This window comes from Streptomyces griseobrunneus (genome assembly GCF_046713465.1).
Taxonomy (GTDB): domain Bacteria; phylum Actinomycetota; class Actinomycetes; order Streptomycetales; family Streptomycetaceae; genus Streptomyces; species Streptomyces microflavus.
Window position 1 is genome coordinate 6,757,741 of the sequence record NZ_CP177080.1, and the last position, 111,880, is coordinate 6,869,620.

Below are 111,880 nucleotides of genomic sequence, written 5' to 3' on the forward strand. Positions count from 1 at the left end.
TGTGCGCTGACCGATGAGCTGGCGCGGCGTAACCACCTGGTGCCGACGACGGACCAGATGGCGGCGCACCGGGCGAGCCAGGAATGGGACACCGAACGTGTCAGGGCCGTTCTGCTGCGGGGCCGGCAATCGCGCGCCGACCAGTCCGTGTCCGCGGTTCTGGGAGAGCTGGCCGTCCGGATGGTCCTGCCAGCCGACCTGGCGAATGTGTCGGTCGGTAAGGTGATCGAACTCCGGCAGAAACACGGGGCCGAGTTCGAGACCTTCATGGATGAGGTCGACAGCGTTGCAGGTGAGATGACAGGAGCACCTCGCGGAGATCGAGGATCGCGAAGTTCTCGCCGCCCGCCTGCGACAGTTGCACCGGACCCGCTTCGAGCGCCCACTGAACGACCTCAAGGCCGCGATGAAGAGTCTCAAGATCGACGCTGCCACTGGAGTGTTCAACGTCCAGACGGAAGCGCCTGCAGTCTTGGGAGCCGTGGGCGGCTATGCGGCGGGAGGGCTGCCCTACGCCTCCGCCCTCGGCCTCGCTTTCGGCCTGGTGGGCTACCAGAGGCAGATCAGCAAGCAGCGCGACGAGGCCCTCAGCAATTCCCCGGTGTCCTTCCTCCTCCAGGTCGAGAACGGCCTGCGGCCTACAAGCGTGATGCGCCGCCTCACCCATCGTGCCCCCCGCGTGCTCGGGGCGTGACGGCGGATGGGCGCTGCCTAGAGGTCAGGGCGTTGGGTGAGGTAGTGGCTGTGTCGGCAGGGCGTCACGTCGCAGAGTCCCGCCCGCCGCTCCTACCGGCAGCGGCACGAGCAGGTACGGGGCTGGCCGGAGGAGGGGTCCACGGTGCGGTCTGTAGGAGTCCGACAACCCCATCGATACGGCGTCTTGTCGTCTGCTGAGCCCGTCTCGGTGGCCAGCCGGTGGCCGGATGCCTTTGGACAGTGCATCACGAGGTAGCAGGGGACAACCCGTCGCATGTGCTCTGATCAGGCACGACATCACCCGGCGGCATCAGGCGGCATCAGGCGGCATGATCGCTCACGGTCTCGTAATGCGTAGGTCCGGGGTCCGAGTCGCCAGGGACTTTTCAGGGACTTTCAGCTCTGTCGGAGGGACATCCGAGGGAGTTCTCGCAGTGCAAGCACGGAAGGCTGCGACAGCGCTGAAAGGCCCAGGGCTTCGGGCCCGCGCATCCGCGCCGTCGCTCCGTAGCGCTCCAGTACGGTGTCGGGTTGGCAGTGGTAGACGAGGCTCTACGGGGCCGCCCGCGGCCCTGACCTCGCGTAACGTGCCCCGGCGGGCCCGGCGGAGTGAGCGCCGGGCCCCGGGACGGGTGGTCAGGCGTACGGGTAGAAGCCCGACCCCGTCTTGCGGCCGAGGCGGCCCGCGTCGACCATGCGCTGGAGCAGCGGGGGAGCGGCGTACAGGGGCTCCTTGTACTCGGCGTACATCGAGTCGGCGACCGAGGCCACGGTGTCCAGGCCGATCAGGTCCGCGAGCTTCAGCGGGCCCATCGGGTGGGCGCAGCCCATCTCCATGCCGTTGTCGATGTCCTCACGGCTCGCGATGCCCGACTCGAACATCCGGATCGCGGAGAGGAGATAGGGGATCAGCAGCGCGTTCACGACGAAGCCGGACCGGTCCTGGGCGCGGATCGGGTGCTTGCCCAGCACGTCCTGCACCACGGCCTCGGCGCGCTTGATCGTCTCGTCCGACGTGGTCAGCGCCGGGATCAGCTCGACCAGCTTCTGGACCGGGGCCGGGTTGAAGAAGTGGATGCCGATGACCCGGTCCGGGCGCGAGGTCGCCACGGCCAGCTTCACCAGCGGGATGGAGGAGGTGTTGGAGGCCAGGATCGCGTCCTGCCGGGTCACCACCTGGTCGAGCACCTGGAAGATCTCGGTCTTGACCTGCTCGTTCTCCACGACGGCCTCGATGACGAGATCGCGGTCGGCGAACTCCCCGAGGTCGGTGGTGAAGCTCAGCCGGCCGAGGGTCTCGTCCCGCTCCTCCGCGCTGATCTTGCCGCGCTCGGCGGCCTTCGAGAGGGAGTTGTGCAGCCGGGTGCGGCCGATCTCCAGCGCCTCGCCGGTGGTCTCGGCGACCTTCACTTCGAGGCCGCTGCGCGCGCACACCTCCGCGATCCCTGCGCCCATCTGGCCACAGCCCACCACCCCGACGCGTGCAATGTCGGCCATAGAGTCCGTCACCTCGTGCCTTTCGATGTTCTCCGCATTGCAGGGTCCCGTGTGATTCCGGTGCCCGCCTCGACCCCACGACGTTACTCCGCGAGCCCACCCCGGTGACCTGCGGGTCATCCGGCTACGTACGGGCATCATCCTGTTACGTACGGCAATGCAGGTTGTGGTCGACGTGAGAGACGAGGGTGGCGCATGCGACGGACAGGAATGACCCGGAGATCACTCGTGGCGAGTGCGGCCGCGCTGGTGGCGGCGATGACGACGGGCGGTGACGCGGTGGCCTCCCAGCCGGCTCGGGCCCTACGGGGAGGGGGTGACGGCGAGGACCGGTTCGCGCGGGGCGAGCTGCGCGGGGTGTGGATCGCCACGGTCGCCAACCTGGACTGGCCCTCCAAGACCGGCCTGACGGCGGCGGCCCAGGAGGCCGAGCTGATCGCCCATCTGGACCGGGCGGTCGAGCTGCGGCTCAACGCGGTGGTGCTCCAGGTCCGGCCGACCGCGGACGCCCTGTGGCCCTCCCCGTACGAACCGTGGGCCGACTGCCTCACCGGGGTCCAGGGCAAGGACCCGGGCTGGGACCCGCTCGCCACCGCCGTCCGCGAGGCGCATGAGCGGGGGCTCGAACTGCATGCCTGGTTCAACCCGTACCGGGTGGCGAACCACACCGACCCCACCCGCCTCGCCGCCTCCCACCCGGCCCGGCTCCATCCGGAGTGGGTCCTGCCGTACGGCGGGAAGCTCTACTACAACCCCGGGCTGCCGGAGGTCCGCCGCTTCGTCCAGGACGCGATGCTGGACGCCGTACGCCGGTACGAGATCGACGCGGTGCACTGGGACGACTACTTCTACCCGTACCCGGTGGCGGGCCAGGAGTTCCAGGACGGTGCCGCCTACGAGCGGTACGGGGCCGGCTTCCCGGACCGGGCCGCCTGGCGCCGCGACAACACCGACCGGCTGGTCCGCGAGATGGGCGAGCGGATCCGGGAGACCCGGCAGGGCGTCCGGTTCGGCATCAGCCCCTTCGCCGTCTGGCGGAACGCCTCGACCGACCCGCTCGGCTCCGACACCCGGGCCGGCGTCGAGACCTACGACGACCTGCACGCCGACACCCGCAAGTGGGTCAAGGAGGGGTGGATCGACTACATCTGCCCGCAGATCTACTGGCACATCGGCCTCGCCGCCGCCGACTATGCCAAGGTCCTCGCCTGGTGGAGCGCGACCGTACGGGGCACGGGCGTGGGTCTGTACGTGGGGGAGGCGCTGTACAAGGCCGGCGACCCGGCCCAGCCGGCCCCGTGGCAGGACCCGGCGGAACTCTCCCGCCACCTCACCCTTGCCCGGGACCACGAGGAGGTGGGCGGGCACGTCTTCTTCTCCGCCAAGCACGTGGCGGCGGACCGGATCGGGGCGATGGCCCGGGTGGTCGCCGACCACTACCAGGACCGGGTGCGCGCGCCGCGCTGAGAGCAGTGGGGCCGGAGCCGCTCGGACTCCGGCCCCGGCCCTGTCACCGCTGGTCCCGGGGCGCCTCGACGTGCTGGACGACGCTGTCGGGGCCGGGGGACATCAGGTGTTCGTGACCGTCGGGGAGCCGGATCCGGTACGGAGGGGCGCCCCCGTCCCCGAGTACTTCGATGATCTCTGCGACCCGGTCGTGCTGTCCCACGGTCCTGCCGTGCATCAGCAGCCGGTCGCCCGCGTGTGCCTCCATCGGGGGTGACCTCCTCAGGGGTGGCGGTCCGCCTGTCCGTACGGCCAAGTCTATGACCGTACGGGCGCGGATTCCCCTGCCGCACGCTGTGCCGCCCGGCCCCGGCGGCCCGTCCGCTGGGTGGCGGCGATGCAGACCAGCACCGCCACCGCCGCGAGCGGAGCCGCCGCCGGCACCTCCTCGCCGAGCAGCAGGAAGGACCATGCCAGCGTCAGCAGCGGCTGCGCGAGCTGGAGTTGGCTGGCCCGGGGGACGCCGATCTCGGCCATGCCCCTGTACCAGACGTAGAGCCCGAAGAAGGTCGATCCGGCGGCCACCCAGACCAGGCCGAGGACGCCGTGCGCGGTGAGGTGGACCGGTTCGAGCGGCAGGGCCACCGCGCTGCCCGCCACCGCGAGCGGCAGGCACAGGATCAGCGCCCAGCCGACCACCTGCCACCCCGGCATCACCCGGGCCAGCCGGCCGCCCTCGGTGTACCCGGCCGCGCACACCAGCAGCGCGCCGAACAGATACAGATCACCCGAGGCCAGGGCGCCACCGCTCTGCTGCACGGTGAAGCCGATGACGACAGCGGCCCCGGCCAGGGCCGCGGCCCAGAAGGCGCGGGAGGGGCGCTCCCCGGTACGCAGCGACCCCAGCACCGCCGTCGTCAGCGGCAGCAGCCCCACGACCACGGCGGCGTGCGAGGTGGTGGAGGTCTGCAGGGCCAGGGTCGTCAGCAGCGGGAACCCCACGACCACGCCGCCCGCCACCACCGCGAGCCCGCCCCAGTGGCGGCGCGCGGGCACCGGCGCCCGGACCGCCAGCAGGAAGCCGCCCGCGATCACGGCGGCGAGCGTGGAGCGCAGGGCGACGAGGGACCAGGGGCCGAAGCTCTCCAGGCCCCAGGCGGTGGAGGGGAAGGTGAGCGAGAACGCGACGACGCCGAGCGCGGCGAGCAGGGGGCCGCGGCGGGCGGGGGCCTTCACGGTGTGCTGCGGCGCGCCGGTGCCGGGCGTCGGGGAGGTCTCCGTACCGATGGTGACCGCTATCGGTTCCGTTGCGGTAGCGCTATCCTGTGCTCTCATGCAAGAGCGTAGCAGCGTTGCCGAACTGGTCACTTCCCTGCGGTCCGAACTGAACCGCTACTCACCAGGTGGGAAGCTGCCGTCCAGCCGTGCGCTCGTCGAGCGGTTCCGGGTCAGCCCCGTCACCGTCTCCCGCGCCATCGCCCAGCTCGCCGCCGAAGGGCTCGTCACCACCCGCCCCGGCTCCGGCGCCTTCCGGGCCGAGCCCCGAGCCGAGGTCCCCGCCCCCGGGGACACCTCCTGGCAGGAGGTGTCGCTGAGCGGCGACGGCGGACCCGAGGTCGTGCCCCGTACGGTCGACGCCTCCGGGGTCCTGGCCACCCTCGCCGCACCGCCGCCCGGCACCATCGAGTTCAACGGCGGCTACCTCCACGCCTCCCTCCAGCCCGAGCGGGCATTGGCCGCCGCCCTCGCCCGGGCCGGCCGCCGCCCGGGTGCCTGGGGCCGCCCGCCCACGGACGGGCTGCCTGAACTGCGGTCCTGGTTCGCCCGCGAGATCGGGCCGGCCGTCTCCGGCTCCGACATCCTGATCACCGCGGGCGGCCAGAGCGCACTGGCCACCGCGCTGCGCGCCCTCGCCCCGCCCGGCGCCCCGGTCCTGGTGGAGTCGCCCACCTACCCCGGGATGCTCGCGGTGGCCCGTGCCACGGGGCTGCGCCCGGTCCCCGTCCCGATGGACGGAGACGGGGTCCGGCCCGAGCTGCTCGCCGACGCGTTCCGCGCCACCGGGGCCCGGGTCTTCGTCACCCAGCCGCTCTTCCAGAACCCCACGGGGGTCACGCTCGCCCCCGCCCGCAGGCCCGAGATCCTGGCGATCGCGCGGGCGGCCGGGGCGTTCGTCATCGAGGACGACTTCGCCCGGCGGCTCGTCCACGAGGACGCCGGGCCGCTCCCGGCGCCACTGGCCGCCGACGACCCCGACGGCGTGGTCGTCCACGTCTGCTCGCTCACCAAGGTCACCTCGCCCAGCCTCCGGGTCGGCGCGCTGGCCGCCCGGGGCCCGGTCCTCGAACGCCTCCGCGCCATCCAGGTCGTCGACAGCTTCTTCGTACCGAGGCCGCTCCAGGAGGCCGCGCTCGAACTCGTCGGCTCCCCGTCCTGGGGCCGCCACCTGGCCGCGGTGGCGGCGGAGCTGCGCAGTCGCCGTACGGTGATGTCCGCCGCCCTCCGCTCCGAGCTGCCCGCGCTCGACCTGCCCCACGTGCCGGCGGGCGGCGGCAGCCTCTGGCTCCGGATCCCGTCGACCGGCGCGGGAACGGGCCCCGACGAGTCCGCCGTCGCCTCCGCGGCCCTGCGCGCCTCGGTCGCCATCGCCCCGGGCAGCCCGTACTTCTGCGCCGAACCCCCGGCCGGACACGTACGGCTGAGCTTCGCCGCGGTCTCCGGGGCGGCCGAGATCGCGGAGGGCGTCCGCCGCCTCCGTAAGGCGTACGGCGGGCTGGGCCTGGCGGGTGTGGCCGGAAACTGACCAGCGGGGTCCGCGTCCCCCGGTGCCCTCTTGACCGTTCAACCGTTCGGCACCACGATCCGGCCATGACGCATCCGGCCATGACGCATCGGGTCACCCTGGTCGCGGCGGCGCGCACCTCCCCCCGCCTGGCCGAGCGCTTCGACGACGACCGGCCGCTCGACCACGCCGGCTGGCACGAGGTGCAGCTCGTCGCCCACACCCTGGTCCCGCTCGGGGCGGCCGAACTGCGTTACTGCTCGCCCACCCCGCGCAGCCGTGCCACCGGCGACGCGCTCGGCTACGCCCCGATGGCCCAGCCCGCCCTGCGCGACTGCGACATGGGCCGCTGGCGCGGTATGACCCTGGCCGAGGTCGCCGCCCGGGAACCGGCCGCCGTGGACACCTGGCTCGCCGACCCGGGCAGCGCCCCGCACGGCGGGGAATCCCTCCTCGGCTTCATCGGGCGGATAGGGGGCTGGCTGGACACCCGCCCGGCCTGCGACGGCTTCATCGTCGCGGTCGCCGAACCCGCCGTGATCCGCGCGGCCCTGGTCTACGCGCTGAACGTGCCGCCGACGGCGTACTGGAACATCGACGTCCGCCCGCTCTCCACGATCACGCTCGCCGGCTCGCCCGGCCGCTGGAGCCTGAGCCTGGAGTCCGGCATCCGCTGACCCCGGCAGGAACCCGCTCTTCCCTCCGGTCCGACCAGTCGGTACGTTGCTGGGTCATCGGTCCGGACCGTATCCAGGGAGGCCACGTGCCGCAGATCCACGGCCACTGCGACGACCGGTTCGCCGGGGTCCGGGAAGCCTTCGAGGAGAACTTCACGGCCCGCGGCGAACTGGGCGCGGCGCTCACCGTCCTCTCCGACGGCATACCCGTGGTGGACCTCTGGGGCGGCTGGGCCGACGAGGCCCGCACCCGCCCCTGGGAGCGGGACACCCTGGTCAACGTCTGGTCCACCGGCAAGGGCCCCACCGCGCTCTGCGCCCACGTCCTCGCCGACCGGGGCCTCCTCGACCTCGACGCGCCCGTCAGCACGTACTGGCCGGAGTTCGCGGCGAACGGCAAGGGATCCGTTCTCGTACGCCACCTCCTGTCGCACCGCTCCGGGGTCGCCGGAGTGGGCGTACCGCACACCCTGGACGAGCTGTACGACTGGGAACTGACCTGCGCCCGGCTCGCCGCGACCGCGCCCATGTGGGAGCCGGGGACCCGGTCCGGCTACCACGCGATCTCGTACGGGTTCCTCGTCGGCGAGGTGGTCCGCAGGGTCAGCGGGGTGCTGCCCGGGGAGTTCCTCCGGCAGGAGATCACCGGCCCGCTGGGCATCGACTTCACCTTCGGCCTCCCGGAGAAGGAGACCCACCGGCTCGCCGAACTCGTACAGGACCGCGCCGACCGCGTCGCCCAGGCCGCGCTCCTGGCCCGGATGGAACCGGTGGCCGTCGCCTCCCTGCTCAACCCGCCCACCGGCCGGGCGGCCGCCAACACGCCCGGATGGCGCGCCGCCGAGATCCCCGCCGCCAACGGCCACGGCACCGCCCGCGCGGTGGCCGCGCTCTACGGGATCCTCGCCGGACGAGGCTCCGTCGGCGGCCACCGCGTCCTCTCCGAGCAGGCCGTCGAACGGGTCCGTGAGAGCCAGGGCGCCTGCCGCGACCTCGTCCTCGGGGACGCCTTCGCCCATGAGACGGAGATCGCCCTCGGCCTCTGGCTGAGCGGGCCCAACCGCTCCTACGGACCCAACCCACGGGCGATGGGTCACGACGGCGCGGGCGGCTCCTGCGGACTGGCCGACCCGGAAGCGGGAATCGCCCTCGGGTACGTCATGAACCGCATGGGTTCCGGTGTGGCCGACGACCCGCGGAAGACGGCCCTGGTCGACGCGGTCTACGCGGCCCACCGGGACGGCGCCCGAGGATGACCCGGGGGATGACCCGGGGGCGGCTCGGGGGCGGCCTGGGGGCGGTCCGGGGTGAGAGGAACGCGACATTCCACTGCGCCGACCCAACCCGGGTTTCACCTGCGGTTGCCAGGAATGTGAGGATGTCACCATGACAACCAAGGTCTACTTCGACATCACCATCGACGACAAGCCCGCAGGGCGGATCACGTTCAACCTGTTCGACGACGTCGTCCCCAAGACGGCGGAGAACTTCCGCGCGCTCGCCACCGGTGAGAAGGGCTTCGGCTACGCCGGCTCCTCCTTCCACCGCGTCATCACCGACTTCATGCTCCAGGGCGGGGACTTCACCCGCGGCGACGGCACCGGCGGCAAGAGCATCTACGGCGAGAAGTTCGCCGACGAGAACTTCAAGCTGAAGCACGACCGCGTGGGCCTGCTCTCGATGGCCAACGCCGGCCCGAACACCAACGGCTCGCAGTTCTTCGTCACCACGGTGCTCACCCCGTGGCTGGACGGCAAGCACGTGGTCTTCGGCGAGGTCGCCGACGAGGACAGCCTGGCCCTGGTCCGCAAGATCGAGGCGCTCGGCTCCTCCAGCGGCCGCACCAGCGCCAAGGTCACCATCGCCGAGTCCGGCGCTCTCTGACCCAAGCGGGGCCTTCGGGCCCGGCAGACAGGAAGCCCGGCCGACGCACTGCGTCGGCCGGGCTTCCTGGTCTTCGTCGGCTGCGGTCAGTTCGACCGGGCGGCGCGCTCCGCGTTGCGCTCCTTGATCCGGGCGGCCTCCTTGCGGACCTCCGCCTGGGTGGCCCGCTCGGTCTTGAGCCACTCGGGCATCTCGTCCTTGAGGGCGTCTACCTGCTCGGTGGTGAGGGCATCGGTGACTCCGCCGCGGGCGAGCCCCGCGATGGAGATGCCGAGCTTCGCCGCGATCACCGGGCGGGGGTGCGGTCCCGTGCGGCGCAGCTCCACCAGCCACGCGGGCGGGTCGGTCTGGAGGGCGTTGAGCTCGGTGCGCGAGACGGCACCCTCCTGGAACTCGGCGGGGGTGGCCTGGAGGTACACACCCAGCTTCTTCGCCGCGGTGGCGGGCTTCATGGTCTGGGCGGTCTTGTGCGACGTCATGGGTCCAGGGTATCGACCATGGGACATACCTCCGACCACCTGCCGGTAGCCTGGTTCCGTGACAGGCTCGGATACCCCCTCTGCTACGCCCTCTTCCTTCAGGCTCGCGTACGTCCCCGGCGTGACGCCGACCAAGTGGGTGAGGGTCTGGAACGAGCGGCTGCCCGGCACCCCCCTGGAGCTCGTCCAGGTCCCCGCTGGCGAGGCCTCGCGGCTGCTGGCGGACGGCGGTGCGGAGGCCGGGCTCGTACGGCTGCCGGTCGACCGGGACGTCCTCAGCGCGATCCCCCTCTACACCGAGACGACCGTCGTCGTGATCCCCAAGGACCACGTCGCCACGGCGGCGGAGGACGTGACGCTCGCCGATCTGGCCGACGAGATCGTCCTGCACCCGCTCGACGACCTCCTCGACTGGGAGAAGCTCCCCGGCAGCCCCGCGATCGAGCGCCCGGCCACCACCGCGGACGCGATCGAGCTGGTCGCGGCGGGCGTCGGCGTGCTCCTCGTCCCGCAGTCCCTGGCCCGCCTGCACCACCGCAAGGACCTCACCTACCGGCCGGTCCTGGACGCCCCCGAGTCCCGCGTCGCCCTGTCGTGGCCGCAGGAGGAGCCCACCCCCGATCTGGTGGAGGAGTTCATCGGCATCGTCCGGGGGCGCACGGTCAACAGCACCCGAGGCCGCGCGGCGACCCCTCCGCAGCCATCGGCGAAGGAGAAGGCGAAGGCGAAGGCCAAGCGGGCCGGAACGGGCGGCTCCGCCGGGCGCAAGCCCGCCCCCGGCAAGCAGACCGGCGCCGGCCGCCGCGGGGGCGCCCCCAAGGGCGGCCAGGCGGGCGGCAAGCGCGGAAAGCCGCGCGGCCGGTAGAAAGCCGGGCGCCCCGCCCCCGTACGACCCTCCTCCCTGCCCCTAGCGTCCCGGCGTCCCGGCGGACAGATCCCGCGGACGGCGTCCCAGCAGGTCAGGGGGTGGGAATTCCCGGGATTGCGTCACTTCCCCGGCAGCGGTGGTGCCCGCTGCCACCGTCCCGCAGGGTGGTCGTCAGCCGGCCGGTCCGGTCGGTTCCGTCCAGGGGAGGGGAAGTACGTGCGAGCCATGACGAGGACGTTCGTGAGTGTCGCCACCGCCGTGGGGATCGCGGCCGGAACGCTGACCGCGGCGGGCACCAGCCTCGCTGCGGCACCGGCCCGGCAGGCGCCTGCGGTCAGCGCCGAGGCGGTCGTGCCGCTCGCGGTCGTCAACCTCGGCCTGAGCAACGCGCAGGCGAAGGAGGTCCAGCGCTGGCCGGCGCGTTCCTGGAACTAAAACGATGCGATCGACGGGCAGCTCGGGACCAACAGCTGGAAGGCCTTCCAGCTGTTCCTGAGGTCGGCCGCCAACTACAACGACGCCATCGACGGAGTCGTCGGACCCAACACGGTGAAGGCGCTGCAGCGATGGCTGAAGGCGCACTACGGCTACACCGGCGCGATCGACGGTATCGCCGGGTCGGGCACCCAGGCGGCGTTCAAGCGATTCGCCGACGCCCGCTGATCCCCGGGTGAGAGACGCCCGGGGGAGGGGTGCCGGCCTACGGTGAGGCGCACGGCGGGCCCGCGGTCCAACGGGGGAGCGGACCACGCCGGGCGCCTCGACCGGGTCCGGACCTGCCCGGTGCGCCGACGATGGCGCACCGGGCAGCGGCCGTCCGCGCCCGAAGCGTGCGCCCCTGGCCGGTCTCGTCACCTGAAGCGCGTCGGTTGCTCCGCGGCAACCCTGACGGCCTCGGGCCGGTCCTCTGTACCGGTGCCCCGTGCGGGGGCGCGTCGTTCACGGGGATGGAGAAGCGCCTTGGGGTTCCGCAGAGCGGCAAAGGGCACCAAGGACTTCCTGGTGGAGGCGGTAGGAGAAGCTGTCGGCGAGGCGATCCTCACCCTGCTCGCCTGCGCCCTGCTTGCTGGGCTGGCCCTGCTCACCCACGTGAGCTGGTCCTACAGCCCGCGCCTGACCCTGGCGGGGGCCGGACTCCTCAGCCTCTTCCTCGCCCACGGCGCTTGGGCCGCCTTCCGCGATCCGAGGAAGGGCCGCCGTCGGACCATCACGACCGTGGCCATGACCGGCTTCACCCTGACCGCCGCGACGGCCGTTCTCCTGCTGTTCTACGCCACGGGTTGCGACTGCCTGTGACGTGGCGAGGTGGCCTCAGCTCGTGACGGCGTCCGCGATCCGCCGGGCGGCCAGGGCGGGCGTGAGGTGTGTGGTGTCGATGACCTCGGCCTCGTTGTGCAGCCACGTGCGGGCCGCCTCGGCGTAGGGGGCGAGGTACTTGAGGCGGAAGGCGGAGGGGCCCATTTCCGTATCTCCCTCGATGCGCCCGCGGAGCGTTTCCTGATCGGCGTGCAGGACGAAGTGCCGCACCGGGACGGAGTGTTGGGCGAGGCCCGCGCTGATCTCACGCCAGTACTGCTCGACCAGGACGGTCATGGGCATCACCAGAGTTCCCCCGGTGTAGTCGAGTACGTGACGGGCGGTCTCGACCACGAGCGGCCGCCACGGCGGCCAGTGCTGGAAGTTGTCCGTCCCGGGCAGTCCCGGCGTGATGTCCATGAGCGTCTCGCCGACCTTCTCGGCGTCGAACACCCGCGAATCCGGGCTCAGTTGCTGCACGAGTGCACTGGTCGTCGTCTTGCCTGCGCCGTGGGTGCCGTTGAGCCATACGATCATGGGACCCCAGGCTAGTGCCGTGTGGGCCGGGGACGGGACTCGGTGACCCGGTCGCGTTCGCGGACGAGTATCCGCAGCATCGCCGCGCCGCTCGCTACAGCGCCAAGATGCAGGATCACGGCGGTGCCGGGGCTTTCCGGAGGTGTGAAGGCGGCAGGCTCCGCCAGTGCTGCATACAGGGTGAAGGGCAGCTTCCAGCCGCTCCCCGCGAACAGTGAGCCCGACCCGACCCAGCCGAACACCAGGGGCAGCCAGCGGGGCAACCGGGCCGGATGTGCCCGCGCGATCATCCAGACGGCTGCTGATCCGGCGAGGGCCCAGAACCCGGAGACAGCTCCGAGCAGGTACCCGTGGGTGGTTCGCTCGGTCGGGTGCGCGATGCCCATCGTGCCGCCGGCCGCCCAGTAGAGCCAGACCAGCCCGACCACCGCGCCGACGACGGCAGCCCACGGCGGCGCGGCACGTGGTGCGTCGCCGACCCGCCCGGCGAACGCCTGCGGCCAGCGGCGCCGTAGATATGTGGGGACCGCGAGGGCCAGGCCCAGCCCCATCCCCAGGAAGCTGAACTGGACCAGTACGCCTTCCCAGGCCGGCCTGACCGGGCCGTCGCCGCCGTCCTGCGAGTCGGCGCCGGCGTCCAGCAGCGTACTGAGCACGCCGAACGGCAGTATCGAGACGAGGAGCCCCGACCCCACCCAGGCGCAGAAGGCGACCAGGACCCCAGGAATCCGCATCCCCCACGGCCGTACGAGGGCGAGCGCCAGCGCGACCCCGATCCCGGCCATACCGACCGTGACGGTGTTGAGGACCACCCATTCCGCCATGCCGAATCCGGTGCCGACGGGCAGCGTCCCCACGAGCGAGCCGACCACCCATGCCACCTTGATCAGCAGGTACGGCAGCAATGCCAGGGCCGCTCCATAAGCGGCCCCCTCGCCCGATCCGATCCCACCGTTCCACCCGAACTCCCCTTCCACCAGCAGGAATCCCAGCGTCCGACATCACCGCGCCTCGCCACATCCCCCGCAGGACGAATCCACCTCCCCCGTACGGGGGAGTGGGAGCCGCGTGGCAGGCCGGTTCGGTCCTCTCCACCACTCTCACCGTCTGAGCCGGCGGTCGGCGGTCCTACGGCGGTCGGCAGGGAGGGAGAGAGGGAGGGAAGCGCTGTCTGCGCCACCCTTCCCCATCAGCTCAGCGGTGCGTCAGACTCACCTACGCCCTGAAGCGGCCGACAAGGTCCACGAGCGTGCAGTCCTACGCGTCCCGGCATCCCCACGGTGACAGCCACTCCACGATCCTCCGCGCGGCCGCAACCCCCGCCCCTCGCACGCCCATCACGTGGGCCGGAACGCGCTCGCCGTCCTCACCCCCGTTCAGTTCCAGACCTGAAGGACACCGATGAACGACTCAGCACTCATCACCACCGGCCTGCCGATCGCCCTGGCGATCATCATGTTCGGCCTCGGGCTGTCCCTGACCACCGACGACTTCAGGAGGGTCACCCGATCACCGAAGGCGGTGGTCGTCGCGCTGGTGCTGCAGGTGCTGGTGCTCCCGCTCGTGGCGTTCGGGCTGGTGAAGATATTCGACCTCGACCCACTGCTCGCCGTCGGCGTGATGCTGTTGGCCGCTTCCCCCGGCGGGACCACGGCCAACCTGTTCAGCCACCTCTTCCGCGGAGACGTGGCCCTCAACATCACGCTGACCGCGATCAACTCGGTGCTCGCCGCCCTCACCATCCCGATCATCACCAACCTCGCCATCGACCATTTCGACGCCCAGGGTGACCTCGGCCTGCAGCTCGGCAAGGTCGTGCAGGTGATCGCCATCGTGCTCATCCCGGTCGCCATCGGTATGGCGGTCCGTCGGCGCTCCGCCGACTTCGCCGCACGCGCCGACCGTCCGGTCCGGATCTTCTCCATCGTCGTGCTGGTGATCGTTTCGGTCGGTGCCCTGCTGGGTGAGCGGGAGAATCTGGCCGATTACATGCAGCAGGTCGGGCTGGTGACCGGCATCTTCTGCCTCGCGAGCCTCACCCTCGGCTACGCCGGTGCCCGGCTGCTCCGTCTTGACAAGCGCCAGGCGATAGCGAGCTCCATGGAGGTCGGAATCCACAACACGACCGTGGCGCTCACCATCGCCCTCAGTGTTTTGGAAAGCACCGAGGTCGCGATTCCCAGTGCCGTCTATTCGGTGCTCATGTACGTCCTCGCGACCGCCTTCGGCTACCTGATCACCCGGCGCCACTCGGACGCCGAGAAGAGTCTCGGCCAACCGGCCGGATGACCATTCCGACGCCTTCGGCCGCGCCGCCGGCAGTACGCCGTCGCTGTCCGGCAGGACAGCACACAGCAGCGGCCGGTGTTCGGCGGCGAATCGGCCCACCCCTGTGCCCAGTCGGCGCCGAGGTTTCCGCATTGACTGCGGCCCATTCGACCGAGCGCGGCCGACCGAGCATGATCCGCGGACCGGTGCTCAACCTGTGAAGGGATCTTCCACCGTCGGAATGTACGGCGACAGCAACGTCTCCGTGTGCTGCGTGACCCTGCCTCGAACCAGCCTCAGCACGCGTACCTCGTTTTCGTGGTCCGGGTCCTCGTCATCGCGAACATGGAGGAGCCCGTAGGAACCAGGGGCGACCTCGGCCACATGCTCGAACAGCTCGGCAACGTCAGGCGATGAGCGGTGATTGGAGAAGCATCGGCTGCGGATTCCCTGACCGTGATCCACCCGTGGTACTCGAACATCCCGCGATCGTAGTGAGGCGATCCGCCCCACCGCTTCGATCGCGGCTTGATCCGCCGGACGCCGCCCAGCCGACATTGATTGCATAAAAGTGCAGCACTGCGTATAGTCATGCCATCAACGAGGAGGGTTCCGATGGTGGTACGCGCAGCAGTGGCAGGGGCGAGCGGATACGCCGGCGGTGAGCTGCTCCGTCTCCTGCTGGTGCACCCCGGCGTCGAGATCGGTGCCCTCACCGGACACTCCAACGCCGGGCAGACGCTCGGCTCGCTCCAGCCGCACCTGCGGCCGCTGGCCGGGCGGGTGCTGGAGCCCACCACCGCCGAGGCGCTCGCCGGGCACGACGTCGTCTTCCTGGCGCTGCCGCACGGGCAGTCCGCCGCCGTCGCCGAGCAGCTCGGGGACGACGTGCTCGTGGTCGACATGGGGGCCGACTTCCGGCTGCAGGACGCCGGTGACTGGGAGAAGTTCTACGGGTCCCCGCACGCCGGGACCTGGCCCTACGGGCTGCCCGAGCTGCCGGGCGGTCGGGCCGCGCTCGCCGGGTCCAAGCGGATCGCGGTGCCCGGGTGCTACCCGACCGCCGTGTCCCTCGCGCTCTTCCCGGCGTACGCGGCCTCCCTCGCCGAGCCGGAGGCCGTGATCGTCGCCGCGTCCGGCACCTCCGGGGCGGGCAAGGCGGCCAAGCCGCATCTGCTGGGCTCCGAGGTGATGGGCAACATGACCCCGTACGGCGTCGGCGGCGGGCACCGCCACACGCCCGAGATGATCCAGAACCTCAGCGCCGCCGCCGGCGAGCCGGTCACCGTCTCCTTCACGCCCACCCTCGCGCCCATGCCGCGCGGCATCCTCGCCACGTGCAGCGCGAAGGCGAAGCCCGGCGTGAGCGCGGAGAGCCTGCGCGCGGTGTACGAGAAGGCCTTCGCGGACGAGCCGTTCGTCGACCTCCTGCCCGAGGGGCAGTGGCCCGCCACCGCCGCGGTGTACGGCTCCAACGCCGTACAGGTACAGGTCGCCCACGACGAGGCCGCCGGACGGATCGTGGTCATCTGCGCCATCGACAATCTCGCCAAGGGCACCGCCGGCGGCGCCCTGCAGAGCATGAACATCGCCCTCGGGCTCCCCGAGGACACAGGTCTTTCGACGATCGGAGTTGCACCGTGAGCGTCACGGCAGCACAGGGATTCTCGGCGGCGGGCATCGCCGCGGGGATCAAGGAGAGCGGTAACCCGGACCTGGCCCTCGTGGTCAACAACGGGCCCCGTCGCGCCGCCGCGGGCGTCTTCACCTCCAACCGTGTCAAGGCCGCCCCGGTGCTCTGGTCGGAGCAGGTCCTCAAGGGCGGCGAGGTCACCGCCGTCGTCCTCAACTCCGGCGGCGCCAACGCCTGTACGGGACCCCAGGGGTTCCAGGACACGCACGCCACCGCCGAGAAGGCCGCCGAGGTGCTGGACGGGCACAGCGCGGGCGAGGTCGCCGTCGCCTCCACCGGGCTCATCGGCCTCCTGCTCCCCATGGACAAGCTGCTCCCCGGCATCGAGCAGGCCGCAGCCGCGCTCAGCGAGCACGGCGGTGAGAAGGCCGCCATCGCCATCAAGACCACCGACACCGTGCACAAGACGGCCGTCGCGGGCGGCGACGGCTGGACCGTCGGCGGCATGGCCAAGGGCGCGGGCATGCTCGCCCCGGGCCTCGCCACCATGCTCGTCGTCCTCACCACCGACGCCGATGTCGAAGCCCCCGCGCTGGACGCCGCCCTCCGCGACGCCACCCGCACCACCTTCGACCGGATCGACTCCGACGGCTGCATGTCCACCAACGACACCGTGCTGCTGCTCGCCTCCGGCGCCAGCGGAATCACCCCGGAGCAGGGGGAGTTCGCCGAGGCCGTACGGGCCGTCTGCGCCGACCTCGCCCGGCAGCTCATCGGGGACGCCGAGGGCGCCTCCAAGGACATCCGGATCGAGGTGATCAACGCGGCCACCGAGGACGACGCCGTCGAGGTCGGCCGGTCCATCGCCCGTAACAACCTCCTCAAGTGCGCCATCCACGGCGAGGACCCCAACTGGGGCCGCGTCCTCTCCGCGATCGGCACCACGAAGGCTGCCTTCGAGCCGGACCGGCTCAACGTCGCCATCAACGACGTCTGGGTCTGCAAGAACGGCGGAGTGGGCGAGGACCGCGACCTCGTGGACATGCGCTACCGGGAGGTCAAGATCACCGCCGACCTCTCCGAGGGCACCGAGTCGGCCGTCATCTGGGCCAACGACCTCACCGCGGATTACGTCCACGAGAACAGCGCGTACAGCTCATGAGCGCCGCGCGGAAGCACACCGCACTCCCGAAGGCGCAGATCCTCATCGAGGCGCTGCCCTGGCTGACCCGGCACAACGGCAAGACCGTTGTCATCAAGTTCGGCGGCAACGCCATGATCGACGAGGAGCTGAAGGCCGCCTTCGCCCAGGACGTAGTCTTCCTGCGGCACGCCGGCCTCAAGCCCGTCGTCGTGCACGGCGGCGGCCCGCAGATCAGCGCCCAGCTCGACAAGCAGGGCCTGGTCAGCGAGTTCAAGGCCGGGCTGCGGGTCACCACCCCCGAGGCGATGGACGTCGTCCGGATGGTGCTCGCCGGGCAGGTCCAGCGCGAGCTGGTCGGCCTCCTCAACCAGCACGGCCCCCTCGCCGTCGGCATGACCGGCGAGGACGCCCACACCATCACCGCCGTCCAGCACCGGCCCACCATCGACGGCGAGTCCGTCGACATCGGCCGGGTCGGCGAGATCACCGCCATCGACACCGGCGCCATCCAGGCGCTGCTGGACGACGGCCGCATCCCGGTCGTCTCCTCCATTGCCCGCTCCGCCGACGACCACCACGTCTACAACGTCAACGCCGACACCGCGGCCGCCGCGCTCGCCGCCGCCCTGAACGCCGAGACGCTGATGGTCCTCACCGATGTCGAGGGGCTCTACGAGGACTGGCCCAACAGCGACGACGTGATCAGCAGGCTCACCGCGAGCCAGCTGGAGAAGCTGCTGCCCGAGCTGTCCAGCGGCATGGTCCCCAAGATGCAGGGCTGTCTGCACGCCGTGCGCAACGGCGTCGAGACCGCCCGCGTCATCGACGGCCGGGTCCAGCACTCGATCCTGCTGGAGATCTTCACCGACGAGGGCATCGGCACGATGGTCGTGCCGGACGCCCCCATCGACATCAACGCAGTACCTGGACAGGGGGCATCATGACCGTCACCGGCACCGAGACCGGACTCACCCAGCGGTGGCAGAACGCGCTGATGGACAACTACGGCACGCCCCAGCTGCCGCTCGTCCGCGGTGAGGGTGCCCACGTCTGGGCCGAGGACGGCACCCGCTACCTCGACTTCGTCGGCGGGATCGCGGTCAACGCGCTCGGCCACGCCCACCCCGCCGTCGTGGAGGCCGTCTCCACCCAGATCGCCTCCCTCGGGCATGTCTCGAACCTGTTCATCGCGGAACCGCCGGTCGCGCTCGCCGAGCGGCTGCTCCAGCTCTTCGGCCGCGCGGGCCGGGTCTTCTTCGCCAACTCCGGCGCGGAGGCCAACGAAGCCGCCTTCAAGATCGGCCGGCTCACCGGCCGCACCCACATGGTCGCCACCGACGGCGGCTTCCACGGCCGGACGATGGGCGCCCTCGCGCTCACCGGCCAGCCCGGGAAGCGGGAGCCGTTCGTCCCGCTGCCCGGTGACGTCACGCATGTGCCGTACGGGGACGTGGACGCGCTGCGGGCAGCCGTGACCACCGACACCGCCCTGGTGATCATCGAGCCGATCCAGGGCGAGAACGGTGTCGTCGTGCCGCCCAAGGGCTACCTGGAGGCCGCCCGCGAGATCACCCGCGCGACCGGCACCCTGCTCGTCCTGGACGAGGTCCAGACCGGGATCGGCCGCTGCGGCCAGTGGTTCGAGCACCAGGCCCACCAGGGCGTCGAGCCGGACATCGTCACCCTCGCCAAGGGGCTCGGCGGTGGCCTCCCGATCGGCGCGGCCGTCGCGTTCGGCCCGGCGGCCGACCTGCTGAAGCCGGGGCACCACGGCACGACGTTCGGCGGCAACCCGATCGCCTGCGCCGCCGGACTCGCCGTCCTGGACACCCTCGCGGCCGACGGCGCCCTCGACGAGGTGAAGCGGCTCGGCGAGAGGATCCGCGACGGCGTGGAGGCGCTGGGACACCCGCTGGTCTCCCATGTCCGCGGCAGTGGCCTGCTGCTGGGTATCGTGCTCACCGGACCCCTCGCACCGCAGGTGCAGCAGGCGGCCCAGGGAGCCGGCCTCCTGGTGAACGTGCCCGCCCCCGATGTCGTACGGCTCATGCCGCCGCTGATCATCGGTGACGCGGAGGTGGACGCGTTCCTGGAGATCCTGCCGAGCGCTCTCGACGCGGCACATGGGGACGGACGATCCGGAGCATGACCTTCCGGAGAATGAGGCGACGACGATGACCGAGGCGCAGGAGACCGAGCACGGCGGACCGTCCGTGCCGCAGACGCGCACCGCCCGCCACCGCCGGATCGTGGACATCCTGAACCGGCAGCCGGTCCGCTCGCAGAGCCAGCTGGCCAAGCTCCTCGCCGACGACGGGCTGAGCGTCACCCAGGCGACGCTCTCCCGCGACCTCGACGAGTTGGGCGCGGTCAAGATCCGCAACACCGGGGGCGAGCTGATCTACGCGGTGCCCAGCGAGGGCGGATTCCGCACCCCGCAGGCGCCGCTGGGCGGCTCGGCCAAGGAGGAGCGGATGCGCAGGCTCTCGGCCGAACTGCTCATCTCGGCGGAGGCCTCGGCCAACCTCGTTGTGCTGCGTACGCCGCCGGGAGCGGCCCAGTTCCTCGCCTCGGCCATCGACCAGGCCGAACTGCACGACATTCTCGGCACCATCGCGGGGGACGACACGCTGATGCTCATCAGCCGCGACGCGGGCGGCGGCCAGGCGCTCGCCGACCACCTGCTGAGGCTCGCTCAGAACGACCGCTGAGCGGTCCTGTTCAGTAGCGTGTGATCGCGGTCGGGCCCGACGAGGTCCCGATCGCGATGTGCGGGTCGCGCTCCGGATCCGCCCAGGCCAGGATCTCGGCCATGGCGTCCGCGGGGACGGAGACACACCCGGCCGTCGCCCCGCGCCCGTTCACATGCAGGAAGATCCCGGCACCGCGGCCGCGTACCGGACGGTCGTAGTTGAAGCCGATCACCAGCGCGCGGGCGTACTGCGTGCCGTAGGAGACCAGGTGCTCGGCCTCCTCGGCCCGGCAGTCGGCGGGGCGCGGTTCGACCCACCGGTTGTACGCGCCCGAGGCGTTGTCCTGGCACCACCAGGAGTCCTCGTTCACCTTGCGGTACGAGTACCGCGTCCCGGTCGGGGCCTCCTCGATGCCGAAGGCGTACGGCAGGTCGTACAGGCCGGTCGGGGTGGTGCTGGTGCCCTGCTCCCGGCTGGCGCCCTCGGCCGGCCCGTTCGCCCCGAACCGCGCGGGCGCCGACCCGGCCGCCACCCACCCGCCCCCGCGCCGCTCCCACCAGGTAACCGTGCCCGTCGTGGAGCCGGTGTCCGGGGCCTCGGCGGTGATGAGCTGGGAGCCGCCGCCCGTGTCCGCCATCCGGTCCGGGAGGGGCGGGGGATCGGCGGGCCCGGCCCCGAGGGAGCCGATGGCCAGGGTGAGGAGTACGGCGAAGGTCAGCAGAGGTCGGCGCATGTTCCGGACCGTACGGCGGCCCGGCCCACCGGCCCACTGGACCTGCTCCGTACGGCCCAGCGGCCCACCCCGCGAGAGCCACCGAAAGCCACCGGCCGGCCGGGCTGCTCCCGGGGGCTCGGCCCGACGGGCCGGGGTCCGGCGCTGAGCCGGACCCGGGATCTGGCGCTACGCCGGGCGACGGCACCCGGCGAGGAGGACCGCGACCATGCGCTTGGCGTCGGCCTGGTCGTAGTCGGGTCCGGTGATGCAGAGGTTCCCGATGGCGCGCATGAGCGTGTAGGCGGTGATGCCGGGGCTGACCTCGTCGGCGTCGGCGCAGGCGTCGAGCAACGTCGCGCAGGCCGGGACCAGGGTGTCGAGCATGAGGGCGTGGAGGTTCTCCAGCCCCGGATCACCGGATCCCAGGGCGGCACCGAGGCCGTGCTTGGTCACCAGGAACTCCACGAACGCGTCCACCCAGCGGGTCAGGGCGGCGAAGGGGGAGGCCGATTCCGCCAGGAGCCGGGGAGCGAGTGCGGTGCAGGCGTCGATCTGGTGCCGGTAGACGGCGGTGACGAGGTCTGCCCGGGTCGGGAAGTTCCGGTAGATCGTGCCCACGCCCACGCCGGCGCGCTCGGCGATGTCGCGGATGGGGGCTTGGACGCCCTGGTCCACGAAGACCGCCGACGCGGCCGCCAGCACACCGCTGCGGGTGCGCTGCGCCTGTGCTCGGCGTACTCCGACCGGTTCCGGCACGGGATCCTCCATTGCTCGCGGAACAATGTTCCGCTAAATTGGCGGAACGACGCTCCGCCAAATTATGGCAGAGCGACCCCACGGAGAAAGCGCAGGTCCCCCATGTCTTCCAGCCTTCTCGGCCGACGGATCGTCGCGGTCAAGCCCATCGCCGTCGCCGCGCCCGGCCGCAGCGTCGATCTGCAGGTCAAGGTCACGGCCCCGCTGTCGGGCCATGGCCTGCCCGTCATCGTGTTCTCCCACGGCAACGCGTGGTCCCTGGACGGATACCAGCCCCTCGTCGACCGGTGGGCAGCCGCCGGATTCATCGTGGTGCAGCCCACCCACCTGGACTCACGCCGCAATGCCATCGGATGGGAGGACCCGCGCTTCGCCACCATCTGGCGCGTCCGGATCGCCGACCTCCACGCGGTCCTCGACGGCCTCGGCGACATCCTTCTCCAGGCCGGCGACCTGGCGACCCGCGTCGACCGTGGGCGCGTCGCGGTCGTCGGCCACTCCTGGGGCGCCCAGACCGCCGGCGCGATCCTCGGCGCGCGTGTGCTCGACGCCGACGGCGTTCCCGGAGAGGACTTCTCCCACCCCGCGGTCTCGGCCGGTGCCCTGATCGCCGCGACCGGAGCCGGCGACACGCTCACCCCGTTCGCCGCCGAGCACCTTCCGTTCATGAGGCCGGACTACTCCGCCATGACCACCCCGGCCCTGGTCGTCGCGGGCGGCAAGGACCGGTCGCAGCTCTCCACCCGGGGGCCGGAGTGGTTCACCGACGCCTACCACCTCAGTCCGTCCCCGAAGAGCCTGCTCACCATCGCCGAGGGCGAGCACACCCTGGGCGGCATCGCCGGCGAGATGGTCGCCGAGACCACCGACGAGGACCCCGCCCGCGTCGCCTTCGTCGCCGACACGGTCTCCGCCTACCTCCTCGACGTCTTCAAGCTCGACGGCACCGCATGGGCCGCCCTCGGCGACGATGCCGCGGTCGGCGGCGGTGCGTGGAGCGTCGCCGGCCGGTGAACCCGGCCGGTCCGCGCCGTTCCCACCACACCTGACCTGCCGCTTTGACAAAGCATACGGACCATTGCATAGTTATACCCATCAGTGATTGCACCGTAAGGAGAAACCCGTGACCGAGCGCGTCGTACTCGCCTACTCGGGCGGCCTGGACACCTCCGTCGCCATCGGCTGGATCGCCGAGGAGACGGGCGCCGAGGTCATCGCCGTTGCCGTGGACGTCGGCCAGGGCGGCGAGGACCTGGACGTCATCCGCAAGCGCGCGCTCGCCTGCGGTGCCGTCGAAGCCGAGGTCGCGGACGCCAAGGACGAGTTCGCCGAGGAGTACTGCCTCCCGGCGATCAAGGCCAACGCCCTCTACATGGACCGCTACCCGCTGGTCTCGGCCCTCTCCCGGCCGACGATCGTCAAGCACCTCGTCGCCGCCGCCAAGAAGCACAACGCCGGGATCGTCGCCCACGGCTGCACCGGCAAGGGCAACGACCAGGTCCGCTTCGAGGCCGGTATCTCCGCGCTCGGCCCCGACCTGAAGTGCATCGCCCCGGTCCGCGACTACGCGATGACCCGGGACAAGGCGATCGCCTTCTGCGAGGAGAAGAACCTCCCGATCGCGACCACCAAGAAGTCCCCGTACTCCATCGACCAGAACGTCTTCGGGCGCGCCGTCGAGACGGGCTTCCTGGAGGACATCTGGAACGCGCCGATCGAGGACATCTACGAGTACACCTCGAACCCGGCCACCCCCCGCGAGGCCGACGAGGTCGTCATCTCCTTCAAGGAGGGCGTGCCGGTCGCCATCGACGGCCGTCCCGTCACCGTCCTCCAGGCGATCCAGCAGCTCAACGAGCGGGCCGGCGCCCAGGGCATCGGCCGGATCGACATGGTCGAGGACCGGCTCGTGGGCATCAAGTCCCGTGAGGTGTACGAGGCGCCCGGCGCGATCGCGCTGATCACCGCCCACCAGGAGCTGGAGAACGTCACCGTCGAGCGCGAGCTGGCCCGCTACAAGCGGCAGGTCGAGCAGCGCTGGGGCGAGATGGTCTACGACGGCCTGTGGTTCTCCCCGCTGAAGCGGGCACTGGACGGCTTCATCAACGAGGCCAACCAGCACGTCACCGGCGACATCCGGATGACCCTGCACGCGGGCCGCGCCGTCGTCACCGGCCGGAAGTCCGACGAGTCGCTGTACGACTTCAACCTCGCCACCTACGACTCGGGCGACACCTTCGACCAGTCCAAGGCGCAGGGCTTCATCGAGCTCTTCGGTCTCTCGGCCAAGATTGCGGCCAAGCGCGACCTCGCCTGACCTCCCCTCGTTGTACAGCCGCCTCCCCGTCGTCACGCGGCAGGGAGGCGGCCGCATATCCGCACCTCGGCCTACGCCTTGGCCCTTGTCTTTGCTTTTGAGGAGCACGCAGTGAGCAGCAACAACGGTGACGTCCGGCTCTGGGGCGCGCGTTTCGCCGACGGGCCGGCCGAGGCGCTGGCCAAGCTGTCGGCCTCCGTCCACTTCGACTGGCGGCTGGCGCCGTACGACATCGCGGGCTCCCGCGCCCACGCCCGCGTCCTCAACAAGGCGGGCCTGCTCACCGAGGACGAGCTGACCCGGATGCAGGAAGGCCTCGACCAGCTCGAAGCCGATGTCGCGGACGGCTCCTTCACCGGGACGATCGCCGACGAGGACGTCCACACCGCCCTGGAGCGCGGACTGCTTGAGCGCCTCGGCCCCGACCTCGGCGGCAAGCTGCGGGCCGGCCGGTCGCGGAACGACCAGATCGCCACCCTCTTCCGGATGTACCTGCGCGACCACGCCCGGGTCATCGGCGGCCTGATCGCCGACCTCCAGGGCGCCCTGGTCGGCCTCGCGGAGGCCCACCCGGACGTGGCGATGCCCGGCCGGACCCACCTCCAGCACGCCCAGCCGGTGCTCTTCGCCCACCACGTGCTCGCCCACGTCCAGTCGCTGTCCCGGGACGCCGAGCGGCTGCGCCAGTGGGACGAGCGCACGGCCGTCTCCCCGTACGGCTCCGGGGCGCTCGCCGGATCCTCGCTCGGCCTGGACCCGGAGGCGGTCGCCGCCGACCTCGGCTTCGAGCACGGCTCGGTCGCCAACTCCATCGACGGCACCGCCTCGCGGGACTTCGTCGCCGAGTTCGCCTTCATCACCGCGATGATCGGCGTCAACCTCTCCCGGATCGCGGAGGAGGTCATCATCTGGAACACGAAGGAGTTCTCCTTCGTCACCCTCCACGACGCCTTCTCCACCGGCTCCTCGATCATGCCGCAGAAGAAGAACCCGGACATCGCGGAGCTGGCCCGGGGCAAGTCCGGCCGCCTCATCGGCAACCTGACCGGCCTGCTCGCCACGTTGAAGGCCCTCCCGCTCGCGTACAACCGCGACCTCCAGGAGGACAAGGAGCCCGTCTTCGACTCCTGCGACCAGCTCGAAGTCCTGCTCCCCGCCTTCACCGGCATGATGGCCACCCTCACCGTCAACCGTGAGCGCATGGAGGAGCTGGCCCCGGCCGGCTTCTCGCTCGCCACCGACATCGCGGAGTGGCTGGTGAGGCAGGGCGTGCCGTTCCGGGTCGCACACGAGGTCGCGGGCGCCTGCGTCAAGGAGTGCGAGCGGCACTCCATCGAGCTCGACGAGCTCACCGACGAGCAGTTCGCCGCGATCTCCGAGCACCTCACGCCGGAGGTCCGCACGGTCCTGAACGTGCGCGGCGCCCTCGCCTCCCGCAACGGCCGGGGCGGAACGGCCCCCTCCGCCGTCGCCGTACAGCTCGCCGAGGTGAAGAAGGACCTGGAGGCCCAGAACGCCTGGGCGACCGCCCGCCGGTAGCCGTACCGCGCCACGGAAGCCGTACGACCTCGCGTACGTACGGTCGCGCCCGGGCGGCGTACGTACGGTGCCGTCGCAGGTGTACGAAAGGTGTCGCGGGCTACGTTGACCGGGGTAGGAGTATCCGCAACCGACCCCGAGGAGCCCGCGATGCCCTTCACCGCCCTGGCCACCGCGACGACCCCGACCGCCCACATCGGACTGGGCCTCGCAGCCGTCGGGAGGCCCGGATACATCAACCTCCACCGTGATCAGGACTTCCCGGAAGGCCGGGACGTGGAGGATCTGCGCGCCCGTACCCACGAGCTGCTCGACGCGGCGTACGCGCAGGGCGTCCGGTACGTCGACGCGGCCCGCTCCTACGGCCGCGCCGAGGAGTTCCTGGGCGAGTGGCTGGACGCCCGGCCCTCCTTCACCGACCTCGTCGTCGGCTCCAAGTGGGGGTACACCTACACCGCCGACTGGAGCACCGACGCCGAGGCCCACGAGGTCAAGGACCACGGCCTCGCCACCTTCGAGCGCCAGCGCGCCGAGACCCGCGAGCTCCTCGGCGACCGGCTCGACCTCTACCAGATCCACTCGCTCACCCCCGACAGCCCGGCCCTCGCCGACAAGGAACTCCACGAGCGCCTCGCCGCCCTCGCCGCCGAGGGGGTCGCCGTCGGCTTCTCCACCAGCGGCCCCGACCAGGCCGACGCCATCCGGGCCGCGCTCGCGCTCACGGTCGACGGCAACCCTCTCTTCCGTACCGTCCAGGCCACCTTCAACGCCCTGGAGACCTCGGCCGCGCCCGCCCTCGCCGAGGCCCACGAGGCCGGGCTCACCGTGATCGTGAAGGAGGGCATGGCCAACGGGCGCCTCGCCGGGGACGAGGCGCCCGCCGTGTTCCGCGAGATCGCCGCCGACGCGGGGGTGGGTGGCGACGCGGTGGCCCTGGCGCTCGTCCTGCACCAGCCCTGGGCCGGGGTCGTCCTCTCCGGCGCCGCCACCGTCACCCAGCTCGCCGGCAATCTGCACGCCCCCGTCGTCGGCCTCGACGAGGAGCAGCGGGACCGGCTGGACGCCCTGGTGGAGGAGCCGGAGTCGTACTGGCGCCACCGTGCGGCCCTTCCCTGGCACTGAGAAAAAGGCCGCGCGGCTTCAGGAGCTCGTCAGGACGACGAGCTCCTGGGTCGCCCGGGTCATCGCGACATACCGGTCGACCGCCCCCTCGATCCCCGCGCCGAACGCCTCCGGGTCGACCAGGACCACCAGGTCGAATTCGAGGCCCTTCGACAGCTCCGGGGTCAGCGACCGCACGCGGGACGTCGCCCGGAACGTGGGATCGCCGATGACGCAGGCGACCCCGTCCGCATGCGCGTCGAGCCACGCCTCCAGGACCGCATCCCGTTCCGCGACCGATCCGTGGCGGACGGGGCGCCCGCCGGAACGGATCGACGTCGGCACATTGGCGTCCGGCAGCACGGCCCGGATCACCGGCTCGGCCTCCGCCATGACCTCCTCCGGCGTCCGGTAGTTGACGGTCAGGGAGGCCAGGGAGACCCGGTCGAGCCCGACCCGCTCCAGACGCTCCTGCCACGGTTCGGTGAACCCGTGCCGGGCCTGGGCGCGGTCCCCGACGATGGTGAAGCTCCGGGACGGGCAGCGCAGCAGCAGCATCTGCCATTCGGCGTCGGTCAGCTCCTGCGCCTCGTCCACGACGATGTGCGCGAACGGGCCCGCCAGCCGGTCCGGTTCGCTACCGGTGGACGCGGCCGGGTCGACCAGGGTGTCCTTCATGTCCTGGCCGTGCAGCATCACCAGCGCGCCTTCGCTGTCGACATCGGCGTCGGCCAGGGTCTCGTCCGCGAGCAGTGAGTCGATGACCTGGGCCATGCCCGCGCGTTCGGCGGCCACGGCCGCCTCCTGCCGACGCCTGCGGCGCCACGCCTCCGGGTCGCCCACCCGCTGCCGCGCCGCGTCCAGGACCGGCAGATCGGCCACCGTCCAGGCCTGCGCGTCCGCGCGCTGCAGCAGCCGCACCTCGTCCCGGGTGAGCCAGGGAGCGGCCATGCGCAGGTACGCGGGGACCGACCACAGGTCACCGACGAGCTCGGCCGCGTCCAGTAGCGGCCACGCCCGGTCGAAGGCTGCGGCCAGCTGCCGGTCCTGCTCCAGCGCCTTGCGCAGCAGGTCGAGAGGGACGCTTTCGCCGTCGTGCTTCTCCACCAGCAGCGTGAGCAGCTCCTCCCGGACCTGGTCGCGCGCCTCGTTGTGTACGGCCCCGGGTCCGGCCGCCTCGAACGCCACGGCCCAGTCGGCGGCGCTCAGCCGGACCTCGGACCAGGGGGTCGTGACCGTCAGGGGCTCGGTGGGCGGCTCCTCGTAGAACCGGACGGCCGCCTCGACCGCCCTCACCAGCCCGGCCGACGACTTCAGCCGGGCCACCTCCGGATCCGCCTCCGCAGCAGCGGTGGCCCCTTCCTCCACCAGGTCCCGCAGGGTGCAGGTCCGGACGCCGTCCTCCCCGAGGCTCGGGAGGACATCGGCGACGTACCCCAGGTAGGGGCGGGACGGGCCGACGAACAGGACGCCGCCGCGCCGGTGGGCGAGCCGGGGGTCGGAGTACAGGAGGTACGCGGAGCGGTGCAGGGCGACGACCGTCTTTCCCGTACCCGGCCCGCCGTCCACGACGAGCGCGCCCCGGGAGCCCGCGCGGATGATGGCGTCCTGGTCGGCCTGGATGGTGCCGAGCACGTCACGCATCCGCTCCGACCGGTTGGTGCCGAGGCTGGCGATGAACGCCGACTGGTCGTCGAGCGCGGCATGCCCGGCGACGGCGTCAGGGGCGAACACCTCGTCCCAGTAGTCGCTGATCCGGCCACTGGTCCAGCGGTATCTGCGGCGGCTCCGCAGCCCCATCGGGTTGGCGTGGGTGGCGCCGAAGAACGGCTCGGCGGCGGGGGAGCGCCAGTCGACCAGCAGCCGGCGGCCCTCGCTGTCGGTGAGGCCGAGGCGGCCGACGTACACCGGTGCGGAGCCGCCCTCGCCGGCCATGTGCCCGAGGCAGAGGTCGAGCCCGAAGCGGCGCAGGGTGCGCAGGCGGGCGGTGAGCCGGTGGATCTCCGCGTCCCGGTCCATCGCCTGGCGGCCCGTGCCGCCGGGTGCCCTGCGCTCGGTGTCGAGGCGGGCGGTCAGCTCGGCGATCGACTCCTCCAGGGTCCGGGCGATGGCCGCGAAGTGCTGCTCGTCGGCGGCGATCAGCGCCGGGCCGGCCTTGGGGGAGAGGAGGTCGGGGAGGAGGAAAGCACTGGTGGGGAGGGTGTTCACGGCGTCCGTTCCGTTGAGTGTCTGCGAGGTGGGTGATCGGGGCGAGGCCGGTTCAGCCCACCGGCACCGGCGCCCCGAACCACCGCGGCAACGCGCCGGCCAGCTCCTCCTGCTCCTCGCCGGCCCAGGCCACATGCCCGTCCGGCCGGAGCAGGACGGCGGGCACGTCCAGTTCCTCCGCCACGTCGGCCACACGGTCGACCCGGTCCTCCCAGCCCGCCACCGAGAGCCCGCCGGTCCGGTCGAGCAGCAGGCCTCGGCCCCCGTGCATCAGCTCGTAGAGGCGGCCCTGTCCGAGCGGCAGGTCCCGCAGCCGCCGGCCGAGCAGTTCGTGGCCCTCGCCGAGGTCGTAGCGGACGTCGACGGCGGTGATCATGCCGGTCACGTACCGGTTCACCTCCTCGAAGTCCATCAGCTTCGCGAACATCTCCCGCAGCGCGGTCGCCCCGGGACCGGTCCCCAGCAGCGTCATCTGCGCGCGGGTGTTGTCCAGCACGCGGGCGCCCACCGGGTGCCGTTCGGTGTGGTAGCTGTCCAACATCCCTTCCGGCGCCCAGCCGTTGACCTCGGCGGCCAGTTTCCAGCCGAGGTTGAACGCGTCCTGCACACCGAGGTTGAGCCCTTGACCGCCGGTCGGCGGGTGGATGTGCGCCGCGTCGCCGGCCAGCAGCACCCGGCCCACCCGGTACCGCTCCGCCTGGCGGGTGGCATCACCGAACCGGGACAGCCAGCGGGGCGAGTGGACGCCGAAGTCGGTGCCCGCGAGGTCCCGCAGCCGCTGCTTGAACTCCTCCAGGGTCGGCGCGGCTGCACGGTCCTCGGCCACCCCGCCCGCGGGCACGATGACGCGGAAGGTCCCGTCACCGTTGGGGATGGTGCCGAACCGCAGCTGGGTCCTGCGGACCTCAGCCACGACGGCGGCGACCACCTCCGGATCCTCGGTCATCTCCATGTCGCCGAGCAGCGTCTCGACCGTGGCGGGCTCGCCGGGAAAGGCGATGCCCAGCTCCTTGCGCACCACGCTGCGGCCGCCGTCGCACCCGACGAGGTAGCGCGAGCGCAGGTGCGTGCCGTCGGCAAGAGCGACGGTCACCCCGTCGTCCTGCCGGCTCACCCCGACCACCTCGCAGCCGCGCCTGATCTCGGCGCCGAGCTCGACGGCCCGCTCGCGGAGCAGCCGCTCGGTGACCGGCTGGAGGGTGGAGAGGCCGTACGGGTGCGCGGTGTCCAGCCGGTCCGGCCACGGCTTCTGGATGCCCCCGAAGAACCCGCCGACCTGGAACTTCTCGCTCACCGCGAGGAACCGGTCCAGCAGCCCGCGCTGGTCCATCACCTCGACGCTCCGCACATGCAGCCCGCGCCCCCGGGTCTCCCGGGTCGGCTCGGCCAGCTTCTCCAGGACGACGGTCCGCACCCCGGCCAGGCGCAGTTCGCAGGCCAGCATCAGTCCGGTCGGCCCACCACCGGCGACGATTACGTCGATCATCACAGTTCCGCCCTTGTCGACGTCGAATTCCCGAAGCCGGCGATCCGGGAATCCCGGCTTCGGCCGTCGATTCTGCGGCATATGGGGGGTCTTGCGGCAAGACCCCCCATGCGCTATAAGTTGAGAGTGGCAAGGAGTGGGTTCGCCTCCTGCCGATCCCACCGCTCGAAGGCACCAGGTTCCTCAAGGCGTCGCGCTCCTCAAGGTGACCGGTTCCTCGCGGCACAGCACCCCGCACAGCTCGGCTCACGTACCGCATAGGCATACCCGCACCCCCTGATGAGACAGTCATGTCTCACATGGGTTATGGTCGTCTCATGACTCTCGACCGTGAGCAGGTGCTGCGCAGCGCCGCCGCCCTGCTGACCCGCAAATCGACCGCCACCATGGACGAGGTCGCCAAAGCGGCAGGTATCGGGCGCGCCACCCTCCACCGCCACTTCGCCGGACGCGACGCGCTGGTGAAGGCGCTGGAGGATCTCGGTATCCAGGAGTTCGAGGCGGCCCTGGACGCCGCCCGGCTCGACGAAGGCACCTCCGAGGAGGGGCTGCGCCGCCTCATCGCGGCCGTCGAGCCCAGCGCCGGTCTGCTCTCGTTCCTCGTCACCGAGAACCAGCTCTTCGAGGGCGACCAGGTCAACGAGGGCTGGAACCGGGCCGACGCCCGGGTCTCCGCCTTCTTCCGCCGCGGCCAGGAACGCGGCGAATTCCGCATCGACCTCACCCCCGCCTGGCTGACCGAGGCCCTCTACGGCCTCATCGGCACCGGGGCCTGGGCCGTGCAGGTGGGACGGGTCGCCACACAGGACTTCCAGTACATGATCGTCGAGCTGCTGCTCGGCGGAGCCCGCCGGAGCGTGGAGCAGTGACCAGCATCGACCAGCACCCGAAGACCACGGACGACGTGCGCCGCCCAGGACGGTGGATCGCGCTCGCCGTGCTCGTCCTCGCCGTGCTGCTGGTGGCCGTCGACGCCACCGTCCTGGGCCTCGCCACCCCGTTCCTCAGCGAGGATCTCGCCCCCACCGGCAACCAGCTCCTCTGGATCGGTGACGTCTACTCCTTCGTCATCGCCGGTCTGCTCGTCTCGATGGGCTCCCTCGGCGACCGCATCGGCCGCAAGAAGCTGCTGCTGGTCGGTGCCGTGGCGTTCGGCGCGGTCTCCGTGCTCAACGCGTACGCGACCACGCCCGAGATGATGATCGTGGCCCGGGCGCTCCTCGGTGTCGCGGGCGCCACCCTGATGCCCTCCACCCTCGCCCTGATCCGCAACCTCTTCCACGACCCGCGCGAGCGCAGCCTCGCCATCGGCATCTGGGGCGCGGCCGCCTCGGCGGGCGCGGCCGTCGGCCCGGTCGTCGGCGGATTCCTGCTCGAACACTTCTGGTGGGGTTCGGTCTTCCTGATCAACCTGCCCGTGATGGCCGTGCTCGTCGTCGTCGGCATCAAGCTGATCCCGGAGTCCAAGAACCCGGCGCCCGGCCCGTGGGACATGCCCAGCGTCGGCCTCTCCCTGGTCGGCATGATCGGCGTCGTGTACGCCATCAAGGAGACGGCCTCGCACGGCGTGGGCTTGGGACCCGGCGTCGCGGCGCTGGTCGGCGCCGGTTCGCTCACCTGGTTCGTCCGCAGGCAACTGAGGCTGCCCGCCCCGCTGCTCGACATCCGGCTCTTCCACCACCGGGGCTTCTCCGGTGCGGTCCTCGCCGACCTGCTGACCATCCTCGGACTGTCCGGCCTGGTCTTCTTCCTCTCCCAGTTCCTCCAACTGGTGCAGGGCCGCGGACCACTGGAGGCCGGACTCGCGGAACTGCCCGCCGCCATCGGCGCGGTGGCCGCCGGCCTGCTGGCCGGGTTCGCCGCCCGCCGATTCTCGGTGCGCTCGGTCGTGGCGGGCGGGCTCGGCGCGGTCGGTCTCGCGCTGGGCACGGTGACCCTGCTCGACCAGCACACCGGCTACCCGCTGCTCGGCTCCATGCTGCTGGTCGTCGGCGTCGGCGCCGGGTTCTCCTTCACCGTCACCGCCGACGTCATCCTCTCCAGCGTCCCCAAGGAGCAGGCCGGTTCCGCGTCGGCCGTCTCGGAGACGGCGTACGAGCTCGGCGCGGCCCTCGGCATCGCCCTGCTCGGCTCCATCGTCACCGGCATCTACCGGGGCTTCCCGACCCCCGCCGGTATCCCCCAGGACGTCGAATCGGCGGCCCACGAGTCGCTCGGCGGGGCCGTCGAAGCGGCCACCGCGCTGCCCGCCGCCCAGGCGGGTCCGCTGGTCTCGGCGGCCCAGGAGGCGTTCGTCGACGGTATGCGGTCCGCCGCGGGCGTCGGTTCGGCGGTGCTCCTCGCGGCGGCCGTCGCCGCCTGGTTCCTGCTGCGGGGCCAGAAGCTGGAGGACGGCATCGAGCACCCGTAGGTCATGCACGTGGAAGGGCCCGCACCCCGTTCTCGGGGTGCGGGCCCTTCCACGTAAAGGCTCTACGAGATCAGGCGGCCTTGGCCTTCGTCGCGTACATGTCCACGTACTCCTGGCCGGAGAGCCGCATCACCTCGGACATCACCGAGTCGGTCACCGCCCGCAGCACATAGCGGTCGCGGTCCATGCCCTCGTAGCGGGAGAACTCCATCGGCTCGCCGAAGCGCACCGTGACCTTGCCCGGTCGGGGCAGCCCGGAGCCGCCCGGCTGGAGCTTGTCGGTGCCGATCATGGCGAACGGGACCACCGGGGCGCCCGTCATCAGCGTCAGCCGCGCGATCCCCGTACGGCCCCGGTAGAGCCGGCCGTCGGGGGAGCGGGTGCCCTCCGGGTAGATCGCGAAGGCCTGGCCCTCCTCCAGCACCCGGCGCCCGGTCATCAGCGCCGCGACCCCGCCCCGGCCGCCGTCCCGGTCCACCGGGATCATGCCGCATCCGGTGAAGAACCAGGCCATCAGGCGGCCCTTGAGCCCCTTGCCGGTCACGTACTCGTCCTTGCCGATGTAGAACACCGGACGGTCGCAGCAGATCGGCATGATCATCGAGTCGATGAAGGTGAGGTGGTTGCCCGCGAGGATCACCGGCCCGGACCCGGGAATGTTCTCCGCGCCTTCCACCTGTGGGCGGAACATCAGGCGCAGAATCGGTCCGAGCACTGCCTTGATGACCGTGAGACGGGACAACGGTTCCTCCGGTGTCGTGGCCGGGCCGGCCGGGGTCGGGTGAGGTGGGGCGGGGTGGTGTCCGTCGGTGCGAAGTGTTGGACTGTGCAGGTGAGGACGATACTCGCGGGTATGCACTGATCGCACATCGGGTTCACGGAGTGGATACGCGATGTTGACGTGTGTTTCCGCCGTGTTCGCCCCCGATCCGCCCCGCGGACCCGCCCGCCTGCCTACGATCGGGCCCCGCACCACAGGGTCAGGACAGCACCGAACGAGGAGCATTCATGACGGAGCGTGTGACCGGCAGTCCCGGCCGGCGGGCCCTTCTGGGCGCCGCCGTCCTCTCCACGGCGGCTCTGGGGCTCACCGGCACGGCACACGCCGCCGAGCGGGGACGCGGCGGTCACAGCGGCGGCAGCGGCTCGCTGCGGGACCTCCCGGTGCCGACGGTGATCGGCCACCGGGGGGCCAGCGGCTACCGCCCCGAGCACACCCTCGGCTCCTACCAGCTGGCGCTGGACCTGGGCGCGCACATCGTCGAGCAGGACCTCGTGCCCACCAAGGACGGCCACCTCGTCTGCCGGCACGAGAACGACATCACCGCCACCACGGACGTCGCCGACCACCCCGAGTTCGCCGGCCGCAAGGCCACGAAGAAGATCGACGGCGTCTCCTACACCGGCTGGTTCACCGAGGACTTCACCCTCGCCGAGCTCAAGACCCTGAGGGCCAAGGAGCGCATCCCCGGCAACCGCCCCGACAACACCCTCTACGACGGCCGCTGGACGATACCCACCTTCGAGGAGGTCCTGCGCTGGGCCGACAAGGAGGGCCGCAAGCGCGGAAAGCCCGTCTGGCTGTACGTGGAGACCAAGCACCCCACCTACTTCCGGAGCCTGGGCCTCGGCCTGGAGGAGCCCCTCGCCCGGCTGCTGCGCCGCTACGGCCGGGACCGCAAGAACTCCCCGCTCATCCTGCAGTCCTTCGAGCCGACCTCGGTCCAGCGCCTGGCCCGGCTGGTGGCAACCCCGCGCATCGTGCTGCTCTCCGGCCCGACGACCCGCCCCTGGGACTTCGTGGAGTCCGGCGACCCGCGCACGGTGGCCGACCTCGTGAAGCCCGCCGGGCTGAAGTGGATCGCCTCGTTCGCCCAGGGCATCGGCCCCACCCTGGACCTGGTCATTCCCAAGGACGCGGCGGGCCGGCTCACCACGCCGACCACGCTGGTGAAGGACGCGCACGCCCGAGGCCTGCTCCTGCACCCGTACACGCTGCGCAACGAGAACAGCTTCCTGCCCGCCGACTTCCGGCGCGGAACCGACCCCAACGCCTACGGTGACGTCTTCGGCGCCGCCGCCGCATACTTCGCCACCGGGATCGACGGCATCTTCGCCGACCACCCGGACACCGCCCTGCTCGCCGCGGCGGACTTCGAGGGACGCTGACCTCACAGTCGTACGGGTCCGGTGGCTCCCGCGTCTACGCGGCGTCAGCCACCGGGCCCGTACGCGCGTCAGCCGCCAGGCCCTTACATGCCCCGGTCGGGTGGTGCCGGGCGCGCGGGGCAACCGGCCGCTCCACCACCACGTTTGCTGGGTCATGACGCTTCTCGATCATGAACCCGACCGGGCCACCCGCACCGCGCTCACCGTCCGCGCCTTACAACCCCTGGTGCGCGCGGAGGCGAGGGCCGAGGCACCCGCCGCAGGGCTCGACCCCGCCGACCTCGAACAGACCGTATGGCTGCGGCTGCTGGAACGCCCCGCCGCGGCCGGACCGCCCCGAGACCCGGCCCGCTGGGTGCGCGACACCGTACGCGCGGAGGCCCGCAGAGGACGCCGCACGGTCCGGCGGGAACGCCCGTACGCCGGAACGGAACCCGCCGCTCCTCCCGCCGGCAGCCCGGAACGGGCCGCCCTCGCCGCCGCCGAACGCCGGGCGCTGCGCGCCGCGGTGGCCCGGCTGCCCGAACGCTGCGCCCGGCTACTGAATGCGATGCTGGCGCCCACCGACCCGACCTACCGAGAAATCGCAGGGGAGTTGGGTATGTCACAGGGGAGTTTGGGTCCGATCCGTTCCCGTTGCCTTGGATGTCTGCGCAGAATGCTGGCGGCGGAGGTTGTCGCCCCTGAACTGCGGGGAAGAGGGCGGTAGGCAACCGGGCGGACAGGTGAGCGGGAGGCGTGCACACATGGGCATGAGCGTGATCATCTCGGCGGCGACGGCACAGGACGTGGAGCAGATCTTCCGGCTCCAGTACCTCTGCTTCCAGCGCGAGGCAGAGCTGTACGACAACTACCGGATCGACCCGCTCGTCCAGACCCTCGACGCGGTACGCGGCGAAGTCGCCGACGACCTGGTGTTCGTGGCCCGCCTCGGCGACGAAGTCGTGGGCTCGGTACGCGGATTCACCGACCCGGACGGTACGGGACAGATCGGCAAGCTCTGCGTGCACCCCCGGCTCCAGGGCCACGGGCTCGGCACCCGGCTGCTGAACGCGGCGGAGGCTGCCCTGGCGGCCGACCGCGCGGCCACCCGCTTCCGGCTGCACACCGGACACCGCAGCGAGAGCAACCTCCGGCTCTACCGGCGGGCCGGCTACGCCCAGGTCGGAGACGCCACGGGCACGGACGGCGTCCGGCTCATCCTGCTGGAGAAGGAAGCGGCGGCCCAGGAGTTCGTGGCCAGCGCCTGAAAGGTCGACGCCTGACGGGCCGGCGCCTGCCCCGGGTTCCGCGTCAGACTCTCTTGGCGCGCCGCAGCCAGATCATCCCGGTGACCGGCAGGATCACCGGGATGAAGAGGTATCCCATCCCGAAGTCCGACCAGACGGTGGAGTCGGGGAACGCGGCCGGCTCGGCCAGCGTCCAGGCGCCGACGACCAGGACGCCCAGCAGCTCGGCGGCGCAGCACACCAGCGCCGCCCGGCGGGCCTTCTCGCCGCCGCGCACCAGCGAGTACGTGATGAAGCCGTAGACCACGGCGGCGACGGCCGAGAGCGAGTAGGCCAGCGGAGCCCGGTCGAAGCCCCGGATCACCTCGACGACCGAGCGCGAGGCCGCCGCGACCGTGAACACCCCGTAGAACCAGACGAGCACCCGGCCCGGTCCTGTGCCCAGCTCGAAGGACGGCTTCGCAGGGGTGGCGAGGGACTGGTCCGGGCGCCGGTCGGTGTCACTCACGTCAGTTACCCCAGATGTCGTAGAGCCGTACTTCGAGGACCGCCAGCACGAGAGCGCCCGCCGCCACCGTCACCGAGCCCCAGCGGGTCCGCTCGGACAGCGACAGGACACCGGCCGCCGGTACGGCCGCGAACGAGCCGATCAGATAGGCGATGAACACCGCCATCCCCTGCTCCGGCCGCTCCCCACGCGCCAGCTGGACGACGCCCACCACCAACTGGGCCAGGGCCAGGACGGTCACGACGGCCATCCCGATGAAGTGCCAGTCCTTCGTCGGCTGGTCCTTGTAGGCGGCGTGTCCGCACCAGGCGGCGAGGGCGAGCGCGGTCACGGCGACCGCGACCGTCAGGGCGTCAAGCATGTAGCGAGGGTATTACGGCCGGACCACCCGCCCGCGTGCGGCCCCGCCCAGCCCCGGCCCGGCGGCGGCGATCGTGGCCTTGACCACAACGACGACCCGGCCCGGACCCGCCGACGGCTGCCCCCAGGGCCCCACGACCCTCTCGTACATACCGATCGGTGCAGGTCAGAGCCTTGCGGCCGTACGTCGGCGGGGCGGTCCGGAACGGGGCGACCGACCATCCACGGCTGTCCGGTATTCGGACAGCCGGGTTCGCGCCGAGGTGGACGTCTGTTTTACTTGGCCCATGACCACGACGAGCAGCCGCACCCTTGCGACCGAGGCGATCAGTACGCCCGGTGCTCGTTGTATGTGTCGAATGCGCGCCTTCTGAGGGCCCCCGCCTGAGTCTCGTGCCCCGAAGCGAGACCGAGCCTGCGCCGTTCGCCCCCTGTGGAACGAGCCGCCCGAGCATGCGCTGTTCCCCGGCCGACCGCCGTACACAGCCGTGCTGAGACGTAAACCGGCCGACCAGCCCGAACCAGTCTCTTCAGACGTTTGCCCCGTGCCCGGCGGACACCCGCGCCGCGCACTCGACAGTGACGGAAACCCCTGTGATCACCACTACGGGCCTCACGAAGGTCTATCAGTCGCGCGACCGTGAGGTCACCGCACTCGACGGAGTCGACCTCCACGTCCGCGAGGGCGAGATATACGGCGTCATCGGACAGAGCGGCGCCGGGAAGTCCTCCCTGATCCGCTGCGTCAACCTGCTGGAGCGCCCCACCTCCGGCACGGTGACCGTGGCCGGCCAGGACCTCACCGCCCTCGCCGGACGTGGCCGGCGGGCGAGCGCGGAGCTGCGCGCGGCCCGCACCCGGATCGGCATGGTCTTCCAGCACTTCAACCTGCTGGACTCACGCACCGTCCTGGACAACGTGGAGCTCCCGCTGGAGATCCTCGGAGTCTCCGGCCAGGAACGCACCCGCAAGGCCAGGGAACTCCTCGACCTGGTCGGCCTCGCCGAAAAGGCGAAGGCCTATCCCAAGCAGCTCTCCGGCGGCCAGAAGCAGCGCGTCGGCATCGCCCGCGCCCTGGCCGGCGACCCCAAGGTGCTGCTCTCGGACGAGGCGACCTCCGCCCTCGACCCCGAGACCACCCGCTCCATCCTCCAGCTGCTGCGCGACCTCAACCAGCAGCTCGGCCTGACCATCCTGCTGATCACCCACGAGATGGACGTCGTCAAGACGGTCTGCGACTCCGCCGCCCTCATGCAGCGCGGCCGGATCGTGGAGTCCGGCACCGTCGGCGGACTGCTCGCCACCCCCGGCTCCGAGCTGGCGAGCGAGCTGTTCCCGGTCGGCGGGACCGCCTCCGGACCCGACCGCACCGTCGTGGACGTCACCTTCCACGGGGAGGCCGCCACCCAGCCGGTGATCTCCCAGCTCTCGCGGACGTACAACATCGACATCTCGATCCTCGGCGCCGCGATGGACACCGTCGGCGGCAAGCAGATCGGCCGGATGCGCATCGAGCTGCCGGGCCGGTTCGAGGAGAACGTCGTCCCCATCGGCTTCCTGCGCGAGCAGGGCCTCCAGGCCGAGGTCGTCGAGGACGAGACCGGCCCGAAGACCCCCGCCGAGTCCGCCGCGCCCGCCGCAACCGCTGTGCCGGAGCAGACGCCCGCCGCGATCACCAAGGAGGCCGTCAAGTGACCTGGTCCGAAATGCAGCCCCTGCTGACCCAGGGCACCTTCGACACCCTCTACATGGTGCTGTGGTCGGCGCTGGTCACCGTCGTCGGCGGACTGCCGCTCGGTGTCCTGCTGGTCCTCACCGACAAGGGCGGACTGCTCCAGAACACCGCGGTGAACAAGGTCATCGGCGTGATCGTGAACATCGGCCGCTCGCTGCCGTTCATCATCCTGCTGATCGCCCTGATCCCCTTCACCACCTGGGTCGTCGGTACCTTCATCGGCCCCACCGCGATGATCGTCCCGCTCGCCGTCGGCGCCATCCCGTTCTTCGCCCGGCTCGTCGAGACCGCGATCCGGGAGGTCGACCACGGGCTCGTCGAAGCGGTCCAGTCGATGGGCGGGTCCATCCCCACCATCGTCCGCAAAGTGCTCCTGCCGCAGGCCCTGCCCTCGCTCGTCTCGGGCGTCACCACCACCCTCATCGTCCTCATCGGCTACTCCGCGATGGCCGGTGCGGTCGGCGGCGAAGGGCTCGGCTCCAAGGCCGTCACCTACGGATTCCAGCGCTTCGACAACCAGTTCATGCTGATCACCGTCGCGCTCCTGGTCGTCCTCGTCAGCGTGATCCAGCTGATCGGCGACCTCGCCGTCCGGCTGCTGGCCCGCCGCGGCCGCACCGCCTAGGCCATCGGCCCCCTGAACTTTCCCGTCCCCACCGAGCCCGAACTCCTTGTCCGGGCGCACCACCACAAGAAAGAGGCACTTTTCGTGCGCAAGAACATCAAGATCACCGCAGCTGTCGCTTCCGCCGCCGCCCTCGCCCTCGGCCTGAGCGCCTGCGGTACGGACTCCGACCCGGCCGCCAAGAGCGAGACCGGCGCGAAGGCCGACACCTCCAAGGCCCTGGTCGTCGCCGCGTCCCCGACGCCGCACGCCGACATCCTGAACTTCGTCAAGAAGAACCTGGCGGAGAAGGAGGGCCTCAAGCTGGAGGTCAAGGAGTTCACGGACTACGTCCTGCCGAACACCGCCACCCAGTCCGGCCAGGTCGACGCCAACTTCTTCCAGCACAAGCCCTACCTGGACGACTTCAACGAGAAGAACAACACCACCATCGTCCCGGTCGTGAACGTGCACCTGGAGCCCCTGGGTCTCTACTCCAAGAAGATCAAGGACCTCAAGGACATCAAGGCCGGCCAGACCATAGCCGTCCCCAACGACACCACCAACGGCGGCCGCGCCCTCCAGCTGCTCGCCGAGAACGGCCTCATCACGCTCAAGGACGGCGTCGGCACCACCGCCAAGCTGAGCGACATCACCGACAAGAAGGGCCTGGAGTTCAAGGAGCTGGAGGCCGCCACCGTGCCCCGCGCCCTGAACGACGTGGACGCCGCCGTCATCAACGGCAACTACGCCATCGAGGCCAAGCTCTCCCCGGCCCAGGACTCCCTCGCCCTGGAGAAGGCCGAGGGCAACCCGTACGCCAACTTCCTGGCGGTGAAGGCCGGCAACGAGAAGGACCCGCGCGTCGAGAAGCTCGCCGAGCTCCTCAACTCCGACGAGGTCAAGAAGTTCATCGAGGACACCTACAAGGGCTCGATCGTCCCGGCCTTCGGCGCCCCCGCCACCTCCTGACCCCCGCCAAGTCCTGACCTCCATCAGGCACTTGACCGACGGAGCCCCGCCCCTTCCGCCGGGAAGGCGCGGGGCTCCGTCGTGCGGACCCGCCCATGCACAACGCGGATGCGATGCTGCATGCTGTGCTTTTACCCGGTCTTCTGCATGGAGCTGCGCATGACTACCACCTTTCCGTCCATCTCCATCAGCACGGACAGGTTGGTGATGCGCCCCTTCGACATGGCCGACATCCCCGCGTACATCGAGATGATGAACGACGAGATGGTCACCGCCTGGACCGACGGACCGCACCCGTACACCCAGGTCGACGCCGAACGCTGGGTCCGCAGAATCGCCCCCGGGGAACGTACCTCGGGCCACGGCATCGCCCTCGCCGTCACCGAGTTCCTCACCCAGCGGCTCGTCGGCAGCGTCCAGCTCATCAACACCGACTGGCGCACCCTGGCCACTGAGGTCCGCTACATCACCGCCCCCTGGGCCCGCGGCGAGGGGTACGCCACCGAATCCGTGCTGGCGGTCGCCGAATGGCTCTTCCGCGACCAGGGCTTCGAACGCATCGAGCTGCGCACCCCCGCCGACAACACCGCCTCCCAGCAGGTCGCGCAGAAGCTCGGCTGCATCAGCGAGGGCGTCCTGCGCAACGCCCGGATCGCCCGGACCCGCACCGAGAACGGCACCGACGGCGGCTGGACCGACATCCGCACCGACCTCATCGTCTGGGGACTCCTCCCCGAGGACCTCGAAGGCGTCGCCGAGGAGCTGGCCGACGCCGGCGGCTACGGCACCTACAACGACTGGAAGTAGTCCCGGACCCCCGGTACCGGGCCCCCGGCCGGGCCCCGGTCCGGACCAGGTACTCTCACCCCTGCCCGCCACCGCGCGGACCGAAGCCCCGCTCCCTCCGACACCCCAGGAGACAGACGACGATGGCCGACCGGGTCACGGTGATCGGCTGGGACGGCTCGCCACTGACCAGAGCGGCCACGGCCGCGCTCTCGGCCGCCACGCTCGTCGCGGGCGCCGCACACCACCTCGCCCTGCCCGAAGTGCCCACGAGCGCCGAGCGCATCCGGCTCGGCAGCGTCGACCTGGCCGCCCGCCGCATCGCCGGCCACCGCGGCAGCGCAGTCGTCCTCGCCGACGGCGACCCCGGCTTCTTCGGCGTCGTCCGCACCCTGCGCGCCCCCGAACACGGCCTCGAAGTCGAAGTCGTCCCCGCCGTCTCCGCCGTGGCCACCGCCTTCGCCCGGGCCGGAATGCCCTGGGACGACGCCCAGGTCGTCGTCGCCCACCCGCGCACCCTGCGCCGGGCCGTCAACGTCTGCCGGGCGCACCACAAGGTCGCCGTCCTCACCTCGCCGGGCGCGGGCCCCGCCGAACTGGCCCTCCTCCTCGAAGGCGTCCACCGCACCTTCGTGATCTGCGAGGAGCTCGGCACCGACCGCGAACGCGTCACCGTCCTCACCTCCGACAAGGCCGCCGACCACACCTGGCGCGACCCCAACGTCGTGATCGTCATCGGCGGCGGCCCCGAGACCACCGCCACCGGTGCCTGGATCGCCGGCCGCCAGCCCGCCTACCCCCAGGGCATCCGGGGCTGGGCCCTGCCCGCCGAGGCCTACCGGGAGGCCGGAGCGGAACGCATGCGGGAGTCCGGCGAGGGGGAGTCCCCGAATCTGCGCGCCGCCCAGCTCGCCCGCCTCGGCCCCCGCACCGGCGACCTGGTCTGGGACATCGGCTCCGGCAGCGGCGCGCTGGCCGTCGAGGCGGCCCGCTTCGGCGCGGCGGTCATCGCGGTGGACGCCGACCCGGGAGCCTGCTCCCGTACGGACGCCGCCGCCCGCGCCTTCGGCGTACCCCTCCAGATCATCTGCGCCCGGGCCCCGCAGGTCCTGGAGCGGCTGCCCGAACCCGATATCGTACGGGTCGGGGGCGGCGGCGTCCCGGTGGTCCGGGCGGTCATGGACCGGCGCCCGGAACGCATCGTCACGCACGCCTCCAACCGGGACGAGGCCGAGGCGCTCGGCGCGGCACTCACCGGCAACGGCTACACCCTCGAGTGCTCGCTGCTCCAGTCCGTCGACCTGGACACCGAGGTGTGGACCGAGCGCGAACGGTCCGTCGTGTTCCTTCTCTCCGCACGGCGTTCGGACCTCGCCCCCTGACCTTTCGGTCCGGTACGGGAGGTAGGCTGGCCGATTGTTGTACCGCGCCCGGACGTTCGTCGCTTCGTTCGTCAATGTCCGGAAAAGTGGACTGTTTTGTTCCGCTCTGTGGTACAGCACCAACCGGGGGACGCGCGACGTGGCGCAGTCCACAGCGAGCCGTGGCGGAACTGCCTGCCGCGGCGGCGAACGGCCGCGAGAATAAGAAGAGGTCCGCGGGCGTTTCGTGCCGCGCGGCGAGCCCGCTCGTTCTTGATGACGAGCACCGGCGTGCCGTGGTTCGGCGTCCCGGGCGATGGGCCGAAGGAGCACTGACGATGGGCGAGGGGTACGCATGACTGACACCGGCCAGATCCCGGGCGAGGGACTGCCGGAGAACGCAGGCATGGTGGAGCAGCCGGGCATCCCCGCCCCGGACGCGTACACCTTCCTCGACCCCTCCGAGCACGCACCCGAGGACGACGACCTTCTGCTGATGCCGACCTCTCAGGGCGCGTGGAGCGACCCGCAGACGGCCCAGGCCCAGACGACCTCCCAGGCCGTCTCCGCCCCCGCCGCTCAGGCTGCCTCCACCCCCGCTCCTCAGACGGTTGCCGCTCCGGCTCCCCAGGCCGCCGCCCCGGACGCGCAGGACACCGCACCGGCTCCCGCCGCGTCCCCCGCCCCTGAGCAGGCCGCACAGCAGTTCCAGGCCCAGCAGCCGCAGCAGCAGTACGCGATGGAGCCGCAGGTTCCCGCCCAGGGCCAGGAGGCCCGGATCCCCGCCGGAGCACACGGCACCCATGAGTCCGGAGGCCGCGACTCCGGCTCCGTCGACCTGAATGCTGTACGGATCCCTGCCCCCGTGCAGACGCCCACCCCGGTCGGCGCCCGTGCGGCGGCCCGCCGCCCCCTGCACCGGGGCCCGGCTTCGGCCGAGGCCCCGTCGTACGGCGGCGGTACGCAGGGCGGCGGAGTGGTCCGCTCGCTGGCCGACCGAGGCCCCGCCGGAGCGGTGAGGACCGCACCCCCCGCCCGCCACGCGAGCCCGCCGGCGACCGGCCCCGAGTACTTCGACGCCCCGGCCGACGAGGCCCCGGTGCTGCCGGGCCCGCAGCTGGGCGAGATCCCGCCGCAGGGCGCGGCCCCGTGGGGCCCGCCGCCGCAGCCCGAGCCGGAAGTGACGGCTCCCGAGCCGATGCAGGCGGCGCAGACGGAAGCGGTGGCCGAGCCCGTCGTCGAGCCTGAGGCTGAGGTCCAGCCCGAGGTGGTGCCGGCGGCCGGGGTGGCCGAGGTGGTGGCCGAGGCCGAGCAGGGTGCGGCGCCCGAAGCGGCGGTCCAGCCCGAGGACGTTGCGCCGGAGGTGGCGGCCGAGGCCGAGCCGCCGGTGGCACCGGAGCCTGCGCCCCAGCCCGAGCAGGTCGCGCAGCCCGAACAGGTCGTGCAGCAGGTGGTGGAGGCCGAGGCGGCGGTGGAGGCTCCGGCCGAGCCGGTCCAGCCGGAGCCGGTCCAGCCCGAGCAGATCGCTCATCCAGCCGTACCGGAACAGCCGGTCCAGGCCGAGACGGTCGTTCCGGTCCCCGTGGAACAGCCGGCCCAGCCCGAAGCGGCGGTCGAGCCCGAGCAGGTCGTTCCGCAGCCCGAGCCGGTGCAGCAGGCGGCCCCGGCAGAAACGGTCGTTCCCGAGCCGGTCGCTGCCACGGAGCCGGAGGCCCCGGCGGAAGCGACGGCCCAGGTTCCGGACGAGGAACCGGCCGCACAGGGGGCCGAGGCCCCGGTGGAGCAGCCGGCCGCGCAAGTGGACGAGGTCCCGGTGGAGCAGCCGGCCGAGGCGTTCGCCGAGGTGCCGGACGCGCCCGCCGATGTCCTTCCGGCAGAGTCGTCCGAGGGGCAGCCCGTCCCTGTGGAGGCTTCAGTACCGGAGCCCTCGGCTCCCGTAAAGCCGGTCGAGGCCGTTGAACCGGCCATGGCCCCGGCCCCTGCGCCCGCCGAAACTACGGAGTTGGCGGAGGCCCCCGAGCAGGTCCGCCCCGAGCCCGCCGCGGCAACCGCTCTGCCCGCCGAAGCGGAGTCCGAGCCCGCCCCCCAGCCCGAACCGGCAGCGGCGGCCGAGCCCGCGGAGCCGGAGCCCGTACAGCTCGCCGCCGACCCCGAACCCGCTGCCGAGGCCGACGCCGAGGACGGCACCGGACCCGAGGTCATCGAGACCCCGGGAGTGGACGCGCCGGTCGAGCAGCAGGCAGCGGAGACGGCACCCGAGGAGCCGTTCACCCCGCCCGCGCCCGGCTACGACGATGCCGAGCGCGAGGCGGTGCTCCGGGTCATGCGCGAGCGCCGGGACATCCGCAACGGCTTCCGCAGCGACCCGATTCCGCACGAGGTCCTGCTCCGGGTGCTGGAGGCCGCGCACACCGCGCCGAGCGTCGGGCACTCGCAGCCCTGGGACTTCGTCGTCATCCGGTCCGCCGAGACGCGCCGTTCCATGCACGAACTGGCCCAGCGCCAGCGGGAGGCCTACGCCAAGTCGCTCCCCAAGGGCCGGGCGAAGCAGTTCAAGGAACTGAAGATCGAGGCGATCCTCGACACCCCGGTCAACATCGTCGTCACCGCCGACCCCACCCGGGGCGGCCGTCACACCCTCGGCCGCCACACGCAGCCGCAGATGGCCCCCTACTCCTCGGCGCTCGCCGTGGAGAACCTGTGGCTGGCGGCCCGTGCCGAGGGCCTCGGTGTCGGCTGGGTCAGCTTCTTCGACGAGCGGGAGATGGTCCGCGCGCTCGGACTGCCCGAGCACCTCGAAGTCGTCGCGTACCTCTGCGTCGGTTACGTCGACGAGTTCCCCGAGGAGCCCGAGCTGCTGCAGGCGGGCTGGTCCAAGCGCCGCCCGCTCTCCTGGGTCGTCCACGAGGAGACGTACGGCCGGCGCGCGCTGCCCGGAGAGGAGCCGCACGACCTGCTCCAGGAGACGATCTCCGCCATCCGCCCGCTGGACGCGAAGGCGCTCGGGGAGGCGTGGGAGCGGCAGAAGCGGATGACCAAGCCGGCCGGTGCGCTCGGCATGCTGGAGATCATCTCGGCGCAACTGTCCGGGCTCTCCCGGATGTGCCCGCCGCCTATCCCGGAGCCCGCGGCCGTCGCGATCTTCGCCGGTGACCACGGGGTGCACGCCCAGGGCGTCACCGCGTGGCCGCAGGAGGTCACCGCCCAGATGGTGGCGAACTTCCTCGGCGGCGGAGCCGTCTGCAACGCGTTCGCCGCGCAGGTCGGAGCCGAGGTCTGCGTCGTCGACGTCGGTGTCGCCTCGGACCTGCCCGCCACCCCTGGGCTGCTGCCCCGCAAGGTGCGCAAGGGCACGGCAGACTTCACCACTGGCCCCGCCCTCACCCGGGAAGAGGTCCTGGCCGCGATCGAGGTCGGCATCGAGACCGCCCGCGACCTGGTGGCGGCGGGCAACAAGGCGCTGCTCACCGGTGAGATGGGCATCGCCAACACCACCGCGTCGGCCGCGCTGATCTGCGTCTACACCGGGAGCGACGCCTCCGAGGTGACCGGCCGGGGAACCGGCATCAACGACGAGATGCACGCCCGCAAGGTCGACGTCGTACGGCGTGCGCTCGACCTCCACCAGCCGGACGCGTCCGACCCGATCGGCGTGCTCGCGGCGGTCGGCGGCCTGGAGCACGCCGCGATGGCGGGCTTCCTCCTCGGCGGAGCCTCCCTGCGTACGCCGGTGATCCTGGACGGCGTGAGCGCGGGAGCGGCGGCCCTGGTCGCCCGGGCCATCGCCCCCGAGGCCTTGGCCGCCTGCATCGCCGGCCACCGCAGCGCGGAACCCGGCCATGTGGCAGCCCTGAACAAGCTGGGCCTGCGCCCGCTGGTAGACCTCGACCTCCGCCTGGGCGAGGGCACGGGCGCGCTGCTGGCGCTGCCGATCGTGCAGAGCGCGGCGCGCGCGATGCACGAGGTGGCGACGTTCGACGCGGCGGGAGTGACGGAAAAGTAGTCCGGCCCCGGTGCGGCTGCCCAGCCGCACCGGGGTTCGCCATTCCAGCCCATCGCACCGGCCCACCCACCCCCGCCCCAGCCCTTTCGGGGTTCGCCTTTCCAGCCCCTCCGGCGTTTGAGGAGCGGGGTCCGGGGCGGAGCCCCGAAACCTCAGCCCGTCCGGCGCTTGAGGACAAAAAGGGGGGCCCGGGGCGCAGCCCCGGTTTCGGGAAGGGGCGGGGAGGGGACAGGCCCGCCGCAGGCGCCCCCCGCCCCCAGGCCCCACCCCCCACCACCCCGTATCGTGTTCCCCACCCAGGCCCCCCACTTCCGCACGTCACAGCCGCTCCACCGCCGCAGCGGCCCTACGCAGCACCCCGCACGAGGAGCCCGCACCGCCATGGCCGAGCACGCAGATCACGCAGATCACGCAGATCACGCCGATCACCCCGCGTACCCCGTCGGACTGCGCCTGCACGGCCGCCGGGTCGTCGTCATCGGCGGCGGCCAGGTCGCCCAGCGCCGCCTGCCGCAGCTCATCGCCACCGGTGCCGTCATCACCCTGATCTCCCCCTCCGCGACGGCCTCCGTCGAGGCGATGGCGGACGCGGGCGAGATCCGCTGGGAGCGCCGCCGCTACCAGGACGGCGACCTCGCCGACACCTGGTACGCCCTGGTCGCCTCCTCCGACACCCCCGCCAACGACGCCGCCTCCGCCGAGGCCGAACGCACCCGCACCTGGTGCGTTCGGGCCGACGACGCCGAAGCCGCGACCGCCTGGACCCCGGCCACCGGCCGCAGCGAGAACGTCACAGTCGCCGTCCTCACCACCACCTCCCAGGGCCGCGACCCCCGGCACTCCGCCGCCATCCGCGACGCCATCGTCGAGGGCCTGCGCGACGGCACCCTCGCCGCCCCGCACCACCGCACCCGCGCCCCCGGCGTCGCCCTCGTCGGCGGCGGCCCCGGCGACCCGGACCTGATCACGGTGCGCGGCCGCCGCCTCCTCGCCGAGGCCGACGTGGTCATCGCCGACCGCCTCGGCCCCCGCGACCTGCTGGACGAACTGCCGCCGCACGTCGAGGTGATCGACGCGGCGAAGATCCCGTACGGCCGGTTCATGGCCCAGGAGGCGATCAACCAGGCGCTGATCGAGCACGCCAAGGCGGGCAAGGCCGTGGTCCGGCTCAAGGGTGGCGACCCGTTCGTCTTCGGCCGCGGCATGGAGGAGGCCCAGGCACTGGCCGCCGAGGGCATCCCCTGCACGGTGGTCCCCGGCATCTCCAGCACCATCTCCGTTCCGGGAGCGGCCGGTATCCCGGTCACCCACCGAGGCGTCGCCCACGAGTTCACCGTGGTCAGCGGCCATGTCGCGCCCGAGGACCCGCGCTCGCTGGTCGACTGGGAGGCCATCGCCCGGCTGCGCGGCACCCTCGTCCTGCTGATGGCCGTCGACAAGATCGGTGCCATCGCCGCCGCCCTGATCGCCCACGGCAAGGACCCGGCCACCCCGGTAGCGCTCGTCCAGGAGGGCACCACCGCGGCCCAGCGCCGGGTCGACGCGACCCTCGCGGACGTGGGCGAACGGGCGGTCGCCGAGGATGTGCGCCCGCCCGCCGTGATCGTCATCGGCGATGTCGTCGCGGTCGGCCCGCACGCCGCACCGCGCCTGGACGCCCCGCCGGTGGAATGACCGCAGTCCCAAGCACCCGCATCACCCGCAGCACCCTGAGCGCTCGCACCACCCTCAGCACTCCAGCATCCAAGTAACCCGCGGTTACGCATCTGATCCCAGGCGTTGGCACCGCACACCGGACAAGGCAGTATCACCCTGTGGCAGATCTCATCACCGTCGACGACCCCGACGACCCGCGTCTGAGCGACTACATCGGACTGACCGACGTCGAGCTGCGGCGACGGCGCGAGCCCGCCGAAGGCCTCTTCATCGCCGAGGGCGAGAAGGTCATCAGACGCGCCCGGCACGCCGGGTACGAGATGCGCTCGATGCTGCTCTCCGCCAAGTGGGTCGACGTCATGCGCGACGTCATCGACGAGGTCCCGGCCCCGGTGTACGCCGTCGCCCCCGAGCTCGCCGAACGTGTCACCGGCTACCACGTCCACCGCGGCGCGCTCGCCTCCATGCAGCGCAAGCCCCTGCCCACCTCCGACGAACTGCTCACCACCGCACGCCGGGTGGTGGTCATGGAGTCGGTCAACGACCACACCAACATCGGTGCGATCTTCCGCAGCGCGGCCGCCCTCGGCATGGACGCCGTCCTGCTCTCCCCGGACTGCGCAGACCCGCTCTACCGGCGCTCGGTCAAGGTCTCCATGGGCGCGGTCTTCTCCGTCCCCTACGCCCGGCTCGAAGCCTGGCCGAAGACGCTGGAGACCGTGCGGGAAGCCGGCTTCCGGCTCCTCGCCCTCACCCCCGACCCCAAGGCGACCAGCATCGACGAGGCGGCTCCGCACCGGCTGGAGCGGGTCGCGCTGATGCTGGGCGCGGAGGGCGAGGGGCTCTCCACGAAGGCGCTGATGGCGGCCGACGAGTGGGTCCGCATCCCGATGGCACACGGCGTCGACTCGCTGAACGTCGGCGCGGCGGCGGCGGTCGCCTTCTACGCGGTGGCGACGGGCCGCCCGGAAGACTGAGCCCGGGCCGCCGCCGTACTCAGCGCGGCTCGGCCCGCACCTGCTCGTGGATCTGCTCCTGAACCTGCGGCGCCCGGCTCGGCTGCTCGCTCCCGCCCAGCCCCCGCGCCGGCCCCTGGCAGCCCTGTGCGGCCGCGATCCCCAGCGCCACCAGCAGCGTCACCACCACGAACACCACCAGCCGCTGGCGCAGCAGCCGCGGATTGGCCGGACGCCGCCCCGCCGAGGTCGTCCGAGCCCCGGAACGGGTCCCCGGCCTGCCGTTCGTCGCGCCCGGCCGCTTCCCGGAACCCGTGGTGCTGCGCTGCGGCCGGGACCCACCGGTGCGCGGCGCCCCCGAACGAGAGGGCGCGGGACGCCGGCCCTGCTGCGGGCGGGCGGCGGAAGAAGGGCCTTCCGCGCGGCGGGTGTGCTGCTCGGTGTACGGGCCGTCGAGACGGCCGGTGGGCCGGTCGGCCTCCTGGGCCGAGCGCTGGACGGGCGGGCGGCTCTCGTGCAGGCCCTGCGCCTCGCGGGCCGCGATCTCCTTGAGCCGCATGGACAGTTGGAGCGTGCTGGGCCGCTCCTCCGGGTCCTTGGCCAGACATGCGCTGATCAGGGGGGCCAGCGCGTCGTGCACCCCGTGGAGCTGCGCCTCCTCGTGCACCACGCGGTAGAGCATCACCTCGGAACTGCCGTGCCCGAAGGGGGAGTCGGCCATCGCCGCGTACGCCAGGGTCGCGCCGAGCGAGAAGACGTCCGTCGCGGGTGTCACCGCCGCGCCCCGGACCTGTTCGGGCGCGAGGAAGCCGGGCGACCCCACCGCCGTACCGACGTGGGTGAGCGTGCTGGCCCCGGTCGCCCAGGCGATGCCGAAGTCGATGATGCGGGGGCCCTTGGGGGAGAGGAGGATGTTCGACGGCTTCAGATCGCGGTGGACCACGCCGGCCTCGTGCACCGCCACCAGGCCTTCGGAGAGCGCCGCGCCGATCGAGGCCACCTCCACCGCGGCCAGGGGGCCTTCCTCGGCGACCTTGTCGTGCAGGGAGGGGCCGGGGACGTACTGCGTCGCGAACCACGGGCGGTCCGCCTCCAGGTCGGCGGCGACCAGCCGGGCCGTGCAGCCGCCCCGGATCCGCCGCGCGGCGGACACCTCGCGCGCGAACCGGGAGCGGAACTCCTGGTCCTCCGCCAGGTCGGGCCGGATCACCTTGAGGGCCACCCGCTGGCCGCGCCGGTCGGAGCCGAGGTAGACCACGCCCATGCCACCCGCGCCGAGCCGTCGGTGCAGCCGGAACGAGCCGACGAGACGCGGGTCCTCGCGCCGGAGCCGCATCATCGCCATCGTCTGCCCATCCCCGCTGCCTGGTCCGCCTGACGAGGCACAGCTTACGTACCCCGCGCCCGGTGCGCTCAGAGGCCGCGCCCTGGCCGGGGATTCGATTGTCCGTGCCCGGCGGGAGACGTGAAGCGCGGTCAGGGAGCGCTGGTTCCGGGCCCGTCGGCCTGGAAGAGGTGACAAAGGGCCTTCGAACAAAGGGCGTTGGATTGAGCCATGGTGGCCGGGACGAGCAGGTCGAGGAGGGCGGGGATACCACCCGGACGTACACGATGACGTCCCCAGGAGGCCGCCGCGGAGCGCAACGCACCCTCCTTCGGAGGGTGCGGGGAGTGAGTGAAGTCACCCGACGGGCCCCTTCCCGGGGGTGGTGTCCCCCCTGTGCCCCCTCCGGGATGACCCCAAGGCCGCGTGGACCGTCTCCACCCAGGGGAGTACGCCGACCACCGACGGCTCATCCTCCGGGAGGCCCGGGATTCGGTACGCGGGCATGACGCCCCGTGCTCGCCGGTTACCTAATGTTGAGATCAAGCGGCGGGCGCAGCACTCGTCCCCCGAGGTCACACGCCCGCCGCTCCACATCAGGTCAGGAGAGGAACCATGTCGGACACGGCAACGCGGACCATGATCCGCACGCAGGGACGCAAGGCCTACGCCTCGTTCGGCGCCCGCCCGTCCGGCACCCGTCACCCCTTGGTGGCGACGGCCATGGTTCTTCCCCTGGCGGCCCTGCTCGCAGTCGCCTTCGGCGGCTGGGACGCGGTGGTCACACAAGCGTCGTCCGTGGCTGTGATGCTGGGGCGCTGAGCGGCGCCCGGGGTCCGGAAGAGCGGTCCGGACCGGGTATCGGGCCAACAGCCCCGTGGGGACGGGGGTGCGGCGGACGGCAGCGTTTGTCCGGTCAGCTGGGGAGCTGACCGGACATCGCGCTGTCCGGGCCCGGTCGCCCCAGGAGCCGGGAGACGCCGGTACGAACCGGGCACGCCCGACCGACCCCAGTGCCCCGCCGCCCCGCACCCCGCCGGACCCACCGCCCCGCGGCTCTACCGCTCTCTGCCCCGCCCGCCGCGTACGCTCAGCAGGGACCGGTGGCAGGGCCGGTACCGACCGCCGCCGGGGGAGCCGTTGCGTACCACCTCAGCCGACCGTGATTCAGCCGACCGTGAGCCGACCGACCGTGAGCTGGTCATCCACGAGCCGGCCATCCGTGAGTCGGCCACCCAGGAACCAGCCGCCCACGAGTCAGCCGCCCCCACGCCGGTCATCCGCGACCTGGGCACCCTCGCGCACCGCCTCCACCACCCGCCGGGAACCCCCTGCGCCTGCCCGCCGCCCCAACTGCTGGCCGACCGGCCGGACGGCACCGTGGTCCGCAGCGGCCCGGTCGTGGCCAAGGCCCACGCCGCCGACTCCGACCGTGAAGCCCTGGCGGCCCGCCTCGCCCTGGCCTCGGCTCCGGAGCTGACCGGCATCCTTCTCCCGCCGCTCAGCACCCCGGACACGCCCGGCACGGCGGGGACCGCCCTCCGCCCCGTCACCTTCTGGCCGTACGGCGTCCCCGTCGACCCCAGGGACCCCGACGCGGCCCCCTGGGCCGAAGCCGCTGTCCTGCTCGCCCGGCTCCACCGCACCGCCCCGCCGCCCCCGCTCCCGCCGATGCGCGGTCCGGTCAAGGCGGCCCGGGCGGTCGCCCGGATGGTCGCCGCCCTCCCCGGCGACGGCGCGGTCCTCCCCGTACAGGCCGCCTGGCGCGCCCTGCCGGCCTGGGCCCGGGGCGAGGCCGCGCCCCCCACCGCACGATCGGGCTTTCTCTGCCACGGGGACCTGCACCTGGGGCAGCTCGTCCGCCACCCCGCCCCGGACGGGACATGGTTGCTCATCGATGTGGACGACGCGGGTCGGGGGGATCCGGCCTGGGACCTCGCCCGCCCCGCAGCCTGGTACGCGGCCGGAGTGCTGGCCCCGGAGGACTGGCTGCTTTTCCTGGACGCCTACCGGTCCGCAGGGGGGCCCGCGGTGCCCGCCGAGGGGGACCCCTGGCCGCAACTGGACGTTCCCGCCCGGGCGCTGACGGTCCAGACGGCGGCCGTCGCCCTCGCCAAGTGCGCGGCGGAGGGCCGGGTGCCGGACGAGATGGAGCAGCTGATGATCGATTCCTGTGCCCGAATCGCTACGTTCCCGACCGAGTTGGCGGCCGGTTCGGCATCGTAGGCTGAACGGACCGCGGCCGGGCAGGCATTCCGGCGGCGGCACGACGAGGGCGAGGAGCCGAGCCGATGATGCAGTGTCCCAAGTGTCACGCGCAGATGCAGACGTACAACCGCAACGGAGTCCAGATCGAGCAGTGCAGCGGTTGCCGGGGGATATTCCTCGACTACGGCGAGCTGGAGTCGCTGACCCGCCTGGAGTCGCAGTGGTCCCAGCAGGCCCCGCCCCCGCAGCCCGCCCCGCAGGCCTACCCGGCGGCGGCTCCTCCGGCCCACGCCCCCGCCTGGGGCGCCCCGCAGTACGGCCAGCAGCACGGCGGGCACCACGGCCACCACCGCCAGAAGGGCTTCGGCCGGATGCTCTTCTCCTCCTGACAGCCGGCGGCACGACGGAAGAACCCCCGGTCGTCGAAACGACCGGGGGTTCTCGGTGGTGCGCGATACTGGGATTGAACCAGTGACCTCTTCCGTGTCAGGGAAGCGCTCTCCCGCTGAGCTAATCGCGCGGGATGACCATGCGTGTACTGCCGTTTACTGCGTGCGCGATACTGGGATTGAACCAGTGACCTCTTCCGTGTCAGGGAAGCGCTCTCCCGCTGAGCTAATCGCGCGGGGATCCTTGCGGACCGATGATCCTTGCGGACCAGTGGACGATACTGGGATTGAACCAGTGACCTCTTCCGTGTCAGGGAAGCGCTCTCCCGCTGAGCTAATCGTCCTTGGAGGTGGAGACGGGATTTGAACCCGTGTAGACGGCTTTGCAGGCCGTTGCCTCGCCTCTCGGCCACTCCACCAGGGACGGGGGTTCGGGAAGATCCCCCGTCTTCTGCGAGCGGACGACCAGGTTCGAACTGGCGACCTCAACCTTGGCAAGGTTGCGCTCTACCAACTGAGCTACGTCCGCTTGTCTTTCCCGGACCGCTTGCGCGTCCCGGCGACGTGTTGAACTCTAGCGGATTCCCGGGCCAGTACAAAAACGCGTTTGCGCAGATGGTCGCCGTAGCGCCGCCGTGCAGCCGCCCCGACGCAGGTCACCGCGGGCGGTTCTAGACTCAGCAGGGTGTTCCCCCTCGCTCCCATGGCCCGCTTCGGCGGCCTCGTCGCCTCCGGCCTCCAGGACGTGACCCACGATCCCGCGGCTCTTGACTCGTCCGGTTTCTGGGCGGTCTGTTCCGATTTCGAGGGTCGTACGGTCTGTGCCCGCTTCTCCTCCGCACGCCGGGAGGAGGTGCCCGCTCCCGTGCCCGGTGCCTGGCGCGGGCCCGCCGCCGGGCAGTGGGCGACCTCGCTGGACCGTGAGGCCTACACGGCGGGCGTACGGCGGATCCGGGCGTACATCGCGGCGGGCGAGGTCTACCAGGCGAACCTCTGCCGGGTCCTCTCCGCGCCGCTGCCCGACCCCGGCCGGGCGGACGTCGACGCCCTGACCGCGCTGCTCTCACGCGGCAACCCGGCGCCGTACGCAGGAACGATCCGGCTGCCGGAGCACGGGGTGGAGGTCGCCACCGCGTCCCCCGAGCTGTTCCTCCGGAGGGACGGGCGGACCGTCGAATCCGGGCCGATCAAGGGGACCGGGCGCACCGAGGGCGATCTGCTGGAGAAGGACCACGCGGAGAACGTCATGATCGTGGACCTGGTCCGCAACGACCTGGGCCGCGTCTGCGCGACCGGCAGCGTCACCGTCCCCGACCTCTGCGTGGTCGAGAAGCACCCGGGCCTCGTCCACCTCGTCTCCACCGTCCGGGGCGAGCTGGCCGAGGGCGCCGGCTGGCCGGAGCTGCTCGCGGCGGCGTTCCCGCCCGGCTCCGTCACCGGGGCGCCGAAATCCAGCGCGCTGCGGATCATCGAGGAGCTGGAGCGGTCGCCGCGCGGGCCGTACTGCGGTGCGATCGGCTGGGTCGACGCCGACCGGGGAACGGCCTCCCTGGCCGTGGGCATACGGACCTTCTGGATCGACCGGACCGGCCCCGCGCCGCTCCTGCGGTTCGGGACCGGCGCCGGCATCACCTGGGGCTCCGACCCGGAGCGCGAATGGGACGAGACCGAACTGAAGGCGTCGCGGCTGCTCGCTGTAGCGTCGGGCACGTTCGAGCAGACAGGGTTCGAGCAGACAGGAAGGACCTTTTCATGAGGATTTGGGTCAACGGCGGACTGCGGGACGCCGATGATGCCCGGCTGTCGGTGCTCGACCACGGGCTGACCGTGGGCGACGGCATCTTCGAGACGGTCCGCACCAGCGAGGGCCGGCCCTTCGCCCTCACCCGGCACCTCGACCGCCTTACCCGGTCCGCCCGCGGCCTCGGCCTGCCCGACCCGGACCTCGACGAGGTCCGGCGCGCCGCGACGGCGGTCATCGACGCCAACCCCGTACCGCTGGGGCGGCTGCGGATCACCTACACCGGCGGGCTCTCCCCGCTCGGCTCGGACCGGGGCACCGCGGGGCCCAGCCTCGTCGTCGCGCTCGACGGGGTGAGCCGCCGCCCCGACACCACCGCGGTGATCACGGTCCCCTGGACCCGTAACGAGCGCGGCGCGCTCACCGGGCTCAAGACCACCTCGTACGCCGAGAACGTCGTCGCTCTGGCCCGGGCCCGCCAGCGGGGCGCCTCCGAGGCGCTGTTCCCGAACACGGTCGGCCGGCTCTGCGAAGGGACCGGGTCCAACGTGTTCGTCGTGCTGGACGGCCGCATCCACACCCCGCCGGTCGCCTCCGGGTGCCTCGCGGGGATCACCCGCGCGCTGGCCGTCGAGTGGACCGGGGCGGAGGAGAGCGACCTTCCGATGGAGGTGCTCGCCGAGGCCGACGAGATCTTCCTGACCTCGACGCTCCGCGACATCCAGGCTGTGACCCGCGTCGACGACCGGGAGTTGACGCCGGAGCCCGGGCCGGTGACGGCGAAGGCCATGCGGATCTTCGACGAGCGGGCCGGGAACGACCTGGACCCGTAGGGCCTTCCGTCCGGATCGCGCGGGGCCGGAAAAGCGCGTGACGTATGGCCGTCCAGGGGATACAAAACCCTTGATGACCACGACACTCCGGCCGTCCGGGCCGCTTCAGCAGAACGCCGACGGGGCGCGGGCGCGCAGCTATGACGTCTGTGACAACGGGCGGCCCGTCGGCGCCGTATCGATCAGCACCGACGACGCGTTCGGCGCCTCGGCCGGGGTGGTGCGCTCCCTGAGCGTCGACGAAGCGCGGCGCAGGCGCGGCCGTGGCACCATCGCCGCGCTCGCCGCCGAGGAAGTGCTGCGGGGGTGGGGCTGCACCCATGTGCGGACCGAGGTTCCGGCGGAGAACGAGCCCGCCCGGCGGCTGGCGGCCGCGCTCGGCTACACCGAACGCAGCCGCAACATGGTCAAGAGCCTCGGCCCGGCCTCCGCCCCGCTGCCCGAGGGCCTAACCGCGCGTCCGATGGGCGAGCAGGAGTACGCGGACTGGCTGAGCGACGCGGTGCGGTCGTACGCGCAGGAGTGGGTCGACCGGGGCGTACCGCCGGAGCAGGCCCGGCTCAAGTCCGAGGCCGACCACGCCGGGAACCTCCCGGACGGTCTGGCGACCGAGGGCGTGCGGTTCCGGGTCCTGGTGCACGGCGGCGCGGTGGTCGGCCATGTCTGGCTGGCCCTGCGGGAGCTGGAGCCGGGCAGGACCGCCGGGTTCGTCTTCGACGTCGAGGTGCGCGAGGAGCACCGGGGGCGCGGCTTCGGGCGGGCCCTGATGCTCCTGGCCGAGGACGAGACCCGCTCCTGGGGCCACGACCGGCTCGGCCTGCACGTCTTCGCCGCCAACACCCCGGCGCTGCGGCTGTACGAGTCCCTCGGCTACGCGACGACGCGGTACAACCTGGCCAAGGCGCTGTAGGCGGCCCCGGCCCTCCGGGAGGCGGGCGTCAGCCCTGCGCGGCCAGGCGGCGGTCGATGATCTCCTCGATCCGCTCGCGCAGCCCTTCCTGGCTCTTGCCGCCGTCCAGCCGCTCGTCGCCGATCACATAGGTGGGCGTACCGGTGACACCGATCGCCTTGCCCTCGGCCTGGTCGGCGTCGACGATCAGCAGATGGCGGCCGTCGATGAGCGCGGTGTCGAACTCCTCGGCGTCCAGGCCCAGTTCACGGGCGACATCGAGCAGCACCGGCTCACCGGTCCGGCCGAGGTCCGCGGTCCTCGCCAGGAGCGCCTCGATGTACGGCCAGTCCTGGCCCTGGGCGGTCGCCTCCTCGGCGGCCTGCGCCGCGGCGTAGGCGTACTTGTGCTTCTCCAGCGGGAAGTGCCGCAGCCGGATCTCGACGCGGTCGCCGTACCGGGCGCGCACGGCGCGCACATCGCTGAGGGCCTGGTGGCAGTCGGGGCATTCGAGATCGCACCAGATGTCGAGGACGACCGGTGACGCGGGGGTGGAATCGCTCATGGGGCCAGTCTTTCAGGCCGGGCGGACAGCACCCAATCGGCACCGGTGGCAGGTGGCTGCGGGCCTGTGGCCGGCACCCGCAGGCCCCTGACCGGCACCTGCGGAGGAGCCCGGCCCTGAAATGTCCCCGAAGTGGACCGGTGCCGTGGCCCCTGTGCCGGTCGTCGGTGCAGGATGGAGGGGACGTTTCCCCTGCGCCTGGAGGCCCCGATGCTTGCCGAGACCATCTGTTCCGCGGCGTCGGCGGCGGGCCTGGGCATCGCCGCGGTCACCGCCTACCGCAAGCGGTTCCTCACCGCGACCAGGATCGCCGCCTACTCCCTCGTACCGATCGGGCTCGTCCTGACCGGCGTCGTCGAGTGGGTCTCGGGCATCGCGTTCAAGCCGAGCGTCTGGATCGGCTTCGGCGTGCTCGGCCTCGCCTGGCTGCTCTTCATGACCACCCGGGCCGTCGAGCGCCGCAGCGGCACCACCAGCGCGGAGCGCAAGGCCGCGCGGGCCGCCGAGCGCAACGAGGCTGTCGCCCCGGGCGCCTCCGCGCCATCGCTCGGTGCGGGGAGCCGGGCCCGGCCGACGGCAGCGGCAGCAGCACCGAAGCCGAAGAAGAAGCAGGAGGCCGCGGCGCCCGGCGACGACTTCAGCGACATCGAGGCGATCCTCAAGAAGCACGGCATCTGACCGTCCGGCCTTCATCCCCCGGGCGGGGGGCCCGAATGCCTGACGGCAACTCGGACGCCGGAGCGAATCCTGGGAGCCACGGGACGGTGAACTCCCGGGGCAATAGGACAGGTTGACCGCCAACCGGGTCATGGGTGAGTCATGATCACTCCGAGATGGTGGACACATCCCGGGGCGAAGCCCCCGCACCCCCTGCCGAAGAGCCCCGTGGCTGCCTCTTCGCGCTCTCCCAGCCACCCCTGATGATCTTCCTGACGGTGATCGGGAGTCTGCTGTTGATGGCGGCGCTGCACGACCTCTTCCTGTTATGAACCGGCCGGTGACCCGGCCTCCCCGCGGTTCACACCCCGGCCTCCCGGCGCCGGGCCCGGTACGCGGCGACGTGGAGCCGGTTGCCGCAGGTGCGGCTGGAGCAGTAGCGCCGGGAGCGGTTGCGCGAGAGGTCGACGAAGGCGCGCCCGCAGCCGGGCGCATCGCAGCGCCGCAGCCGCTCCTGCTCGCCGGCCACGATGATGAAGGCCAGGGCCATGCCGCAGTCGGCCGCGAGGTGGTCGGCGAGCGAGGCGTCCGGCGCGAAGTAGTGCACGTGCCAGTCGTAGCCGTCGTGGTCGGTGAGCTGGGGTGTGGTCCCGGCCGCGGCGACGAGCCGGTTGACGAGGTCGACCGCGGTACGGGCGTCGGGCGCCGCGAAGACCTCGGCGAAGCGGCTCCGGACGTCCCGCACGGCCCCGAGGTCCTTCTCGCCGAGGGTGCCGACGCCGCTGATGTGGTGCCGCTCGGCGAAGTCGTACAGCGCCGCGAGATCGGCGAGCCCGTCCTCCAGCCCGTCCACGAGTCCGTCCGTCGGGCCGTCCGGCGGCAGCTCGCTCTCCGGGGCGGTGTTCACCAGATCGACCACCGTGTCGAGGGCGATCCGGGTGTCGTGAGGGATCAGCACGCTTCGCTCCCTGGCCTCCGGCGGGCGGGCGCCTGCCGATGGCGGCTGACTCTACTGGCTCGCCCGGCCGCTCCCCGGCCCGGTGCGGGCCTCCGGGGGAGCGGGGGTGCCCGCAGGGCCTTCCACCTGCCGCCGGGACCGTGGCGCACGCACAGGCGCCGTCGCCGCGGTGGATTCCGCGGCGACGGCGCCTGTGTCTGCCCTATGAGGTTGTCCGCGCGACGCCGTCTCCCCGAGTCGGACGGCGCCGGGCAGCTCTCTGCCTGGCTCAGCTCTCGGCCAGGATGTGTGAGAGCTCCGTATCGAGATCGAAGTGACGATGCTCGGTGCCGGGCGGAACCGCGGCATCGGTCCTTTTCAGGAACGACTCCAGGGCTCGCGCCGGAGCTTCGAGCAGGGCTTCGCCCTCTGGGGAGCTCAGTGCGATGCAGACGACGCCTTGACCGTGACTACGTGATGGCCAGACGCGGACGTCTCCGGTGCCGGTGGGCCGGTGCAGCCCCTCGGCAAGGAGGTCACGGGCGAAAACCCACTCGACCGTCTCCTCCGCTCCGGTGTGGAAGGTGGCGTGCACGGCATAGGGATCGGCCGTGTCATACCGCAGGCCCGCGGGTACAGGCAGTGAGGACTCGCTCGACACAACGAGGCGCAGGTGCAGCTCGCAGCTGACCGTGGTGTTCATAAGCGCCAGGGCCTTTCGCTCAGTGTGCGCTCGGGGATTCGCACGTCGGCGAAATCGACATGCCACCTACGGTGGCGTTGTAAACCCCTCTGACCTATTTGTGATGGTTCGGGTCCCTCGCCCAGCGGTGTGTAACTTTGAGTCATGCGCCCATTCAAGTGACGACGACGGGTCGGGTAGGTTGAGCTTCATGAACGCGGAGAGTGACGAGCGGAGCGTGGTCGCCGAAGAGGCTGCCCCGGAGTCCGCTACGGGGGGAACGGCCAAGGCGGAACGCGAGCTGGGATCGCGGGCGCCGGGCTTCATCAAGGCGTCGAAGCCGCTGCACGTGAGCTGGCAGGTCGGCGTCTTCGTCCTCGGCCTGTGTGTGGTGGTGGCCGGAGTGCTGATGCTGGTGCTGCCCGGCCCCGGCTGGCTGGTGATCTTCGGTGGCATGGCGATCTGGGCGACCGAGTTCGTCTGGGCCCAGCTGGTGCTGCGCTGGACCAAGCGCAAGGTCACCGAGGCCGCCCAGCGGGCCCTCGACCCCAAGGTCCGGCGGCGCAACATCATCCTCACCACGGTGGGGCTGGTGATCATGGCGGTGCTGGTCGGGATCTACGTCTGGAAGTTCGGCCTCGCCCTGCCGTGGAAGGTCGGCGAGTAGCGCCGGGGACGGTCCAGGAGCGCCGCTGACATGGGGTAATGTTTGCGGTGCGCCCGGGCGATTAGCTCAGTGGGAGAGCGCTTCGTTCACACCGAAGAGGTCACTGGTTCGAACCCAGTATCGCCCACCCGGACAGAGGGCCCCGAGACTTTCCGAAGTCTCGGGGCCCTCTGCGTTCCCGGTCCGGAACCCCCTGCGGGATCCCGGACCGGGTACCGCTCACCGCATCCGGCCCAGCACGTCCTTCAGCCTCCGTGCTTCGCGCAGCCGCTGCTCGTACGTGGCCCCCACGGCCAGCAGCAGCAGCCCGGCCAGCGCCGGCGGCAGCCAGCGCGGCAGTGCGCCGGCCACCTGGACGACGTACGGCGCCAGCTCGTGCAGGGTGTCCAGGGCCAGCACCGCACCGCCGAGCAGCAGCAGCGCCTGCAGCCGGTACTTCGCCCCCAGCAGCGTGATCACCAGCGCCGTCACGCCCAGCAGCAGCGGGCGCAGCCAGTCGGGGTCGGTCCAGGCCACGGTCAGGCTCGGCAGCAGCGTCGCCGCGAGCCCCGGCCCGTACGCCGTCCAGGAGGACGCCTCGGGGTCCTTGCGCCGCCGCAGTACGCCGACGACCAGCGCGGGCACCGTCACCGGCAGGGTGTACGCCTCCGGCACCGACACCTCCGACGCCGCCAGCCGGACCCAGGTCGCCGTCACGAAGAGCACCGCCGCCAGGTGCCCCGCCACGGGACGTCGCTCCGGGCGCACCGCCGCTCCCGCCGCCAGCACCCCGCACAGGGCGAGCACCAGGGCCAGGAACGGTGCCCGGCCCACCGCCAGCCCCACCGCGACCAGGGCACCCAGCGCCCCGGTCAGCTCCACCGGCAACGCCACCGGGTGCCGCCGCAGCCGCGCCCCCAGCCCCACCGTCACCGCGGGCACCACGAGCAGCAGCGGCGCGGCCTCGTGCGGCGCGAGCCCCAGGGAACGGGCCGCGCACCCCGTCAGCACCGTGCCCCACACCACCGCGGCCACCGCGAGCACCGCCTGCTCCACCACCGCACGCGTCCGCAGCGCCGCCCCGGTGAACAGCACCGCCAGCGCCCCGGACACCGCGTACGTCGCCGCCTCCGAAGCCAGCGACAGCAGCCCCACGCTCACCGCCCCGCCGACCACACCCACCAGCGCGCTCACCCTCAAGGCGGCTCCGATGCCACCGCCCGGCCCGGCGCCTTCGGCCGTACCGGCGCCACCGGCACCCCGGTCGGCGCCCCGGACCGCCAGTACCAGCAGCCCCGCCACCAGCACCGTCTCCAGGGCCACCGCCACCGGGTACGGCACACCCAGCGTCGCCGCCGCCAGCAGCAGCGTGCCCCAGCCGAGGCCCAGCGCCCCCGCGCCCGCCGCACCGCGCACCTTCGCACCCGGTGTGATCAGCGGAGCGGCGACCCGCACCAGCGCCGGCCACCACCGGAACGCGGCTCCCAGCCCCCCGGCCACCACCGCGAGCACCACCGGGGCAGCGACCATCTCCGACCACGGCATCGACGCCCCGAGCGCGCCCCGGAACCCGTCCGGCGCCCCCGCCCACACCTCGGCGACCAACTGGACCGGGCCCAGCAGCACCGCCGCGACCGGAGGCAGCGCCCACACCAGGGCACCGGCCACCACGGCGCCCGCCGCCAGCAGCACCCCGCGCCCGGCGCTCCGCGGCAGCCGTACCCGTACGACGAACAGCAGGGCCAGGCCGCAGAGCAGATACACCGGCACCTGCCAGGTGCCCGGCACCGCCGCCCGCAGCACGCCTCCGACCGCGGCCACCGCCGCCAGGCCGGCCATCGCGCCGCCGACCTGCGCATAGCCGTCAGGGGTGCGCCACGCACCGGCCAGCGCCGCGACGGCCGCCGTCAGCAGCAGCGCGCCCGGCAGCAGGGCGCCGAGCGGACCGCCGGCCGTCAGCGACTCCCCGAGCCCCGTCAGCAGCGCGGCGGACCCCGTCACCGCCAGACCGGTCCCCGCCGTGACCCGCACACCGAGACCCTTGCCCCACAGTGCGATCGCCCCGTCGGCAACCGCCGTCACCAGCAGCGCCCAGCCGACCACGACCGCCGGGGCACCGGCGGCCCAGGCCCCCAGCAGCAACGGCCACTGGACGAAGAACACGGCCGCGGGCAGCGGCAGGTGCAGCTTGCCCAGCGCCAGGCCGTAGGCCGCCCAGAGCGCGGCGAGCACCGCCGAGGCGGCCGCCGTGAACGTGAGCCCGTCGGCGTCCGGTGCCGCCACCGCATGGATCGCGTAGACGTCCAGCAGCGTCAGCACCAGCGCGAGCGCCGCCAGCGCCTCCGCCGTGGCCGCGAGCTTGCGGCGCAGCAGGACCGCGGGGGCGGCGAGCGCCGCCAGGGTCACCAGCGCCAGGACGGCGGACCGGCCGCCGATGCCCATCGAGCCCCAGCTGACGAGGGTGAACGCGACGGCCGCGACCGTCAGCAGCAGACCGCCCAGCGTCAGCAGCACGTTCTGCGCGCTGCGCGGCGCGGACGGCTTCGCGGTCCGCGGCACGGACCCCCACGGCTGCCCCGGGGCCCAGCCGTGGCCGACGGGCGGCGTACTCCAGCGGGGTGTGTTCGGCGCCTGCGGCTGCAACGCGCTGACCAGCCAGGCGCGGCGGGTCAGCAGGTGGGCCCTGCGGGCGTCCAGCTGAGCCAGTTCTCGGTCGAGGAGCGCCAGTTCCTCGGCGGGCGGCGGCACATGTTCCATGTACGGGAGTGTGGCCCCGGGCCTCTGCCTCGTACATGCGCTCGGATACTCACTTTCCGCGTTTCCGCGTCTGAGTAAGTCCCGGGGCGGCCCGGCCGGAAGCGGTTTGAACGAAGCCCGCCGAGCCCTGTATGGTTCAACCCGTTCCCGGGCGATTAGCTCAGTGGGAGAGCGCTTCGTTCACACCGAAGAGGTCACTGGTTCGAACCCAGTATCGCCCACCGGGAAAAGCCGGTCCGCCAGCATGATGGCGGACCGGCTTGTCTGCGTTCAGGCGGCAGCGGCGGGCAGCTCCGGGCGCAGCGGCCACGCCTGATCCACCACTTCCGGTGTCCCGCTCCGGGCGAACCACGCCTCCAGGCCCCGGGCCTGCGCCGCGTGCCAGGTGGCCTGGAGGGTGTGCAGCTCGGCGGGGGAGAGCCGCTCCAGCCGGGAGGAGAAGCGGCGGCATATCGCGCGCACCAGTTCCAGTGAGGCCGTGGCGTCGGCCGCCGCGTCGTGGGCGCCGTCGAGCGGCACCTCGTACAGCTCGCACAGATCCGTGAGCGTGCGGCGGCCCTTGCGGTAGCGGTCCAGGTGTTTGTCCAGCACCCGGGGGTCCACCACCCGCAGTGGCACATCCGCCATGTACCCGGCCAGCGACGAGGCCCGGTGCCGCTTCAGCTCGCGGTCCAGCAGGGTCAGGTCGAACGGCGCGTTCATCACGACCAGCGGGCGGCCCGTCGCGCACTGCTCGGCCAGCGAACGGGCGATCTCGTCGACCACGGGAGCGGGCCAACGGCCGTTGCGCTGAAGGTGATCGTCGGTCAGACCGTGGATCTCCGTCGCCCCCGCGGGCACCGGGATCCCCGGGTTGACCAGCCAGCGGGTGACGCGGACGCGCCCGCCCGTCGTGTCCTGCGCGACGAGAGCGGCCGAAACGATCCGGTCCTGCTCGACGTCCACGCCTGTCGTCTCCGTGTCAAAAGCGGCCAGCGGCCCTTCGAACCAGTGCATCATCCCCGAACTCCTCGCACCTGCACGGCAGATGGAGTGATTCCTCTGCCCGATATCGGTGATACCCGTGCTGTTTGCCTGATACGCCGTTTGCGGGCGTTCTCCTGCGGTGACAACACAGTTGAGGGGGAGGGAAGTTGCTTGTCGGTCCTGTCCCCGGTCCTATCTGACGGCACGTCCGGAAGGCATACGGAGCCATGGCGCTCGCGCAGCCCGACCCCGGGGGGCCCGCCCGCGCCGAAGGGTTCGGGACGGTGGAGCAGCCGAACACCCCGCTGCGCGGCTCCCTCGCCACCACCGCCTGCATGGAGACCCTCCAGGTGGGATACCTGCACGCCGTCGCCGCGGCGGCGGGATGTTCGCTCTCCCAGCCCTTCCCCGACAACGGCATCGACTGGCACGTCAGCCACGGCGCCGCCGCCCACACCGTCGACGACGAAGTGACCATCAAGGTGCAGCTCAAGTGCACCTACCAGATACCGCCGCACCCGGCGGGCGGGGCGTTCTCCTTCACGCTCGACAACGCCCATCTCGTCAAGCTCGCCCGCACCCCGGTCTCGGTGCACAAGATCCTGGTGGTGATGCTCGTGCCCCGCAGCCAGGACGAATGGCTGAGTGCCGGGCCCGGCAGCCTCGATCTGCGGCACTGCTGCTACTGGACCAACCTGGCCGGCCACGCGGTGACGGGCCGGTACCGGACCACCGTGCGCATCCCGACCTCACGGATCTTCGACGACCGCGCACTCTGCGACATCATGGCCCGGGTCGGGGCCGGAGGGAGACCCTGATGCACCGGTCGACGGACGAACCCACGGGACCGGCGGAGCTGCCCGGCGCCCGGTCGCACCACGCCGCGAGCACGGAGTACGGCGACCCGGGCGGGGACTGCACCCCGCTGCCCGACCCGGCGGTCCTCACCGCGCTCCTGCACCGGTACGGCTGGCAGCGGCGCGGGGGAGCGGCCGGGCGGTACAGCCGCTGGTCCCCGCCCGGAACGGTCGCCGGAGCCAGCCTGCTGGTCCCCGAGAACACCGCCTTCCCCGACACCGACGACCTGCTGGCCGAGGCGCTCACCGCGCTCTCCCGCAGCGCCGCCCCGACCGCCCGGTCCATCCTCGTCTCCCTCGCCGTCCCCAGCGACGAGGTCCGCTGGTGGCGAGAGGTCCCGGAGTCGGCGGCCGGGGCGGCGGGCGCCTCGGGGTGGGCGGAGACGGAGGAGCTGCGCTCGGCGGCCCGGCAGATCCTCCTCGCCGGGGCGCTCGCGGCACGCGGCCGGGCCGGCTACCACGGGGCCCGGCACCGGCGGAAGGCCCGGGCGGCGCTGGACGGGACGCTCATCGGGCCCGCGCCCGGCGGCCGCCGGCTCACCGCGTTCGTCCCCGTCGACTCCGGACGGGCCGTCGCCGTCCAGCTCTGCCACGCGCTGCACGCCACCCGGGAGGCCGTCGACTACCAGCGGGCCACCGGGGGCATGGAGGCCTTCGACAGCGCGGTGGCGGCGGGCGTCAGCCGGGAGCTGACCGAGGCCCTGGTGACCCTGGTGCGCGGTACGGAGGGCGCCGGGATCGACCTGCGGTGGGCGCCCGCCGCAGGCACCCCGGACGGCTGCCCGGCCCGCCCCGAGCCGGTCGAGTTCTCCCCGGGCGACCTGCCCGCCCTGCGCTCCGCCGGGGCCCGCTACCTCCGGGAGGAGCCCGCGGTCCCGGTCCGGATCACCGGCGCGGTGGTCCGGCTGCGCCGCTCGGGGCCGCGCGGCGCCGGGATCGTACGGCTGCGGGTGCTGGCGGGGGCGGAGGTCGCGCACGTACGGGTGGAGCTGGACGAGGAGGCGTACCGGATCGCGGGCCACGCCCATCTCGTCGGGCTGCCGCTGCGGGTGGAGGGGCGGCTGGAGCGACGGGACGGCTTCCGGCGGCTCACCGGGGCGTCGCAGGTCGCGCCCGTGCAGGTCGACGAGGCCGAGCGGGACCGGCTGATGAAGTCGCTCCAGGAGAACGTGGACTTCTTCGAGGAGGCGTGCGCGGGGGAGGAGCCCTGACGCAGGGGGAAGGCGTTCGCATCGGGGGCGTACGGCTCGGTACGATCCATAGTGGCCGCCCACTACCGGGCAGGCCGTTCCCTCAGTCAGGAGAGACCGGTGTCAGACGTCCGTGTGATCATCCAACGCGATTCCGAGCGGGAAGAGCACGTGGTGACGACGGGCACGACGGCCGGCGAGCTCTTCCCCGGTCAGCGCACCGTCGTCGCCGCGCGTATCGGCGGCGAGTTGAAGGACCTCTCCTACGAGCTCCAGGACGGCGAGTCCGTCGAGCCGGTGGAGATCTCCTCCGAGGACGGCCTCAACATCCTGCGCCACTCCACCGCGCACGTCATGGCCCAGGCCGTGCAGGAGCTCTTCCCCGAGGCCAAGCTCGGCATCGGCCCGCCGGTCAAGGACGGCTTCTACTACGACTTCGACGTCGAGAGGCCCTTCACGCCCGAGGACCTCAAGGCCATCGAGAAGAAGATGCAGGAGATCCAGAAGCGGGGCCAGAAGTTCTCCCGCCGGGTCGTCTCCGACGAGGCCGCCCGCGAGGAGCTGGCCGACGAGCCGTACAAGCTGGAGCTCATCGGCATCAAGGGCTCCGCGTCCTCGGACGACGGCGCGGACGTCGAGGTGGGCGGCGGCGAGCTGACCATCTACGACAACCTGGACGCCAAGACCGGCGACCTGCGCTGGAAGGACCTCTGCCGTGGTCCGCACCTGCCGACCACCCGGTTCATCCCGGCGTTCAAGCTGATGCGCAACGCCGCGGCCTACTGGCGCGGCAGCGAGAAGAACCCGATGCTCCAGCGCATCTACGGCACCGCCTGGCCGACCAAGGACGAGCTGAAGGCGCACCTGGAGTTCCTGGAGGAGGCCGCCAAGCGCGACCACCGCAAGCTCGGCAACGAGCTGGACCTCTTCTCCTTCCCCGACGAGATCGGCCCCGGCCTCGCGGTCTTCCACCCCAAGGGCGGCGTCATCCGCCGGGCCATGGAGGACTACTCGCGCCGCCGTCACGAGGAGGAGGGCTACGAGTTCGTCTACAGCCCGCACGCCACCAAGGGCAAGCTCTTCGAGAAGTCCGGCCACCTGGACTGGTACGCCGACGGCATGTACCCGCCCATGCAGCTCGACGACGGGGTGGACTACTACCTCAAGCCGATGAACTGCCCGATGCACAACCTGATCTTCGACGCGCGCGGCCGCTCCTACCGCGAACTGCCGCTGCGTCTCTTCGAGTTCGGCACGGTGTATCGCTACGAGAAGTCGGGCGTCGTGCACGGCCTGACCCGCTCGCGTGGCTTCACCCAGGACGACGCGCACATCTACTGCACCAAGGAGCAGATGGCGGAGGAGCTCGACCGCACGCTCACCTTCGTGCTGAACCTGCTGCGCGACTACGGGCTCACCGACTTCTACCTGGAGCTCTCCACCAAGGACCCGGAGAAGTACGTCGGCTCCGACGAGACCTGGGAGGAGGCCACCGAGACGCTCCGCCAGGTCGCCGAGAAGCAGGGCCTCCCGCTGGTCCCGGACCCGGGCGGCGCCGCGTTCTACGGCCCGAAGATCTCCGTGCAGTGCAAGGACGCCATCGGCCGCACCTGGCAGATGTCGACCGTGCAGCTCGACTTCAACCTGCCGGAGCGCTTCGACCTGGAGTACACCGGCCCGGACGGTTCCAAGCAGCGCCCGGTCATGATCCACCGCGCCCTGTTCGGCTCCATCGAGCGCTTCTTCGCCGTGCTCCTGGAGCACTACGCGGGCGCCTTCCCGGTCTGGCTCGCCCCGGTCCAGGCCGTCGGCATCCCGATCGGCGACACCCACATCCCCTACCTCCAGGAGTTCGCCGCCAAGGCGCGCAAGCAGGGGCTGCGGGTGGACGTGGACGCGTCGTCCGACCGGATGCAGAAGAAGATCCGCAACCAGCAGAAGGCCAAGGTGCCCTTCATGATCATCGCTGGTGACGAGGACATGGCCAACGGTGCCGTCTCCTTCCGCTACCGCGACGGGTCGCAGGAGAACGGCATCCCGGTCGACGAGGCCATCGCCAAGATCGCGAAGGCCGTCGAGGACCGCGTGCAGGTCTGATCCCTTGTCGAGTCACGGCCCCCGGAGCGCTACCCGCGCTCCGGGGGCCGCTTCTCGTCCTCCCGCGTGAACACCTGGATCAGCCAGGACGAGAACGACCCCGTCACCGCCCCCAGCAGCGCGAGACCGCACGCCATCAGCCCCGCCGCCACCGTGCGCCCCCAGAAGGTGACCGGTGCGGCGTCGCCGTAGCCGACCGTCGAGAGCGTCGCGCACGCCCACCACACCGCGTCCCCGAACGTGCGGATGGAGGCGCCGGGGGCGGTGCGCTCCAGGTGGTACACCGCGAGTGCGGCGGAGAAGCCGAGCAGGACGGCGCTCAGGCTCGCGTACGACATCACCCGGGCGTACAGATTCAGCCGCGGCCGGTCACGGCGCTGCTGCACCGCCGTGTAGACCTTGACCATGCGCAGGGGGCGCAGCAGCGGCAGGAGCAGCACCAGGGTGTCGAGCCAGTGCGTGTGGACGAAGCGTGCGCCCAGGCCGCTGAGGTGCAGCCGCACCGCGTAGTCCGCGAGGAAGAGCAGCCACATCGACCAGACCAGGATCAGGGCGATGTCGTGCCACGGCTGGGCGTCGTGCGGGGCCAGGATCCGGGCCGCGTACCCCGCCAGGAAGAGCAGGGAGGCGGCGAAGAGCGGAAGCTCCGTGCGCTGCTCCCAGCGGGTCGGCCGGGTGGGGGCCTCCGGGGCGGGTCGCTGGCTCATCGCCTCAGCATCGCCGGGCGGGCTCGGGTGCGGCCCCGGCGACACGCTCCGCGCGGGTGACGCAATATGCTGATCGGCATGACGAGTGAGCCGGAGCAGCAGATCGGCGTGGGGACGCCCGACGCGTTTCAGCGTCTGTGGACGCCCCATCGGATGGCGTACATCCAGGGCCAGGACAAGCCGAGCGGCCCGGGCGCCGAGGACGGCTGCCCGTTCTGTTCGATTCCGGCGAAATCCGACGAGGACGGGCTCGTGGTGGCGCGCGGCGAGCACGTCTACGCGGTGCTGAACCTCTACCCGTACAACGGCGGGCACCTCATGGTCGTCCCCTACCGGCACGTCGCCGACTACACGGAGCTGGACGGTCCGGAGACGGCGGAGCTGGCGGACTTCACCAAGCGGGCGATGGCGGCCCTGCGCGCCGCCTCCGGGGCGCACGGGTTCAACATCGGGATGAACCAGGGCTCGGTCGCCGGGGCCGGCATCGCCGCCCACCTGCACCAGCACCTGGTGCCGCGCTGGGGCGGGGACACGAACTTCATGCCGGTGATCGGCCACACCAAGGTGCTGCCGCAGCTCCTGGGCGGCACCCGGGCGATGCTGGCCGGTGCCTGGCCGGCCAGCTGAGCGGGACCGACCCGTACATGGAGAAGGGCCCCCACGTTGGGGCCCTTCTCCATGTACGTACGGACTACGCGTCGTAGACGTCGGCCTTGCGCGGGGCCGGGTCCTGGACCAGGCCGCTCAGTATCATCGAGCGGCTGTCGAAGCGCTCGGTGTCCACGCCGTTCTCCGCGAGGACCCGCATCGCCGCCGAGTGGACCACGCGCAGCACCGGGGTGGCCGCGCGCATCGCGTCGTCCGCCATGAAGCGGTGGTTCCACGGCTTGGCGGCCCAGGCGTGCCGCAGTCCGAAGGGCTCCGGAAGCACTATCTTCCCGCCCAGGTAGTCCAGCACCGGGGGATACCAGGTGAAGGGCGCCCGCAGGGCGAGCCGGACGACCTCCCGCGCCTCCACCACCGGCAGCTGGATGTCCCGGGTCTCCCAGAACCTGACGGTCTTGTTGACCGTCTTCGTCCGGGCCGCGGGCTTGGCGAAGAACAGCCCGTGCACCGGGCCCAGCGCATGCCCGGTGACCTCGATGCGCAGCGTCTCGTGGAGCACGGTGACCGTGATCATCATGGTGATCACGAGCTGACCGTCCCAGAGGGCGAACTGCACACCCAGGTAGTGCCGGTCACCGCTGCCGAACTGCTGGTGGTTGCAGATCCGCTGTATCTCGTGCGGCTTCACCTGGAAGGTCGCGACGTCCTCGCCGTCGGGGCGGGAGACGGAGTCGGCGTTCTCACCGATGGGGGAGACGATCCAATGCTTCACGGAGGGCTTGGGGAAGCCGCCGGTGTTGAGCGGGCCGCGCTCCAGCATCTTCAGCTGGTCGTGGATGATCCGGATCAGGTCCCAGCTGCGGAACTGGTGGATCTCCCGCGTCGGGTCCTTCGGGGTCAGCTCCTCGGCCAGCTGCCAGCTGCCCCACCGGGTGCCCATCCCGAGGATGCCCTTGGGGCCGGCGTAGAAGACCGCGTTGGACTGCTGCTCCGCCGAGAGCTTCTCCAGCCCCTGGCGCAGGGCCTCGCGCGCGGTCTCGTTGGGGTTCTTCGGCACCGCTTCCGGGATCTTGGCGATGACGCCGGTGCCGGACAGCAGCCCGTCCCAGCGGGCCCGCAGGTCCTTTGCCGAGGTCTCCGCGATCCTTTTGGCGAGGAACCAGCCGATCAGCGGGGCGACGATCGCCCCCCGGACGTAGAGGGGCAGGACCCCGTCCGTGGGCAGCTTCCACAGCAGGATCAGCGCGCCGATCCCGAACACGGCGAGCAGCACCGTGCCGACCGCCCGGAACGCGGCGTCCTTGGACTTGGCGAGGGCGTCCTTGATACGGAACGCGATGACCCAGGCGATCATCCCCGGCAGGAACAGGAAGCCGAACACCCCGGTCACCAGTGTGAGCCGGGTGTCGCGCGCCTTACGGAGGTTGGTCGCCGACAGGCAGTGCTCCACCACCGTCTGCGGATCGGTGCCGAAGGACTGGATGAGCGCCGCGCGGGAGCCGCCCAGCATGCGTTCCTGGACGGCCCGGGAGAACGCCTCGCCGAGATTGGGCTTGAAATAGTCGGACTTGAAGAGCTTCGAGGCCCCCGGCTTCACCGTGGACTTGTGCCACTCGCTGTTGGCATCGAGGATCACGTCCACCGGACTGTCGCGGTACGCGGCCGATGCCAGGGCGTTGGTCGCCACCGACTGGCCGCCGGACCCCTGGATCGGGATCTGCGCCCCGGGTGAGAAGTCGAATACGTCGTTGGCCACTGCCGCCCCCACTCGCCGCACGGTCTGCTCCTGCGGGTGTGCCCAACTACCCTACGCGGCATACCTTCTGAGCTGCGCCCACAGCGTATCGCCCGGATCCCCGCGCCACCCGTCACCTCAAGGGAAGCGGGGGCTGTTTGCGACAGTGCGCCGGTCACGCGCCGGGTGATCCGGCCCCCTGCTCCGCGCGGACCCGGTCGGCGAGTTGCGGCGGCATCGCCTCGAACCGGGCGTGCGTACGGCCGAAACGGCCGGTGCCGTGCGTCAGTGAGCGCAGGTCGAGGGGGTACCGGCCGATCTCCGTCTCCGGCACCTCCGCCCGTACGAGGGTGCGCCCGCCCGGACTCTGCTCGGTGCCCACCACCCGGCCGCGCCGCCCCGACAGATCGCTCATCACCGGGCCCACGTAGTCGTCGGGGACCAGCACGGTGACCTCGCAGACCGGCTCCAGGAGCTGGATACGGGCGTCCGCCGCGGCCTCGCGCAGGGCGAGCGCCCCCGCGGTCTGGAACGCGGCGTCGGAGGAGTCCACCGAGTGCGCCCTGCCGTCGAGGAGGGTGACCCGCACGTCGACGAGCGGGTGCCCGGCGGACAGGCCCCGGGCGGCCTGGGCCCGTACACCCTTCTCCACCGACGGGATGAACTGGCGCGGCACCGAACCGCCGACGACCTTGTCCACGAACTCGATGCCGCTGCCCGCGGGCAGCGGCTCCACCTCTATCTCGCAGATCGCGAACTGCCCGTGCCCGCCGGACTGTTTGACGTGCCGTCCGCGCCCGGCCCCCCGCCCGCCGAACGTCTCGCGCAGCGCGACCCGGTGCGGTTCGGCGTCGACCTGGACGCCGTATCGGCTGCGCAGCCGCTCCAGGGCGACTTCCTGGTGGGCCTCGCCCAGGCACCACAGGACGACCTGGTGGGTGTCCGGGTTCTGTTCCAGGCGCAGGGTGGGATCCTCCGCGACCAGCCGGGCCAGCCCGTGGGAGAGCTTGTCCTCGTCCGCCTTCCCGTGCGCCTTCACCGCCGTCGGAAGCAGTGGGTCCGGGGTCGACCAGGGCTCGATGAGGACCGGGTCGCCGGACCGGGAGAGGGTGTCGCCGGTCTCCGCCTCGCCGAGCCGGGCCACGCAGACCAGGTCGCCCGCGACGCACCGGTCCACCGGATGCTGCTGCCGGCCGAACGGCGATGAGAGCGCGGTCACCCGGATCTCCGCCTCGTGACAGGGGCGCGGAGCCTGCCCCGCCGCGTCCAGGCCGTGGCCGCACAGATGCACGGTGTCGTCGGGTCGCAGGGTGCCGGAGAAGACCCGGACCAGCGAGATGCGGCCCGCGTACGGGTCGGACGACGTCTTGACGACCTCCGCGAGCAGGGGGCCCTCCGGATCGCAGACCGGGGTGGCCCTGGGTTCGCCGGACGGTGTGGTGACCACGGGCGGGGTGCGCTCCAGCGGGGTCGGGAAGCCGCGCGTGATCAGTTCCAGCAGCTCCACGGTGCCGATGCCCTGCCGGGCGCCCTCGGCCGCGGGGGCGGCGGCCAGCACGGGAAAGAAGGTGCCCCGGGCGACGGCTCGCTCCAGATCCGCGATCAGTGTCGCTATGTCGATGTCGCCGCCTCCGCCGTCGAGGTACCGGTCCATCAGCGACTCGTCCTCGCTCTCGGCGATGATCCCCTCGATCAGCCGGTCGCGGGCCTCCTTCAGCGGTGCCTCCTGGCCGGGCGCGGGCGGCAGCTCGGCCCGCTCCCCGGAGGAGTGGTCCAGGATGCGCTGGGTCAGCAGCCCGGTCAGCCCCGTGAGCGGCGCATGCCCGTCGGCACCCTCGGGGCCGAGCACCGGCAGATAGAGGGGGAGTACGGCATCGGGGTCGTCCCCGCCGAACGTCTCCGCGCAGATCCGGGTCATCTCCTCGAAGGAGGTGCGCGCGGTGTCGAGATGGGTGACGACGATCGCCCGGGGCATCCCGACGAGCGCGCACTCCTCCCACACGGCCCGGGTGGTCGCCGCCACCGACTCCGCCTCCTGGGCCGCCGAGACGACGAAGAGGGCCGCGTCCGCCGCCCGCAGACCGGCCCGCAGCTCCCCGACGAAGTCGGCGTACCCGGGGGCGTCGAGCAGATTGACCTTGCGGCCGTCCCACGCCACCGGGACCAGGGAGAGGTGGACGGAACGCCGTCGGCGCCGCTCGATCTCGTCGTGGTCGGAGACGGTCGCCCCGTCCTCGACCCGGCCCGCCCGGGTCAGGGCCCCCGCCGTCAGAGCCAGGGCCTCGACCAGGGTGGTCTTGCCCGATCCGCTGTGGCCGACCAGCACCACGTTCCGTACGTCGGAGGGATGGCCGGCCGCCGGTACTCCTCCGGCGGCCCCGGGGTGTGCGTGCGTCTTCTCGCCCATGAAGTGCCTCCCGGCGGGTGGCGCGGTGCGGGTACGGGAGAGGAGCCGACCGCGCGATGGGGGAGCGGTGGTCACGGGTACGGGGGAGAGCCGTCGCGGCGGCCTCGGCGACGCCCGCGGTCCTTCGAGCTTGGCACCGCGGAGGGGGCGCGTCCATATGTCGGGGGCGGCGGGCGCATCCCGTGACACCCTGCGGCGGGTGCCCGTCCGGTGGAGGGCACCGGTCGTGACTACGATGGGCCAGCCGGTGGCCGAAGGGGCCGCTCGGCCAACCGAACCCTCGGGAAAGCCATGCTGAACAAGTACGCGCGTGCATTTTTCACGCGTGTCCTCACACCGTTCGCCGCTCTGCTGCTCCGTCTCGGGGTCAGCCCCGACGCGGTCACTCTCATCGGCACGGCCGGAGTGATGGCAGGTGCGCTGGTCTTTTTCCCGATGGGGGAGTTCTTCTGGGGCACCATCGTCATCACGCTCTTCGTCTTCTCCGACCTCGTCGACGGCAACATGGCCCGGCAGGCCGGGATCTCCAGCCGGTGGGGCGCGTTCCTCGACTCGACGCTGGACCGGGTCGCCGACGGGGCGATCTTCGCCGGCTTCGCCCTCTGGTACGCGGGCAGTGGTGACGACAACATCCTGTGCGCCGTCGCGATCTTCTGCCTGGCCAGCGGCCAGGTGGTCTCGTACACCAAGGCGCGCGGTGAGTCGATCGGCCTGCCGGTCGCGGTGAACGGGCTGGTGGAGCGCGCCGAACGCCTGGTCATCTCGCTGGTCGCGGCCGGCCTCGCCGGACTGCACACGTTCGGGGTCCCGCACATCGACATCCTGCTCCCGATCGCGCTGTGGATCGTCGCCGTCGGCTCCCTGGTGACGCTGATCCAGCGCGTGGTGACCGTGCGCCGCGAGTCCGCCGAAGCCGACGCCGCCTCCGCTGTCAACGGTCCGGCCGACCGATGAGCGCGCTCAAGGGCCGGATCACCGACGGTCTGTACGGGCTGGGCTGGGGCGCGGTCAAGAAGCTGCCCGAGCCCGCCGCCACGGCACTGTTCCGCACCATCGCCGACCAGGTCTGGAAGCGGCGCGGCAAGAGCGTGCTGCGCCTGGAGTCGAACCTGGCCCGGGTGGTCCCGGACGCGAGCCCGGAACGGCTGGCCGAGCTGTCGCGGGCCGGGATGCGCTCGTACATGCGCTACTGGATGGAGTCGTTCCGGCTGCCGGCCTGGAGTCCGGAGCGGATCAAGGCGGGCATCGACATCGCCGGCACCGACCGGCTGTTTGAGGGGCTGGACGCCGGGCGCGGAGTCATCGTCGCCCTGCCGCACCTGGCCAACTGGGACCTCGCCGGCGCCTGGGTCACCACCGATCTGAAGGTCCCCTTCACCACCGTCGCCGAACGGCTGGAGCCCGCGACGCTCTACGACCGGTTCGTCGCCTACCGCGAGGGCCTGGGAATGGAGGTCCTGCCGCACAGCGGCGGGGCGGCCTTCGGGACCCTGGCCCGGCGGCTGCGCGCGGGCGGCCTGATCTGCCTGGTCGCCGACCGTGACCTCTCCGCCTCCGGGGTGGAGGTCTCGTTCTTCGGCGCCACCGCCCGGATGCCCGCCGGCCCCGCCCTGCTCGCCCAGCAGACGGGCGCGATGCTGCTGCCGGTGACCCTCTCGTACGACAGCACGCCGGTGATGAAGGGGATCATCCACCCCGCGGTCGAGATGCCGGGAGAGGGCACCCGGGCGGAGAAGACGGCCACCATGACCCAGGGACTGGCCGACGCCTTCGCCCTCGGCATCGCCGAACACCCTCAGGACTGGCACATGCTCCAGAGGCTCTGGCTGGACGACCTGGACCCCCGGGGGGAACCCACGTGAAGATCGGCATCGTCTGCCCGTACTCCTGGGACGTACCCGGCGGCGTGCAGTTCCACATCCGGGACCTGGCCGATCACCTCATCGGACTCGGCCACACCGTCTCCGTCCTGGCCCCGGCCGACGACGAGACCCCGCTGCCCCCTTACGTCGTCTCGGCGGGCCGGGCCGTCCCGGTCCCGTACAACGGCTCCGTCGCCCGGCTGAACTTCGGCTTCCTGTCGGCCGCCCGGGTACGCCGCTGGCTGCACGACGGCACCTTCGACGTGATCCACATCCACGAGCCGACCTCCCCGTCGCTCGGCCTGCTCGCCTGCTGGTCGGCGCAGGGCCCGATCGTGGCCACCTTCCACACCTCCAACCCGCGCTCCCGGGCGATGATCGCCGCGTATCCGATCCTCCAGCCCGCCCTGGAGAAGATCAGCGCGCGGATCGCGGTCAGCGAGTACGCCCGGCGCACCCTGGTCGAGCACCTCGGCGGCGACGCCGTGGTCATCCCGAACGGCGTCGACGTCGGCTTCTTCGCCAAGGCCGAGCCGAAGGCCGAGTGGCAGGGCCAGACCCTCGGCTTCATCGGCCGCATCGACGAACCCCGCAAGGGCCTGCCCGTCCTGATGAAGGCGCTGCCCGCGATCCTCGCCGCCCGCCCGGAGACCCGGCTGCTGGTCGCGGGGCGCGGCGACGAGGAGGAGGCGGTGGCATCCCTGCCGAAGGAGCTGCGCGGACGCGTCGAGTTCCTCGGCATGGTCAGCGACGATGACAAGGCCCGGCTGCTGCGCAGCGTCGATGTGTACGTGGCCCCGAACACCGGCGGCGAGAGCTTCGGCATCATCCTGGTCGAGGCGCTGTCGGCGGGTGCGCCGGTGCTGGCGAGCGACCTGGACGCCTTCGCGCAGGTGCTGGACCAGGGCGCGGCGGGCGACCTGTTCGCCAACGAGGACGCCGACGCACTGGCCACCGCCGCGATCCGGCTGCTGGGCGACCCGGAGCGCCGGGCCGGGCTGCGGGAGCGGGGCGAGGCCCATGTGCGGCGCTTCGACTGGGCGACGGTCGGGGCCGACATCCTCTCGGTGTACGAGACGGTGACGGACGGGGCCGCCTCGGTGGCGGAGGACGAGCGGTCGGGGCTGCGGGCCCGGTTCGGGCTGGCGCGGGACTGAGAGCGGGACCGGGGCCTCCCGTTGAGAGCCGGGGCCTCCCGTTGAGAAGGGAAGGCCCCGGCGACGGTAGCGTGTGCGACCGTGACCGTAACCCTCATCATCTGGATCGCCGTCGCCCTCGTCGCGATCGGCGTGTACCTCAGCTGGACCGCGGGCCGCCTGGACCGACTGCACTCCCGCATCGACGCCTCCCGCGCCGCACTCGACGCCCAGCTCCTGCGCCGCGCCTCGGTCACCCAGGAGCTGGCCACCTCCGGTGTCCTGGACCCGGCCGCCTCCATCGTGCTGTACGAGGCCGCGCACGCCGCCCGGCAGGCCGAGGAGGACCACCGCGAGGTCGCCGAGAGCGAGCTGAGCACCGCCCTGCGCGCCGTGTTCGGCGAACCGGCCCAGGTGGAGGCGGTGAAGGAGGTGCCCGGCGGCGAGGACGCGGCCACCGAACTGGCCGCCGCCGTACGCCGCGTACCGATGGCCCGGCGCTTCCACAACGACTCCGTGCGCGCCGCCCGCGCCCTGCGCCGGCACCGTACCGTGCGGCTTTTCCGGCTGGCCGGGCACGCGCCGTTCCCGTTGGCCTTCGAGATGGACGACGCCCCGCCGGTGGCCCTGGCGGACCGCCCCGGGACCTGAAACCGGACTGCTCCACGCGCTTCGCCGGGACGCACACCGTCGCAAAACGATCCACGGCCTGCCTATTGGCCCTTGCTGTGGACTGGTCCCACAGCGTTTGCTCGGCGGTGCAGTCTTCAGCGTCTTTCACCGAGTGAGGTCCCGTGTCCACGCTTCCCAGCACCCCGCAGTCCGCCGAGTCCACCGCCATCGGCACCGCCCGCGTCAAGCGCGGCATGGCCGAGCAGCTCAAGGGCGGCGTGATCATGGACGTCGTCGACGCCGAGCAGGCGAAGATCGCCGAGGACGCGGGCGCCGTGGCCGTCATGGCCCTGGAGCGGGTGCCCGCCGACATCCGCAAGGACGGCGGCGTGGCCCGGATGTCCGACCCCAACATGATCGAGGAGATCATCGGGGCCGTCTCCATCCCCGTCATGGCCAAGTCCCGCATCGGCCACTTCGTCGAGGCCCAGGTGCTCCAGTCCCTCGGCGTCGACTACATCGACGAGTCCGAGGTCCTGACCCCGGCCGACGAGGTCAACCACAGCGACAAGTTCGCCTTCACCACCCCCTTCGTCTGTGGCGCCACCAACCTGGGCGAGGCCCTGCGCCGCATCGCCGAGGGCGCGGCCATGATCCGCTCGAAGGGCGAGGCCGGCACCGGCAACGTCGTCGAGGCCGTCCGCCACCTGCGCCAGATCAAGAACGAGATCGCCCGTCTGCGCGGCTTCGACAACAACGAGCTGTACGCCGCCGCCAAGGACCTCCGCGCCCCCTACGAGCTGGTCAAGGAGGTCGCGGAGCTCGGCAAGCTGCCCGTCGTGCTGTTCTCCGCCGGTGGCGTCGCCACCCCGGCCGACGCCGCGCTGATGCGCCAGCTCGGTGCCGAGGGCGTCTTCGTCGGCTCCGGCATCTTCAAGTCCGGCGACCCGGCCAAGCGCGCCGCCGCCATCGTCAAGGCCACCACCTTCTACGACGACCCGAAGGTCATCGCGGACGCCTCCCGCAACCTGGGCGAGGCCATGGTCGGCATCAACTGCGACACCCTGCCCGAGTCCGAGCGCTACGCCAACCGCGGCTGGTAACCACTGATGAGCGACACCCCTGTGATCGGCGTCCTCGCACTGCAGGGCGACGTACGGGAGCACCTGATCGCCCTGGCCTCGGCCGATGCCCTGGCCAGGCCGGTCCGGCGCCCCGAGGAGCTCGCCGAGGTCGACGGCCTGGTCATCCCGGGCGGCGAGTCCACCACCATGTCCAAGCTGGCGGTCCTCTTCGGCATGATGGAGCCGCTCCGCGAGCGGGTCAGGGCCGGGATGCCGGTCTACGGCACCTGCGCCGGGATGATCCTGCTCGCCGAGAAGATCCTCGACCCGCGCTCGGGCCAGGAGACCGTCGGCGGCATCGACATGATCGTGCGGCGCAACGCCTTCGGCCGGCAGAACGAGTCCTTCGAGGCCGCGGTCGAGGTCGACGGCATCGACGGCGGGGCGGTGGAGGGCGTCTTCATCCGCGCCCCCTGGGTGGAGTCCGTCGGGGCCGAGGCCGAGGTCATCGCCGAGCACGGTGGCCACATCGTGGCCGTACGGCAGCGAAATGTCCTCGCCACGTCGTTCCATCCCGAACTGACCGGCGACCATCGCGTGCACGCTCTGTTCGTGGAGATGGTGCGCGCAGTGAACTGAGCGGACCCCGGTAGGATCTCTCGGGTTCGACTCGATTTTGGTGACGCGAAGGAGAAGGCAGATGTCCGGCCACTCTAAATGGGCTACGACGAAGCACAAGAAGGCCGTGATTGACGCCAAGCGCGGCAAGCTCTTCGCGAAGCTGATCAAGAACATCGAGGTCGCGGCGCGTTCCGGCGGCGTGGACCCCGATGGAAACCCGACCCTCGTCGACGCCGTCCAGAAGGCGAAGAAGAGCTCCGTCCCGAACAAGAACATCGACTCCGCGGTCAAGCGCGGCGGCGGTCTCGAAGCGGGCGGCGCCGACTACGAGACGATCATGTACGAGGGTTACGGCCCCAACGGTGTCGCGGTGCTCATCGAGTGCCTCACCGACAACCGCAACCGTGCCGCCTCGGACGTCCGGGTCGCGATGACGCGCAACGGCGGCTCCATGGCCGACCCGGGCTCCGTCTCGTACCTCTTCAACCGCAAGGGCGTCGTGATCGTCCCCAAGGGCGAGCTGGGCGAGGACGACGTCCTCGGCGCGGTGCTCGACGCGGGTGCCGAGGAGGTCAACGACCTCGGTGAGTCCTTCGAGGTGGTCAGCGAGGCCACCGACATGGTCGCGGTGCGCACCGCGCTCCAGGAGGCGGGCATCGACTACGACTCCGCCGAGGCCAGCTTCCTGCCGACCATGCAGGTCGAGCTGGACGAAGAGGGCGCGCGCAAGATCTTCAAGCTCATCGACGCGCTGGAGGACAGCGACGACGTGCAGAACGTCTTCGCCAACTTCGATGTCTCCGACGAGGTCATGGAGAAGGTCGACGCCTGAGGCGCGGCCGGCACAGCTCGGTGCGACGGGCCGACGGGGACACCCCGTCGGCCCGTCCTCTTGTCGGTTGCGGCGGTTCGGTTGCGACGGTTTGTCAGCGCGAGCCGATAGCCTGCGGGAACAGATGAACGAGTGGGCGTTGCGAGCGTTGAGGACAGGGGGGCTCCATGCGGGTTCTGGGTGTTGACCCGGGGCTGACCCGGTGCGGTGTCGGCGTGGTCGAAGGCGTCGCGGGCCGCCCGTTGACCATGCTCGGCGTCGGCGTCGTGCGCACCCCGGCCGACGCGGAGCTCGGTGACCGGCTCGTCGCCATCGAGCGCGGGATAGAGGCGTGGCTGGACGAGCACTCCCCGGGTTACGTGGCCGTGGAGCGGGTCTTCGCCCAGCACAACGTCCGTACGGTGATGGGCACGGCCCAGGCCAGCGCGGTGGCCATGCTCTGCGCCGCCCGCCGCGGCATCCCGGTCGCCCTGCACACGCCCAGCGAGGTCAAGGCGGCCGTCACCGGATCGGGCCGCGCCGAGAAGGCGCAGGTCGGCGCCATGGTGACCCGGCTGCTGAGGCTGGACGCACCGCCCAAACCCGCCGACGCCGCCGACGCCCTCGCGCTCGCCATCTGCCACATCTGGCGGGCGCCCGCGCAGAACCGGCTCCAGCAGGCCGTCGCCGCCCACCGCACGTCCGGCGCGTCCCGCACCCAGCCCCCGCCCGGCATCTCCCGTACCCCCGGCACTTCCCGCACGTCTCGCACGCTGAAAGGCCCCGCCGCATGATCGCCTTCGTCTCCGGCCCGGTGGCCGCCCTCGCCCCGACCACGGCCGTCATCGAGGTCGGCGGTATCGGCATGGCCCTCCAGTGCACCCCGCAGACCCTGGCCGGCCTGCGCGTCGGCCAGGAGGCCAAGCTCGCCACCTCCCTCGTCGTCCGGGAGGACTCCCTCACCCTCTACGGCTTCGCCGACGACGACGAGCGCCAGGTCTTCGAGCTGCTCCAGACCGCCAGCGGCGTCGGCCCCCGGCTCGCCCAGGCCATGCTCGCCACCCACAGCCCCGACGCGCTCCGCCTGGCCGTCTCCACCGGCGACGAGAAGGCCCTCACGGCCGTCTCCGGCATCGGGAAGAAGGGCGCCCAGAAGCTGTTGCTGGAGCTCAAGGACCGGCTCGGCGCCCCGGTCGGCGCGCACATCGGGCAGCAGGGCATCGGCACCCCCGTCACCTCCGGCTGGCGCGAGCAGCTGCAGGCCGCGCTCATCGGCCTCGGCTATGCGAGCCGCGAGGCCGACGAAGCCGTCAGCGCCGTCGCCCCGCAGGCCGAGGCAGCCGTCGCCGAGGGCGTCGCACCCCCCGTACCGCAGTTGCTGCGGGCCGCCCTGCAGACTCTCAACCGCGCCCGCTGACCGGCACCGAACCACCGAAGAGGCCCTTGATGAACTGGGACGAGACCGGACCCGAGACCGACGAGCCGACCGGGCCGGCCTTCGACGACCGGCTGGTCGACGCGGACGCGGACGGCGAGGACAACGCGGTCGAGGCGGCCCTGCGCCCCAAGGACCTGGACGAGTTCGTCGGCCAGGAGAAGGTCCGCGAACAGCTCGACCTGGTCCTCAAGGCGGCCCGCGCCCGCGGTGCCACCGCCGACCACGTGCTCCTCTCCGGCGCCCCCGGCCTGGGCAAGACCACCCTCTCGATGATCATCGCGGCGGAGATGAACGCCCCGATCCGGATCACCTCGGGCCCCGCCATCCAGCACGCCGGCGACCTCGCGGCGATCCTCTCCTCCCTCCAGGAGGGTGAGGTCCTCTTCCTCGACGAGATCCACCGCATGTCGCGGCCCGCCGAGGAGATGCTCTACATGGCGATGGAGGACTTCCGCGTCGACGTCATCGTCGGCAAGGGCCCCGGCGCCGCCGCGATCCCGCTGGAGCTGCCGCCCTTCACCCTGGTCGGCGCCACCACCCGGGCCGGACTCCTGCCACCCCCGCTGCGCGACCGCTTCGGCTTCACCGGCCACATGGAGTTCTACGCCCCCGTCGAGCTGGAGCGCGTCATCCACCGCTCCGCCCGCCTCCTGGACGTCGGCATCGACGTGGAGGGCGCCGCCGAGATCGCCGGACGCTCCCGGGGCACCCCCCGTATCGCCAACCGCCTGCTGCGCCGCGTCCGGGACTACGCCCAGGTCAAGGCCGAGGGAACGATCGACCGGCACATCGCTGCGGCGGCCCTCAAGGTGTACGAGGTTGACGACAGGGGACTCGATCGGCTGGACCGTGCGGTCCTCGGCGCCCTGCTGAAACTCTTCGGCGGCGGGCCCGTCGGACTGTCCACCCTCGCGGTCGCCGTGGGGGAGGAGCGAGAGACCGTCGAGGAGGTCGCCGAACCCTTCCTCGTCAGGGAAGGACTGCTGGCCAGGACGCCGCGCGGCCGCGTCGCCACCCCGGCGGCCTGGGCCCACCTGGGACTGGTTCCGCCGCAGCACGGAGCAAAGGGACAACAGGGTCTGTTCGGGGCGCGATAATTCACGGGTTCGCGCGGACAGGAACCACGGTGCCATGCTGGGCGTTGTTCCAACGATGCGGACTCGCTTAGACTCCGCCGATGCCGCCCTTACAGGTCGGTGTACCCACCCCCGTATATACAGGCCGCATGCCAGCGCGGTCGTGCGAAGGAATTCCCGTCCCGTGGATATCTTGACTCTCCTCCCCTTCATCGTGCTCATCGGGGCCATGTTCCTGATGACCCGCTCCGCCAAGAAGAAGCAGGCGGCGGCCGCGCAGATGCGCAGCGACATGCAGCCCGGTACCGGCGTCCGGACGATCGGGGGCATGTACGCGACCGTCAAGGAAGTCCACGACGACACCGTTCTCCTTGAAGTCGCTCCCGGCGTGCACGCCATCTACGCGAAGAACTCGATCGGTGCCGTTCTGGACGACGCGGAGTACAACCGCATCGTGCACGGCGACGACGAGGAGCTCGACGCTGACGGCACGGTCGTTCCCGACGACGCCTCCTCGCTGACCGGTGAGTCCGGCGCGGACAAGGCCGACGTCGCCAAGATCGACCTGGGCAAGGACGAGACGGCCGACGACGCCGGGACCGAGGACGCGGCGGCCAAGGACGTCAAGGATGCCAAGGGCGACGGCAAGGCCGACGGCGAGCCCGAAGCCAAGTAGTTCTCACGGTCCCGGGGACGCCGCGCGCCGGGGGGCGCGCGACGTCCCCGGGACCGTGCAGGTCGTCTGCGGGGGCAGGTCCCCACAACACTTCGTGGCCGCTCGGGCGCGTACCCGGCGCGGGGCGGTTGGACAGGGAGAAACGAGAAGGTGGCAGCACCCAAGAAGGGCCGAGGGCCGTCCGGCGGTCAGGTCAGGCCGGGGCGTTCCCTGGTCCTGATCCTCATCGCCATGGTCGCGCTCACCGGCGGGATGTTCCTGTCCGGGCACACCACGCCGAGGCTGGGCATCGACCTCGCCGGCGGCACGTCGATCACGCTCAAGGCGAAGAACCAGCCCGGCAAGCCCAACGCGATCAACGCGACCAACATGGGCACCGCGGTCGGGATCATCGAGCGCCGCGTCAACGGTCTGGGCGTCTCGGAAGCCGAGGTCCAGACCCAGGGCAGCGACAACATCATCGTCAACATCCCCAAGGGGACCAACTCCGAGCAGGCCCGGGAGCAGGTCGGTACGACCGCCCAGCTCTACTTCCGGCCCGTTCTGACGGTGGCGGCGAGCGGTCCCGAGCAGCCCACGCCCTCCGGCTCCGCGACCCCCTCGGGAAGCGCCACGCCGAGCGCCGGTGAGTCCGCGAAGCCCGAGGACAAGGGCGAGGAGGCCACCGGCGAGGAGGCCACCCCCTCCCCGAGCTCCACCACCCAGGGCCGTGCGGTCACCGGGGCCCTGAAGAAGGCCCCCACGCCGACCCCCACCGGCTCCGGCGAGCCCAAGCCGTCCGGCACCCCCGAGGCTTCGCCCTCCGCGGACCCGGCGACGGCCAAGCTCCAGGAGGAGTTCGCCAAGCTCGACTGCACCGACCCCGAGCAGCGCACGGCGGCCGGCAAGGACGCCCTGCCGACCGACTCCATCGTCGCCTGCGGCTCGAACGTCCCCGGCAGCTACGAGAAGTACGTGCTCGGCCCGGCCGAGGTCTCCGGCGGCGACGTCGACGACGCCGAGGGCGCCATCGACCAGCAGACCGGTGAGTGGATCGTGTCGATGGAGTTCACCTCCGCCGGCGCCAAGAAGTTCCAGACGATCACCAGCCGGCTCTCGCAGCAGCAGCCGCCGATGAACCAGTTCGCGATCGTCCTGGACGGCGAGGTCGTCTCCGCGCCCTCCGTGCGGACGGCGCTCAGCAAGAACGCCCAGATCTCCGGCAGCTTCGACCAGGAGTCCGCCGCGGACCTCGGCAACATCCTGTCCTACGGTGCGCTTCCGCTGACCTTCGAGGAGTCGAGCGTCACCACGGTGACCGCCGCCCTCGGCGGTGAGCAGCTCAAGGCGGGCCTGATCGCCGGTGCGATCGGTCTGGCGCTGGTCGTGATCTACCTGGTCGCCTACTACCGCGGCCTGGCGTTCATCGCTCTGCTGAGCCTCCTGGCCTCCGGCATCCTGACGTACACGATCATGGCCTTGCTGGGCCCGGCCATCGGCTTCGCGCTGAACCTCCCGGCAGTCTGTGGAGCCATCGTCGCGATCGGCATCACAGCGGACTCCTTCATCGTGTACTTCGAACGCGTGAGGGACGAGATCCGCGAGGGCCGCACCCTGCGCCCGGCCATCGAGCGCGCCTGGCCCCGGGCCCGGCGCACCATCCTGGTCTCCGACTTCGTGTCGTTCCTGGCGGCCGCGGTGCTCTTCCTCGTCACCGTCGGCAAGGTCCAGGGCTTCGCGTTCACGCTCGGCCTGACCACGCTGCTCGACGTCGTCGTCGTGTTCCTCTTCACCAAGCCCCTGATGACGCTGATGGGCCGGACGAAGTTCTTCTCCAGTGGCGGTTCCTGGTCCGGTCTGGACCCGAAGCGGCTCGGCGCCCAGCCGCCGCTGCGCCGCTCGCGCCGTGCCAGCGCTTCCACCGACCCGAAGGAGGCGTGAGATGTCGCGACTCGGCAATCTCGGCGCCCGGCTCTACCGAGGCGAGGTCGGCTACGACTTCATCCGCAACCGCAAGATCTGGTACGGCGTCTCGATACTGATCACCATCACGGCCATCATCGGCGTGGCGGTCGGCGGCCTCCGGATGGGGATCGAGTTCAAGGGCGGCGCGGTCTTCACGACCGACAGCAGGGCCCAGATCTCCACCTCCGAGGCGACGGACGTGGCGACCGAGGCCTCGGGCCACCTGGCCATCGTCCAGGAGCTCGGCAACGGCGGTCTGCGCATCCAGATCACCGAGGTCGACACGGCCAAGGCCAACGAGATCAAGGAGACTCTCTCCGAAGAGCTCGGTATCCCGGCCGAGGAGATCAACGCGGACCTGGTCGGCCCCAGCTGGGGTGAGCAGATCGCCAACAAGGCCTGGACCGGTCTCGGGATCTTCATGGTCCTGGTGGTGATCTATCTGGCGATCGCCTTCGAGTGGCGGATGGCCGTCGCCGCCCTCATCGCCCTGATCCACGACATCACCATCACGGTCGGTGTCTACGCCCTGGTCGGCTTCGAGGTCACCCCGGGCACGGTGATCGGTCTGCTGACCATCCTCGGATACTCCCTGTACGACACGGTGGTGGTCTTCGACAGCCTCAAGGAGGGCCAGAGGGACATCACCAAGCAGACCCGCTACACGTACAGCGAGATCGCCAACCGGTCGATCAACAGCACGCTGGTCCGCTCCATCAACACCACCGTGGTGGCGCTGCTGCCGGTGGCCGGCCTGCTCTTCATCGGTGGCGGTGTCCTCGGCGCCGGCATGCTGAACGACATCTCGCTGTCGCTGTTCGTCGGTCTCGCCGCCGGTGCGTACTCCTCGATCTTCATCGCCACGCCGCTCGTCGCCGACCTCAAGGAGCGCGAGCCGCAGATGAAGGCGCTGAAGAAGCGGATTCTCGCCAAGCGGGCAGCAGCGGCCGCCCGGGGCGAGTCCCCCGAGGACGACGGCCCTGCGTACCGGCAGGCCGACGAGGACGACGAGGACGGCGAGACCGCCGGTGCCGTGGTGGGCCAGCGTCAGCAGCCCCGCGGCCACGGCCGCACGCCGGGGAAGCGCCGATGACCAGCACCACCGAATCCACCAGGGAGCTGCTGCTCAGCCGGATCCGCGATGTCGCGGACTACCCGAAGCCGGGGGTGGTGTTCAAGGACATCACCCCGCTGCTGGCGGACCCGGCGGCCTTCGCGGCGCTCACCGACGTCCTCGCGGAGCTGTGCGTACGGCACGGCGCCACGAAGATCGTCGGCCTGGAGGCGCGCGGCTTCATCCTGGCCGCGCCCGTCGCGGTCCGGGCGGGCATCGGCTTCGTACCGGTCCGCAAGGCCGGGAAGCTTCCCGGAGCCACGCTGAGCCAGTCCTACGAGCTGGAGTACGGCAGCGCGGAGCTCGAGATCCACGCCGAGGACCTCGGAGCCGAGGACCGGATCATGGTCATCGACGACGTCCTGGCCACCGGCGGCACCGCCGAGGCCTCGCTGGAGCTCATCCGGCGGGCCGGCGCCCAGGTCGCGGGGGTCGCGGTCCTCATGGAGCTCGGCTTCCTGGCGGGCCGGGCCCGGCTGGAGCCGGCTCTGCGGGGCGCTCCGCTGGAAGCGCTGATCACGGTCTGAGAACGACCCGAGCAGGAAGGGCGGGCACCCGGGAACATCCGGGTGCCCGCCCTTCGTTCTCCAAGCTCCCACCGTCCCCGGGCGAGGACCTGCCGGGGGATCGTTACCATGGGCTCTCCGGGTACCCCGGATCCGCACGAGGAGCGCTCTTGCCAGACGAGGCCCAGTCAGCCGCCGCCCCGCAGCCCGACAAGCCCGTGGCGGCCCCCGCCACGCCCGGGAAGGCCGCGCCCTCGAACGCGCCGAAGCCAGCGCCCTCGGAGCCCGAAGCAGGTTCCGAGCGCCCTCAGGCCGCCGCGCCCCCCGCCGGGCAGTCGAAACCGGCCACGCCCGCGAGCCGGCCCGCCAAGGCCCCGGAGGCGTCCAAGCCCTCCGCGGAACCGGCCGCCACGCCTGCGCCGAAGCCCCCCGCCCCCACGCCCCCGGCCCCCGTGAAGCCCGCCGTCCCGGCCGGCTCCGCCCCTCGCTCCGGTGGCTCCTCCAACCGGGTGCGGGCCCGCCTCGCCCGACTGGGCGTACAGCGCTCCAGTCCGTACAACCCGGTCCTCGAACCCCTGCTGCGTACGGTCCGGGGCAACGACCCCAAGATCGAGACGGCCACCCTCCGCCAGATCGAGCGCGCCTACCAGGTGGCCGAGCGCTGGCACCGCGGCCAGAAGCGCAAGAGCGGCGACCCGTACATCACGCACCCGCTCGCCGTCACCACGATCCTTGCCGAGCTGGGTATGGATCCGGCCACCCTGATGGCCGGGCTGCTGCACGACACCGTCGAGGACACCGAGTACGGCCTGGACACCCTCAAGCGCGAGTTCGGCGACCAGGTTGCCCTCCTCGTCGACGGTGTCACCAAGCTGGACAAGGTCAAGTTCGGCGAGGCCGCGCAGGCCGAGACCGTACGCAAGATGGTCGTCGCCATGGCCAAGGACCCCAGGGTCCTGGTCATCAAGCTCGCCGACCGGCTGCACAACATGCGCACCATGCGCTACCTCAAGCGGGAGAAGCAGGAGAAGAAGGCCCGCGAGACGCTGGAGATCTACGCCCCGCTGGCGCACCGGCTGGGCATGAACACCATCAAATGGGAGCTGGAGGACCTCGCCTTCGCGATCCTCTACCCCAAGATGTACGACGAGATCGTCCGCCTCGTCGCCGAGCGGGCCCCCAAGCGCGACGAATACCTCGCCATAGTGACCGACGAGGTCCAGTCCGACCTGCGCGCCGCCCGCATCAAGGCCACCGTCACCGGCCGCCCCAAGCACTACTACAGCGTCTACCAGAAGATGATCGTGCGAGGCCGCGACTTCGCCGAGATCTACGACCTGGTGGGCATTCGGGTCCTCGTCGACACCGTCCGCGACTGCTACGCGGCGCTCGGCACCGTCCACGCCCGGTGGAACCCGGTGCCCGGGCGGTTCAAGGACTACATCGCGATGCCCAAGTTCAACATGTACCAGTCGCTGCACACCACGGTGATCGGCCCCAGCGGCAAGCCCGTCGAGCTCCAGATCCGTACGTTCGACATGCACCGCCGCGCCGAGTACGGCATCGCCGCGCACTGGAAGTACAAGCAGGAGGCCGTCGCCGGCGCCTCCAAGGTGCGCACCGACATCCCCAAGAACACCGGCCGCGGCCAGGACACCGTCAACGACATGGCGTGGCTGCGCCAGCTCCTGGACTGGCAGAAGGAGACCGAGGACCCCAGCGAGTTCCTGGAGTCCCTGCGCTTCGACCTCTCGCGCAACGAGGTCTTCGTCTTCACGCCGAAGGGCGACGTGATAGCGCTGCCCGCCGGGGCGACGCCCGTCGACTTCGCGTACGCCGTCCACACCGAGGTCGGCCACCGGACCATAGGAGCACGCGTCAACGGGCGGCTCGTCCCGCTCGAATCGACCCTCGACAACGGCGACCTGGTGGAGGTCTTCACCTCCAAGGCGGCCGGCGCCGCACCCTCCCGGGACTGGCTCGGCTTCGTCAAGTCGCCGCGCGCCCGCAACAAGATCCGCGCATGGTTCTCCAAGGAGCGCCGCGACGAGGCCATCGAGCAGGGCAAGGACTCCATCGCCCGGGCCATGCGCAAGCAGAACCTGCCGATCCAGCGGATCCTGACCGGCGACTCCCTGGTCACCCTCGCCCACGAGATGCGCTACCCCGACATCTCCTCGCTGTACGCGGCGATCGGCGAGGGCCATGTCGCGGCGGCCGGCGTCGTACAGAAGCTGGTGCAGGCCCTCGGCGGCCACGACGAGGCCAACGAGGACCTCGCCGAGTCCACCCCGCCCTCCCACGGCCGCAACAAGCGCCGCGCCAACGCCGACCCCGGCGTCGTCGTCAAGGGCGTCGAGGACGTCTGGGTCAAGCTCGCCCGCTGTTGTACGCCCGTCCCCGGCGACCCGATCATCGGCTTCGTCACCCGGGGCAGCGGCGTCTCGGTGCACCGCGCCGACTGCGTCAACGTGGAGTCCCTCTCGCAGCAGCCCGAGCGGATCCTCGAAGTCGAATGGGCCCCCACCCAGTCCTCGGTCTTCCTGGTCGCCATCCAGGTCGAGGCACTGGACCGCTCCCGGCTCCTCTCCGACGTCACCCGGATCCTCTCCGACCAGCATGTCAACATCCTGTCGGCGGCCGTCCAGACCTCCCGCGACCGGGTCGCCACCTCACGCTTCACCTTCGAGATGGGCGACCCCAAGCACCTGGGGCACGTCCTGAAGGCCGTACGCGGTGTGGAGGGCGTCTACGACGTCTACCGGGTCACCTCGGCCCGCAGGCCGTAACAGCGGCAACGGAAAGGCCCCGGTACGCGATGCGTACCGGGGCCTTCTGGCAGCCGTCTCAGCCGCCGAACTCCTCCAGGCCCTTCAGAGCCTGGTCCAGCAGAGCCTGGCGGCCCTCAAGCTCCTTGGCCAGCTTGTCCGCGCGGGCGTTGTTGCCCGAAGCGCGCGCGGTGTCGATCTGGCCGCGCAGCTTGTCCACGGCAGCCTGGAGCTGACCGGTCAGACCCTCGGCGCGGGCCCGCGCCTCCGGGTTCGTCCGGCGCCACTCCGACTCCTCGGACTCCTGGAGCGCCCGCTCCACCGCCTGCATCCGGCCCTCGACCTTCGGGCGGGCGTCACGCGGTACGTGGCCGATGGCCTCCCAGCGCTCGTTGATGCCCCGGAAGACGGCACGGGCCGCCTTGAGGTCCTTCACCGGCACCAGCTTCTCGGCCTCGGTGGCGAGCTCCTCCTTGAGCTTGAGGTTCTCGCCCTGCTCGGCGTCGCGCTCCGCGAAGACCTCGCTGCGGGCGGCGAAGAAGACGTCCTGAGCACCGCGGAAGCGGTTCCACAGATCGTCCTCGGCTTCGCGCTGGGCGCGGCCCGCGGCCTTCCACTCGGTCATCAGGTCGCGGTAGCGCGCGGCCGTGGTCACCCAGTCCGTGGAGCCGGACAGCGCCTCGGCCTCGGTGACCAGCTTCTCCTTGCCCTTACGGGCGTCCTCACGCTGGGCGTCCAGCGCGGCGAAGTGGGCCTTGCGCCGCTTGGAGAACGCCGAGCGGGCGTGCGAGAAGCGGTGCCACAGCTCGTCGTCCGACTTGCGGTCCAGACGGGGGAGGCCTTTCCAGGTGTCCACCAGCGCCCGCAGCCGCTCACCGGCCGACCGCCACTGCTCGCTCTGCGCCAGCTCCTCGGCCTCGGTGACCAGAGCCTCCTTGGCATGCTTGGCCTCGTCGGTCTGCTTGGCCTTGAGGACCTTGCGCTCCTCGCGCCGTGCCTCGACGGTCGCCACGAGCGCGTCCAGCCGCTTGCGCAGTGCGTCCAGGTCGCCCACCGCGTGGTGCTCGTCGACCTGCTGCCGCAGGTGGTCGATCGCGGTCGTCGCGTCCTTCGCCGACAGATCGGTGGTCTTCACCCGCCGTTCGAGGAGGCCGATCTCGACCACGATGCCGTCGTACTTGCGCTCGAAATAGGCCAGAGCCTCCTCGGGGGAACCGGCCTGCCACGATCCGACGACCTGCTCACCGTCGGCTGTACGCACGTACACGGTGCCCGTCTCGTCGACGCGGCCCCACGGGTCGCTGCTCACAGCGCCTCCTCCACCTGATGCCTGCGAGGGGGTTCGCCCCCCGGGCATCGTCCACAGTTTCCTCGGGCGGGCCTCGCCCGCCCTGCACAACGCCAATCTAGGCGACCGGCCACCCGGCTGTCCGCACTCAGCGCGGCTGAAATTATCCGCTCGCGCAGGACGGCCCGGGGCGCGAGAGCCGCCCCGGGCCGTGCGGCCGGATCAGACCTTCTTCACGGTCGCCTTCTTGATCTCCACGGGCTTCTTCGGCGCACCGTCGCCCGCGCCGCCCTCGACACCAGCGGCGCCGACCTTCTCCACGGCCTTCAGGGAGGCCTTGTCGAGCTTGCCGAACGGGGTGTAGGTGGGGGGCAGCTTGGTGTCCTTGTAGACCAGGAAGAACTGGCTGCCGCCGGTGCCCGGCTGGCCGGTGTTGGCCATCGCCACCGTGCCCGCGGGGAACGTCACCGCGCCGTCGGCACCCGCCTTGCCGAGCGCCGTGAGGTTCTCGTCCGGGATGTTGTAGCCGGGGCCGCCCGTGCCGTCGCCCTTCGGGTCACCGCACTGCAGGACGAAGATGCCCTGCGTGGTGAGCCGGTGGCACTTCGTCCCGTCGAAGTAGCCCTTGTCGGCGAGCGCCTTGAAGGAGTTCGCCGTCTGCGGGGTCTTCGCCGCGTCCATGGTGAACGCTATGTCGCCCTGGCTCGTACCGAGCGACATCGTGTACGACGCCTTCTTGTCGATCGTCATCGGCGGCGCGGGAGCCTTGCTCTCGCTCTCCGAGGGCGTCGGCTCCGGGCTCTGGCTCGCGGCCGCGTCGTTCTTCTTGCCGTCCTTGCCGTCGTCCTTGCCCGCCACGACGAACGCGCTCACGCCCACGACGGCGACCACGGCCACCGACGCTGCGACGATCGCCGTGATGCGCCTCGTCCTGCGACGGGCTTCCTCGCGGCGCTTCTGCTGGCGCTCGAACTTTTCCCGGGCGAGCTGCCGCCGCCGCTGTTCGCTGCTGGACACCGGTTGGGCTCCTTGTTACGTCGTGAGATCAGGGCTGGGCTGCCCGTACCGTATATGGGTTACCTGTGTCATGAGGAGCGCCGGTAGGCTCTGATCTGCTGCATCCTTCGCTGCGGCCGCATCCTCCGGACGAACATTAAGGACGATCGTGCTCATTGCCGGGTTCCCCGCCGGGGCCTGGGGGACCAATTGCTACCTGGTCGCCCCCGCCGCCGGTGAGGAGTGCGTGATCATCGACCCGGGCCACCAGGCCGCCCAGGGCGTAGAGGAAGCGCTGAAGAAGCATCGGCTCAAGCCCGTCGCCGTCGTGCTCACCCACGGCCACATCGACCATGTCGCCTCGGTCGTCCCCGTGTGCGGCGCCCATGACGTCCCCGCCTGGATCCACCCCGAGGACCGCTACATGATGAGCGACCCGGAGAAGGCCCTCGGCCGCTCCATCGGGATGCCGCTCATGGGCGAACTGACCGTGGGGGAGCCGGACGACGTCAAGGAGCTGACCGACGGCGCGAAGCTGACCCTGGCCGGTCTGGAGTTCGGCGTCTCGCACGCGCCCGGCCATACCAAGGGGTCGGTGACGTTCGGGATGCCCGAGGCCGCGGACGTTCCGCCGGTCCTCTTCTCGGGCGACCTGCTCTTCGCCGGCTCCGTCGGACGCACCGACCTGCCCGGCGGCGACCACGCCGAGCTCCTCGAGTCGCTGGCCCGCGTGTGCCTGCCGCTCGACGACTCGACCGTGGTGCTGTCCGGCCACGGCCCCCAGACGACCATCGGCCGCGAGCGCGCCTCCAACCCGTTCCTGAACGGTCTGGACGCGTCGCCGCGCCGAGGACTGTAGAAGACGAGAGACCTACTTACGTGAGCACCTTCCAGGCCCCCAAGGGCACGTACGACCTGACCCCGCCGGACTCCGCGAAGTTCCTGGCGGTGCGCGAGGCCATCTCCGCGCCCCTGCGCGACTCCGGCTACGGCTACATCGAGACGCCCGGCTTCGAGGACGTCGAGCTCTTCGCGCGCGGTGTCGGTGAGTCCACCGACATCGTCACCAAGGAGATGTACACCCTCACCACCAAGGGCGGCGCGGAGCTGGCGCTGCGCCCCGAGGGCACCGCGTCCGTGCTGCGCGCCGCACTGGAGGCCAACCTCCACAAGGCGGGCAACCTCCCCGTCAAGCTCTGGTACTCCGGCTCGTACTACCGCTACGAGCGCCCGCAGAAGGGCCGCTACCGCCACTTCTCGCAGGTCGGCGCCGAGGCCATCGGCACCGAGGACCCGGTCCTGGACGCCGAGCTGATCATCCTGGCCGACCAGGCGTACCGCTCGCTCGGCCTGCGCCAGTTCCGCATCCTGCTGAACTCGCTGGGCGACAAGGAGTGCCGTCCCGTCTACCGCGAGGCGCTCCAGACCTACCTGCGCGACCTCGACCTGGACGAGGAGACCCGCCGCCGCATCGAGATCAACCCGCTGCGCGTCCTGGACGACAAGCGGCCCGACGTACAGAAGCAGCTCACCGACGCCCCCAAGCTCCGCGACTACCTCTGCGACGCCTGCAAGGCGTACCACGAGGAGGTCCGCGCGCTGCTGACGGCGGCCGGAGTGGTGTACGAGGACGACGAGAAGCTCGTCCGCGGCCTCGACTACTACACCCGCACCACCTTCGAGTTCGTCCACGACGGCCTGGGCTCCCAGTCCGCGGTGGGCGGCGGCGGCCGCTACGACGGCCTGTCCGAGATGATCGGCGGCCCCGCGCTGCCATCGGTCGGCTGGGCCCTCGGCGTGGACCGCACGGTCCTCGCACTGGAGGCCGAGGGCGTCGAGCTCGACATCCCCGCCACCACCAGCGTGTACGCGGTCCCGCTCGGCGAGGAGGCCCGCCGGGCCCTCTTCGCCGTCGTCACCGAGCTGCGCCGCGCAGGCGTCGCCGCCGACTTCGCGTTCGGCGGCCGCGGCCTCAAGGGCGCGATGAAGAGCGCCAACCGCTCGGGCGCCCGCTACACCCTGGTCGCGGGCGAACGCGATCTGGCCGAGGGCGTCGTCCAGCTCAAGGACATGGAGTCCGGCGAGCAGAGCGCGGTGCCGCTGGCCGAGGTCGTGGCGGAGCTGACGGCTCGGCTCGGCTGACACACAGCGGAACGGTGCGCGGGCGGGAAGGTCTTCAGGCCCTCCCGCCCGCGCCCTTTCGCGTGGGAGGCGCGCCTCAGATCAGCCCCTGACGCATCGCCCCCGTCACCGCCGCCGTCCGGTCGTTCACGCCCAGCTTCCCGAACGCCCGCAGCAGATGCGTCTTCACCGTCGACTCCCCGATGAACAGCCGCCGCCCGATCTCCGCGTTGGCGCACCCCTCCGCCACCAGCCGCAGGACCTGCGTCTCCCGCTCCGAGAGCCGGGGCAGCTCCGGCACCGACCGCAGCCGGTCCACCAGCCGGGCCGCCACCGAAGGGGCGAGCACCGTCTCCCCACGGGCCGCCGCCCGCACCGCGGCCGCCAGCTCCGCCCGCCCCAGGTCCTTGAGCAGATAGCCGGACGCCCCCGCCTCCACGGCCCGCAGGATGTCGCTGTCGCTCTCGTACGTGGTCAGCACGACCACCCGGCACGGCAGCCCCGCCGCCCGGATCCGCCGGATGGAACCCACGCCCCCGCCGCCCGGCATCCGCAGGTCCATCAGCACGATGTCCGGCAGCAGCTCGGCACAGAGCGCCTCGGCCTGCGGACCGCTCGACGCCTCGCCGACGACCTCGAGACCGGGGTCGGCGTCGAGCATCCCGCGCAGCCCCTCCCGTACGACGGGGTGGTCGTCGGCCGGCAGGACACGGATCATCGGGGGCTCCTCGGAGGTTCGCCGGACAGCGGATTCAGGGGGAGGCGTACGGTCACCGACGTGCCCGAGCCGGGAGCGCTGCGGACGGACGCCACTCCGCCCGCTTCCTCGGCCGTGGCCCGCAGCCCGGCGAGGCCGTAGCCCTCGTGCGGTGACCCGGTATCGAAGCCGTGGCCCTCGTCCCGTACGGACAGGGTCAGGGCGTCGGGGGCGTACTCCAGCAGGACCGCCACCGCCACGGCGTTCCCCGCGTGCTTACGGGTGTTGACGAGGGCCTCCTGGCAAGCGCGCAGGGCCACCACCTCGTGCGCGGTGGGCAGCGGCCGGGCGGTGCCGGCCACCCGCAGCTGGGCCGAGGCCCCGGTCTGCGCGGTGTGGCGCCCGGTCAGCCGGCGCAGGGCGTCGGCGAGCGAGGCGCCGGCCAGATCGGCGGGGGAGCCGTCGGCGACCAGCGACCGGGCCTCGGCGAGGTTCTCCCGGGCGGTCCGCGCCATCAGCGCCACATGGCGGCGGGCCCGCGGCGGATCGTGGTCCAGCTCCGATTCGACGGCCTGGGCAGCCGCAGCAGCGTGAAGCACTGCGGGGCGAGCGCGAAGGTCACCAGCTGCGTCTCACCGACCAGCACCGCCGCGGGCAGGAAGAGCAGGACGGCACCGAGGACATAACGCCGGCCCGGCGCTCCGGCCGCCGTGTCGTCGAGCAGCGCCGGACGCCCCGCCCACAGGTACCAGGGCAGCGTCAGCCCGACGAGCGCGGCCGCCACCGCCCGCAGCCGCCAGGACGGCTCGGCCGCGCCGAGCACGAGGACGACCGTGACCGCCCAGACCACGGCGAAGTACCCGTCCCAGGCGCGCAACGGCCGGGCCCACGCATCGGACCGGCGGGCCTCACGGGTGACCGATGCGCCCACCGTCAACCCGGCGGGTGCGGATTCATCCTCACGCACATCCACCACGTGTTCCGTCATGGACCCGAGCATCCCGCGGTGGACGGGATTCCCCACCCCCCAGGCGTACACCTTTATGTCCATCGAACGGCTGACCCGTCCGGGGGTGCGGCACAATGACCGTGCCCGGCTGACCACTCAGTGATGGAACGGCGATATGACGACTGCAGCGGTAGACCACCACCCCTCATCCGACCAGGACGAGGACGGCGGCAAGCGCACCTTCGGGGCCGGACGGGGTCTCGCCCTGCTCCTGGTGATCACCGGCGCGGCCGGACTGCTGGCCTCCTGGGTCATCACGATCGACAAGTTCAAGCTGCTGGAGGACCCCTCCTTCACGCCCGGCTGCAGCCTCAACCCGGTCGTGGCGTGCGGCAACATCATGAAGAGCGAGCAGGCCTCGGCGTTCGGGTTCCCCAACCCGATGCTCGGCCTGGTCACGTACGGCATGGTCATCGCCATCGGGATCGGCCTGCTCGCCGGCGCCCGGTACCGCAGCTGGTTCTGGCTCGGCCTCAACGCGGGCACCCTGTTCGGCGTCGGTTTCTGCACCTGGCTCCAGTACCAGTCGCTCTACAACATCAACTCGCTCTGCCTGTGGTGCTGCCTGGCCTGGGTGGCCACCATCGTCATGTTCTGCTACGTGACCACGCACAACGTCAAGCACCGCATCCTTCCCGCGCCCGCGTGGCTGCGGAACGGCCTGGCCGAGTTCCCCTGGGTGCTTCCGGTGCTGTGGATCGGCGTCATCGGGATGCTGATCCTGACGCGCTGGTGGGACTTCTGGACCAGCTGAGCACCGCCCGCTCTCCTGGGCGGTGGCCGGGGCACTGTCAGTGGGGTCGCATAGGCTTCATGACGTGGAGCCCGACCTCTTTACCGCAGCCGCAGAAGACCGCCAGGAGAAGGACCCGTCCAGCAGCCCCCTCGCTGTCCGGATGCGTCCGCGCATCCTCGACGAGGTCGTCGGCCAGCAGCATCTGCTGAAGCCGGGATCGCCGCTGCGCCGCCTCGTCGAGGGGAGCGGCGGTCCGGCCGGTGCGTCGTCGGTGATCCTGTGGGGCCCGCCCGGCACGGGGAAGACGACCCTGGCGTACGTGGTCAGCAAGGCCACCAACAAGCGCTTCGTCGAGCTCTCCGCGATCACCGCCGGGGTCAAGGAGGTCAGGGCCGTCATCGAGAGCGCGCGCCGCGCCACCGGTGGGTACGGCAAGGAGACCGTCCTCTTCCTGGACGAGATCCACCGCTTCTCCAAGGCCCAGCAGGACTCCCTGCTCCCCGCCGTGGAGAACCGCTGGGTGACCCTGATCGCCGCCACCACGGAGAATCCGTACTTCTCGATCATCTCCCCGCTGCTGTCGCGATCTCTGCTGCTCACCCTGGAATCGCTGACCGACGACGACCTGCGTGATCTGCTGCGCCGGGCGCTGACGGACGAGCGCGGGTTCGGCGGAGCCCTCACCCTGCCCGAGGACGCGGAGGCGCATCTGCTGCGCATCGCGGGCGGTGACGCGCGCCGGGCGCTCACGGCCCTGGAGGCGGCGGCCGGCGCGGCGCTCGCCACGCACGAGGCGGAGATCACCCTGGAGACGGTCGAGGCCACCGTCGACCGGGCCGCCGTGAAGTACGACCGGGACGGCGACCAGCACTACGACGTGGCCAGCGCGCTCATCAAGTCGATCCGCGGCTCCGACGTGGACGCCGCCCTGCACTATCTGGCCCGGATGATCGAGGCGGGGGAGGACCCGCGGTTCATCGCCCGGCGGCTGATGATCTCCGCCAGCGAGGACGTCGGCCTCGCCGACCCCACCGCGCTGCCGACGGCGGTGGCGGCCGCCCAGGCCGTCGCGATGATCGGCTTCCCGGAGGCGGCGCTCACCCTCAGCCACGCCACGATCGCCCTCGCGCTCGCGCCCAAGTCCAACGCGGCGACGCTCGCGATCTCCGCCGCGCAGGAGGACGTGCGCAAGGGGCTCGCCGGGCCCGTCCCGGCCCATCTGCGTGACGGCCACTACAAGGGCGCAGCCAAGCTGGGCCACGCCCAGGGCTACGTCTATCCGCACGACGTCCAGGGCGGTATCGCCGCCCAGCAGTACGCGCCGGACGCGGTCCGCGACCGGCAGTACTACACCCCCACCCGGCACGGCGCCGAGGCGAGGTACGCGGACGTGGTCGAGCGGGTCCGCGAACGCCTGGGGCGTACGGGCGGCGGCGCGGACCCGTCCTGAACAGCCGGGCGACGGGGGCCGGCCCCCGGGATCAGGACGCGGCCGCCTCGAAGAGGGTGTGCATCGCCCGGCGCAGCTCGGTGACGTCCCGCACGGGCTCGGGGAACTCGAAGCGGGCGTCGAAGCACGACCCTTTGGCCTCCACGAAGCGGACCCGCAGCCCGAAGCGGTCCAGCGCCACGGGCACGGCGGTGGGCTGGTGGGAGGAGCAGGCCCGCGCCGTGCGCTCGCCCAGCAGCCCGCACAGGGTGCGCATCTGGTCGTCGTGGGCGGAGTGCAGGTGCTGGAGCAGCTCCGCCTCGTGGCCGGCCAGCGGATCGGGGGCGGCGTCCCGGAAGTGCTCCGCCTCGATGTCCTCGGCGCCCCAGAGGTCGTCCACGTACGCCTCTCCGAACTCCAGCCGCAGCATCATGCGGCCGGGTTCCGCGATACCGGGTACGGAGGTGAGCCAGCCGGAGATCCAGGCCCGGCCGCGGATGCGGTGCGGTACGGAGACCGGGGCGACATCCGTGATCTCCAGCACGGCCGTCAGCTCGTCGCCCTGCGCGTGTGTCGCGGCCCGTACGGCCGGGGAGTCCGCGGGGAATTCGAGGAACAGGTCGCCCTCGGGTCCCACGCTCCTGCTGTCCGGGACCAGGGGTTCGGCACGGGCCAGATCGAGCCCCGGTACGACGAGCAGCGCGGAGCAGGTACTCTGTACGAGAGTTCGTGTGCGCTCGGCTGCTGACGGCATCCGAGTGTTTTCAAGCCCGCTGGGACGCGGCTGACCACGATCAGATCGGCCTTCCGTCGTAGCAGCACCTTCTGATGTGCTGCCGCTGTCTGTGCTGTCCGTGACGTGAGTGGTGTTCCCAGGGCGAGACATGCGATCTCCTTGAGTAAGGTAAGCCTAACCTAACCTACAACGGAGGTCTGGAGAACGTGCCTAACCAGTCGCGTCCCAAGGTCAAGAAGTCGCGTGCCCTCGGCATCGCTCTGACGCCCAAGGCTGTCAAGTACTTCGAAGCTCGTCCGTACCCGCCGGGCGAGCACGGCCGAGGCCGCAAGCAGAACTCGGACTACAAGGTCCGTCTGCTGGAGAAGCAGCGCCTGCGTGCGCAGTACGACATCAGCGAGCGCCAGATGGCGCGCGCCTACGACCGCGCCAAGAAGGCCGAAGGCAAGACGGGCGAGGCGCTGGTCGTCGAGCTCGAGCGCCGCCTCGACGCCCTGGTCCTGCGTTCGGGCATCGCCCGCACCATCTACCAGGCCCGTCAGATGGTCGTCCACGGCCACATCGAGGTCAACGGTGGCAAGGTCGACAAGCCGTCCTTCCGCGTGCGCCCCGACGACGTCGTCCAGGTCCGCGAGCGCAGCCGCACCAAGGTCCCCTTCCAGGTGGCCCGCGAGGGTGGCTACGACACCGACGGTGAGACCCCCCGCTACCTCCAGGTGAACCTGAAGGCCCTGGCCTTCCGCCTGGACCGGGACCCGAACCGCAAGGAGATCCCGGTGATCTGCGACGAGCAGCTCGTCGTCGAGTACTACGCCCGCTGATCCAGGCGTAGCCGCTCTCACCAGCGCTCCGGCCCGCCCCTCCCTGTCATCCGGGAGGCGGCGGGCCTTCGCGTTCCCCCGGCAGCAGGACCACCGTCCGTCCCGGGCGTGTCGCGGTGCACCCGAGCCTCGCCGCCGCCGCTCAGCGCCCGCTCGACCGCGCCCGCCCGGTCCAGCCGCTTCCCGGCCCGCAGCCCCGCCTCGTACGCCGCGGCCCCCAGCTCCCGCCGCACCTGCTCCTCGCACTCCACCCGCGGCCGCCCGAAATACACCGAGCCGAACAGCGGCAGCCCCACCGAGGGCCAGATCCGCTCCGCCGCCCCCTGGAGCACCGCGGCCTCCCCGGCGTCCCCCTCCACCGCCGTCACCAGCGCCAGCAGCTCCAGCGAGAGCGCGGTGGACAGCAGGTCGTCGAAGGTCCGGCCGATCGACAGGCACTCCCCGAGCAGCTGCCGCGCCTGCTCCGGCCGCCCCCGCCGCAGCGCCGCGTACGCCAGGACGTAAAGGGCGTACGCCAGCGCCCACCGCTCGCCGTGGTCCTCGCAGACCTCCCGGACCTCCTCGCAGATGCCCGCCGCCGCGTCCAGATCACCCAGGAACGCCACCGCCATCGCCAGCTCGACCTGCGCCATCACCACATTGCTGTTCAGCTCGCCGATCTCCCGGTAGCGGCCGAGCGCGTCGCGCAGCAGCTCCTCGGCGCGCGGCGGGTCGTCCGTCACGATCGCCAGGCAGCCCGTGCGGTGCACCGCGTACGCCATCGCCGTGGCGTCCCCGGCCCGCTCGGCCTCCTCCCGGCACTCCTGGAGCGCCGAGACCGCCGCGGCCGCGTCGCCCTGGAGCACCGCCACATACCCCAGCACCCACAGCACCTTGAGCCGCGAGGCGTCGTACGGGGTCGGCTCCTCCAGTACGTGCTCCAGCCAGTACCGGCCCTCCGACAGCCGCCCGCACCCCGCCCAGTAGAACCACAGGGAGCCCGCCAGGTGCTGCGCCAGATGCACCTCGTCGGGGCTCTCCATGGAGCACTCCATCGCCCGGCGGAGGTTGGGCAGTTCACTGTCGATCCGGGCCGCCACCTCCGCCTGGCGCGCGGAGAACCAGTCCAGTTCGCACCAGGTCGCGAGCCCCAGGAACCAGTCGCGGTGACGGCGCCGTATCCGTCGGGTGTCCCCGGTCGCCGCCAGCCACTCGGCGCCGTACTCGCGGACCGACTCCAGCAGCCGGTAGCGGGTCCCGACCGCGCTGTCCTCACGCTCCACCACCGACTGGGCCAGCAGCTCCTCCAGCACGTCGAGCACCGAGTCGGCCGCCAGGCCGTCGCCGCCGCAGATGTACTCGGCGGCCTCCAGGTCGAACTGCCCGGCGAAGACCGAGAGCCGCGCCCACAGCAGCCGTTGCGCGGGTGTGCACAGCTCATGGCTCCAGCCGATCGCCGTACGCAGCGCCCGGTGGCGGGGCGGAGCACCGCGATTGCCGCCCGTCAGCAGCCGGAACCGGTCGTCCAGGCGCAGCAGCACCTGGTCGACCGAGAGCGCGCGCAGCCGCCCGGCGGCCAGTTCGAGCGCCAGCGGAATCCCGTCGAGGCGGTGGCAGAGCTCCCGGGCCGCCGCCCGGTCCCCGGCCGTCGGCTCCCGGTCCGGCCGCACCGAGCGGGCCCGCCCCCAGAAGAGCTCCACCGCGTCCTCGTCGCACATCGGGGCGAGGGTGAACGTCACTTCACCGTCCACCAGGAGGGGGCGGCGCCCGGCCGCGAGCACCTGGAGCCCCGGCGCCCGGCGCAGCAACTCCCTTACCAGGTCGGCGCAGCCGTCGACGAGGTGCTCGAAGCCGTCCAGCACCAGCAGCGCCCGGCGGTCACGGAGGTGCTCGATAAGGGCGGTGCGCGGCGGCCGGCCGGTGTGATCGGTCAGCCCCAGCGCCTCGGCCACGGCGTGTTCCAGCAGGCCGGGATCGTGCACGGGGGACAGCTCGGCGAGCCAGACCCCGTCGCAGTACCGTTTCTCCATCAGTGCGGCGATCCTGCTGACGCACCGCGTCTTGCCCACGCCCGCCACTCCGACGACGGTGACGAGCCGGGACTCCTCCAGCAGCCCGCCCAGCGCGGCCAGTTCGTCCGCACGGCCGATGAACCGGTTCAGCTCGGCCGGGACGTTGCCGGCCGGGACGTCACCGGCGGGAGTGGCAGGGCCTGGAGTGGCAGGGCGGGGGTCTGGATCGTCCGGGTTCGGGCAGGGGTGCTGCAGACGTCGCATGAAACACGCAGAGTACTGTTCCGGAAGCTCTCCGTACAATCTCGTTGTCGAACTCCGGGCCGGCCCCCGGAGAATGCCGCAGGGCCCGCCGGGAATGCGGTAGGGGAGGAGATGTACGGCGCGATAGGCTCGTGGGACGACGATCGGGCGCGCGGGCAGGAGCCTGCCGCGCCGACGGAGACAAGCCCCCGAGGGGGCCGACCGACGAGCAGAGAGCGGTGCACAGTGTCCGGTGGAGAGGTGGCCGGGATCCTCGTGGCCGTCTTCTGGGCGATCCTGGTCTCGTTCCTCGCCGTGGTGCTGGTGAGGCTCGCCCAGACGCTCAGGGCGACCACCAAGCTGGTGGCGGACGTGACCGAACAGGCCGTTCCGCTGCTGGCCGACGCCTCGGCGACGGTACGGTCCGCGCAGACCCAGCTGGACAAGGTCGACGCCATCGCGAGCGACGTCCAGGAGGTCACCTCCAACGCCTCCGCGCTCTCCTCCACCGTCGCCTCCACCTTCGGCGGGCCGCTCGTCAAGGTCGCCGCGTTCGGCTACGGCGTACGGCAGGCCCTCGGCCGCCGCACCGCCCCCGAGCCCGAACCGGAACCGGCGCGCAGCCGCTCCTCCCGCCGTACGGTGATCGTCGGCCGGACCGTACCTTCGGCGCGCGGACGCAAGCGCGAACGCCGAAACGCCCGCGGACAGAAGGACTGATCCAGCGATGTTCCGCCGCACGTTCTGGTTCACCGCCGGCGCAGCCGCCGGTGTCTGGGCCACCACCAAGGTCAACCGCAAGATCAAGCAGCTGACGCCCGAGAGCCTCGCCGCGCAGGCCGCGGAGAAGGCGATCGAGACCGGCCACAAGCTCAAGGACTTCGCACTCGACGTCCGTGAGGGCATGGTCCGGCGCGAAGCCGAACTGGGCGGCGCCCTGGGCCTGGAGGCGCCGGTCGACCCCGACCTCCCCGTCCAGCGGCACTACGCCGTCGAGGCGGGCGAGCCCGCCGCGCACCCGAACACGTACCGCAAGCTCCCCTACAACTCGAACAACCGGAATGAGGACCACTAATGGAGTCGGCTGAAATCCGCCGCCGCTGGCTGAGCTTCTTCGAGGAGCGCGGTCACACCGTCGTGCCTTCGGCGTCGCTCATCGCGGACGACCCGACTCTGCTGCTGGTCCCCGCGGGCATGGTCCCCTTCAAGCCGTACTTCCTCGGCGAGGTCAAGCCGCCCGCCCCGCGCGTCACCAGCGTGCAGAAGTGCGTGCGTACGCCGGACATCGAAGAGGTCGGCAAGACCACCCGGCACGGCACCTTCTTCCAGATGTGCGGCAACTTCTCCTTCGGGGACTACTTCAAGGAAGGCGCCATCCAGTACGCCTGGGAGGCCCTGACCAACTCCGTCGAGGACGGCGGCTTCGGGCTCGACCCCGAGAAGCTCTGGATCACCGTCTACCTCGACGACGACGAGGCCGAGCAGATCTGGCGCGACAAGATCGGTGTCCCCGCCGAGCGCATCCAGCGCCTCGGCAAGAAGGACAACTTCTGGTCCATGGGCGTCCCCGGACCCTGCGGCCCGTGTTCGGAGATCAACTACGACCGCGGCCCCGAGTTCGGCGTCGAGGGCGGCCCCGCCGTCAACGACGAGCGCTACGTGGAGATCTGGAACCTGGTCTTCATGCAGTACGAGCGCGGTGCCGGTGACGGCAAGGAGGACTTCCCGATCCTCGGGGACCTGCCGTCGCAGAACATCGACACCGGTCTCGGCCTCGAACGCCTCGCCATGATCCTGCAGGGCGTACAGAACATGTACGAGACCGACACCCTGCGCGTCGTCATGGACAAGGCCACCGAGCTGACCGGCGTCAGCTACGGCGCCGAGCGGGGAACGGACGTCTCGCTCCGCGTCGTCGCCGACCACATCCGTACGTCGGTGATGCTCATCGGCGACGGCGTCACCCCCGGCAACGAGGGCCGCGGCTATGTGCTGCGCCGCATCATGCGCCGCGCCATCCGCAACATGCGCCTGATGGGCGCCACCGGCTCGGTCGTCAAGGACCTGGTCGACGTCGTGATCGACACGATGGGGCTCCAGTACCCCGAGCTGATCACCGACCGCAAACGCATCGAGACGGTCGCGCTCGCCGAGGAGGCCGCCTTCCTCAAGGCCCTCAAGGGCGGCACCAACATCCTGGAGACCGCCGTCACCGAGACCAAGGCCGCCGGCGGCCAGGTCCTCGCCGGTGACAAGGCGTTCCTGCTCCACGACACCTGGGGCTTCCCGATCGACCTGACCCTGGAGATGGCCGCCGAGCAGGGGCTCTCCGTGGACGAGGACGGCTTCCGCCGCCTCATGCAGGAGCAGCGCGACAAGGCCAAGGCCGACGCCCGCGCCAAGAAGACCGGTCACGCCGACCTGTCCGCCTACCGTGAGGTCGCCGACAACTCCGGCGCCACCGAGTTCACCGGCTACACCTCCACCGCAGGCGAGTCCACCATCGTCGGCCTGCTGGTCGACGGCGTGCCCTCGCCCGCCGCCACCGAGGGCGACGAGGTCGAGGTCGTCCTCGACCGCACCCCCTTCTACGCCGAGGGCGGCGGCCAGCTCGCCGACACCGGCCGCATCCGGCTCGACACCGGTGCCGTGATCGAGATCCGCGACGTCCAGAAGCCGGTCCCCGGCGTCCACGTCCACAAGGGCGTCGTCCAGGTCGGCGAGGTGACGGTCGGGGCCCCCGTCTTCGCCTCCATCGACAACACCCGCCGCCGGGCCATCGCCCGCGCCCACAGCGCCACCCACCTCACCCACCAGGCGCTGCGTGACGCGCTGGGCCCGACGGCCGCCCAGGCCGGCTCGGAGAACTCCCCGGGCCGCTTCCGCTTCGACTTCGGTTCGCCCGCCGCCGTTCCCGGCACGGTCCTCACCGACGTCGAGCAGAAGATCAACGAGGTCCTCTCGCGCGAACTCGACGTCCAGGCCGAGGTCATGTCGATCGACGAGGCCAAGAAGCAGGGCGCCATCGCCGAGTTCGGCGAGAAGTACGGCGAGCGGGTCCGGGTCGTCACCATCGGCGACTTCTCCAAGGAGCTGTGCGGCGGCACCCACGTCCACAACACCGCCCAGCTCGGCCTGGTCAAGCTGCTCGGCGAGTCCTCCATCGGCTCCGGCGTGCGCCGTATCGAGGCCCTCGTCGGCGTGGACGCGTACAACTTCCTCGCCCGGGAGCACACGGTCGTCGCCCAGCTCCAGGAGCTGGTCAAGGGCCGTCCCGAGGAGCTCCCGGAGAAGATCGCGGGCATGCTCGGCAAGCTGAAGGACGCCGAGAAGGAGATCGAGAAGTTCCGCGCGGAGAAGGTCCTGCAGGCCGCCGCCGGACTCGTCGAGTCCGCCAAGGACGTCCGGGGCACCGCCCTGGTCACCGGCCAGGTTCCCGACGGCACCTCCGCCGACGACCTGCGCAAGCTGGTCCTCGACGTGCGCGGCCGGATCCAGGGCGGCCGCCCGGCCGTCGTGGCCCTGTTCACCACGGCCAACGGACGCCCGCTCACGGTCATCGCCACCAACGAGGCCGCCCGTGAGCGCGGCCTCAAGGCCGGTGACCTGGTGCGTGCGGCCGCCAAGACCCTCGGCGGCGGTGGCGGCGGCAAGCCGGACGTCGCCCAGGGCGGCGGCACGAACCCGGCCGCCATCGGCGACGCCGTCGCCGCTGTCGAACGCCTCGTCACCGAGACGGCGTGACGGGCGGTATGACACAGATGCGCCGCGGACGACGGCTCGCCGTCGACGTCGGGGACGCCCGGATCGGGGTCGCCTCGTGCGACCCCGACGGGATCCTGGCCACGCCGGTGGAGACCGTGCCGGGACGCGATGTCCCGGCCGCCCACCGGCGGCTCGGCCAGATCGTGGAGGAGTACGAGCCGATCGAGGTCATCCTCGGCCTGCCGCGCTCCCTCGGCGGCGGCGAGGGCCCGGCGGCAGCCAAGGTCCGCGACTTCGCCCAGACGTTCGCCCGTTCGATCGCACCCGTTCCGGTGCGTCTGATGGACGAGAGGATGACCACAGTGACGGCCACTCAGGGGCTGCGCGCCTCGGGCGTGAAGTCCAAGAAGGGCCGGTCTGTCATCGACCAGGCTGCCGCTGTGGTGATCCTTCAGAACGCTCTGGAGTCCGAACGGGCGTCAGGCAATCCCCCGGGCGAGGGCGTCGAAGTGGTTGTCTGATCGCGATACGGTAACGTTCCGCGCGATGCGTCGGTGGTTCGAACAAACACCGCACAGCGAAGCGAAGAGACGGAACGTCGTCTCGCGGCTCTAGGGGATCGATGACTGAGTATGGCCGGGGCCCCGGCTCCGAACCGTGGCATCCCGAGGACCCCTTGTACGGGGACCAGGGATGGGGAGGCCAGCAGGCCGCCCACGGCCAGAGCCAGTACGGCGACCAGCAGCAGTCCTATCCGCAGGACCCGTACGCCCAGCAGCAGAACCACCAGCAGCACCAGCAGCAGAGCCATCAGCAGTACCCGCAGCAGCAGCCGTACGACCAGAACCAGCAGCACCAGAACCACCAGCAGTACGAGCAGCCGCAGCAGCACCAGCAGTACGGCACGCCCCAGCAGGACCCGTACGGTCAGCAGCCATCCGCCCAGCCGCAGTACAACGGCGGCTGGGACACCGGGCAGCAGAGCGCCATGCCGTACGGGGCCGAGCCCCAGGACCCGTACGCCCAGCAGCAGTCGGCATACGGCGAATCGCACGACTACTACGGCACGCCCGATGCCTACCCTCCGCCGCAGCCGCCGGGCCGCCGCGAGGCCGGGCACCAGCAGCCGGAGCAGCAGCAGAAGCCGTCGACGGACTGGGATCCGGACGAGCCGCAGGAAGAGACGCATCCTTTCTTCACCGGCTCCGACGAACCCGTCGGCCGCGAGCCCCGCGACGACGACGATGACCCGGACGACGACTCCTCGCGCTCCTCGCGCCGCGACCGCGGCGGCAGCGACCGGCGGGGCGGCAAGGGCAAGAAGAAAAAGAGCCGCAACGGCTGCGCCTGCCTGGTCGTCTCCCTCGTCCTGGTCGGCGGCCTCGGCGGAGTGTCGTACGTCGGCTACACCTTCTGGAAGAAGCAGTTCGGCGCCCCGGCCGACTTCGCGGGGGAGGGTACCGGCGAGCAGGTCGAGGTCGAGATCCCTGAGGGAGCCCTCGGCTACGACATCGCCAACATTCTGCGCAAGAAGGGCGTGGTCAAGTCCTCCGACGCCTTTGTCGCGGCGCAGAACAGCAACCCCAAGGGCAAGTTGCTCCAGGCCGGTGTCTACCTCCTCAACAAGGAGATGTCGGCGTCCAGCGCGGTCGCCCTGATGCTCGATTCCAAGAGCCAGAACCTCCTGGTGATCCCTGAGGGCACCCGTAACGCCAAGGTCTACGAGAAGATCGACCTACGGCTGGGGCTCGAGAAGGGCTCCACGGCGAAGATCGCCAAGGCCAAGGCGGAGTCGCTGGGGCTGCCCGACTGGGCCGACGACAACCCGGACGTGAAGGACCCGCTGGAGGGCTTCCTGTACCCGGCGGCCTACCCCGTCGCCAAGGGATCGAAGCCCGAGGACGCGCTGAAGCGGATGGTCACCCGGGCCAACAAGGAGTACGCCAAGCTCGACCTGGCGGCCGGCGCCCAGAAGCTCGGCCTCACGAGCCCGTGGGAGCTCATCACCGTCGCCAGCCTCGTGCAGGTCGAGGGCAAGTACAAGCACGACTTCGACAAGGTGGCGCGAGTCGTCTACAACCGGCTCAAGCCCGGCAACATGGAGACCGTCGGGCGGCTGGAATTCGACTCCACGGTCAACTACATAAAGGGTCAGAGCACCCTGGACATCGGAGCCGTCGACGATCTCCGGAAGATCAACGATCCGTACAACACGTACAAGATCATCGGCCTGCCGTCCGGCCCGATCAGCAACCCGGGCGGGGACGCTCTGCACTCGGCCATGAATCCGACTCCGGGTCCCTGGTACTACTTCGTCTCCATCAACGAGGACAAGACCGTCTTCGCGGAGACCAACGAGGAGCACGAGAAGAACCGGCGCGAGTACGAAGAAGGGAAGTCCGGCCAGTGAACGGGCCCCGCCGGGCCGCCGTCCTCGGCTCGCCCGTCGCCCACTCCCTCTCCCCGGTCCTGCACCGCGCCGCCTACGCCGAGCTCGGCCTCGACGACTGGTCCTACGACCGGTTCGAGGTCGACGAGGCGGCGCTGCCCGGCTTCGTCGGGGGGCTGGACCGCTCCTGGGCGGGGCTGTCCCTGACCATGCCGCTGAAGCGGGCGATCATCCCGCTGCTGGACGAGATCAGCCCGACCGCCGCCTCGGTGGAGGCCGTCAACACGGTCGTGTTCACCGAGGACGGCCGACGGGTCGGCGACAACACGGACATCCCCGGCATGATCGCCGCCCTGCGTGAGCGCGGGGTCGAGAAGGTCGAGTCCGCCGCCGTCCTCGGCGCCGGTGCCACCGCCTCCTCCGCCCTCGCCGCGCTCGCGGTGATCTGCGCCGGACCGGTCACCGCCTACGTACGCAGCCGGGAACGCGGCGACGAGATGCGGGGCTGGGGACAGCGCCTCGGCGTGGACGTCCGGATCGCGGACTGGGCCGAGGGCGCACGCGCGCTGGAGGCACCGCTCGTCATCGCCACGACCCCGGCCGGTACGACGGACTCCGTGGCCGCCGACGTACCGCAGAATCCGGGCATCCTCTTCGACGTGCTGTACGAGCCCTGGCCGACGGCGCTGGCCGCCGCCTGGACGGCGCGTGGCGGCTCCGTCGTCGGAGGACTCGACCTCCTTGTGCATCAGGCGCTGCTCCAGGTCGAACAGATGACAGGCCGGAGCCCGGCCCCGCTGGCGGCCATGCGGCAGGCCGGGGAAGCGGCGATCGCGGCCCGCTGACACGTTCGACCTGATGAAGAGGCGTCCGGTTCCTGGACCGGCGGCCGGACACCGAGCACAGTCGTGGGAGGATCGACGGCGGCGGGCCGGGGCCGCGCACCTGGTCGTGCCGTCGGATTTTCAGGCGCGAGCATGAGGGAGCACCGTTGAGCAGGTTGCGCTGGCTGACCGCAGGGGAGTCGCACGGCCCCGCACTGGTGGCGACGCTGGAGGGTCTTCCCGCCGGCGTCCCGGTCACCACGGAGATGGTGGCGGAGGCGCTCGCCCGGCGACGGCTCGGCTACGGCCGCGGTGCGCGGATGAAGTTCGAGCAGGACGAGGTCACCTTCCTCGGCGGCGTACGGCACGGTCTCACCATGGGCTCCCCGGTCGCCGTCATGGTCGGCAACACCGAGTGGCCCAAGTGGGAGCAGGTCATGTCGGCCGACCCGGTCGACCCCGACGAGCTGGCCAAGCTGGCCCGTAACGCCCCGCTGACCCGGCCCCGCCCCGGCCACGCCGACCTGGCGGGGATGCAGAAGTACGGCTTCGACGAGGCCCGGCCGGTCCTGGAGCGGGCCAGCGCCCGGGAGACCGCCGCACGTGTGGCCCTCGGGGCCGTCGCCCGCTCCTACCTCAAGGAGACCGCGGGCATCGAGATCGTCAGCCATGTCGTCGAGCTGGCGGCCGCGAAGGCGCCCTACGGCGTCTACCCGGTCCCCGCCGACGTGGCGAAGCTGGACGCCGACCCGGTCCGCTGCCTGGACGCCGACGCCTCCAAGGCGATGGTGGCCGAGATCGACCAGGCCCACAAGGACGGCGACACCCTCGGCGGAGTCGTCGAGGTGCTGGCGTACGGCGTGCCCGTCGGGCTCGGCTCGCACGTCCACTGGGACCGCCGCCTCGACGCCCGGCTCGCCGCCGCGCTCATGGGCATCCAGGCCATCAAGGGCGTCGAGGTCGGCGACGGCTTCGAGCTGGCCCGGGTCCCCGGCTCGAAGGCGCACGACGAGATCGTCGCCACCGACGAGGGCATCCGGCGCACCTCCGGCCGCTCCGGCGGCACCGAGGGCGGGCTCACCACCGGCGAGCTGCTGCGGGTCCGCGCCGCGATGAAGCCCATCGCGACCGTGCCGCGCGCCCTGGCCACCGTCGACGTCGTCACCGGCGAGGCCACCAAGGCCCACCACCAGCGCTCCGACGTCTGTGCCGTCCCGGCCGCGGGCATCGTCGCGGAGGCGATGGTCGCCCTGGTCCTGGCCGACGCGGTCGCGGAGAAGTTCGGCGGCGACAGCGTCCCCGAGACCTCCCGCAACGTCCGGTCGTACCTCGACCACCTCCAGATCCGATGAGCGGCCCCCTGGTCGTCCTCGTCGGCCCGATGGGCGTCGGCAAGTCCACCGTCGGCGAACTGCTCGCAGCCCGGCTCGGCACCACCTACCGGGACACCGACGCGGACGTCGTCGCCGAGGCGGGCAAGCCGATCGCGGAGATCTTCTACGACGAGGGCGAGGAGCACTTCCGCGCCCTGGAGCGCCGGGCCGTCGCCGCGGCCCTCGCCGGGCACGCGGGCGTCCTCTCCCTCGGCGGCGGAGCCGTCCTGGACGGGGCGACCAGGGAGCTGCTGGCGGACCGGCCGGTCGTCTACCTCTCCATGGACGTGGACGAGGCCGTCCGCCGCGTCGGTCTCGGCGCCGCCCGCCCGCTGCTCGCGGTCAACCCGCGCCGGCAGTGGCGCGAACTGATGGACGCCCGCCGCCACCTCTACGAAGAGGTCGCCCGCACCGTCGTCGCCACCGACGAGAACACCCCCGAAGAGGTCGCCCAGGCGATCATCGACGCACTGGAACTGCCGGAGGGCGCAGCGGCCCCCGGCGTGGAGAACACCGGCATGACACAGCAGGGCCCCACCCGCATCCAGGTCGCAGGCTCCGCGGGCTCCGACCCGTACGAGGTCCTCGTCGGCCACCAGCTCCTCGGCGAGCTGCCCCAGCTGATCGGCGACCGCGCCCGGCGGGTCGCCGTCCTGCACCCCGAGGCGCTCGCCGATACCGGTGAGGCGGTCCGCCAGGACCTCGCCGACCAGGGGTACGAGGCCATCGCGATCCAGCTGCCGAACGCGGAGGAGGCCAAGACCGTCGAGGTCGCCGCCTACTGCTGGAAGGCGCTCGGCCAGACCGGCTTCACCCGCACCGACGTGATCGTCGGCATCGGCGGCGGCGCCACCACGGACGTCGCCGGGTTCGTCGCGGCCAGCTGGCTGCGCGGGGTGCGCTGGATCGCGATCCCCACCACCGTGCTCGGCATGGTCGACGCGGCCGTCGGCGGCAAGACCGGCATCAACACCGCCGAGGGCAAGAACCTCGTCGGCGCCTTCCACCCGCCTGCCGGGGTGCTCTGCGACCTCGCCGCGCTGGACTCGCTGCCGGTCCACGACTACGTCTCCGGCATGGCCGAGATCATCAAGGCCGGCTTCATCGCCGACCCGGTCATCCTCGACCTCGTCGAGGCCGACCCCGAGGGCGCCCGCACCCCGGCCGGACCCCACACCGCCGAGCTGATCGAGCGGTCCATCCGGGTCAAGGCCGAGGTCGTCTCCAGCGACCTCAAGGAGTCCGGACTCCGCGAGATCCTCAACTACGGCCACACCCTGGCCCACGCCATCGAGAAGAACGAGCGCTACAAGTGGCGCCACGGCGCCGCCGTCTCCATCGGCATGGTCTTCGCCGCCGAGCTGGGCCGGCTCGCCGGACGCCTGGACGACGCAACCGCCGACCGGCACCGCACGGTCCTGGAGTCGGTGGGCCTGCCGCTCGCCTACCGCGCCGACCAGTGGCCCAAGCTGCTGGAGAACATGAAGGTCGACAAGAAGTCCCGCGGCAACCTGCTGCGCTTCATCGTCCTGGACGCCCTCGGCAAGCCCACCGTCCTGGAGGGCCCCGACCCGGCCGTGCTGCTCGCCGCCTACGGGGAGGTCTCCGCGTGACCCGCAGGGTCTTCGTCCTGAACGGCCCCAACCTCGGCCGGCTCGGCTCACGCGAGCCCGACGTCTACGGGGCCACCTCCTACGCCGGACTCGTCGAGACCTGCACCACGCTCGGCAAGGAGCTCGGCTTCGACGTCGACGTACGCGAGACCAACGACGAGGGCGAACTGATCCGCTGGCTCCACGAGGCGGCGGACGGTTCGATTCCGGTCGTCCTCAACCCGGGCGCCTTCACGCACTACTCGTACGGGATGAGGGACGCGGCGGCCCAGCGCACCGCCCCGCTGATCGAGGTGCACATCTCCAACCCGTACGCCCGCGAGGAGTTCCGGCACACCTCGGTGGTCGCCCCGGTGGCCACCGGCACCGTCGCCGGGTTCGGCATCGGCTCCTACCGGCTCGCCCTGCGGGCCCTGTCCGACGAACTGACGGACTGACACCCGTACCGGCCCGCGCGGCCGGCGGGCACTTCGCACCCTCCCGGGCCGTTCACCCTGAGACGGCCCGGGAAGGTACGGTGGCCGTCCCATCAGCGTCAGTTGCAGTTACGAGACGGAGTGGCACCGGATGCAGCACGCAGTGGGGGCCCCACTGCCGCCGCCCCAAGGACCCGGTAACGGGCCTGCGGGCTGGTCGCACCAGGCCCAGCACCCCGGCCACCCCGGTCCGCCGGGCCCGCCCCCGATACCCCCGCCGCCTCCGGCCCCCGGCCAGGCCCCCCAGCACGGCTGGAGCGGCACCGGGCCCACGCCGCCGCCCGCCGGCGGCCAGGCCACCGGGTACGTCCAGCTGCCCCCGGGCGGCCCCGTACCGCTGCCCGCACCCCCCGCCGAGCCCGGCACCGGCAGCGCCACGCTCGCCGTGCTGCTGATCGGCCCGGCCGGCGCGGGCAAGACCACCGTGGCCCGGCTCTGGGCGGCCCGCCGCCGGGTCCCCACCGCCCATGTCTCCCTGGACGACGTCCGCGAATGGGTCTGCTCCGGCTTCGCGGACCCGCAGGCCGGCTGGAACGACCACTCCGAGGCCCAGTACCGGCTGGCCCGCCGCACCTGCGGCTTCGCCGCCCGTAACTTCCTCGCCAACGGCATCTCCTGCATCCTCGACGACGCCGTCTTCCCCGACCGCCCGGTCGTCGGCCTCGGCGGCTGGAAGCGCCATGTGGGCCCCGGGCTGCTGCCCGTCGTGCTGCTGCCCGGCCTGGAGATCGTCCTGGAGCGCAACGCCGCCCGCAGCGGCAACCGCAGGCTCTCCGACGAGGAGGTCGCCCGCATCCACGGCCGGATGGCCGGCTGGTACGGCTCCGGCCTGCCGATCATC

General features: G+C 71.7%; 102 protein-coding genes, 7 tRNA genes and 4 pseudogenes (2 of these 113 running past the window's edge). 78 read left to right on the forward strand and 35 right to left on the reverse strand.

Annotated features, from left to right (window positions below):
- Together ACK8N7_RS30795 and ACK8N7_RS30800 are read left to right on the forward strand one after the other, a co-directional pair.
- Nucleotides 1–258 (forward strand): annotated as a pseudogene (locus ACK8N7_RS30795) (DUF6236 family protein) (its annotated part extends 393 nt beyond the left edge of the window); the annotation flags it as partial.
- Between the two features lie 58 nt (nucleotides 259–316).
- Nucleotides 317–694: pseudogene (locus ACK8N7_RS30800) on the forward strand (DUF6236 family protein); the annotation flags it as partial.
- Between the two features lie 638 nt (nucleotides 695–1,332).
- Here the strand turns inward: ACK8N7_RS30800 and ACK8N7_RS30805 are convergent.
- A complete protein-coding gene (locus tag ACK8N7_RS30805) occupies nucleotides 1,333–2,193 on the reverse strand; it encodes a 3-hydroxybutyryl-CoA dehydrogenase (RefSeq protein WP_015607463.1) in 861 nt (286 codons plus the stop codon).
- Nucleotides 2,194–2,388: 195 nt separating this feature from the next.
- Between ACK8N7_RS30805 and ACK8N7_RS30810 the strand changes: the two genes are divergently transcribed.
- Nucleotides 2,389–3,660 (forward strand): glycoside hydrolase family 10-like protein, encoded by a 1,272-nt coding sequence (locus ACK8N7_RS30810; protein WP_457810829.1) that lies wholly within the window; start codon nucleotides 2,389–2,391, stop codon nucleotides 3,658–3,660.
- A 43-nt stretch (nucleotides 3,661–3,703) separates the two neighbouring features.
- Here the strand turns inward: ACK8N7_RS30810 and ACK8N7_RS30815 are convergent, their stop codons facing one another.
- Both ACK8N7_RS30815 and ACK8N7_RS30820 read right to left on the reverse strand, forming a co-directional pair.
- Nucleotides 3,704–3,907 (reverse strand): DUF1918 domain-containing protein, encoded by a 204-nt coding sequence (locus tag ACK8N7_RS30815; RefSeq protein WP_403212062.1) that lies wholly within the window; start codon nucleotides 3,905–3,907, stop codon nucleotides 3,704–3,706.
- Nucleotides 3,908–3,957: 50 nt separating this feature from the next.
- Nucleotides 3,958–4,974 (reverse strand): DMT family transporter, encoded by a 1,017-nt coding sequence (locus ACK8N7_RS30820; RefSeq protein WP_500444615.1) that lies wholly within the window; start codon nucleotides 4,972–4,974, stop codon nucleotides 3,958–3,960.
- On the opposite strand from ACK8N7_RS30820, the gene ACK8N7_RS30825 reads away from it, so the two are divergent.
- From ACK8N7_RS30825 to ACK8N7_RS30840, 4 genes are all read left to right on the forward strand, one after another.
- Nucleotides 4,973–6,442, forward strand: a complete 1,470-nt coding sequence (locus ACK8N7_RS30825) for an aminotransferase-like domain-containing protein (protein WP_500444616.1) — start codon at nucleotides 4,973–4,975, stop codon at nucleotides 6,440–6,442. The two genes, ACK8N7_RS30820 and ACK8N7_RS30825, sit on opposite strands and share 2 nt — an antisense overlap.
- 80 nt (nucleotides 6,443–6,522) lie before the next feature.
- Nucleotides 6,523–7,098 carry a histidine phosphatase family protein gene (locus ACK8N7_RS30830; RefSeq protein ID WP_500445877.1) on the forward strand — a complete coding sequence of 192 codons (576 nt, stop codon included), beginning with the start codon at nucleotides 6,523–6,525 and terminating at the stop codon, nucleotides 7,096–7,098.
- An 86-nt stretch (nucleotides 7,099–7,184) separates the two neighbouring features.
- Entirely contained in the window at nucleotides 7,185–8,354 is a 1,170-nt protein-coding gene (locus ACK8N7_RS30835; protein ID WP_500444617.1) for a serine hydrolase domain-containing protein, read from the forward strand.
- A gap of 130 nt (nucleotides 8,355–8,484) precedes the next feature.
- On the forward strand, nucleotides 8,485–8,982 hold the full coding sequence (locus tag ACK8N7_RS30840; protein ID WP_403212070.1) for a peptidylprolyl isomerase: 498 nt from the start codon (nucleotides 8,485–8,487) through the stop codon (nucleotides 8,980–8,982).
- 86 nt (nucleotides 8,983–9,068) lie between these two features.
- On the opposite strand, the gene ACK8N7_RS30845 is transcribed toward ACK8N7_RS30840, so the two are convergent.
- On the reverse strand, nucleotides 9,069–9,461 hold the full coding sequence (locus tag ACK8N7_RS30845; RefSeq protein WP_356173652.1) for a DUF5997 family protein: 393 nt from the start codon (nucleotides 9,459–9,461) through the stop codon (nucleotides 9,069–9,071).
- A 58-nt stretch (nucleotides 9,462–9,519) separates the two neighbouring features.
- Between ACK8N7_RS30845 and ACK8N7_RS30850 the strand changes: the two genes are divergently transcribed.
- The 3 genes and pseudogenes from ACK8N7_RS30850 to ACK8N7_RS30860 all read left to right on the forward strand — a co-directional run bounded on the left by ACK8N7_RS30850 (nucleotide 9,520) and on the right by ACK8N7_RS30860 (nucleotide 11,625).
- Nucleotides 9,520–10,326 (forward strand): LysR family transcriptional regulator substrate-binding protein, encoded by an 807-nt coding sequence (locus tag ACK8N7_RS30850; RefSeq protein WP_403212072.1) that lies wholly within the window; start codon nucleotides 9,520–9,522, stop codon nucleotides 10,324–10,326.
- A gap of 219 nt (nucleotides 10,327–10,545) precedes the next feature.
- Nucleotides 10,546–10,992, forward strand: a pseudogene (locus tag ACK8N7_RS30855) (peptidoglycan-binding domain-containing protein).
- 297 nt (nucleotides 10,993–11,289) lie between these two features.
- Complete coding sequence (locus tag ACK8N7_RS30860) at nucleotides 11,290–11,625, forward strand: lysine transporter LysE (RefSeq protein ID WP_403212074.1); 336 nt, start codon at nucleotides 11,290–11,292, stop codon at nucleotides 11,623–11,625.
- 15 nt (nucleotides 11,626–11,640) lie between these two features.
- On the opposite strand, the gene ACK8N7_RS30865 is transcribed toward ACK8N7_RS30860, so the two are convergent.
- Nucleotides 11,641–12,162, reverse strand: a complete 522-nt coding sequence (locus ACK8N7_RS30865) for an AAA family ATPase (RefSeq protein ID WP_500444618.1) — start codon at nucleotides 12,160–12,162, stop codon at nucleotides 11,641–11,643.
- Between the two features lie 11 nt (nucleotides 12,163–12,173).
- The gene (locus ACK8N7_RS30870; RefSeq protein ID WP_500444619.1) at nucleotides 12,174–13,139 is read right to left on the reverse strand and encodes a hypothetical protein; all 966 of its coding nucleotides are present in this window, start codon (nucleotides 13,137–13,139) and stop codon (nucleotides 12,174–12,176) included.
- Between the two features lie 424 nt (nucleotides 13,140–13,563).
- Between ACK8N7_RS30870 and ACK8N7_RS30875 the strand changes: the two genes are divergently transcribed.
- On the forward strand, nucleotides 13,564–14,451 hold the full coding sequence (locus tag ACK8N7_RS30875) for a bile acid:sodium symporter family protein (protein ID WP_500444620.1): 888 nt from the start codon (nucleotides 13,564–13,566) through the stop codon (nucleotides 14,449–14,451).
- Between the two features lie 189 nt (nucleotides 14,452–14,640).
- On the opposite strand, the gene ACK8N7_RS30880 is transcribed toward ACK8N7_RS30875, so the two are convergent.
- Nucleotides 14,641–14,997: an Imm7 family immunity protein gene (locus ACK8N7_RS30880; protein ID WP_403212082.1), complete on the reverse strand. Its 357-nt coding sequence runs from the start codon at nucleotides 14,995–14,997 to the stop codon at nucleotides 14,641–14,643.
- A 48-nt stretch (nucleotides 14,998–15,045) separates the two neighbouring features.
- Here ACK8N7_RS30880 and argC point away from each other — a divergent pair, with 48 nt between their 5' ends.
- From argC to ACK8N7_RS30905, 5 genes are read left to right on the forward strand one after another with little or no spacing between them, the layout of a single operon-like run.
- On the forward strand, nucleotides 15,046–16,074 hold the full coding sequence (gene argC, locus ACK8N7_RS30885) for an N-acetyl-gamma-glutamyl-phosphate reductase (RefSeq protein WP_403212084.1): 1,029 nt from the start codon (nucleotides 15,046–15,048) through the stop codon (nucleotides 16,072–16,074).
- Nucleotides 16,071–17,225: a bifunctional glutamate N-acetyltransferase/amino-acid acetyltransferase ArgJ gene (gene argJ / locus ACK8N7_RS30890; RefSeq protein WP_403212086.1), complete on the forward strand. Its 1,155-nt coding sequence runs from the start codon at nucleotides 16,071–16,073 to the stop codon at nucleotides 17,223–17,225. Before argC ends, argJ begins: the two co-directional genes overlap by 4 nt.
- Nucleotides 17,222–18,151: an acetylglutamate kinase gene (argB, locus tag ACK8N7_RS30895; protein ID WP_403212088.1), complete on the forward strand. Its 930-nt coding sequence runs from the start codon at nucleotides 17,222–17,224 to the stop codon at nucleotides 18,149–18,151. The genes argJ and argB overlap by 4 nt, the downstream gene beginning before the upstream one ends.
- A complete protein-coding gene (locus tag ACK8N7_RS30900) occupies nucleotides 18,148–19,356 on the forward strand; it encodes an acetylornithine transaminase (RefSeq protein WP_403212090.1) in 1,209 nt (402 codons plus the stop codon). Before argB ends, ACK8N7_RS30900 begins: the two co-directional genes overlap by 4 nt.
- A 25-nt stretch (nucleotides 19,357–19,381) precedes the next feature.
- Nucleotides 19,382–19,918 carry an arginine repressor gene (locus tag ACK8N7_RS30905; protein ID WP_015607443.1) on the forward strand — a complete coding sequence of 179 codons (537 nt, stop codon included), beginning with the start codon at nucleotides 19,382–19,384 and terminating at the stop codon, nucleotides 19,916–19,918.
- Nucleotides 19,919–19,928: 10 nt separating this feature from the next.
- On the opposite strand, the gene ACK8N7_RS30910 is transcribed toward ACK8N7_RS30905, so the two are convergent.
- Together ACK8N7_RS30910 and ACK8N7_RS30915 are read right to left on the reverse strand one after the other, a co-directional pair.
- The gene (locus ACK8N7_RS30910; protein ID WP_403212092.1) at nucleotides 19,929–20,633 is read right to left on the reverse strand and encodes a L,D-transpeptidase family protein; all 705 of its coding nucleotides are present in this window, start codon (nucleotides 20,631–20,633) and stop codon (nucleotides 19,929–19,931) included.
- A 168-nt stretch (nucleotides 20,634–20,801) separates the two neighbouring features.
- Nucleotides 20,802–21,371 carry a TetR/AcrR family transcriptional regulator gene (locus tag ACK8N7_RS30915; RefSeq protein ID WP_500444621.1) on the reverse strand — a complete coding sequence of 190 codons (570 nt, stop codon included), beginning with the start codon at nucleotides 21,369–21,371 and terminating at the stop codon, nucleotides 20,802–20,804.
- A gap of 102 nt (nucleotides 21,372–21,473) precedes the next feature.
- Here ACK8N7_RS30915 and ACK8N7_RS30920 point away from each other — a divergent pair, with 102 nt between their 5' ends.
- The 4 genes from ACK8N7_RS30920 to ACK8N7_RS30935 all read left to right on the forward strand — a co-directional run bounded on the left by ACK8N7_RS30920 (nucleotide 21,474) and on the right by ACK8N7_RS30935 (nucleotide 26,349).
- On the forward strand, nucleotides 21,474–22,385 hold the full coding sequence (locus ACK8N7_RS30920; protein WP_500444622.1) for an alpha/beta hydrolase family protein: 912 nt from the start codon (nucleotides 21,474–21,476) through the stop codon (nucleotides 22,383–22,385).
- Between the two features lie 109 nt (nucleotides 22,386–22,494).
- Nucleotides 22,495–23,688, forward strand: coding sequence for an argininosuccinate synthase (locus ACK8N7_RS30925; RefSeq protein ID WP_403212098.1), 1,194 nt, complete (start codon nucleotides 22,495–22,497; stop codon nucleotides 23,686–23,688).
- A 111-nt stretch (nucleotides 23,689–23,799) separates the two neighbouring features.
- The gene (gene argH, locus ACK8N7_RS30930; RefSeq protein WP_403212100.1) at nucleotides 23,800–25,227 is read left to right on the forward strand and encodes an argininosuccinate lyase; all 1,428 of its coding nucleotides are present in this window, start codon (nucleotides 23,800–23,802) and stop codon (nucleotides 25,225–25,227) included.
- Nucleotides 25,228–25,377: 150 nt separating this feature from the next.
- Nucleotides 25,378–26,349, forward strand: a complete 972-nt coding sequence (locus ACK8N7_RS30935) for an aldo/keto reductase (RefSeq protein ID WP_500444623.1) — start codon at nucleotides 25,378–25,380, stop codon at nucleotides 26,347–26,349.
- 18 nt (nucleotides 26,350–26,367) lie between these two features.
- On the opposite strand, the gene helR is transcribed toward ACK8N7_RS30935, so the two are convergent.
- Entirely contained in the window at nucleotides 26,368–28,536 is a 2,169-nt protein-coding gene (helR, locus tag ACK8N7_RS30940; protein ID WP_403212104.1) for an RNA polymerase recycling motor ATPase HelR, read from the reverse strand.
- Between the two features lie 52 nt (nucleotides 28,537–28,588).
- A complete protein-coding gene (gene rox / locus ACK8N7_RS30945; RefSeq protein ID WP_403212106.1) occupies nucleotides 28,589–30,022 on the reverse strand; it encodes a rifampin monooxygenase in 1,434 nt (477 codons plus the stop codon).
- Between the two features lie 317 nt (nucleotides 30,023–30,339).
- Here rox and ACK8N7_RS30950 point away from each other — a divergent pair, with 317 nt between their 5' ends.
- Together ACK8N7_RS30950 and ACK8N7_RS30955 are read left to right on the forward strand one after the other, a co-directional pair.
- Nucleotides 30,340–30,891, forward strand: coding sequence for a TetR/AcrR family transcriptional regulator (locus ACK8N7_RS30950; protein ID WP_403212108.1), 552 nt, complete (start codon nucleotides 30,340–30,342; stop codon nucleotides 30,889–30,891).
- Nucleotides 30,888–32,432, forward strand: a complete 1,545-nt coding sequence (locus ACK8N7_RS30955; protein WP_403212110.1) for an MFS transporter — start codon at nucleotides 30,888–30,890, stop codon at nucleotides 32,430–32,432. Before ACK8N7_RS30950 ends, ACK8N7_RS30955 begins: the two co-directional genes overlap by 4 nt.
- Before the next feature lie 70 nt (nucleotides 32,433–32,502).
- Here ACK8N7_RS30955 and ACK8N7_RS30960 read toward each other — a convergent pair whose 3' ends face one another.
- Nucleotides 32,503–33,174 (reverse strand): lysophospholipid acyltransferase family protein, encoded by a 672-nt coding sequence (locus tag ACK8N7_RS30960; RefSeq protein ID WP_403212112.1) that lies wholly within the window; start codon nucleotides 33,172–33,174, stop codon nucleotides 32,503–32,505.
- A gap of 266 nt (nucleotides 33,175–33,440) precedes the next feature.
- Here ACK8N7_RS30960 and ACK8N7_RS30965 point away from each other — a divergent pair, with 266 nt between their 5' ends.
- From ACK8N7_RS30965 to ACK8N7_RS30975, 3 genes are all read left to right on the forward strand, one after another.
- Nucleotides 33,441–34,601, forward strand: coding sequence for a glycerophosphodiester phosphodiesterase (locus tag ACK8N7_RS30965; RefSeq protein WP_500444624.1), 1,161 nt, complete (start codon nucleotides 33,441–33,443; stop codon nucleotides 34,599–34,601).
- Nucleotides 34,602–34,755: 154 nt separating this feature from the next.
- Complete coding sequence (locus tag ACK8N7_RS30970; protein WP_403212116.1) at nucleotides 34,756–35,310, forward strand: sigma-70 family RNA polymerase sigma factor; 555 nt, start codon at nucleotides 34,756–34,758, stop codon at nucleotides 35,308–35,310.
- 37 nt (nucleotides 35,311–35,347) lie between these two features.
- A complete protein-coding gene (locus tag ACK8N7_RS30975; protein WP_015607429.1) occupies nucleotides 35,348–35,851 on the forward strand; it encodes a GNAT family N-acetyltransferase in 504 nt (167 codons plus the stop codon).
- Between the two features lie 43 nt (nucleotides 35,852–35,894).
- Here the strand turns inward: ACK8N7_RS30975 and ACK8N7_RS30980 are convergent, their stop codons facing one another.
- From ACK8N7_RS30980 to ACK8N7_RS30990, 3 genes are read right to left on the reverse strand one after another with little or no spacing between them, the layout of a single operon-like run.
- Nucleotides 35,895–36,338 carry a hypothetical protein gene (locus tag ACK8N7_RS30980; protein WP_403212118.1) on the reverse strand — a complete coding sequence of 148 codons (444 nt, stop codon included), beginning with the start codon at nucleotides 36,336–36,338 and terminating at the stop codon, nucleotides 35,895–35,897.
- A gap of 1 nt (nucleotide 36,339) precedes the next feature.
- Entirely contained in the window at nucleotides 36,340–36,699 is a 360-nt protein-coding gene (locus tag ACK8N7_RS30985; RefSeq protein WP_403212120.1) for a hypothetical protein, read from the reverse strand.
- Nucleotides 36,700–36,711: 12 nt separating this feature from the next.
- The gene (locus tag ACK8N7_RS30990) at nucleotides 36,712–36,849 is read right to left on the reverse strand and encodes a hypothetical protein (protein ID WP_403212122.1); all 138 of its coding nucleotides are present in this window, start codon (nucleotides 36,847–36,849) and stop codon (nucleotides 36,712–36,714) included.
- A gap of 443 nt (nucleotides 36,850–37,292) precedes the next feature.
- On the opposite strand from ACK8N7_RS30990, the gene ACK8N7_RS30995 reads away from it, so the two are divergent.
- The 8 genes from ACK8N7_RS30995 (at nucleotide 37,293) to ACK8N7_RS31030 (ending at nucleotide 48,792) form a co-directional block, all read left to right on the forward strand.
- Nucleotides 37,293–38,393, forward strand: a complete 1,101-nt coding sequence (locus ACK8N7_RS30995) for a methionine ABC transporter ATP-binding protein (RefSeq protein ID WP_403212124.1) — start codon at nucleotides 37,293–37,295, stop codon at nucleotides 38,391–38,393.
- On the forward strand, nucleotides 38,390–39,058 hold the full coding sequence (locus ACK8N7_RS31000) for a methionine ABC transporter permease (RefSeq protein ID WP_031123655.1): 669 nt from the start codon (nucleotides 38,390–38,392) through the stop codon (nucleotides 39,056–39,058). Before ACK8N7_RS30995 ends, ACK8N7_RS31000 begins: the two co-directional genes overlap by 4 nt.
- 84 nt (nucleotides 39,059–39,142) lie before the next feature.
- Nucleotides 39,143–40,009: a MetQ/NlpA family ABC transporter substrate-binding protein gene (locus ACK8N7_RS31005; RefSeq protein ID WP_403212126.1), complete on the forward strand. Its 867-nt coding sequence runs from the start codon at nucleotides 39,143–39,145 to the stop codon at nucleotides 40,007–40,009.
- 120 nt (nucleotides 40,010–40,129) lie between these two features.
- Nucleotides 40,130–40,816 (forward strand): GNAT family N-acetyltransferase, encoded by a 687-nt coding sequence (locus ACK8N7_RS31010; protein WP_015607423.1) that lies wholly within the window; start codon nucleotides 40,130–40,132, stop codon nucleotides 40,814–40,816.
- Between the two features lie 122 nt (nucleotides 40,817–40,938).
- Complete coding sequence (cbiE, locus tag ACK8N7_RS31015; RefSeq protein ID WP_500444625.1) at nucleotides 40,939–42,177, forward strand: precorrin-6y C5,15-methyltransferase (decarboxylating) subunit CbiE; 1,239 nt, start codon at nucleotides 40,939–40,941, stop codon at nucleotides 42,175–42,177.
- Between the two features lie 334 nt (nucleotides 42,178–42,511).
- Nucleotides 42,512–46,159 carry a nicotinate-nucleotide--dimethylbenzimidazole phosphoribosyltransferase gene (gene cobT / locus ACK8N7_RS31020; RefSeq protein WP_500444626.1) on the forward strand — a complete coding sequence of 1,216 codons (3,648 nt, stop codon included), beginning with the start codon at nucleotides 42,512–42,514 and terminating at the stop codon, nucleotides 46,157–46,159.
- Between the two features lie 381 nt (nucleotides 46,160–46,540).
- Nucleotides 46,541–47,833: a uroporphyrinogen-III C-methyltransferase gene (gene cobA, locus ACK8N7_RS31025; protein WP_500444627.1), complete on the forward strand. Its 1,293-nt coding sequence runs from the start codon at nucleotides 46,541–46,543 to the stop codon at nucleotides 47,831–47,833.
- A 140-nt stretch (nucleotides 47,834–47,973) separates the two neighbouring features.
- Nucleotides 47,974–48,792: a TrmH family RNA methyltransferase gene (locus ACK8N7_RS31030; protein WP_403212134.1), complete on the forward strand. Its 819-nt coding sequence runs from the start codon at nucleotides 47,974–47,976 to the stop codon at nucleotides 48,790–48,792.
- A gap of 19 nt (nucleotides 48,793–48,811) precedes the next feature.
- Here ACK8N7_RS31030 and ACK8N7_RS31035 read toward each other — a convergent pair whose 3' ends face one another.
- Complete coding sequence (locus tag ACK8N7_RS31035; RefSeq protein ID WP_500444628.1) at nucleotides 48,812–50,116, reverse strand: protein kinase domain-containing protein; 1,305 nt, start codon at nucleotides 50,114–50,116, stop codon at nucleotides 48,812–48,814.
- Between the two features lie 594 nt (nucleotides 50,117–50,710).
- On the opposite strand from ACK8N7_RS31035, the gene ACK8N7_RS31040 reads away from it, so the two are divergent.
- From ACK8N7_RS31040 to ACK8N7_RS31050, 3 genes are all read left to right on the forward strand, one after another.
- Nucleotides 50,711–50,917 (forward strand): hypothetical protein, encoded by a 207-nt coding sequence (locus ACK8N7_RS31040; RefSeq protein WP_015607417.1) that lies wholly within the window; start codon nucleotides 50,711–50,713, stop codon nucleotides 50,915–50,917.
- A gap of 396 nt (nucleotides 50,918–51,313) precedes the next feature.
- Nucleotides 51,314–52,321, forward strand: a complete 1,008-nt coding sequence (locus ACK8N7_RS31045) for a phosphotransferase family protein (protein WP_403212273.1) — start codon at nucleotides 51,314–51,316, stop codon at nucleotides 52,319–52,321.
- A 65-nt stretch (nucleotides 52,322–52,386) separates the two neighbouring features.
- The gene (locus ACK8N7_RS31050; RefSeq protein ID WP_403212138.1) at nucleotides 52,387–52,692 is read left to right on the forward strand and encodes a TFIIB-type zinc ribbon-containing protein; all 306 of its coding nucleotides are present in this window, start codon (nucleotides 52,387–52,389) and stop codon (nucleotides 52,690–52,692) included.
- 56 nt (nucleotides 52,693–52,748) lie between these two features.
- On the opposite strand, the gene ACK8N7_RS31055 is transcribed toward ACK8N7_RS31050, so the two are convergent.
- From ACK8N7_RS31055 to ACK8N7_RS31075, 5 genes are all read right to left on the reverse strand, one after another.
- Nucleotides 52,749–52,823: transfer RNA gene (locus ACK8N7_RS31055), tRNA-Val, on the reverse strand.
- Between the two features lie 33 nt (nucleotides 52,824–52,856).
- Nucleotides 52,857–52,928 (reverse strand) — tRNA-Val (locus ACK8N7_RS31060).
- A gap of 36 nt (nucleotides 52,929–52,964) precedes the next feature.
- Nucleotides 52,965–53,036: transfer RNA gene (locus ACK8N7_RS31065), tRNA-Val, on the reverse strand.
- 1 nt (nucleotide 53,037) lies between these two features.
- Nucleotides 53,038–53,111, reverse strand: a tRNA-Cys gene (locus ACK8N7_RS31070).
- Between the two features lie 37 nt (nucleotides 53,112–53,148).
- Nucleotides 53,149–53,221: transfer RNA gene (locus tag ACK8N7_RS31075), tRNA-Gly, on the reverse strand.
- A gap of 174 nt (nucleotides 53,222–53,395) precedes the next feature.
- On the opposite strand from ACK8N7_RS31075, the gene ACK8N7_RS31080 reads away from it, so the two are divergent.
- The 3 genes from ACK8N7_RS31080 to ACK8N7_RS31090 all read left to right on the forward strand — a co-directional run bounded on the left by ACK8N7_RS31080 (nucleotide 53,396) and on the right by ACK8N7_RS31090 (nucleotide 56,176).
- Nucleotides 53,396–54,448 carry a chorismate-binding protein gene (locus ACK8N7_RS31080; protein WP_500445879.1) on the forward strand — a complete coding sequence of 351 codons (1,053 nt, stop codon included), beginning with the start codon at nucleotides 53,396–53,398 and terminating at the stop codon, nucleotides 54,446–54,448.
- A complete protein-coding gene (locus ACK8N7_RS31085) occupies nucleotides 54,445–55,266 on the forward strand; it encodes an aminotransferase class IV (RefSeq protein WP_403212140.1) in 822 nt (273 codons plus the stop codon). The genes ACK8N7_RS31080 and ACK8N7_RS31085 overlap by 4 nt, the downstream gene beginning before the upstream one ends.
- Nucleotides 55,267–55,339: 73 nt before the next feature.
- Entirely contained in the window at nucleotides 55,340–56,176 is an 837-nt protein-coding gene (locus tag ACK8N7_RS31090) for a GNAT family N-acetyltransferase (RefSeq protein WP_403212142.1), read from the forward strand.
- A gap of 28 nt (nucleotides 56,177–56,204) precedes the next feature.
- Here ACK8N7_RS31090 and ACK8N7_RS31095 read toward each other — a convergent pair whose 3' ends face one another.
- Nucleotides 56,205–56,720 (reverse strand): DsbA family protein, encoded by a 516-nt coding sequence (locus ACK8N7_RS31095; RefSeq protein WP_403212144.1) that lies wholly within the window; start codon nucleotides 56,718–56,720, stop codon nucleotides 56,205–56,207.
- Between the two features lie 210 nt (nucleotides 56,721–56,930).
- Here ACK8N7_RS31095 and ACK8N7_RS31100 point away from each other — a divergent pair, with 210 nt between their 5' ends.
- A complete protein-coding gene (locus tag ACK8N7_RS31100) occupies nucleotides 56,931–57,398 on the forward strand; it encodes a hypothetical protein (RefSeq protein ID WP_500444629.1) in 468 nt (155 codons plus the stop codon).
- 155 nt (nucleotides 57,399–57,553) lie between these two features.
- A complete protein-coding gene (locus ACK8N7_RS31105; RefSeq protein WP_164711272.1) occupies nucleotides 57,554–57,709 on the forward strand; it encodes a hypothetical protein in 156 nt (51 codons plus the stop codon).
- Between the two features lie 29 nt (nucleotides 57,710–57,738).
- Here the strand turns inward: ACK8N7_RS31105 and ACK8N7_RS31110 are convergent, their stop codons facing one another.
- Both ACK8N7_RS31110 and ACK8N7_RS31115 read right to left on the reverse strand, forming a co-directional pair.
- The gene (locus ACK8N7_RS31110; protein ID WP_500444630.1) at nucleotides 57,739–58,335 is read right to left on the reverse strand and encodes a CGNR zinc finger domain-containing protein; all 597 of its coding nucleotides are present in this window, start codon (nucleotides 58,333–58,335) and stop codon (nucleotides 57,739–57,741) included.
- Nucleotides 58,336–58,603: 268 nt separating this feature from the next.
- Nucleotides 58,604–59,017 (reverse strand): SsgA family sporulation/cell division regulator, encoded by a 414-nt coding sequence (locus tag ACK8N7_RS31115; RefSeq protein WP_003959770.1) that lies wholly within the window; start codon nucleotides 59,015–59,017, stop codon nucleotides 58,604–58,606.
- 190 nt (nucleotides 59,018–59,207) lie between these two features.
- Between ACK8N7_RS31115 and ACK8N7_RS31120 the strand changes: the two genes are divergently transcribed.
- Entirely contained in the window at nucleotides 59,208–59,663 is a 456-nt protein-coding gene (locus ACK8N7_RS31120; protein ID WP_500444631.1) for a TIGR02611 family protein, read from the forward strand.
- Between the two features lie 55 nt (nucleotides 59,664–59,718).
- A tRNA-Val gene (locus ACK8N7_RS31125) sits at nucleotides 59,719–59,790 on the forward strand.
- 92 nt (nucleotides 59,791–59,882) lie between these two features.
- On the opposite strand, the gene ACK8N7_RS31130 is transcribed toward ACK8N7_RS31125, so the two are convergent.
- Nucleotides 59,883–62,399, reverse strand: a complete 2,517-nt coding sequence (locus tag ACK8N7_RS31130) for an SCO7613 C-terminal domain-containing membrane protein (protein ID WP_500444632.1) — start codon at nucleotides 62,397–62,399, stop codon at nucleotides 59,883–59,885.
- Between the two features lie 149 nt (nucleotides 62,400–62,548).
- On the opposite strand from ACK8N7_RS31130, the gene ACK8N7_RS31135 reads away from it, so the two are divergent.
- Nucleotides 62,549–62,620: transfer RNA gene (locus ACK8N7_RS31135), tRNA-Val, on the forward strand.
- Nucleotides 62,621–62,669: 49 nt separating this feature from the next.
- Here ACK8N7_RS31135 and ACK8N7_RS31140 read toward each other — a convergent pair.
- Nucleotides 62,670–63,398, reverse strand: coding sequence for a 3'-5' exonuclease (locus ACK8N7_RS31140; protein ID WP_015607406.1), 729 nt, complete (start codon nucleotides 63,396–63,398; stop codon nucleotides 62,670–62,672).
- A 194-nt stretch (nucleotides 63,399–63,592) separates the two neighbouring features.
- Here ACK8N7_RS31140 and ACK8N7_RS31145 point away from each other — a divergent pair, with 194 nt between their 5' ends.
- The 3 genes from ACK8N7_RS31145 to thrS all read left to right on the forward strand — a co-directional run bounded on the left by ACK8N7_RS31145 (nucleotide 63,593) and on the right by thrS (nucleotide 67,509).
- The gene (locus tag ACK8N7_RS31145; RefSeq protein WP_015607405.1) at nucleotides 63,593–64,183 is read left to right on the forward strand and encodes a DUF4365 domain-containing protein; all 591 of its coding nucleotides are present in this window, start codon (nucleotides 63,593–63,595) and stop codon (nucleotides 64,181–64,183) included.
- The gene (locus ACK8N7_RS31150) at nucleotides 64,183–65,433 is read left to right on the forward strand and encodes a hypothetical protein (RefSeq protein ID WP_500444633.1); all 1,251 of its coding nucleotides are present in this window, start codon (nucleotides 64,183–64,185) and stop codon (nucleotides 65,431–65,433) included. Before ACK8N7_RS31145 ends, ACK8N7_RS31150 begins: the two co-directional genes overlap by 1 nt.
- A 99-nt stretch (nucleotides 65,434–65,532) precedes the next feature.
- On the forward strand, nucleotides 65,533–67,509 hold the full coding sequence (gene thrS / locus ACK8N7_RS31155) for a threonine--tRNA ligase (RefSeq protein ID WP_500444634.1): 1,977 nt from the start codon (nucleotides 65,533–65,535) through the stop codon (nucleotides 67,507–67,509).
- Between the two features lie 29 nt (nucleotides 67,510–67,538).
- Here thrS and ACK8N7_RS31160 read toward each other — a convergent pair whose 3' ends face one another.
- Entirely contained in the window at nucleotides 67,539–68,216 is a 678-nt protein-coding gene (locus ACK8N7_RS31160; protein WP_500444635.1) for a potassium channel family protein, read from the reverse strand.
- Between the two features lie 66 nt (nucleotides 68,217–68,282).
- Between ACK8N7_RS31160 and ACK8N7_RS31165 the strand changes: the two genes are divergently transcribed.
- Nucleotides 68,283–68,843 carry an HIT family protein gene (locus tag ACK8N7_RS31165; protein ID WP_500444636.1) on the forward strand — a complete coding sequence of 187 codons (561 nt, stop codon included), beginning with the start codon at nucleotides 68,283–68,285 and terminating at the stop codon, nucleotides 68,841–68,843.
- Between the two features lie 64 nt (nucleotides 68,844–68,907).
- Here the strand turns inward: ACK8N7_RS31165 and ACK8N7_RS31170 are convergent, their stop codons facing one another.
- On the reverse strand, nucleotides 68,908–70,578 hold the full coding sequence (locus ACK8N7_RS31170; protein ID WP_403212164.1) for an AbeC-like domain-containing protein: 1,671 nt from the start codon (nucleotides 70,576–70,578) through the stop codon (nucleotides 68,908–68,910).
- A 154-nt stretch (nucleotides 70,579–70,732) separates the two neighbouring features.
- On the reverse strand, nucleotides 70,733–72,964 hold the full coding sequence (locus tag ACK8N7_RS31175) for an elongation factor G-like protein EF-G2 (RefSeq protein ID WP_500444637.1): 2,232 nt from the start codon (nucleotides 72,962–72,964) through the stop codon (nucleotides 70,733–70,735).
- Nucleotides 72,965–73,255: 291 nt separating this feature from the next.
- Between ACK8N7_RS31175 and pgsA the strand changes: the two genes are divergently transcribed.
- The 15 genes from pgsA to ACK8N7_RS31250 all read left to right on the forward strand — a co-directional run bounded on the left by pgsA (nucleotide 73,256) and on the right by ACK8N7_RS31250 (nucleotide 88,613).
- Nucleotides 73,256–73,918, forward strand: a complete 663-nt coding sequence (gene pgsA / locus ACK8N7_RS31180; protein ID WP_403212168.1) for a phosphatidylinositol phosphate synthase — start codon at nucleotides 73,256–73,258, stop codon at nucleotides 73,916–73,918.
- Nucleotides 73,915–74,826 carry a phosphatidylinositol mannoside acyltransferase gene (locus ACK8N7_RS31185; protein ID WP_403212170.1) on the forward strand — a complete coding sequence of 304 codons (912 nt, stop codon included), beginning with the start codon at nucleotides 73,915–73,917 and terminating at the stop codon, nucleotides 74,824–74,826. Before pgsA ends, ACK8N7_RS31185 begins: the two co-directional genes overlap by 4 nt.
- Nucleotides 74,823–75,983, forward strand: coding sequence for a glycosyltransferase family 4 protein (locus tag ACK8N7_RS31190; RefSeq protein ID WP_403212172.1), 1,161 nt, complete (start codon nucleotides 74,823–74,825; stop codon nucleotides 75,981–75,983). The genes ACK8N7_RS31185 and ACK8N7_RS31190 overlap by 4 nt, the downstream gene beginning before the upstream one ends.
- 81 nt (nucleotides 75,984–76,064) lie before the next feature.
- Nucleotides 76,065–76,613: a hypothetical protein gene (locus ACK8N7_RS31195; RefSeq protein ID WP_403212174.1), complete on the forward strand. Its 549-nt coding sequence runs from the start codon at nucleotides 76,065–76,067 to the stop codon at nucleotides 76,611–76,613.
- A 143-nt stretch (nucleotides 76,614–76,756) separates the two neighbouring features.
- Nucleotides 76,757–77,677, forward strand: a complete 921-nt coding sequence (gene pdxS / locus ACK8N7_RS31200; protein WP_015607394.1) for a pyridoxal 5'-phosphate synthase lyase subunit PdxS — start codon at nucleotides 76,757–76,759, stop codon at nucleotides 77,675–77,677.
- Between the two features lie 6 nt (nucleotides 77,678–77,683).
- The gene (pdxT, locus tag ACK8N7_RS31205) at nucleotides 77,684–78,277 is read left to right on the forward strand and encodes a pyridoxal 5'-phosphate synthase glutaminase subunit PdxT (protein ID WP_500444638.1); all 594 of its coding nucleotides are present in this window, start codon (nucleotides 77,684–77,686) and stop codon (nucleotides 78,275–78,277) included.
- Between the two features lie 61 nt (nucleotides 78,278–78,338).
- A complete protein-coding gene (locus ACK8N7_RS31210; protein ID WP_403212176.1) occupies nucleotides 78,339–79,091 on the forward strand; it encodes a YebC/PmpR family DNA-binding transcriptional regulator in 753 nt (250 codons plus the stop codon).
- Nucleotides 79,092–79,258: 167 nt separating this feature from the next.
- Complete coding sequence (gene ruvC / locus ACK8N7_RS31215; protein ID WP_403212178.1) at nucleotides 79,259–79,864, forward strand: crossover junction endodeoxyribonuclease RuvC; 606 nt, start codon at nucleotides 79,259–79,261, stop codon at nucleotides 79,862–79,864.
- Nucleotides 79,861–80,487, forward strand: a complete 627-nt coding sequence (ruvA, locus tag ACK8N7_RS31220; RefSeq protein ID WP_403212180.1) for a Holliday junction branch migration protein RuvA — start codon at nucleotides 79,861–79,863, stop codon at nucleotides 80,485–80,487. Before ruvC ends, ruvA begins: the two co-directional genes overlap by 4 nt.
- Before the next feature lie 29 nt (nucleotides 80,488–80,516).
- Nucleotides 80,517–81,605, forward strand: coding sequence for a Holliday junction branch migration DNA helicase RuvB (gene ruvB / locus ACK8N7_RS31225; protein ID WP_500444639.1), 1,089 nt, complete (start codon nucleotides 80,517–80,519; stop codon nucleotides 81,603–81,605).
- Between the two features lie 163 nt (nucleotides 81,606–81,768).
- Nucleotides 81,769–82,260, forward strand: coding sequence for a preprotein translocase subunit YajC (gene yajC, locus ACK8N7_RS31230; protein WP_355124254.1), 492 nt, complete (start codon nucleotides 81,769–81,771; stop codon nucleotides 82,258–82,260).
- 150 nt (nucleotides 82,261–82,410) lie between these two features.
- Nucleotides 82,411–84,180, forward strand: a complete 1,770-nt coding sequence (gene secD, locus ACK8N7_RS31235; protein WP_403212184.1) for a protein translocase subunit SecD — start codon at nucleotides 82,411–82,413, stop codon at nucleotides 84,178–84,180.
- A gap of 1 nt (nucleotide 84,181) precedes the next feature.
- Nucleotides 84,182–85,297 (forward strand): protein translocase subunit SecF, encoded by a 1,116-nt coding sequence (gene secF, locus ACK8N7_RS31240; protein WP_500444640.1) that lies wholly within the window; start codon nucleotides 84,182–84,184, stop codon nucleotides 85,295–85,297.
- Nucleotides 85,294–85,845 (forward strand): adenine phosphoribosyltransferase, encoded by a 552-nt coding sequence (locus tag ACK8N7_RS31245; RefSeq protein ID WP_403212188.1) that lies wholly within the window; start codon nucleotides 85,294–85,296, stop codon nucleotides 85,843–85,845. The genes secF and ACK8N7_RS31245 overlap by 4 nt, the downstream gene beginning before the upstream one ends.
- 149 nt (nucleotides 85,846–85,994) lie before the next feature.
- Nucleotides 85,995–88,613, forward strand: coding sequence for a RelA/SpoT family protein (locus tag ACK8N7_RS31250; RefSeq protein WP_500444641.1), 2,619 nt, complete (start codon nucleotides 85,995–85,997; stop codon nucleotides 88,611–88,613).
- A 58-nt stretch (nucleotides 88,614–88,671) separates the two neighbouring features.
- On the opposite strand, the gene ACK8N7_RS31255 is transcribed toward ACK8N7_RS31250, so the two are convergent.
- Nucleotides 88,672–89,901: a DUF349 domain-containing protein gene (locus tag ACK8N7_RS31255; RefSeq protein WP_403212192.1), complete on the reverse strand. Its 1,230-nt coding sequence runs from the start codon at nucleotides 89,899–89,901 to the stop codon at nucleotides 88,672–88,674.
- A 201-nt stretch (nucleotides 89,902–90,102) separates the two neighbouring features.
- Nucleotides 90,103–90,897 (reverse strand): peptidylprolyl isomerase, encoded by a 795-nt coding sequence (locus tag ACK8N7_RS31260; protein WP_403212194.1) that lies wholly within the window; start codon nucleotides 90,895–90,897, stop codon nucleotides 90,103–90,105.
- A gap of 148 nt (nucleotides 90,898–91,045) precedes the next feature.
- Between ACK8N7_RS31260 and ACK8N7_RS31265 the strand changes: the two genes are divergently transcribed.
- Together ACK8N7_RS31265 and hisS are read left to right on the forward strand one after the other, a co-directional pair.
- Nucleotides 91,046–91,735: an MBL fold metallo-hydrolase gene (locus tag ACK8N7_RS31265; RefSeq protein WP_500444642.1), complete on the forward strand. Its 690-nt coding sequence runs from the start codon at nucleotides 91,046–91,048 to the stop codon at nucleotides 91,733–91,735.
- Between the two features lie 20 nt (nucleotides 91,736–91,755).
- Entirely contained in the window at nucleotides 91,756–93,018 is a 1,263-nt protein-coding gene (gene hisS, locus ACK8N7_RS31270) for a histidine--tRNA ligase (RefSeq protein ID WP_500444643.1), read from the forward strand.
- A gap of 76 nt (nucleotides 93,019–93,094) precedes the next feature.
- On the opposite strand, the gene ACK8N7_RS31275 is transcribed toward hisS, so the two are convergent.
- Both ACK8N7_RS31275 and ACK8N7_RS31280 read right to left on the reverse strand, forming a co-directional pair.
- Entirely contained in the window at nucleotides 93,095–93,715 is a 621-nt protein-coding gene (locus ACK8N7_RS31275; RefSeq protein WP_500444644.1) for a response regulator, read from the reverse strand.
- Nucleotides 93,712–94,745, reverse strand: a pseudogene (locus ACK8N7_RS31280) (sensor histidine kinase). Before ACK8N7_RS31280 ends, ACK8N7_RS31275 begins: the two are co-directional and overlap by 4 nt.
- A gap of 73 nt (nucleotides 94,746–94,818) precedes the next feature.
- Between ACK8N7_RS31280 and ACK8N7_RS31285 the strand changes: the two are divergent.
- Both ACK8N7_RS31285 and ACK8N7_RS31290 read left to right on the forward strand, forming a co-directional pair.
- Complete coding sequence (locus tag ACK8N7_RS31285; protein ID WP_403212202.1) at nucleotides 94,819–95,457, forward strand: vitamin K epoxide reductase family protein; 639 nt, start codon at nucleotides 94,819–94,821, stop codon at nucleotides 95,455–95,457.
- Between the two features lie 64 nt (nucleotides 95,458–95,521).
- Nucleotides 95,522–96,889 (forward strand): replication-associated recombination protein A, encoded by a 1,368-nt coding sequence (locus ACK8N7_RS31290; protein ID WP_403212204.1) that lies wholly within the window; start codon nucleotides 95,522–95,524, stop codon nucleotides 96,887–96,889.
- Between the two features lie 31 nt (nucleotides 96,890–96,920).
- On the opposite strand, the gene ACK8N7_RS31295 is transcribed toward ACK8N7_RS31290, so the two are convergent.
- The gene (locus ACK8N7_RS31295) at nucleotides 96,921–97,622 is read right to left on the reverse strand and encodes a DUF2470 domain-containing protein (protein WP_500444645.1); all 702 of its coding nucleotides are present in this window, start codon (nucleotides 97,620–97,622) and stop codon (nucleotides 96,921–96,923) included.
- 188 nt (nucleotides 97,623–97,810) lie between these two features.
- On the opposite strand from ACK8N7_RS31295, the gene rpsD reads away from it, so the two are divergent.
- Nucleotides 97,811–98,425 (forward strand): 30S ribosomal protein S4, encoded by a 615-nt coding sequence (gene rpsD / locus ACK8N7_RS31300; RefSeq protein WP_015607373.1) that lies wholly within the window; start codon nucleotides 97,811–97,813, stop codon nucleotides 98,423–98,425.
- 17 nt (nucleotides 98,426–98,442) lie between these two features.
- On the opposite strand, the gene ACK8N7_RS31305 is transcribed toward rpsD, so the two are convergent.
- On the reverse strand, nucleotides 98,443–100,680 hold the full coding sequence (locus ACK8N7_RS31305; protein ID WP_500444646.1) for an ATP-binding protein: 2,238 nt from the start codon (nucleotides 100,678–100,680) through the stop codon (nucleotides 98,443–98,445).
- Between the two features lie 240 nt (nucleotides 100,681–100,920).
- Between ACK8N7_RS31305 and ACK8N7_RS31310 the strand changes: the two genes are divergently transcribed.
- The 10 genes from ACK8N7_RS31310 to ACK8N7_RS31355 all read left to right on the forward strand — a co-directional run.
- A complete protein-coding gene (locus ACK8N7_RS31310; RefSeq protein WP_403212211.1) occupies nucleotides 100,921–101,379 on the forward strand; it encodes a DUF948 domain-containing protein in 459 nt (152 codons plus the stop codon).
- 7 nt (nucleotides 101,380–101,386) lie between these two features.
- Complete coding sequence (locus tag ACK8N7_RS31315; RefSeq protein WP_403212213.1) at nucleotides 101,387–101,734, forward strand: DUF6167 family protein; 348 nt, start codon at nucleotides 101,387–101,389, stop codon at nucleotides 101,732–101,734.
- The gene (gene alaS / locus ACK8N7_RS31320) at nucleotides 101,734–104,403 is read left to right on the forward strand and encodes an alanine--tRNA ligase (protein WP_500444647.1); all 2,670 of its coding nucleotides are present in this window, start codon (nucleotides 101,734–101,736) and stop codon (nucleotides 104,401–104,403) included. The genes ACK8N7_RS31315 and alaS overlap by 1 nt, the downstream gene beginning before the upstream one ends.
- Nucleotides 104,404–104,411: 8 nt before the next feature.
- Nucleotides 104,412–104,885: a Holliday junction resolvase RuvX gene (ruvX, locus tag ACK8N7_RS31325; protein WP_403212217.1), complete on the forward strand. Its 474-nt coding sequence runs from the start codon at nucleotides 104,412–104,414 to the stop codon at nucleotides 104,883–104,885.
- Nucleotides 104,886–104,986: 101 nt separating this feature from the next.
- Complete coding sequence (gene mltG, locus ACK8N7_RS31330; protein WP_500444648.1) at nucleotides 104,987–106,774, forward strand: endolytic transglycosylase MltG; 1,788 nt, start codon at nucleotides 104,987–104,989, stop codon at nucleotides 106,772–106,774.
- Complete coding sequence (locus ACK8N7_RS31335) at nucleotides 106,771–107,598, forward strand: shikimate dehydrogenase (protein ID WP_403212221.1); 828 nt, start codon at nucleotides 106,771–106,773, stop codon at nucleotides 107,596–107,598. Before mltG ends, ACK8N7_RS31335 begins: the two co-directional genes overlap by 4 nt.
- Nucleotides 107,599–107,744: 146 nt before the next feature.
- A complete protein-coding gene (gene aroC, locus ACK8N7_RS31340; RefSeq protein ID WP_403212223.1) occupies nucleotides 107,745–108,929 on the forward strand; it encodes a chorismate synthase in 1,185 nt (394 codons plus the stop codon).
- Complete coding sequence (aroB, locus tag ACK8N7_RS31345; RefSeq protein WP_403212225.1) at nucleotides 108,926–110,563, forward strand: 3-dehydroquinate synthase; 1,638 nt, start codon at nucleotides 108,926–108,928, stop codon at nucleotides 110,561–110,563. Before aroC ends, aroB begins: the two co-directional genes overlap by 4 nt.
- Nucleotides 110,560–111,000 carry a type II 3-dehydroquinate dehydratase gene (aroQ, locus tag ACK8N7_RS31350; RefSeq protein ID WP_015607363.1) on the forward strand — a complete coding sequence of 147 codons (441 nt, stop codon included), beginning with the start codon at nucleotides 110,560–110,562 and terminating at the stop codon, nucleotides 110,998–111,000. The genes aroB and aroQ overlap by 4 nt, the downstream gene beginning before the upstream one ends.
- Before the next feature lie 130 nt (nucleotides 111,001–111,130).
- Nucleotides 111,131–111,880: the 5' portion of a Pro-rich N-terminal domain-containing protein gene (locus tag ACK8N7_RS31355; protein WP_403212227.1), read on the forward strand. Its footprint extends 87 nt past the window's final position; the window shows 750 of its 837 coding nt (coding positions 1–750); the start codon lies at nucleotides 111,131–111,133; its stop codon lies beyond the right edge, outside the window.

Bases quoted from the DNA above. Each gene is read 5' to 3' on its own strand.
- ACK8N7_RS30880 (WP_403212082.1), bottom strand. From the start codon at position 14,997: ATGCAATCAATGTCGGCTGGGCGGCGTCCGGCGGATCAAGCCGCGATC.
- ACK8N7_RS31150 (WP_500444633.1), top strand. From the start codon at position 64,183: ATGCACCGGTCGACGGACGAACCCACGGGACCGGCGGAGCTGCCCGGC.
- rox (WP_403212106.1), bottom strand. From the start codon at position 30,022: ATGATCGACGTAATCGTCGCCGGTGGTGGGCCGACCGGACTGATGCTG.
- ACK8N7_RS30920 (WP_500444622.1), top strand. From the start codon at position 21,474: ATGTCTTCCAGCCTTCTCGGCCGACGGATCGTCGCGGTCAAGCCCATC.
- ACK8N7_RS31165 (WP_500444636.1), top strand. From the start codon at position 68,283: ATGCTGATCGGCATGACGAGTGAGCCGGAGCAGCAGATCGGCGTGGGG.
- ACK8N7_RS31010 (WP_015607423.1), top strand. From the start codon at position 40,130: ATGCTGTGCTTTTACCCGGTCTTCTGCATGGAGCTGCGCATGACTACC.
- ACK8N7_RS31245 (WP_403212188.1), top strand. From the start codon at position 85,294: ATGACCAGCACCACCGAATCCACCAGGGAGCTGCTGCTCAGCCGGATC.
- ACK8N7_RS31275 (WP_500444644.1), bottom strand. From the start codon at position 93,715: ATGATCCGTGTCCTGCCGGCCGACGACCACCCCGTCGTACGGGAGGGG.
- ACK8N7_RS30825 (WP_500444616.1), top strand. From the start codon at position 4,973: ATGCAAGAGCGTAGCAGCGTTGCCGAACTGGTCACTTCCCTGCGGTCC.
- ACK8N7_RS31160 (WP_500444635.1), bottom strand. From the start codon at position 68,216: ATGAGCCAGCGACCCGCCCCGGAGGCCCCCACCCGGCCGACCCGCTGG.
- ACK8N7_RS30815 (WP_403212062.1), bottom strand. From the start codon at position 3,907: ATGGAGGCACACGCGGGCGACCGGCTGCTGATGCACGGCAGGACCGTG.
- ACK8N7_RS30990 (WP_403212122.1), bottom strand. From the start codon at position 36,849: ATGTACGAGAGGGTCGTGGGGCCCTGGGGGCAGCCGTCGGCGGGTCCG.
- ACK8N7_RS31140 (WP_015607406.1), bottom strand. From the start codon at position 63,398: ATGATGCACTGGTTCGAAGGGCCGCTGGCCGCTTTTGACACGGAGACG.
- ACK8N7_RS30900 (WP_403212090.1), top strand. From the start codon at position 18,148: ATGACCGTCACCGGCACCGAGACCGGACTCACCCAGCGGTGGCAGAAC.
- ACK8N7_RS30840 (WP_403212070.1), top strand. From the start codon at position 8,485: ATGACAACCAAGGTCTACTTCGACATCACCATCGACGACAAGCCCGCA.
- ACK8N7_RS30975 (WP_015607429.1), top strand. From the start codon at position 35,348: ATGGGCATGAGCGTGATCATCTCGGCGGCGACGGCACAGGACGTGGAG.
- ACK8N7_RS30810 (WP_457810829.1), top strand. From the start codon at position 2,389: ATGCGACGGACAGGAATGACCCGGAGATCACTCGTGGCGAGTGCGGCC.
- ACK8N7_RS31080 (WP_500445879.1), top strand. From the start codon at position 53,396: ATGGCCCGCTTCGGCGGCCTCGTCGCCTCCGGCCTCCAGGACGTGACC.
- ACK8N7_RS31305 (WP_500444646.1), bottom strand. From the start codon at position 100,680: ATGCGACGTCTGCAGCACCCCTGCCCGAACCCGGACGATCCAGACCCC.
- argB (WP_403212088.1), top strand. From the start codon at position 17,222: ATGAGCGCCGCGCGGAAGCACACCGCACTCCCGAAGGCGCAGATCCTC.
- ACK8N7_RS31050 (WP_403212138.1), top strand. From the start codon at position 52,387: ATGATGCAGTGTCCCAAGTGTCACGCGCAGATGCAGACGTACAACCGC.
- ACK8N7_RS31115 (WP_003959770.1), bottom strand. From the start codon at position 59,017: ATGAACACCACGGTCAGCTGCGAGCTGCACCTGCGCCTCGTTGTGTCG.
- ACK8N7_RS30820 (WP_500444615.1), bottom strand. From the start codon at position 4,974: ATGAGAGCACAGGATAGCGCTACCGCAACGGAACCGATAGCGGTCACC.
- ACK8N7_RS30830 (WP_500445877.1), top strand. From the start codon at position 6,523: ATGACGCATCGGGTCACCCTGGTCGCGGCGGCGCGCACCTCCCCCCGC.
- ACK8N7_RS30865 (WP_500444618.1), bottom strand. From the start codon at position 12,162: ATGATCGTATGGCTCAACGGCACCCACGGCGCAGGCAAGACGACGACC.
- ACK8N7_RS31085 (WP_403212140.1), top strand. From the start codon at position 54,445: ATGAGGATTTGGGTCAACGGCGGACTGCGGGACGCCGATGATGCCCGG.
- aroB (WP_403212225.1), top strand. From the start codon at position 108,926: ATGAGCGGCCCCCTGGTCGTCCTCGTCGGCCCGATGGGCGTCGGCAAG.
- ACK8N7_RS31035 (WP_500444628.1), bottom strand. From the start codon at position 50,116: ATGGCGATGATGCGGCTCCGGCGCGAGGACCCGCGTCTCGTCGGCTCG.
- pgsA (WP_403212168.1), top strand. From the start codon at position 73,256: ATGCTGAACAAGTACGCGCGTGCATTTTTCACGCGTGTCCTCACACCG.
- ruvB (WP_500444639.1), top strand. From the start codon at position 80,517: ATGAACTGGGACGAGACCGGACCCGAGACCGACGAGCCGACCGGGCCG.
- ACK8N7_RS31105 (WP_164711272.1), top strand. From the start codon at position 57,554: ATGGTGGACACATCCCGGGGCGAAGCCCCCGCACCCCCTGCCGAAGAG.
- ACK8N7_RS31295 (WP_500444645.1), bottom strand. From the start codon at position 97,622: ATGCCGTCAGCAGCCGAGCGCACACGAACTCTCGTACAGAGTACCTGC.
- ACK8N7_RS30910 (WP_403212092.1), bottom strand. From the start codon at position 20,633: ATGCGCCGACCTCTGCTGACCTTCGCCGTACTCCTCACCCTGGCCATC.
- ACK8N7_RS31100 (WP_500444629.1), top strand. From the start codon at position 56,931: ATGCTTGCCGAGACCATCTGTTCCGCGGCGTCGGCGGCGGGCCTGGGC.
- secF (WP_500444640.1), top strand. From the start codon at position 84,182: ATGTCGCGACTCGGCAATCTCGGCGCCCGGCTCTACCGAGGCGAGGTC.
- cobT (WP_500444626.1), top strand. From the start codon at position 42,512: ATGACTGACACCGGCCAGATCCCGGGCGAGGGACTGCCGGAGAACGCA.
- ACK8N7_RS30965 (WP_500444624.1), top strand. From the start codon at position 33,441: ATGACGGAGCGTGTGACCGGCAGTCCCGGCCGGCGGGCCCTTCTGGGC.
- ACK8N7_RS30875 (WP_500444620.1), top strand. From the start codon at position 13,564: ATGAACGACTCAGCACTCATCACCACCGGCCTGCCGATCGCCCTGGCG.
- cobA (WP_500444627.1), top strand. From the start codon at position 46,541: ATGGCCGAGCACGCAGATCACGCAGATCACGCAGATCACGCCGATCAC.
- ruvA (WP_403212180.1), top strand. From the start codon at position 79,861: ATGATCGCCTTCGTCTCCGGCCCGGTGGCCGCCCTCGCCCCGACCACG.
- ACK8N7_RS31120 (WP_500444631.1), top strand. From the start codon at position 59,208: ATGAACGCGGAGAGTGACGAGCGGAGCGTGGTCGCCGAAGAGGCTGCC.
- ACK8N7_RS31095 (WP_403212144.1), bottom strand. From the start codon at position 56,720: ATGAGCGATTCCACCCCCGCGTCACCGGTCGTCCTCGACATCTGGTGC.
- ruvC (WP_403212178.1), top strand. From the start codon at position 79,259: ATGCGGGTTCTGGGTGTTGACCCGGGGCTGACCCGGTGCGGTGTCGGC.
- ACK8N7_RS30845 (WP_356173652.1), bottom strand. From the start codon at position 9,461: ATGACGTCGCACAAGACCGCCCAGACCATGAAGCCCGCCACCGCGGCG.
- ACK8N7_RS31090 (WP_403212142.1), top strand. From the start codon at position 55,340: ATGACCACGACACTCCGGCCGTCCGGGCCGCTTCAGCAGAACGCCGAC.
- ACK8N7_RS31130 (WP_500444632.1), bottom strand. From the start codon at position 62,399: ATGGAACATGTGCCGCCGCCCGCCGAGGAACTGGCGCTCCTCGACCGA.
- ruvX (WP_403212217.1), top strand. From the start codon at position 104,412: ATGACACAGATGCGCCGCGGACGACGGCTCGCCGTCGACGTCGGGGAC.
- argC (WP_403212084.1), top strand. From the start codon at position 15,046: ATGGTGGTACGCGCAGCAGTGGCAGGGGCGAGCGGATACGCCGGCGGT.
- ACK8N7_RS31315 (WP_403212213.1), top strand. From the start codon at position 101,387: ATGTTCCGCCGCACGTTCTGGTTCACCGCCGGCGCAGCCGCCGGTGTC.
- ACK8N7_RS31185 (WP_403212170.1), top strand. From the start codon at position 73,915: ATGAGCGCGCTCAAGGGCCGGATCACCGACGGTCTGTACGGGCTGGGC.
- ACK8N7_RS31040 (WP_015607417.1), top strand. From the start codon at position 50,711: ATGTCGGACACGGCAACGCGGACCATGATCCGCACGCAGGGACGCAAG.
- ACK8N7_RS30985 (WP_403212120.1), bottom strand. From the start codon at position 36,699: ATGCTTGACGCCCTGACGGTCGCGGTCGCCGTGACCGCGCTCGCCCTC.
- ACK8N7_RS31145 (WP_015607405.1), top strand. From the start codon at position 63,593: ATGGCGCTCGCGCAGCCCGACCCCGGGGGGCCCGCCCGCGCCGAAGGG.
- ACK8N7_RS31175 (WP_500444637.1), bottom strand. From the start codon at position 72,964: ATGGGCGAGAAGACGCACGCACACCCCGGGGCCGCCGGAGGAGTACCG.
- pdxT (WP_500444638.1), top strand. From the start codon at position 77,684: ATGAGCGACACCCCTGTGATCGGCGTCCTCGCACTGCAGGGCGACGTA.
- ACK8N7_RS30950 (WP_403212108.1), top strand. From the start codon at position 30,340: ATGACTCTCGACCGTGAGCAGGTGCTGCGCAGCGCCGCCGCCCTGCTG.
- ACK8N7_RS30935 (WP_500444623.1), top strand. From the start codon at position 25,378: ATGCCCTTCACCGCCCTGGCCACCGCGACGACCCCGACCGCCCACATC.
- ACK8N7_RS30970 (WP_403212116.1), top strand. From the start codon at position 34,756: ATGACGCTTCTCGATCATGAACCCGACCGGGCCACCCGCACCGCGCTC.
- ACK8N7_RS31210 (WP_403212176.1), top strand. From the start codon at position 78,339: ATGTCCGGCCACTCTAAATGGGCTACGACGAAGCACAAGAAGGCCGTG.
- cbiE (WP_500444625.1), top strand. From the start codon at position 40,939: ATGGCCGACCGGGTCACGGTGATCGGCTGGGACGGCTCGCCACTGACC.
- mltG (WP_500444648.1), top strand. From the start codon at position 104,987: ATGACTGAGTATGGCCGGGGCCCCGGCTCCGAACCGTGGCATCCCGAG.
- ACK8N7_RS31285 (WP_403212202.1), top strand. From the start codon at position 94,819: ATGACGACTGCAGCGGTAGACCACCACCCCTCATCCGACCAGGACGAG.
- ACK8N7_RS30905 (WP_015607443.1), top strand. From the start codon at position 19,382: ATGACCGAGGCGCAGGAGACCGAGCACGGCGGACCGTCCGTGCCGCAG.
- alaS (WP_500444647.1), top strand. From the start codon at position 101,734: ATGGAGTCGGCTGAAATCCGCCGCCGCTGGCTGAGCTTCTTCGAGGAG.
- ACK8N7_RS30805 (WP_015607463.1), bottom strand. From the start codon at position 2,193: ATGGCCGACATTGCACGCGTCGGGGTGGTGGGCTGTGGCCAGATGGGC.